The 115,343-nt window shown below is 35.3% G+C and carries 89 protein-coding genes and 1 tRNA gene (2 of these 90 cut by a window edge); 39 read left to right on the forward strand and 51 right to left on the reverse strand.

All coding sequences use genetic code 11. From position 1 onward, the window contains the following. Positions 1–1,725 carry the 3' portion of an efflux RND transporter permease subunit gene (locus Q1W72_RS07605; RefSeq protein WP_099713766.1) on the forward strand. The gene continues 1,452 nt to the left of window position 1, outside the view, so only the last 1,725 of its 3,177 coding nucleotides appear in the window; the start codon falls outside the window, past its left edge; its stop codon occupies positions 1,723–1,725. Between the two features lie 109 nt (positions 1,726–1,834). Here Q1W72_RS07605 and Q1W72_RS07610 read toward each other — a convergent pair whose 3' ends face one another. Both Q1W72_RS07610 and Q1W72_RS07615 read right to left on the reverse strand, forming a co-directional pair. Beyond that, positions 1,835–2,275, reverse strand: coding sequence for a LexA family transcriptional regulator (locus tag Q1W72_RS07610; RefSeq protein ID WP_099713767.1), 441 nt, complete (start codon positions 2,273–2,275; stop codon positions 1,835–1,837). After that, entirely contained in the window at positions 2,266–3,540 is a 1,275-nt protein-coding gene (locus Q1W72_RS07615; protein ID WP_099713768.1) for a Y-family DNA polymerase, read from the reverse strand. The genes Q1W72_RS07610 and Q1W72_RS07615 overlap by 10 nt, the downstream gene beginning before the upstream one ends. A gap of 405 nt (positions 3,541–3,945) precedes the next feature. Between Q1W72_RS07615 and Q1W72_RS07620 the strand changes: the two genes are divergently transcribed. After that, positions 3,946–4,614, forward strand: coding sequence for a hypothetical protein (locus Q1W72_RS07620; protein ID WP_099716213.1), 669 nt, complete (start codon positions 3,946–3,948; stop codon positions 4,612–4,614). Positions 4,615–4,710: 96 nt separating this feature from the next. Here Q1W72_RS07620 and Q1W72_RS07625 read toward each other — a convergent pair whose 3' ends face one another. Continuing rightward, positions 4,711–5,583 (reverse strand): AraC family transcriptional regulator, encoded by an 873-nt coding sequence (locus Q1W72_RS07625; protein WP_099713769.1) that lies wholly within the window; start codon positions 5,581–5,583, stop codon positions 4,711–4,713. A gap of 189 nt (positions 5,584–5,772) precedes the next feature. On the opposite strand from Q1W72_RS07625, the gene Q1W72_RS07630 reads away from it, so the two are divergent. Continuing rightward, positions 5,773–6,369 carry a hypothetical protein gene (locus Q1W72_RS07630; protein ID WP_099713770.1) on the forward strand — a complete coding sequence of 199 codons (597 nt, stop codon included), beginning with the start codon at positions 5,773–5,775 and terminating at the stop codon, positions 6,367–6,369. Between the two features lie 80 nt (positions 6,370–6,449). Here the strand turns inward: Q1W72_RS07630 and Q1W72_RS07635 are convergent, their stop codons facing one another. The 18 genes from Q1W72_RS07635 to aspS all read right to left on the reverse strand — a co-directional run bounded on the left by Q1W72_RS07635 (position 6,450) and on the right by aspS (position 23,862). After that, complete coding sequence (locus Q1W72_RS07635) at positions 6,450–7,433, reverse strand: Gfo/Idh/MocA family protein (RefSeq protein ID WP_099713771.1); 984 nt, start codon at positions 7,431–7,433, stop codon at positions 6,450–6,452. A 53-nt stretch (positions 7,434–7,486) separates the two neighbouring features. Continuing rightward, positions 7,487–8,203 (reverse strand): DsbA family protein, encoded by a 717-nt coding sequence (locus tag Q1W72_RS07640; protein WP_099713772.1) that lies wholly within the window; start codon positions 8,201–8,203, stop codon positions 7,487–7,489. Positions 8,204–8,387: 184 nt separating this feature from the next. Continuing rightward, on the reverse strand, positions 8,388–9,758 hold the full coding sequence (locus tag Q1W72_RS07645) for an NADH-quinone oxidoreductase subunit N (protein WP_099713773.1): 1,371 nt from the start codon (positions 9,756–9,758) through the stop codon (positions 8,388–8,390). A gap of 12 nt (positions 9,759–9,770) precedes the next feature. Next, the gene (locus tag Q1W72_RS07650; RefSeq protein ID WP_099713774.1) at positions 9,771–11,213 is read right to left on the reverse strand and encodes a NuoM family protein; all 1,443 of its coding nucleotides are present in this window, start codon (positions 11,211–11,213) and stop codon (positions 9,771–9,773) included. Between the two features lie 9 nt (positions 11,214–11,222). Further along, positions 11,223–13,109 (reverse strand): NADH-quinone oxidoreductase subunit L, encoded by a 1,887-nt coding sequence (nuoL, locus tag Q1W72_RS07655; RefSeq protein WP_302137798.1) that lies wholly within the window; start codon positions 13,107–13,109, stop codon positions 11,223–11,225. Between the two features lie 6 nt (positions 13,110–13,115). Then, complete coding sequence (gene nuoK, locus Q1W72_RS07660) at positions 13,116–13,436, reverse strand: NADH-quinone oxidoreductase subunit NuoK (RefSeq protein WP_066079401.1); 321 nt, start codon at positions 13,434–13,436, stop codon at positions 13,116–13,118. A 1-nt stretch (position 13,437) separates the two neighbouring features. Further along, positions 13,438–13,950, reverse strand: a complete 513-nt coding sequence (locus tag Q1W72_RS07665) for an NADH-quinone oxidoreductase subunit J (protein WP_091172454.1) — start codon at positions 13,948–13,950, stop codon at positions 13,438–13,440. Continuing rightward, on the reverse strand, positions 13,950–14,495 hold the full coding sequence (locus Q1W72_RS07670) for an NADH-quinone oxidoreductase subunit I (protein ID WP_131915650.1): 546 nt from the start codon (positions 14,493–14,495) through the stop codon (positions 13,950–13,952). Before Q1W72_RS07670 ends, Q1W72_RS07665 begins: the two co-directional genes overlap by 1 nt. A gap of 111 nt (positions 14,496–14,606) precedes the next feature. Continuing rightward, positions 14,607–15,659 (reverse strand): NADH-quinone oxidoreductase subunit NuoH, encoded by a 1,053-nt coding sequence (gene nuoH, locus Q1W72_RS07675; RefSeq protein WP_302137800.1) that lies wholly within the window; start codon positions 15,657–15,659, stop codon positions 14,607–14,609. Next, positions 15,652–16,701: a 2Fe-2S iron-sulfur cluster-binding protein gene (locus Q1W72_RS07680; RefSeq protein ID WP_099713776.1), complete on the reverse strand. Its 1,050-nt coding sequence runs from the start codon at positions 16,699–16,701 to the stop codon at positions 15,652–15,654. Before Q1W72_RS07680 ends, nuoH begins: the two co-directional genes overlap by 8 nt. A gap of 18 nt (positions 16,702–16,719) precedes the next feature. Beyond that, positions 16,720–18,087, reverse strand: coding sequence for an NADH-quinone oxidoreductase subunit NuoF (nuoF, locus tag Q1W72_RS07685; protein ID WP_099713777.1), 1,368 nt, complete (start codon positions 18,085–18,087; stop codon positions 16,720–16,722). A 1-nt stretch (position 18,088) separates the two neighbouring features. After that, on the reverse strand, positions 18,089–18,619 hold the full coding sequence (gene nuoE / locus Q1W72_RS07690; protein WP_099713778.1) for an NAD(P)H-dependent oxidoreductase subunit E: 531 nt from the start codon (positions 18,617–18,619) through the stop codon (positions 18,089–18,091). Between the two features lie 86 nt (positions 18,620–18,705). Continuing rightward, complete coding sequence (locus Q1W72_RS07695; RefSeq protein ID WP_099713779.1) at positions 18,706–19,944, reverse strand: NADH-quinone oxidoreductase subunit D; 1,239 nt, start codon at positions 19,942–19,944, stop codon at positions 18,706–18,708. A 35-nt stretch (positions 19,945–19,979) separates the two neighbouring features. Beyond that, complete coding sequence (locus Q1W72_RS07700; protein ID WP_099713780.1) at positions 19,980–20,501, reverse strand: NADH-quinone oxidoreductase subunit C; 522 nt, start codon at positions 20,499–20,501, stop codon at positions 19,980–19,982. Positions 20,502–20,505: 4 nt separating this feature from the next. Beyond that, on the reverse strand, positions 20,506–21,054 hold the full coding sequence (locus Q1W72_RS07705; protein ID WP_066335808.1) for an NADH-quinone oxidoreductase subunit B: 549 nt from the start codon (positions 21,052–21,054) through the stop codon (positions 20,506–20,508). A gap of 71 nt (positions 21,055–21,125) precedes the next feature. Continuing rightward, entirely contained in the window at positions 21,126–21,491 is a 366-nt protein-coding gene (locus Q1W72_RS07710) for an NADH-quinone oxidoreductase subunit A (protein ID WP_099713781.1), read from the reverse strand. 298 nt (positions 21,492–21,789) lie between these two features. Beyond that, positions 21,790–21,984, reverse strand: a complete 195-nt coding sequence (locus Q1W72_RS07715; RefSeq protein WP_007137066.1) for a cold-shock protein — start codon at positions 21,982–21,984, stop codon at positions 21,790–21,792. A gap of 132 nt (positions 21,985–22,116) precedes the next feature. Then, complete coding sequence (gene aspS / locus Q1W72_RS07720) at positions 22,117–23,862, reverse strand: aspartate--tRNA ligase (protein WP_099713782.1); 1,746 nt, start codon at positions 23,860–23,862, stop codon at positions 22,117–22,119. Positions 23,863–24,090: 228 nt separating this feature from the next. Here aspS and Q1W72_RS07725 point away from each other — a divergent pair, with 228 nt between their 5' ends. Next, positions 24,091–24,438, forward strand: a complete 348-nt coding sequence (locus Q1W72_RS07725; RefSeq protein WP_099713783.1) for a toxin-antitoxin system YwqK family antitoxin — start codon at positions 24,091–24,093, stop codon at positions 24,436–24,438. A 386-nt stretch (positions 24,439–24,824) separates the two neighbouring features. Here the strand turns inward: Q1W72_RS07725 and Q1W72_RS07730 are convergent, their stop codons facing one another. The 8 genes from Q1W72_RS07730 to Q1W72_RS07765 form a co-directional block, all read right to left on the reverse strand. Further along, positions 24,825–26,510, reverse strand: coding sequence for a sodium/sugar symporter (locus tag Q1W72_RS07730; RefSeq protein WP_099713784.1), 1,686 nt, complete (start codon positions 26,508–26,510; stop codon positions 24,825–24,827). Between the two features lie 360 nt (positions 26,511–26,870). Next, positions 26,871–27,890, reverse strand: a complete 1,020-nt coding sequence (gene galE / locus Q1W72_RS07735; protein ID WP_302137804.1) for a UDP-glucose 4-epimerase GalE — start codon at positions 27,888–27,890, stop codon at positions 26,871–26,873. Then, the gene (locus Q1W72_RS07740) at positions 27,887–28,939 is read right to left on the reverse strand and encodes a UDP-glucose--hexose-1-phosphate uridylyltransferase (protein WP_302137805.1); all 1,053 of its coding nucleotides are present in this window, start codon (positions 28,937–28,939) and stop codon (positions 27,887–27,889) included. Before Q1W72_RS07740 ends, galE begins: the two co-directional genes overlap by 4 nt. After that, positions 28,939–30,108, reverse strand: coding sequence for a galactokinase (galK, locus tag Q1W72_RS07745; RefSeq protein WP_302137806.1), 1,170 nt, complete (start codon positions 30,106–30,108; stop codon positions 28,939–28,941). The genes Q1W72_RS07740 and galK overlap by 1 nt, the downstream gene beginning before the upstream one ends. Positions 30,109–30,228: 120 nt before the next feature. Further along, on the reverse strand, positions 30,229–32,655 hold the full coding sequence (locus tag Q1W72_RS07750) for a DUF4982 domain-containing protein (protein WP_302137807.1): 2,427 nt from the start codon (positions 32,653–32,655) through the stop codon (positions 30,229–30,231). A gap of 34 nt (positions 32,656–32,689) precedes the next feature. Then, complete coding sequence (locus tag Q1W72_RS07755) at positions 32,690–33,736, reverse strand: glycosyl hydrolase 53 family protein (protein WP_302137808.1); 1,047 nt, start codon at positions 33,734–33,736, stop codon at positions 32,690–32,692. A 6-nt stretch (positions 33,737–33,742) separates the two neighbouring features. Further along, on the reverse strand, positions 33,743–34,837 hold the full coding sequence (locus Q1W72_RS07760; protein ID WP_302137809.1) for a glycosyl hydrolase 53 family protein: 1,095 nt from the start codon (positions 34,835–34,837) through the stop codon (positions 33,743–33,745). 1 nt (position 34,838) lies between these two features. Continuing rightward, positions 34,839–35,891, reverse strand: a complete 1,053-nt coding sequence (locus tag Q1W72_RS07765) for an aldose epimerase family protein (RefSeq protein WP_302137811.1) — start codon at positions 35,889–35,891, stop codon at positions 34,839–34,841. Positions 35,892–35,992: 101 nt separating this feature from the next. Between Q1W72_RS07765 and Q1W72_RS07770 the strand changes: the two genes are divergently transcribed. The 3 genes from Q1W72_RS07770 to fsa all read left to right on the forward strand — a co-directional run bounded on the left by Q1W72_RS07770 (position 35,993) and on the right by fsa (position 40,110). Continuing rightward, positions 35,993–36,991 carry a GntR family transcriptional regulator gene (locus Q1W72_RS07770; RefSeq protein WP_282744219.1) on the forward strand — a complete coding sequence of 333 codons (999 nt, stop codon included), beginning with the start codon at positions 35,993–35,995 and terminating at the stop codon, positions 36,989–36,991. Positions 36,992–37,393: 402 nt separating this feature from the next. Beyond that, positions 37,394–39,433, forward strand: coding sequence for a transketolase (locus Q1W72_RS07775; protein WP_302137812.1), 2,040 nt, complete (start codon positions 37,394–37,396; stop codon positions 39,431–39,433). A 20-nt stretch (positions 39,434–39,453) separates the two neighbouring features. Beyond that, complete coding sequence (gene fsa, locus Q1W72_RS07780; protein WP_121340722.1) at positions 39,454–40,110, forward strand: fructose-6-phosphate aldolase; 657 nt, start codon at positions 39,454–39,456, stop codon at positions 40,108–40,110. Positions 40,111–40,300: 190 nt separating this feature from the next. Here the strand turns inward: fsa and Q1W72_RS07785 are convergent, their stop codons facing one another. Then, on the reverse strand, positions 40,301–40,990 hold the full coding sequence (locus Q1W72_RS07785; protein WP_099713793.1) for an NUDIX domain-containing protein: 690 nt from the start codon (positions 40,988–40,990) through the stop codon (positions 40,301–40,303). Between the two features lie 715 nt (positions 40,991–41,705). Here Q1W72_RS07785 and Q1W72_RS07790 point away from each other — a divergent pair. From Q1W72_RS07790 to Q1W72_RS07845, 12 genes are all read left to right on the forward strand, one after another. Next, on the forward strand, positions 41,706–44,666 hold the full coding sequence (locus Q1W72_RS07790; RefSeq protein WP_302137813.1) for a TonB-dependent receptor: 2,961 nt from the start codon (positions 41,706–41,708) through the stop codon (positions 44,664–44,666). A gap of 29 nt (positions 44,667–44,695) precedes the next feature. Then, positions 44,696–46,258, forward strand: coding sequence for a RagB/SusD family nutrient uptake outer membrane protein (locus tag Q1W72_RS07795; RefSeq protein ID WP_099713795.1), 1,563 nt, complete (start codon positions 44,696–44,698; stop codon positions 46,256–46,258). A gap of 85 nt (positions 46,259–46,343) precedes the next feature. Then, a complete protein-coding gene (locus Q1W72_RS07800; protein ID WP_302137814.1) occupies positions 46,344–47,891 on the forward strand; it encodes an alpha-N-arabinofuranosidase in 1,548 nt (515 codons plus the stop codon). 12 nt (positions 47,892–47,903) lie between these two features. Beyond that, complete coding sequence (locus Q1W72_RS07805) at positions 47,904–49,523, forward strand: arabinan endo-1,5-alpha-L-arabinosidase (RefSeq protein WP_302137816.1); 1,620 nt, start codon at positions 47,904–47,906, stop codon at positions 49,521–49,523. Between the two features lie 91 nt (positions 49,524–49,614). Beyond that, complete coding sequence (locus Q1W72_RS07810; protein WP_302137817.1) at positions 49,615–50,610, forward strand: glycoside hydrolase family 43 protein; 996 nt, start codon at positions 49,615–49,617, stop codon at positions 50,608–50,610. Between the two features lie 185 nt (positions 50,611–50,795). After that, entirely contained in the window at positions 50,796–51,782 is a 987-nt protein-coding gene (locus Q1W72_RS07815; protein WP_302137819.1) for an arabinan endo-1,5-alpha-L-arabinosidase, read from the forward strand. 21 nt (positions 51,783–51,803) lie between these two features. After that, positions 51,804–53,771: a glycoside hydrolase family 127 protein gene (locus Q1W72_RS07820; protein ID WP_302137821.1), complete on the forward strand. Its 1,968-nt coding sequence runs from the start codon at positions 51,804–51,806 to the stop codon at positions 53,769–53,771. Between the two features lie 85 nt (positions 53,772–53,856). Beyond that, positions 53,857–55,842 (forward strand): alpha-L-arabinofuranosidase C-terminal domain-containing protein, encoded by a 1,986-nt coding sequence (locus Q1W72_RS07825; RefSeq protein ID WP_302137822.1) that lies wholly within the window; start codon positions 53,857–53,859, stop codon positions 55,840–55,842. A 165-nt stretch (positions 55,843–56,007) separates the two neighbouring features. Beyond that, a complete protein-coding gene (locus Q1W72_RS07830; RefSeq protein ID WP_302137823.1) occupies positions 56,008–57,699 on the forward strand; it encodes a ribulokinase in 1,692 nt (563 codons plus the stop codon). After that, positions 57,683–58,384 (forward strand): L-ribulose-5-phosphate 4-epimerase, encoded by a 702-nt coding sequence (locus tag Q1W72_RS07835; protein ID WP_099713803.1) that lies wholly within the window; start codon positions 57,683–57,685, stop codon positions 58,382–58,384. Before Q1W72_RS07830 ends, Q1W72_RS07835 begins: the two co-directional genes overlap by 17 nt. Before the next feature lie 176 nt (positions 58,385–58,560). Then, on the forward strand, positions 58,561–60,069 hold the full coding sequence (gene araA / locus Q1W72_RS07840; protein WP_282713473.1) for an L-arabinose isomerase: 1,509 nt from the start codon (positions 58,561–58,563) through the stop codon (positions 60,067–60,069). A gap of 109 nt (positions 60,070–60,178) precedes the next feature. Beyond that, the gene (locus tag Q1W72_RS07845) at positions 60,179–61,360 is read left to right on the forward strand and encodes an aldose epimerase family protein (RefSeq protein ID WP_099713805.1); all 1,182 of its coding nucleotides are present in this window, start codon (positions 60,179–60,181) and stop codon (positions 61,358–61,360) included. Between the two features lie 343 nt (positions 61,361–61,703). On the opposite strand, the gene Q1W72_RS07850 is transcribed toward Q1W72_RS07845, so the two are convergent. Together Q1W72_RS07850 and Q1W72_RS07855 are read right to left on the reverse strand one after the other, a co-directional pair. Continuing rightward, entirely contained in the window at positions 61,704–62,327 is a 624-nt protein-coding gene (locus Q1W72_RS07850) for a hypothetical protein (protein ID WP_099713806.1), read from the reverse strand. A gap of 153 nt (positions 62,328–62,480) precedes the next feature. Further along, positions 62,481–62,627, reverse strand: a complete 147-nt coding sequence (locus tag Q1W72_RS07855) for a hypothetical protein (protein WP_158234582.1) — start codon at positions 62,625–62,627, stop codon at positions 62,481–62,483. 109 nt (positions 62,628–62,736) lie between these two features. On the opposite strand from Q1W72_RS07855, the gene Q1W72_RS07860 reads away from it, so the two are divergent. Further along, entirely contained in the window at positions 62,737–64,275 is a 1,539-nt protein-coding gene (locus Q1W72_RS07860; RefSeq protein WP_302135917.1) for an IS1182 family transposase, read from the forward strand. Positions 64,276–64,499: 224 nt separating this feature from the next. On the opposite strand, the gene Q1W72_RS07865 is transcribed toward Q1W72_RS07860, so the two are convergent. The 3 genes from Q1W72_RS07865 to Q1W72_RS07875 all read right to left on the reverse strand — a co-directional run bounded on the left by Q1W72_RS07865 (position 64,500) and on the right by Q1W72_RS07875 (position 67,563). After that, the gene (locus tag Q1W72_RS07865; RefSeq protein WP_302137825.1) at positions 64,500–64,985 is read right to left on the reverse strand and encodes a hypothetical protein; all 486 of its coding nucleotides are present in this window, start codon (positions 64,983–64,985) and stop codon (positions 64,500–64,502) included. A gap of 349 nt (positions 64,986–65,334) precedes the next feature. Beyond that, on the reverse strand, positions 65,335–67,254 hold the full coding sequence (locus Q1W72_RS07870) for a glycoside hydrolase family 97 protein (protein ID WP_099713808.1): 1,920 nt from the start codon (positions 67,252–67,254) through the stop codon (positions 65,335–65,337). A 229-nt stretch (positions 67,255–67,483) separates the two neighbouring features. Beyond that, positions 67,484–67,563, reverse strand: a tRNA-Leu gene (locus Q1W72_RS07875). Positions 67,564–67,782: 219 nt separating this feature from the next. Between Q1W72_RS07875 and Q1W72_RS07880 the strand changes: the two genes are divergently transcribed. From Q1W72_RS07880 to bioB, 8 genes are all read left to right on the forward strand, one after another. Beyond that, positions 67,783–68,724, forward strand: a complete 942-nt coding sequence (locus Q1W72_RS07880) for a ribose-phosphate pyrophosphokinase (protein ID WP_099713818.1) — start codon at positions 67,783–67,785, stop codon at positions 68,722–68,724. Between the two features lie 90 nt (positions 68,725–68,814). Beyond that, positions 68,815–69,426, forward strand: coding sequence for a 50S ribosomal protein L25/general stress protein Ctc (locus Q1W72_RS07885; RefSeq protein ID WP_099713819.1), 612 nt, complete (start codon positions 68,815–68,817; stop codon positions 69,424–69,426). Positions 69,427–69,721: 295 nt separating this feature from the next. Beyond that, a complete protein-coding gene (pth, locus tag Q1W72_RS07890; protein WP_302137827.1) occupies positions 69,722–70,396 on the forward strand; it encodes an aminoacyl-tRNA hydrolase in 675 nt (224 codons plus the stop codon). Between the two features lie 152 nt (positions 70,397–70,548). Continuing rightward, positions 70,549–72,588, forward strand: a complete 2,040-nt coding sequence (locus Q1W72_RS07895; protein WP_302137828.1) for a T9SS type A sorting domain-containing protein — start codon at positions 70,549–70,551, stop codon at positions 72,586–72,588. A gap of 98 nt (positions 72,589–72,686) precedes the next feature. Next, on the forward strand, positions 72,687–73,628 hold the full coding sequence (locus tag Q1W72_RS07900; RefSeq protein ID WP_302137829.1) for a bifunctional riboflavin kinase/FAD synthetase: 942 nt from the start codon (positions 72,687–72,689) through the stop codon (positions 73,626–73,628). Positions 73,629–73,742: 114 nt separating this feature from the next. After that, positions 73,743–74,192, forward strand: coding sequence for a hypothetical protein (locus Q1W72_RS07905; RefSeq protein ID WP_282743963.1), 450 nt, complete (start codon positions 73,743–73,745; stop codon positions 74,190–74,192). Between the two features lie 226 nt (positions 74,193–74,418). After that, complete coding sequence (locus tag Q1W72_RS07910) at positions 74,419–74,856, forward strand: hypothetical protein (protein ID WP_302137831.1); 438 nt, start codon at positions 74,419–74,421, stop codon at positions 74,854–74,856. A gap of 65 nt (positions 74,857–74,921) precedes the next feature. After that, positions 74,922–76,007, forward strand: a complete 1,086-nt coding sequence (bioB, locus tag Q1W72_RS07915) for a biotin synthase BioB (RefSeq protein ID WP_099713823.1) — start codon at positions 74,922–74,924, stop codon at positions 76,005–76,007. 64 nt (positions 76,008–76,071) lie between these two features. On the opposite strand, the gene Q1W72_RS07920 is transcribed toward bioB, so the two are convergent. The 4 genes from Q1W72_RS07920 to Q1W72_RS07935 all read right to left on the reverse strand — a co-directional run bounded on the left by Q1W72_RS07920 (position 76,072) and on the right by Q1W72_RS07935 (position 86,828). Continuing rightward, positions 76,072–79,929, reverse strand: coding sequence for a T9SS sorting signal type C domain-containing protein (locus Q1W72_RS07920; protein ID WP_302137832.1), 3,858 nt, complete (start codon positions 79,927–79,929; stop codon positions 76,072–76,074). A 231-nt stretch (positions 79,930–80,160) separates the two neighbouring features. Next, a complete protein-coding gene (locus tag Q1W72_RS07925) occupies positions 80,161–81,477 on the reverse strand; it encodes a T9SS sorting signal type C domain-containing protein (protein ID WP_302137834.1) in 1,317 nt (438 codons plus the stop codon). Continuing rightward, positions 81,434–82,966, reverse strand: coding sequence for a G8 domain-containing protein (locus Q1W72_RS07930; RefSeq protein WP_302137835.1), 1,533 nt, complete (start codon positions 82,964–82,966; stop codon positions 81,434–81,436). The genes Q1W72_RS07925 and Q1W72_RS07930 overlap by 44 nt, the downstream gene beginning before the upstream one ends. Positions 82,967–83,237: 271 nt before the next feature. After that, complete coding sequence (locus tag Q1W72_RS07935) at positions 83,238–86,828, reverse strand: T9SS sorting signal type C domain-containing protein (RefSeq protein WP_302137836.1); 3,591 nt, start codon at positions 86,826–86,828, stop codon at positions 83,238–83,240. Between the two features lie 343 nt (positions 86,829–87,171). Between Q1W72_RS07935 and Q1W72_RS07940 the strand changes: the two genes are divergently transcribed. Both Q1W72_RS07940 and Q1W72_RS07945 read left to right on the forward strand, forming a co-directional pair. Next, positions 87,172–87,642 carry a regulatory protein RecX gene (locus Q1W72_RS07940; RefSeq protein WP_121343238.1) on the forward strand — a complete coding sequence of 157 codons (471 nt, stop codon included), beginning with the start codon at positions 87,172–87,174 and terminating at the stop codon, positions 87,640–87,642. A 211-nt stretch (positions 87,643–87,853) separates the two neighbouring features. After that, entirely contained in the window at positions 87,854–91,141 is a 3,288-nt protein-coding gene (locus Q1W72_RS07945; protein WP_302137837.1) for a T9SS sorting signal type C domain-containing protein, read from the forward strand. 55 nt (positions 91,142–91,196) lie between these two features. On the opposite strand, the gene Q1W72_RS07950 is transcribed toward Q1W72_RS07945, so the two are convergent. From Q1W72_RS07950 to Q1W72_RS07970, 5 genes are all read right to left on the reverse strand, one after another. Then, a complete protein-coding gene (locus Q1W72_RS07950) occupies positions 91,197–92,354 on the reverse strand; it encodes a beta-ketoacyl synthase N-terminal-like domain-containing protein (RefSeq protein WP_302137838.1) in 1,158 nt (385 codons plus the stop codon). Positions 92,355–92,479: 125 nt separating this feature from the next. Next, complete coding sequence (gene bioA, locus Q1W72_RS07955; RefSeq protein WP_302137839.1) at positions 92,480–93,751, reverse strand: adenosylmethionine--8-amino-7-oxononanoate transaminase; 1,272 nt, start codon at positions 93,749–93,751, stop codon at positions 92,480–92,482. Between the two features lie 84 nt (positions 93,752–93,835). Beyond that, positions 93,836–94,453, reverse strand: coding sequence for a dethiobiotin synthase (gene bioD, locus Q1W72_RS07960; protein ID WP_302137841.1), 618 nt, complete (start codon positions 94,451–94,453; stop codon positions 93,836–93,838). 55 nt (positions 94,454–94,508) lie between these two features. Further along, entirely contained in the window at positions 94,509–94,901 is a 393-nt protein-coding gene (locus Q1W72_RS07965; RefSeq protein ID WP_302137842.1) for a GxxExxY protein, read from the reverse strand. 45 nt (positions 94,902–94,946) lie between these two features. Then, entirely contained in the window at positions 94,947–96,098 is a 1,152-nt protein-coding gene (locus tag Q1W72_RS07970) for a pyridoxal phosphate-dependent aminotransferase family protein (RefSeq protein WP_302137843.1), read from the reverse strand. A 295-nt stretch (positions 96,099–96,393) separates the two neighbouring features. Here Q1W72_RS07970 and Q1W72_RS07975 point away from each other — a divergent pair, with 295 nt between their 5' ends. The 6 genes from Q1W72_RS07975 (at position 96,394) to Q1W72_RS08000 (ending at position 102,432) form a co-directional block, all read left to right on the forward strand. Then, positions 96,394–96,933: a hypothetical protein gene (locus tag Q1W72_RS07975; protein WP_302137844.1), complete on the forward strand. Its 540-nt coding sequence runs from the start codon at positions 96,394–96,396 to the stop codon at positions 96,931–96,933. 489 nt (positions 96,934–97,422) lie between these two features. Then, a complete protein-coding gene (locus Q1W72_RS07980) occupies positions 97,423–98,550 on the forward strand; it encodes a hypothetical protein (protein WP_302137845.1) in 1,128 nt (375 codons plus the stop codon). Positions 98,551–98,680: 130 nt separating this feature from the next. After that, the gene (locus Q1W72_RS07985) at positions 98,681–99,604 is read left to right on the forward strand and encodes a hypothetical protein (RefSeq protein ID WP_099713835.1); all 924 of its coding nucleotides are present in this window, start codon (positions 98,681–98,683) and stop codon (positions 99,602–99,604) included. Then, entirely contained in the window at positions 99,594–101,150 is a 1,557-nt protein-coding gene (locus tag Q1W72_RS07990) for a vanadium-dependent haloperoxidase (RefSeq protein WP_302137848.1), read from the forward strand. The genes Q1W72_RS07985 and Q1W72_RS07990 overlap by 11 nt, the downstream gene beginning before the upstream one ends. 179 nt (positions 101,151–101,329) lie before the next feature. After that, positions 101,330–101,797: a hypothetical protein gene (locus Q1W72_RS07995; protein WP_099713837.1), complete on the forward strand. Its 468-nt coding sequence runs from the start codon at positions 101,330–101,332 to the stop codon at positions 101,795–101,797. Positions 101,798–101,889: 92 nt separating this feature from the next. Then, positions 101,890–102,432, forward strand: a complete 543-nt coding sequence (locus Q1W72_RS08000; protein WP_302137849.1) for a GNAT family N-acetyltransferase — start codon at positions 101,890–101,892, stop codon at positions 102,430–102,432. A gap of 51 nt (positions 102,433–102,483) precedes the next feature. Here Q1W72_RS08000 and Q1W72_RS08005 read toward each other — a convergent pair whose 3' ends face one another. The 7 genes from Q1W72_RS08005 to Q1W72_RS08035 form a co-directional block, all read right to left on the reverse strand. Beyond that, positions 102,484–102,765 (reverse strand): F0F1 ATP synthase subunit epsilon, encoded by a 282-nt coding sequence (locus Q1W72_RS08005; RefSeq protein WP_099713839.1) that lies wholly within the window; start codon positions 102,763–102,765, stop codon positions 102,484–102,486. Between the two features lie 79 nt (positions 102,766–102,844). Further along, complete coding sequence (gene atpD, locus Q1W72_RS08010) at positions 102,845–104,356, reverse strand: F0F1 ATP synthase subunit beta (protein WP_035668832.1); 1,512 nt, start codon at positions 104,354–104,356, stop codon at positions 102,845–102,847. Between the two features lie 255 nt (positions 104,357–104,611). Beyond that, positions 104,612–106,105, reverse strand: a complete 1,494-nt coding sequence (locus tag Q1W72_RS08015) for a G-D-S-L family lipolytic protein (RefSeq protein WP_302137853.1) — start codon at positions 106,103–106,105, stop codon at positions 104,612–104,614. Positions 106,106–106,138: 33 nt separating this feature from the next. Continuing rightward, positions 106,139–108,964 carry a carboxypeptidase-like regulatory domain-containing protein gene (locus tag Q1W72_RS08020; RefSeq protein ID WP_302137855.1) on the reverse strand — a complete coding sequence of 942 codons (2,826 nt, stop codon included), beginning with the start codon at positions 108,962–108,964 and terminating at the stop codon, positions 106,139–106,141. Between the two features lie 389 nt (positions 108,965–109,353). Further along, the gene (glmS, locus tag Q1W72_RS08025; RefSeq protein WP_099713842.1) at positions 109,354–111,201 is read right to left on the reverse strand and encodes a glutamine--fructose-6-phosphate transaminase (isomerizing); all 1,848 of its coding nucleotides are present in this window, start codon (positions 111,199–111,201) and stop codon (positions 109,354–109,356) included. A gap of 9 nt (positions 111,202–111,210) precedes the next feature. Next, positions 111,211–112,812: a DUF4270 domain-containing protein gene (locus Q1W72_RS08030; RefSeq protein WP_099713843.1), complete on the reverse strand. Its 1,602-nt coding sequence runs from the start codon at positions 112,810–112,812 to the stop codon at positions 111,211–111,213. Positions 112,813–112,832: 20 nt separating this feature from the next. Further along, positions 112,833–113,639: a glycogen/starch synthase gene (locus Q1W72_RS08035; protein WP_099713844.1), complete on the reverse strand. Its 807-nt coding sequence runs from the start codon at positions 113,637–113,639 to the stop codon at positions 112,833–112,835. A 108-nt stretch (positions 113,640–113,747) separates the two neighbouring features. Between Q1W72_RS08035 and panC the strand changes: the two genes are divergently transcribed. From panC to Q1W72_RS08050, 3 genes are all read left to right on the forward strand, one after another. Next, entirely contained in the window at positions 113,748–114,596 is an 849-nt protein-coding gene (gene panC, locus Q1W72_RS08040; RefSeq protein ID WP_099713845.1) for a pantoate--beta-alanine ligase, read from the forward strand. Between the two features lie 14 nt (positions 114,597–114,610). Continuing rightward, positions 114,611–114,961 carry an aspartate 1-decarboxylase gene (gene panD / locus Q1W72_RS08045; RefSeq protein ID WP_099713846.1) on the forward strand — a complete coding sequence of 117 codons (351 nt, stop codon included), beginning with the start codon at positions 114,611–114,613 and terminating at the stop codon, positions 114,959–114,961. A 302-nt stretch (positions 114,962–115,263) separates the two neighbouring features. Further along, a protein-coding gene (locus Q1W72_RS08050; protein WP_233206848.1) for an alpha/beta hydrolase crosses the window boundary here: on the forward strand, positions 115,264–115,343 show its 5' end (the start). It continues 1,069 nt past the right edge of the window; only the first 80 of its 1,149 coding nucleotides appear in the window; its start codon is at positions 115,264–115,266; the stop codon falls past the right edge of the window.

The following is a 115,343-nucleotide window of genomic DNA, read 5'->3' on the forward strand; positions in this document are numbered from 1 at the left end:
TCTTCACGATACGGAAAATTAGAACACATTGAAGGCAAAAATCTTTTTGGAAAAATTATCCTTGGATTTGAAAGCTATTTAACACGTTTTACAAATTGGGTTTCAGGATTATTAGAATGGTGTTTGGATCATTATTTTAAAACACTGGCTATCGTTTTAGTAATCTTTTTTGGTTCTATGATTAGTTTATTTGGTGGTGGATTTATTGGTGGAGAATTCTTTGCAGCGTCTGATAGTGGTGAGTTTTTAGTTCAAATAGAAATGCCAAAAGATGCTTCATTAGAGCAAACCAATTTCATGACGCAAAAAGCAGAAGCATTTTTGAAGAACGAAGAGTATGTTTTTAGTCAAATTACAACGATTGGGCAAACCAGTGAAGGTCTTGGTGCTTCGCAAGCAACTGCTTACAAGTCTGAGATAAACGTTAAAATGGTTGGATTAGACAAACGTGATGAACCTGCAAATGTATATGCTGCAAAAACAAAACGTAAATTAGAAAAAATATTAGTTGGAGCAAAAGTTAAAACGGTTCCAGTTGGTATTTTAGGAACTGCAGAAGATGCGACTTTAGGATTAATTGTAACTGGTCCAAATGTAGAAAGCGCCATGCAATTTGCAAAAGCAGCCGAAAAAGAATTACGTACCATTCCAGGAGCAACAGAAATCGAATTATCAGTAGAAGATGGAAATCCGGAAGTGAACGTAAAAGTGGATAGAGATAAAATGGCAGCTCTGGGATTGAGTTTGCAAACAGTAGGTATTACCATGCAAACTGCTTTTAGCGGAAATACTGATGGTAGATTTAGAGCTGGTGAATACGAATATGACATCAATATTAAGTACAATGCATTCGACAGAAAAAGTATCGCTGATGTAAGTAATTTAATTTTCATAAACGATAGTGGTCAACAAATAAAACTGAATCAATTTGCAACCGTAACCGAAGGTTCTGGACCAAGTGAATTAGAACGAAGAGACAAATCGGCATCGGTAACTGTAAAAGGTCAAAATGTGGGTGTAGCTTCAGGAACAATTGTAACAAAATGGCAAGAAAAAATTGAAAAATTGAAAAAACCAACAGGTGTAAATTACATTTGGGGTGGTGATCAGGAAAACCAAAGTGAAGGTTTTGGTACATTAGGAATTGCATTATTAGCTGCGATTATCTTAGTTTACCTGGTAATGGTTTCGTTATACGATAGTTTTGCACATCCATTTGTAGTATTGTTTGCGATTCCGCTTTCATTTATTGGAGCAATGTTGGCTTTGGCTTTAACCAATAATACACTGAATATATTTACTATTTTAGGTATCATCATGCTTATTGGTCTAGTTTGTAAAAACGCGATTATGCTTGTAGATTATACCAACCAAAGGCGTAAAGCTGGCGAAACGGTTAGAACAGCATTAATCCAAGCGAATCATGCGCGTCTTCGTCCAATTTTGATGACAACTATCGCGATGGTGTTTGGTATGTTCCCAATTGCATTAGCCTCTGGAGCTGGAGCTGAATGGAAAAACGGTTTGGCTTGGGTAATTATTGGGGGATTAATTTCCTCATTATTCTTAACCTTGGTCGTAGTTCCTGTAATTTACCAAATCATGGAAAAAGCCATCAATAGACTTTCTAAAGGAGAAAAAGTTGATTATGAAGCTGAAATGGTTGCTGATTACGTACACACCGAATTAAGCGAGGATGGATTTAATCCAAAACATACCGTATAAAACGTAATTGTTTTAAAACAGAAAACCTGTTCATTTATTTGAACAGGTTTTTTTTATGGTTAAAAATTCCAATAAGAATTCCATTTTAATAATGGTAACTACTGGCTTTTTATACCTTTTTAATCACATAGGTCACAATTCCCCAAATGATTAATTGATTTTCTTCGGTGACTTTTATCGGAGAATAACTTGGATTTTCTGGCATCAGATACAAACAGTCTTTCTCGAGTTGCATGCGTTTTACAGTAAACTCTCCATCGATAAAACAAATCGCAATTTTATTGTTTTGCGGTTCTAAACTTCTATCCACAACAAGAACATCTTTGTCATTGATTCCGGCATCAATCATGGAATTCCCTTTGACTTTGATGTAAAAAGTCGCCAACGGATTTTCACTCAATTCCTTGTTCAAATCAATATTCGTTTCCATAAAATCAGCCGCCGGCGATGGAAATCCAGCCGAAACACCTTCATTTATGAAAGGAATTCGCAATTCACTTTCAAAATCAGGCAGAAAAAAGTTCAATTTTTGCTCTTTGTTTATTGACATTTTATTTCGAGAATATCTTTAAAATTAGTGGTGTATCTGGGCGACAAATGATTCTGATTCATGTTCCAGGTCAGACTTAAATTTTGGGTAGCCAACTTTACTTTTTTATCTCCAATTTTGTTATTGAGACCATCCATAACTTTCATCAATACCAAATGTTTTGGGTTTTCCTCGTCAAATAACTGCAACTGTTTCTTGTCCTGATCAATCAATTCGGTAACGATAACGCCCGCTTTCTTAAATTTTATAGCTTCATTTCCTTTGTGCAGTTTTTTCAAGATATCAATGGCTGCATTGGAAATCGTCAACGTAGAATTTGATGCATAAGGCAACGTAATCGCCATGTTAAAATAATATTTTGAGGTTTCCACCGTATGTTTATCAACTACTAACATTACGATAATAGTATGACAGCAGGAGTTTTGCTTCCGCAATTTCTCTGCACAAACCGCAGCAAAAGTAGCAACACGTTCGCGCAGTAAATCAAAATCAGCAATCTGTTTTGGAAAACTTCGGGTAGTTGCAATACTTTTCTTTTGATCAACAATGGGTTCTAAATCCAAAACGGATTTACCCTCGAGTTCGTATTTTAAACGCAGTCCTGTTACGCCCATTTCTTTCCTTATCCAAGCCTCGTGTTGCGGTGCTATAAAATCTAAAGCAGTCACAATGTTTTTAGCTTTCATCTTTTTATTCATCCGATAGCCAATGCCCCAAACATCTTCAATTTTTGTCCATTTCAAGGCTTTAATACGCTTTTCTTCGGTGTCAATAACATAAACACCTTGCGTTCTGCCTTGGAATTTCTTGGCAATTTTATTGGCTACTTTTGACAATGCTTTTGTGGGTGCAAAACCAATGCAAACGGGAATTCCTACCCATTTTTGCACACGGGTTTTCATTTGGATTCCATAATCCTGATAATCGAAAATAGTCAAACCATCAAAATTCAGGAAGGCTTCGTCGATGCTGTAAATTTCTAAATTAGGTGTAAATTGGCCTAAAATTGCCATCACCCGATTACTCAAATCTCCATACAGCGGATAATTTGAAGAAAACACTTTTACATTTTTCTCTTTTACCAATTCCCTAATCTTGAATATTGGCGCGCCCATAGGAACCCCAACCTCCTTTGCTTCATTGCTTCTGGAAATCACACAGCCGTCATTATTTGACAATATTGCAACGGGTTTCCCAACGAATTCCGGTTGAAAAACACGTTCGCAGGAAGCATAAAAATTGTTACAATCGACTAAAGCATACATGTTACAAAATTACTCAATATCCATTGATGCGAGTTCGTAACAAAAGTTAATTTTAAGTAATGTTGATAAGTAGTTTTATATAAAAAGATTTTTAAAAATGAGGTGATTTCTCTTTTCTTAGGATTATTTCTTCGTCAAAAGCACAAGAAAACGTATCGGGTCCAACAAGAATTGTATTAAAAAAATCTTAATATTCGCTTCTGAATAAAATTATTTTATATTTATTCAAGAATATCAACTAGTTGATTTTAAGCATTTTAAAACCAAAAAATCAATTCTTAATCTAAAAACACAAAACCACGATTCAAATTTTTGGCACGCTACTTGGATATACCTAATCAAATAAGTAAAAAAAAGCGAAAGCCGAAAAGCTCAAGAGTAGGCAAAATTCAAAATATAATTATCATGAAAAAAATTACCCTTTTAGTAGCTAGTATCTTCGTATTTGGAGGTAGTGTAGCAAACGCAGCAGAGAAAATCGATTTCTCTGTAGAAAGAAGATCTCCTGTAGATTTTAGAGACGCCGACCCAATTGTGTTCACAGAAAGAGGAATTGAATTCTTCATATTCGCTGACGGACAATTTGATTTTAATACACGCCCTTCAACAGGTTCAACTGGCGGAATGTATTATAAAGCAAGCAAAAAAGGTGGCATGAATAAAACGTATGGTGCACCAGCAAATGTTCGCAACGGAAATTATGGTGTAAAAGTAGAACACGACAACATGGGCAGAGTAAGACGTATTGGAAACGTGATGATCAACTATGACTCAAATGATAGAGTTAAACGAGTGGGTTCAGTTTACATGACATACAACCGTTATGCTTTGGAACGAGTGGGTGGTTTAGAAATTATCTACAACCGTCGTGGTCAAATTGTTGATATTGTTGGAGCCGTAAAAGGTGGTAGAGGTTATGAATATAGCCAAAACAACAACGGAAGCAACGATTATGGCAACAACCAAAACTCGAATGATGATGACTACTACTATTACAGAACAAATGGTACAAAAGCTAAAATCGAGGATACTAGAGTATCTGGAAGTGTAGCCATCAGAATAGACAGAAGATAGTTAGTTAGTTATATAAATGGTTTGTTTGAAATTCCTGCTGGTAGTTGTATCAGCGGGAATTTTTTTTTGATACTCCCCAAGTATTTTCTACAGCGTTTACTTCAGCACCGATTTCAGTTCCTGACGGTATTGCGAAGCGCTTTTACCTGTAAATTCTTTGAACGATTTATTGAAATAACTGAAATTATTAAAACCACTTTCATAACATATCTCAGAAATGCTGATGGGCTTTTCAGCCAGCAATTTTGAGGCGTGAACCAAACGGTAATCATTTACAAATTTGGTAAAGGTTTTATTAGTTATCTTTTTAAAATACCTACAAAAGGAAGGTTCCGTCATACTCACCAATTCCGAAACTTGTTCGAGCGTAATATGTTCCTGAAAATTATCTTTTACATAATTAAAAACAGCATTGATACGGTCATTATCCTGCATTTGCATTTCCATCGAAAATCCATCGGCATTCAAAACGGTAGATTCTTTGGACAGTTCCAACTCATTCAGAATACTCAACATGGTCAACAGTCTTTCAAAATGCGACTGTTCTTCCATCGATTCTATTTTCTTTCCTATATTTCTTTTAGTTTCACCTTCAAAAGCAATTCCGGCTTTGGCTTGACTAAAAAGATTCCTAATATTGGTCATTTCGGAAATATCAAAAAATCCATTCCCCAAGAAATCCGGTTTCATCTGTATGACCGTTTCGTTTTTGTTTCCGGTTTCTTCATTTGTAAACCCACAATGGGGTAAATTACTTCCTATCAGAATCAAATCACCATCGGTATAATATGAAATATGACTTCCTATCTGGCGTTTTCCAGAGCCCCCATTAACAAAAACCAGTTCGATTTCAGGATGATAATGCCACAAGTGTGCTTTGCTGTTGGCATTTTCAACATATTTCGAAAAAGAAAAAGAACTCCCAAAGGATGGAGCAATAATTTCAAAAGCTGGTGGTATAATTTTCATACGAATACGTATTTAGAATTAGCACAAAATTATCGAAAATAGACACTCGATTAACTTTTTTAACCTTAATCGATTTCGTAAAAGGTAAAATAGCACACAAAATAGAAAATTCAGCACTACTCATACTGAATAGGTTAGGGTAATTTAGCAACAGATAAATATCATTATAAATCTAAAAAGTTTACGATTATGAAAAAGATTTTAAAATTTAGTTTAGTATTAGCCGCAGTAGTTTTGACTGCCGTACAAGCACATGCAGGAAACGCAGATTTTTCACTGGATTTAATAAAAGAAGAAGGAAAAACTGTAAGTTTTAGTTTGAAAGAGATTAAGAAAATTGATTTGTCAATTTATGACACTAATGACGGTTTGATCTATCAGGAAAAAGTAACTTCTGAAGATAACATCAACAGAACATACGATTTGACTGCTTTGCCAGACGGAATCTACTTCTTGAAAGCAGAAAGTGCTCTTAAAATTTCAAAGTATAAAATTGAGGTAGTAGGTAACAAAGCAAAATTGTCTGCCAATGCCATTTCTGAAGTATACAAACCAGTTGTGGTAAACAAAAACGGAATCGTTACTGTTAATGTTTTAAACCTTGAAAAAGTTCCAGTTACTGTAGCTGTTTATAACTCGGATCAAACTGAAGTGTATAAAGAAACTTTGGCTGCTGATCTTTATGTTGGTAAAATATTTGACTTGAGTAGCGCTCACAACAGTAAATATACGTTTGAGATAACCTACAATGGTAAAACATTTAGCGAAACAGTTGCTACCAAATAGTAATTAAATAAATTGTAGTAATTATGAGGCTGTCTTTATTAGACAGCCTTTTTTTTTGGGTTTTAAACAATTGAAAAACACTAAAGATTCCCAATAATCTTATCCATAACCCAGCTCGTATGAGCTCCTGTTAAACCTATAGAAGGGTGTTTACTGTTCCCCAAAAGGTCTTCTCGCATTTGCTGAACATGATACAACTGTATGTTTTCAGGATGTTCAATGAATACCTCAGTTTGCCCGTCTTCGTTCGAAAGTACCAGAGGATCATTTTCAAATACAGAAAATGTTATTTTTCCTTTGCTTCCAAAAATTTCCACTTTATCTTCCCGTTTATAGCAACCAAAGTTCCAACTTCCAGAACCAGTAATACCAGACTCATGCAACCAACAGGCAGTCGCTGCATCTTTAGCCGAATACAATCCCTGTTGATTGAGACTTAATCCAGAGACCTCTTTTATATTTCCCAATAAATGCGTGAATAAATCCAAGCCATGACTCGCTAAATCATCAAAATAACCGCCGGTAGCAATACTGGCATCGGTTCGCCAATTGTATTCCCCAGATAAATCCTTAGCATTTGCCGGTTTACTCAAATGCCATCTTATATGCCTGATTTCCCCGATGCAATCTGTATCAAGCCATGTTTTTATCTGTTCAAAACGAGGTAAGGTACGCCTGTAATAAGCCACAAACAAAGGAATGTTTTTTGCGGCAAAGGCTTCATAAATTGCAAGACTCTCTTGGTAATTTGGTGCCAAAGGTTTTTCGATACAACATATCTTTCCGGCAGCAGCCACCTTAAGTCCGTAAAACTTATGAACATCAGGAGGCGTAGCAATGTAAATCGCATCAATCTCAGCATCATTAATCAAATCATCAGCATTCGTGTAATACTTACTAATTCCGTGTCTTTTAGCATAATCTGCAGCTTTATCCGCATCTCTTCGCATTACTGCGACCACTTCAAAGCCATCAGTTTTCTGGTATGCAGGACCACTTTTCAGTTCGGTGACATCGCCACATCCCAATATTCCCCAACGGATTACTTTTGTACTTTCACTCATAATTACTGATTTTTTATTGCTTCTGAGAATTTAGAATAAAAAGGTTTATAGTTTTAATCACAACCATCGATTCCGCAGCTGTCTCCATCGGTAGCATTTAATAGCGTTACTTTTGAATCAAACTTTCCTTCTTCCCATACTTTCTCTAGTGTTTTCACAAATGTTTCAACATGTTGCGCACCCGAAATAGCATATTTATTATCGAAAACAAAGAAAGGAACCCCTTGAACACCTATAGATTGAGCTGCTGCAATGTCCTGCTGTACTTCATTTGCATAAGCATCAGAATGCAATACTTCATCAATCGCTTCAGCATTCAGTCCTACTTCCAGTCCCAATGCCTTCAATGTATTCAAATCATTAATATTCTTACCATCGGTCAAATAGGCTTTGAACAGTAATTCCTCTAAATCATTTGCCATATTATACTTTTTCGCCAAATGCAACAAGCGATGCGCATGCAATGAATTGGCCATAATCGCTTTTTCAAAATGAAAATCCAAACCTGAATTTTTAGCATTCTGAGTCATATTGTCAAGCATCTCTTGTGCCCAATCGGTATCTTTTCTATATTTTTCTGCCAAATGCTCTACCATATTGTCCTCGGGAGAAGCAACAAAGCCAGCGTCTAGCTGAAAGCTTTTCCATTCAATTTCAACTGCATCTTTATGTTCGAAATTTTGTAGCGCACCTTCAATTCTTCTTTTTCCAATATAACAAAACGGACACATGATATCCGACCAGATTTGTATTTTTAATGTATTTGCCATCTTTCTTTATTTAGTAAACGATTAAATCATTTGTATATACAAATTTAATAAAACTAGTTTGAAATCAATTCGATATTAAGCTTTTATTAGGAATTGAGAGATTGGTTTTATTCGAAGTAATTCATAAAAAAAACCATCAAAATTGCTCTTGATGGTTTTCTGTATATTTTTAAAAAACTTTGGTTTATGCCAATAAATCCAACACAAAAGAAGGGAATAAACCTAATGCAATATTCAAAACAATCGCTATAACAGCAACAGCATAAATAATAACCGGAGTTCCTTTTCTTTCTTCATTTGGTTCTTTAGTGTACATCGCCAAAATTAATTTGAAGTAGTAACCAACGCTTATAATGGAATTTACTACTGCTACAATTACTAAAGCCAAGTAACCCGCTTGAATAGTTTGATTGAACAAAACCAACTTAGCAAAGAATCCTGCAAAAATTGGAATACCAGCCATAGAAAGTAAAGCTGCCGTAAGAATGGCTGCTAATAATGGATTTGTTTTTCCTAATCCGTGAAAATTAACCACATCTTCGTTGTCTCTATTTTTACAAACGTATAAAATTACACTAAAAGCTGCGATTCCAGATAAAGAATACGCTGAGGTATAATACAACAAACTTCCAGCTGATGTAGACAAACTCAATAAAGTCATCAACATAAAACCAGCATGAGAAACCCCTGAAAAAGCCAACATACGTTTTACATTCGTTTGTCTCAAGGCCATAATATTACCAACTGTCATCGAAGCCATAGAAATCACGACTACAATAATTTTGAATGACTCTGAAACATCTGCATTCATAACAGATAATAATTTGTACAAAGTCGCCATCGCAACTACTTTCGCTAAAGTGCTCATTAATGCCGTTGTCAACGCCGGAGAACCTTCGTAAACGTCCGGTGCCCAGAAATGAAATGGAACTGCAGCCACTTTAAATAACATTCCGATAGTTACCAATACAATTCCTATTGGGAACCAAATTGGCAATTCAGCTGATTGTGATAATTCACTGATTTCAGTAACATCAAAACTTCCCATGGCTCCGTAAATTAAACAGATACCAAAAAGAATAATTCCCGAAGCAAAAGATCCCATCAAGAAATATTTCATTCCAGCTTCGTTACTTTTTAAATTCATACGATCACTTGCCGCAAGAATATAAAGCGCAATTGATAATACTTCTATTCCTAAAAAGAACATTGCTAAGTTCCCAAAAGAAACCATCGCCACTGCTCCTGCCAATAAAAATATTTTTATGGCAATATAATCAGAGATTTTAGATTGATGATTTTCGTAAAAGTTATGTCCTAAAGCCACTAAGAAAATGGTAAGCACAATAAACAAAGACGAAAAAGTACTTGAAAATTTACTCACAACAATCATGTTGTTGTAGTAACTCTCGGTAGAATTAAATTCAGATATAGTTAAACCCAGCACTCCCAATAATCCAAGTATTGTTATTGGAACAATGGCTTTCCTTAAATTAAAAATTTCAAATAAAAGGCATAAAACACCTAATCCTATTATAGCTATTAATGTATTCATTTTTTATTTGACTTAGTTAATTCGGTTTATTTGAGTTAAAATTTCTTCCAGACTTGGCGTAATCAAATCGGTAATTGGCTTTGGATACATCCCAAAAAAGAATAAAACACCAATTATTAGTACCAAAGTTATTCCTTCATTGATCGTTACATCAGCAAAAACTTTAGAATTGGTTTCTCCCAACATTGCATGTTGAAACATTTTCAACATATAATACGCTCCTAAAATTATGGTAGTTCCTCCTAAAATAGCAAACCAAATATTAATTTGTGAAAGACTGTATAAGACGGTGAATTCTCCAATAAAGTTAAAAGTAGTAGGCAAAGCAACAGATGCCAATACCAAAATCAAAAACATCGAAGTGAATTTTGGTGATTGCGTACGAATACCACCCATTTCAGCAATCGCTCTGGTTTCATATCTTCTGAAAATAATTTCAGCGGCATAAAACAATCCTACAACAACAAATCCGTGTGCAATCATTTGTAAAACTGCTCCACGCAATCCGTCTAATGTCAAAGTGTATGTTCCTGCCGCAATCAAACCAACGTGAGCCAAAGAAGAATACGCTAATAATTTCTTTAAATCTTTTTGTTTCAATGCTACGATAGATCCGTAAATCACACCTGCAATTCCAAGTCCTATGAAAATATACATGTATTCTTTGGCTGCCAATGGCGCCAATGGCAATTGCCAACGGATAACACTGTACAATCCCATTTTTAGCATGATACCAGATAAAAGCATTGTCCCAACAGTTGGTGCTTTTTGATACACATTTGCTTGCCAAGTGTGGAAAGGAATTAATGGAATCTTAATGGCATACGCCAAGAAGAAAGCCAAGAATATCCACAATTGTTCCGTTGCTGATAAATTTAATTTGTATAAATCTTCTAATAAAAGACTTCCCGCTTTTTGATACATATAAACAAAAGCAACCAACATAAATAAAGAACCGGCAAGTGTGTAGATAAAGAATTTAACTACCGCTTTTTTGCGTTCTTCTGTATCTCCGTTACCCCAAATTAAGGCGATAAAGTAAATAGGAATCAATGCTAATTCCCAGAAAATATAATACAACAAACCATCTGATGCCAAGAAAGTTCCTGCCATTGCAAACGCCATAAACAAGATTAAAGCATAAAATGATTTTGAATTTTTATAGTCATTTCCAAAAGAGGAAAATATAATTATTGGAGTCAAAACTGTGGTCAATAATAGCATTGCCATTGATAATCCGTCTGCTTTTAGAGCAAAAGAAATATTAGGCTGCGTAATCCACTGGTTGATGAAACTGATGTTTTCACCTAAATTATAGTGATTTAATAATACAACAGAAGCGCCTGCAGCAGCTAATCCAAAGAACAAAGCCACTTTTGAAGCCAGTTTATCGCCTGCAAGAAAAGTTGCAAACGCACCAACCAAAAGTATAATTAATATTAGAGATACATTCATAGTATAAGATTATTGAGCTAAAAATAAATAAGAAACAATGGCACAAAGCCCTAATACGAAAACAAAAAGATAAAGACCAATGCTTCCATTTTGTATTTTCTTTCCTTGGTAACTTATTTCGTTGGTAACTTTTCCGAATCCAAAAACTAAAGCTGATAAACCAGTTTCTACAGTGTCTCTGAAAAAACGAGACAAGAAATTAATTGGTTTAACAAAAATAGCGTCATAAATTTCATCAACATAATATTTATTGTAAAGCACTTTAGAAAATCCTGTAATTTCAGCATCTTCAGTCGGAACTGTATTTTGTTTGATGTATTTGGCGTAAGCCATACCAATTCCTACTAATCCACCCACAACAGCAATAGCCATCAAGATATATTCAGTAGTTCCTAAATGGTGTTCTGCAGTTGCTAATTTTGGTAAAATTGGAATCAGATAATGATTCAACCAACTGTTTCCTGGTAAACTAATCAAACCACCGATAGTTGCCAAAATTGCTAAAACAATCAAAGGAATGGTAATCAAAGAAGGACTTTCGTGCAAATGATGTTTTTGTTCTGCGGTTCCTCTGAATTCTTGGAAAAACGTTAAGAACATCAAACGGAACATATAGAAAGCAGTCATTATAGAAGCAACCGAAGCCACTACCCATAACGGAATATTATGATGGAAAGCCACTAATAAGATTTCGTCTTTCGAGAAAAACCCAGAGAACAATGGAACTCCGGAAATTGCTAAAGAAGCAATCAACATTGTTGCAAAAGTAATTGGCATCGCTTTTTTCAAACCACCCATGTTGCGCATGTCTTGTTCTCCGTGCAAAGCATGAATTACAGAACCTGAACCCAAGAACAAACAAGCTTTGAAGAAAGCGTGCGTGATTACGTGGAAAACAGCCACTTCATAAGCGCCTAAACCTAAAGCCAAAAACATTAATCCCAATTGAGAAACGGTAGAATAAGCCAATACTTTCTTAATATCATTTTGAACCAATCCAATGGTTGCAGCAACTAAAGCAGTAACAGCTCCAACTACAGCAATTATCGATTGTACATCTGGAGTTAAATCAAATAAGAAATTCAATCTGGTAATCATAAATATCCCTGCAGTTACCATTGTAGCTGCGTGAATCAATGCCGAAACCGGTGTTGGACCAGCCATCGCATCCGGTAACCAAGTATATAATGGTATTTGTGCTGATTTACCACAAGCTCCAATAAATAAAGCGAAAGCAGCTAAACTAATCATCCAATAATCAAATATTGAGATTGGACCAGACATCGCTGTTTTTAAAGTAGCGTAATCTAAAGTCGAGAATAAATTCCCTAGAATAAAAATCCCAACTAACAACCCTAAATCACCAATACGGTTCATGATGAATGCTTTCTTAGCAGCGTCATTGTACTCTTGGTTTTTATGCCAAAATCCAATTAACAGATATGAACAAAGACCAACGCCTTCCCAACCGATGAACAACACTAATAAGTTACTTCCTATTACCAAAGTAATCATGAAGAATATAAACAGATTCAAATACGCGAAAAACTTGTGCATATTTTCATCATCGTGCATGTAACTGATCGAATACAAATGAATCAAAGACCCAATTCCAGTTACGAAAAGCAACCATAAAATAGATAATTGGTCCAATTGAAATCCAAAATCAACATTGAAATTACTGATTTGGATCCAATCAAAAAGAGCAATTCGAATACCTTCCGGTTGCACAGCTATTCCACTGAAGAAATAAGCAGTCGCAATAAAAGAAACCACTACTGAAAGTGTTCCTATTATTCCTGAAAGCGATTTTCCCAGACTTTTGCCAAAGAAAACATTGATTAAAAATCCTAAAAAAGGAGCAAGAACTAAAACTAAAGCTATATTGGTATTCATTTCCATTTATCCTTTTAAGTTTTTTAAATTATCGATAGTAATTGAACCTAAATTTCTAAAAATAGAAACCAGAATTGCCAATCCTACCGCAACTTCTGCCGCAGCAACAGCCATCGAGAAGAACACAAAAACTTGTCCTTGCGCATCTTGATGATAGGTCGAAAATGCTACAAACAATAAGTTTACTGCGTTCAGCATAATTTCAATTGACATAAATACGATAATGGCATTTCGTCTGTACAACACTCCGAAAACACCAATACAAAAAAGTATTACGCTTAGGAATATATAATTTTCAATACCAATGTGGTTTAAAATATTGTTCATCTTATTTTTGCAATTTTTCTTTTTTAGACAATAACACAGTTCCAATCATAGCTACCAAAAGTAATATAGAAGCAAATTCAAACGGAACCATATATTCATTCAACAGTATTTTACCCAATACTTTTATAGACTGATAATCTTCGCCGGTAGTTACGTATTCTCCAACAATAGGTTTTGAATTGATGAAAATGGCTATCAAAACCAAACAAATCAAACAAAAAGAAACAATAGCTCCTAATCGCGTAATTCTAGGTCGGTGCACTTCTCTTTCCTCATTTAAATTCATCAACATGATGGTGAATAAAAACAAAATCATAATCGCTCCAGAATACACAATAATGTGGACTATCGCTAAAAATTGAGAATTCAATAATAGATAATGACCCGCAATCGAAAAGAAACAAATCACTAAATAAATAGCGCTGTGAATCGGATTTTTGCTAAAAATTGTCAAAAATGCGGTTGCTAATGTGATAGCAGCCAATACACAAAAAATTATAAGTATCGTAGACATTAGTTAGCGTTTTTAAGTTGAGCGTTTTTCATTGCCATTTCCAGAGGCATGACCAATTTGTCTTTTCCAAAGATAAAATCTTCTCTTTCGTAACTGGAAGGAACTAAAACTTTAGAAGTTGTCAGGTAAATTGCGTCTTTAGGACAAGCCTCTTCACACAATCCGCAGAAAATACAACGCAACATATTAATTTCATATATCGACGCATATTTTTCTTCTCTGTACAAATGTTTTTCATCTGCTCTGCGTTCTTCAGCCTTCATCGTAATCGCTTCTGCAGGACAAGACAAAGCACACAAACCACAAGCCGTACAATTCTCACGACCTTCCTCATCACGCTTCAACATGTGCTGACCCCGATAAACCGGACTTCTTTCACGTACTTGCTCCGGATATTGAATCGTTACTTTTCTTTTAAACAAATGCTGAATCGTAATTATCAAACCTTTGACAATCGCAACAAGATACATTCTTTCCCAAAAAGTCATCTCTTTGTTAGAGACTAGCTTTTTTCTTCCCGATAAGGATATACTTTCTATTGACATTTTTTATTTTTATTTGAAGCTTAATCCTGCTATTCGCTATATCTTTTATTTTTTAAAGAAAAAAATAAAAGGATGCCGCTACTATCAGGGCTAGGGCTTTTTCGGTACTAATTAAAATCCTAAATAAGTTGCAATTTCACTTCTCAAAATTACAATTCCGGTAATCATGATATTGATAATGGATAATGGAATCAAAATTCTCCAACCCAAATGCATCAATTGATCGTATCTGAATCTTGGAATGGTCCAACGAACCCACATGTAGAAAAAGATGAATCCACACAATTTGATAAACAAAGCACCAAATCCTATAATGTTGGCAATATTTACACCCCAATTTTCAACAGCCCAACTCATTCCAGGATAATTATATCCTCCAAAGAATAAAACCGCTAAAATCGTAGAAGAAATAAACATATTCGCATATTCAGCAAATAAATAGAACCCCATTTTCATCGATGAATATTCCGTGTGATATCCTCCAATTAATTCACTTTCGCATTCCGCTAAGTCAAAAGGAGTTCTGTTCGTTTCTGCAAAAGCACAAATTAAAAATATAATAAAAGATAATGGCTGATAAAACACATTCCAATTCATTCCTGCTTGTTGCGCAGAAATCTCTCTTAAACTCAACGTTCCGGTCATCATCAACAAAGCAATCATCGAAAGCCCCATGGCAACTTCATAAGATACCATTTGCGAAGCAGCACGAACTGCACCCATCAAAGAGAACTTATTATTAGATGCCCAACCACCAATCATGATTCCGTAAACACCCACTGAAACAACTCCAAAAAAGTATAACAATCCAATGTTTAAATCAGTGGCCTGCAATAAAATATCTCTTCCAAACAAATGCAATTTGTCTCCCCAAGGAATTACGGCACTAGTCATTAAAGCGGTACTCATTGCGATTGCCGGACCTACAAAAAACAAAAATCTGTTTGGTGTATTAGGCTCAAATTCTTCTTTCGAGAATAATTTTAAACCATCGGCAAGCGGTTGAAACAATCCAAAAGGACCGGCTCTATTTGGTCCAACACGATCTTGAAGCCAAGCGGCAACTTTTCGTTCAGCCCAAGTGGAATACATTGCCATCAACATTGTCAAAGCAAAAACTGCAATAATAATGACACTTTTTTCTATGATAATAGTACTATCCATTATTACCCAAGCTTTTTTGATTAATAATGTCTTCTTCAGTCAATGGAATTTCGACCATGCTTATTTTCTTACGGTCTTCTTCTCTACCTAAAAGAATATTTTCTTCAGTAGCGATTTCCACTTTTTGTAATTTTCTGTTGTATTTATTTTGGTTGATAACCGAATCTTTTTCGAATGCTCTTGGTCCTTCAATAGTCCAATCAGCAATATCTTTGTGATCAAAACGACATCCATTACAAATAAATTCATCTACTTCATGGTATTCGTCTTTTCTTCCGGTAACACGTTGGATTTCGTCACCAAACATCCAAACGGTAGTTTTTCCAGAACAAGTAGGGCAATCTCTGTGTGCATTGTAAGGCTTACTGAACCAAACTCTGGATTTAAATCTAAATGTTTTATCAGTTAAAGCTCCTACTGGGCAAACATCAATCATATTTCCGGAGAACTCATTATCTACCGCTTTAGAAATACAAGTCGATATATTAGAATGGTCTCCTCTATCCATTACTCCGTGAACACGATCGTCAGTCAATTGATCTGCCACCATTACGCAACGGTAACAAAGAATACAACGGTTCATGTGTAATTGAATATTTGGACCAATATTTTCTGGCTCAAACGTTCTTTTTTCTTCGATAAAACGAGTTTCTGATTTCCCGTGTTCGAAGCTTAAATTTTGCAAATCACATTCTCCTGCCTGATCACAAACCGGACAATCTAACGGGTGATTAATCAATAAAAATTCCGTTACTGATTTTCTTGCTTCGGTTACTCTTGGCGAAGATTTACTGTTTACTTCCATTCCGTCCATACAACCGGTTACACAAGATGCCATTAATTTAGGCATTGGTCTTGGATCGGCTTCACTTCCTTTGGAAACTTCCACTAAACAACAACGGCATTTTCCACCGCTACCTTTTAGTTTAGAATAATAGCACATTGCTGGCGGAACTACTTCTCCACCTATCATACGTGCTGCCTGCAGGATTGTTGTTCCTGGTTCTACTTCTATGCTTTGACCGTCTATGGTTACTTTCATTTTCTGAAATTCTTGACTTTATACGATTACTTTAGAAACTAAATGCTTTACTTTTTCAAAAGGTTCAGCAACAAAATGATCTCTATTTTTTATTTTTTCCGGGAAACGAATATGGTATTCAAACTCTTCTCTAAAGTGACGAATTGCTGCTGCCACTGGCCAAGCCGCCGCATCACCTAATGGACAAATGGTATTTCCTTCAATTTTACTTTGAATGCTTAAAAGCAAATCGATATCTTCTTCACGTCCATGACCATTTTCTATTCGGTGCAATACTTTTTCCATCCAGCCTGTACCTTCACGACAAGGGGAACATTGTCCACAACTTTCATGGTGATAAAAACGAGAGAAATTCCAAGTATTACGAACAATACAAGATGTATCATTGTAAACAATAAATCCGCCTGATCCTAACATAGAACCTGTAGCAAATCCACCGTCACTTAACGATTCGTATGACATCAAACGATCTTCACCGTTTGCAGTTTTGTAAATTAAATTCGCAGGTAAAACGGGAACAGAACTTCCTCCCGGTACAAATGCTTTTAAAGGTCTGTCAGAACTCATTCCGCCTAAATATTCATCTGAATTCATGAATTCGTAAACACTTAAGCCCAATTCAATTTCGTAAACACCAGGATTTTTGATATGTCCTGAAGCCGAAATTAATTTGGTTCCTGTAGAACGTCCAATACCAATTTTAGCATATTCCGCTCCTGTATTATTGATAATCCAAGGCACAGCGGCAATTGTTTCTACGTTATTTACAACCGTTGGATTTGCCCAAAGTCCTGAAATAGCAGGAAATGGTGGTTTGATACGAGGATTTCCTCTTTTTCCTTCCAATGATTCAATCAATGCAGTTTCTTCACCACAAATGTAAGCTCCGGCACCACAATGAACATAAAGTTCTAAATCGTACCCTGAACCTAATATATTTTTACCCAAAAATCCAGCGGCTTTTGCTTCATTAATGGCTCTTTCTAATATTTTATAAACCCACATGTATTCTCCACGAATGTAGATGTAAGATAGGTTTGCACCCAATGCATAGCTGGAAGTAATCATTCCCTCAATCAATAAATGAGGAATAAATTCCATCAAATAACGGTCTTTGAAAGTTCCTGGCTCTGATTCATCCGCATTACAAACTAAATGTCTTGGTTTTCCTGATTTTTTATCAATAAAACTCCATTTCATTCCTGCTGGGAATCCTGCTCCACCACGACCACGCAATCCTGAAGTTTTCACTTCCTCAACTACTTCGTCTGGCGTTAATGTTTTTAGGGCTTTTTCTACTGAAGCATAACCACCGTTTTGACGGTATACTTCGTACGTTTTAATTCCTGGAATATTTATTTTGTCTAATAATATTTTTTGTGACATATTATTTATCGTGTAATATTATTGTATCGTTTTTGCAATCATCAATTAACTCGTCGATTTTTGCTGCCGTCAAATGTTCTTTGTAAAAATCGCCTAATTGCATCATTGGAGCGTAACCACAAGCACCTAAACATTCAACACCTCTAACTTCAAACAGACCGTCTGGAGTAGGCTCACCTACTTTTACACCTAGTTTTTCACAAGTATAATCCATTAAATCCTCTACTCCATTCAAACAACAAGGAGAAGTTTGACAAAATTCAAACATGTATTTTCCAACTGGTCTTTGGTTGTACATCGTATAAAACGAAACTACTTCATAAACTTCAATTGGTTTAATCAAAAGGATTTCGGCTACTTTATTCATTAATTCAATACTCAACCAATTGTCGTGAGCATCTTGAACTTCATGTAAAACAGGCAATAAAGCCGATTTTCTTTTGTCTTCAGGATAATGACTGATAAGTTCATTGATGCGAGCCATCAATGCTTCAGTCATATTTATTTCTTGTTTGTGATACGTACGTTCCATTTTTTATTATTTCAAATTTTGAATCCTAAATTTTAAATGTTTTTTGACTTCCATTCCTAATTTACAATTCATCATTTATAATTTTATTAAGCGTCTAATTCTCCGGCAATAACATTTAAACTTGACAAAATAACAATTGCATCCGATAGTAATGAACCTTTAATCATTTCTGGATACGCTTGATAGTAAATAAAACAAGGTCTGCGGAAATGTAATCTATATGGAGTTCGACTTCCGTCAGTAACCAAGTAAAAACCTAGTTCTCCATTTCCACCTTCAACAGGATGATATATTTCGGCAACTGGAACAGGAACTTCACCCATCACAATTTTGAAATGGTAAATCAACGATTCCATACTGGTGTAAACATCTTCTTTTGGAGGAAGATAATAATCCGGAACATCGGCATGAAAGTCATTTCCTTCCGGCATTTTTTCTAATGCTTGACGAATGATACTCAAACTCTCCCAAACTTCGGCATTACGAACGCAAAAACGGTCGTACGTATCTCCAGATTTCCCAACAGGAATAATAAAATCAAAATCCTCATAAGAAGAATACGGTTGCGCTACACGGACGTCATAATCGACACCTGCAGCACGTAAATTTGGACCTGTAAATCCGTAAGCCATAGCTTGTTCAGCCGTTATAGCTCCAACATTTACAGTTCTGTCAATAAAAATTCTATTTCTTTCGAATAAGTTTTCAAATTCTTTCCAGGCAGCAGGAAATTCCGCTAAAAACACATCTAATTTTCTAAAAGCTTCTGGTGACCAATCTCTTTCGAAACCACCAATTCTTCCCATATTAGTAGTCAAACGAGCTCCGCAAATTTCTTCGTAGATTTCATAGACTTTTTCTCTAAATTGGAACACATACAAAAATCCGGTGTACGCTCCGGTATCCACACCAAGGATTGAATTACAGATGATATGATCCGTGATTCTAGCCAATTCCATTACAATTACTCTTAAATATTGCGCTCTTTTAGGAACTTCAATATCCAACAATTTTTCTAATGTCATCCACCAACCCATATTGTTTATAGGCGATGAACAATAGTTCATTCTATCAGTAAGAGGTGTGATTTGGTAAAAAGGACGATTTTCAGCGATTTTTTCGAAAGCTCTGTGAATGTAACCAATAGTTGGTTCCGCTTCTAGAATTCTTTCTCCATCCATCAACAAGATATTTTGAAAAATACCGTGTGTAGCTGGGTGAGTAGGCCCTAAATTTAAGATCGAAAGCTCGCTTCCGTCATCGTTTAGTTGGGCTGCAATTCTTTTAGCATAGCGATGCTCTGGTGGTAATAATAGTTCTGACATTTATTTAATGTGAAAAATTATAATAGTGAGTATTTTTAATAATTGTCGGTTGTTCTTCCAAAGAAACGGTCATCTTTATCTGTTCTACCGCTATCTTCCATTGGAAATTCTTTTCGCATTGGAAAAGAAATCATTTCATCCATATTCAAAATACGTTTCAATTGCGGATGACCAATGAAGTTTATACCATAAAAATCATACGTTTCTCTTTCCATCCAATTAGAACTCAAGAAAATGTTTGATATCGTTTTTATTTCTGGGTTTTCACCGTTGATAAAAGCTTTGATTTTAATCCTTTTGTTTTCGTACCAATTATGCAAATGATATACCACTGCAAATTGATGATCAACATCATTGTCAGGATAGTGAATCCCACACAAATCAGTTAAAAAATGAAAACGTAATGTTGGGTCATTTTTCAAAAAAAGAATCACTGCCGTAATTTTATCAGCAGCGACTTCAAATGAAAATATATCTCTTTCCTGATTGAATTCAAAAACAGCTGAATCAAATGTTTCAACTAATTTTTCTTGGATTTGTATCGTTTCTAGCGCCATTATTTTATTTGATATTATAAGAAGCTAATAATTCTTGGTATTCTGGAGAACTTCTTCTTCTTACCGATTCCGTTTTAACCAATTCTTGCAATTTCATAACACCGTCAACAATTTGCTCTGGTCTTGGCGGGCAACCCGGAACATAAACATCAACCGGAATTACTTTATCAATCCCTTGTAAAACAGAATAAGTATCAAAAATTCCACCAGATGAAGCACAAGCTCCAACTGCGATAACCCAACGAGGTTCTGACATTTGCTCATAAACCTGACGTAAAATTGGCGCCATTTTTTTCGAAATCGTCCCCATTACCATTAGCATATCCGCTTGACGAGGAGAAAAACTCACTCGCTCCGAACCAAATCGTGCCAAATCGTAATGCGAAGCCATTGTTGCCATAAATTCAATCCCACAACAAGATGTTGCAAAAGGCAAAGGCCACAAAGAATTTGCACGAGCCAATCCCACAACATCATTCAACTTTGTAGCAAAGAAACCTTCACCAACAACGCCTTCCGGAGGGGCAACCATATTTATATTTGAATCACTCATTTTTTATTATTTTGAATTATAAATTCTGAATTACAATGACATCATTTAAATTCAGCATTTAAAATAAATTTTTATTCCCACTCTAATGCTTTCTTTTTGATGATGTAGAAAAATCCCACCAAAAGCAAAAGCATAAAAATCACCATTTTAACCATTCCTTCCATTCCCAATTCCTTGAAATTGATTGCCCATGGATACAAGAAAATTACCTCAACGTCAAACAAAACAAATAAGATGGCCACAAGGAAATATTTTACTGAAAATGGAATTCTCGCATTTCCAACAGATTCAATCCCACATTCGAAGTTCTTATCTTTGATTTCAGAAGATCTTTTAGGGCCTAATTTTCCTGAAACTATTATAGTTCCTACAACAAATCCTACAGCTAGGACAAACTGCATTAAAATTGGTATATAATTTAATTGATCGGATTGCATATTATCGATTTTTTTGAATAAAAATAAGCCACAAAGATAACTTTCAAATTATTAAATAACAATAAAAACTCAAAAATACATCGCAACTACAACGTTGTAAATTTACAATTTTTATTAATTATAAATAAGAAAAGATTTTTATCTTAAGATGTGTTTAACGTTTAAAAATTTAACAATTCTAAAAAGAAGGTTCATTTATTCCGAAAATGACAACAATTTTGAATAAAAAAAAACGTCCCGAAATAATTCGGAACGTTTTTTAAACATTCGTAGGCAAAAAAAATTAATTTTTTTATGCTTAGATCACTGCTACTTTCGCAGCAACTTTTCCTTTTCTTCCTTCTTCTTCTTCATAGCTAACTCTGTCACCTTCGCGTAATTCTTCCGCGTTGATTCCTGATGCATGAACAAAAATGTCTTTTCCTGTTTCTTCGTCTGTAATGAATCCGTAACCTTTAGATTCATTGAAAAATTTAACTGTACCTGTACGCATTGTAATAGTAATAATAATTTATAATGGAGCAAATGTAATATTTAATATAATACGAAAGACATTCTTCTCTTTTTATTTTGTAAAAATATTGATATTCAACGTTTTCTAACAAATTTAATCGATAAAGTACAACTACGCTAATTTTATATGCAACTCTTTTAATTGCAAATCATCAATTGCTGACGGAGCATCAATCATGACATCTCTTCCTGAATTATTTTTTGGAAAAGCAATGAAGTCACGAATTGTTTCCTGACCACCTAGAATTGCCACCAATCTATCCAATCCAAAAGCCAAACCTCCGTGTGGCGGTGCACCAAACTGGAAAGCATCCATTAAGAATCCGAATTGAGCCTTAGCTTCTTCTTCTGTAAAACCTAAATATTTAAACATCAATTGTTGTGTCGCTTTATCATGAATACGAATCGATCCACCACCAATTTCATTTCCATTCAAAACCATATCATACGCATTAGCACGAACTTTACCTGGATTCGTTTCCAATAAATGCATATCTTCTGGCTTGGGAGAAGTAAAAGGATGGTGCATAGCATGGTAACGACCGCTTTCTTCGTCAAATTCCAATAAAGGAAAATCAACTACCCAAAGAGGTGCAAATTCAGCCGGGTTTCTCAATCCTAATCGCGTTGCTAATTCCATACGCAATGCGCTTAATTGTCCACGCGTTTTATCGGCTGGACCAGAAAGCACAAAAATCATATCTCCAGCTTTTGCGCCAGTGATTTTTGCCCATTCCGTTAAATCGTCTTGATCGTAGAATTTATCTACTGATGATTTATAGGTTCCGTCTTCATTACATTTCACATAAACCATTCCAGATGCACCTACTTGAGGACGTTTGACCCAGTCAATTAATCCATCTATTTCCTTACGAGTATAGTTTCCAACTCCCGGAACCGCAATTCCCACCACTAATTCCGCAGCATTAAAAACTGGAAATTCTTTGTGTTGTGCCACTTCATTCAACTCGCCAAACTCCATTCCGAAACGGATGTCCGGCTTGTCATTCCCGTATGTTTTCATGGCGTATTCGTAGGTAATTCTTGGGAATTTTTCTACTTCAATGCCTTTTATTTCTTTTAATAAATGTCTTGTCAATCCTTCGAAAACATTCAAGATATCTTCTTGCTCCACAAAAGCCATCTCGCAATCGATTTGCGTAAATTCCGGCTGTCTGTCTGCACGTAAATCTTCGTCACGGAAACATTTCACGATTTGGAAATATTTATCCATTCCACCCACCATCAATAATTGCTTGAACGTTTGCGGTGATTGTGGTAACGCATAAAACTGCCCTTCATTCATTCGAGAAGGCACCACAAAATCTCTTGCTCCTTCTGGAGTAGATTTAATTAAATAAGGTGTTTCCACTTCACAAAAGTCTAAATCCGAAAGGTATTTACGCACTTCCATTGCTACTTTATGACGAAACATCAAACTGTTTTTCACCGGATTTCTTCGAATGTCAAGGTAACGGTATTTCATTCTGATATCCTCTCCACCGTCCGTTTCATCTTCAATTGTAAAAGGAGGCGTAAGAGAAGCGTTAAGAATAGTAAGTTGAGTAACTAAAATTTCAATCTCACCTGTTGCAATATTTTTATTTTTAGCTTCACGCTCAATAACAGTACCTTTTACCTGAATTACAAATTCACGACCAAGAGTTTTAGCCAATTCAAAAACTGATTTCTCTGAACGACCTTCGTCAAAAATTAATTGCGTAATTCCATAACGATCCCGTAAATCAACCCAGTTCATAAATCCCTTATCACGCGATTTTTGAACCCATCCCGCAAGTGTAACTTCTGTATTAATATGTGAGGCATTCAACTCGCCACAATTATGACTTCTATACATTATTCTAATTTTAAATTGTTTCGCCCTTAAGGCTCGGGTGCAAATTTAGGACTAATTATGAATAATGAATTGAGAAATACCATTTTTTAGTGTTAGATTTTTACTGAAAATTTTATTTCCAATGTTAAGTTTTACTCCAATGTTACTAAATTGTTAACTTAAAGTTTTTTTATTGTAAAATGTTTTATATATTTGTTAAGCTAATATGAATTTAAAAATCCAAACGACATGAAAAAATATATAATCTTAACCGCATTAATCTTCTCAGGTATAGCATTTGCTCAAGAAAACAATCCAAAATTAGAAGCTGTAGGTGAATTAGTAAAAACAACTTACTACTTTGAAAATGGAAAAGTACAACAAGAAGGTTTCTTTAAAAACGGGAAACTTGAAGGACTTTGGACTTCATATGACACAAATGGTAACAAACTATCTGTTGCTAATTATGAAAATGGAGAAAAAACTGGAAAATGGCTTTTTTGGAATGGTAACAACTTAAGCGAAGTAGACTATTCTAACAGCAGAATTGCTTCCGTAAAAACATGGAAACAAGAAGCATTGGTCAACAGAGACTAAAAAGCATCACTTAAAATATAAAAAAAGCTTCCGTTAATTTCGGAAGCTTTTTTTATGCCTACTATTTACTAAATAAGCAATAAATACAACTCTTTCAATCACTAGTTGAAAATTCTCAAAACAGAGCAATTAATCCGCCTGAAACACGGCTAATCTCGCAAGATTTACCAGTACTAATTCTGATATTTAAATTGTCTTAGAGAGATTATTTACTTTAACGACACAGAAATTCTTTTGTGGAAACGCTTTCAAAGTCTATTGTTACGTACTCCAAATACATTTAAAATCAAATGCCGTTTAGTTAAGTTTTCATTTGGGACTACCAACTGATCTTAACTAAACGGCAATGATAGTTATTCCTGTATCTTGAAACTAGTTGTTATATACTACCAGAACTTAGCGTACAATGCAAAAATAATCAATAAAGTAATTACGATTAATACTGTAGTTTGCGGTTTTACCTTGAACATCTCAGTATCTAACTCAAAAGCTTTTGGATTCACTTTTGGTCCGGCAAAACTCACTGCAATCATAATAAGCATTGTAAACATAAATGACAATCCCATACAAATGTGGAATGGTATTTCATATCCACCTTTTCCATTGGCGTAAGCCGTGTAAAGTAATGTTTCTGTGCCAAATAATGCCGGTGCAAATTCGTTAAACAAAACCGACAATAAGAAACCTGAAATCACCCCTATTATTGCAGCAGTACCAGTAGTTCTTTTCCAGAACATACCAAGGAAAAACATGGCGAAAACTCCAGGACTGATAAACCCTGTATATTTTTGGATATAAGTAAATCCACCTACACCACCAATTCCTAATATATCATTCCATGTAAACAAAACAGCAAGAAGCATCGCCGCAAAAACAGCATATCTTCCAATATTCACCTGGCTTCTGTCACTTGCATCTTTTTGAATGTATTTTTTATGCACATCTAAGGTATAAATAGTAGAAATACTATTCACTTTTCCAGCCAAAGAAGCAACAATTGCAGCCGTTAAAGCAGCAACAGACAATCCTTTTAATCCCGTAGGCAAGAACGTCAACACAGCAGAATACGCACCATCTTTACCACCTACTAATTGAGGTAAATGTCCGTTTTCATACAAAACATAAGCAGCAATACCTGGTAACATAACAATAAGCGGCATTAATAATTTCAAAATACCTGCAAACAAAATACCGGTACGAGCAGTTTGTAAATCGGCACCCAAAGCTCTCTGCGTAATGTATTGGTTACAACCCCAATAATTAAGATTAATAATCCAAATACCCGCCAAATAGGACATCATTCCCGGAAAAGTAAGATACTTATTAATATCGTTTTGAGAAGAAGTTGCTGTTGGTTCCGGGATAATCATTTTGAAATGATCCGGAGCTTCACGCATCAATACTTTGAAACCTGCAATTGCATTTTCTCCAACACCAAAATATTGTCCAACTGTAGTCAAAGCAATATATGACGTAACCAGTCCACCGATAATTAAAACCGCAACCTGAATTACATCCGTGTATGCCACCACTTTCATACCTCCTAAAGAGATCACTAAAGCAAAAACGGCAAGCCCAATCATAATAGCGTGTAAATATTCACCACCGGCCAATCCATTAATGGCAACAGCTCCTAAATATAAAATAGAGGTAAGATTTACAAATACATATAAGAACAACCAGAAAACGGCCATAATTAAAGCAGTTGATTCGTTATACCTTGTTTTTAAAAATTGAGGCATGGTATAAATCTTGTTTTTTAAATAAACAGGAATAAACCAAACGGCTACAATAATCAAAGCAATAGCGGCAATCCACTCATAAGCGGCAACTGCAATTCCTAAAAAGAATCCTTCCCCACTCATTCCAATAAACTGTTCAGCAGAAATATTAGAAGCAATCAAAGAAGCCCCAATAGCCCACCATGTCAATGTTCCCTCAGCCAGGAAATAGGCTTTGGCATCATGTTCGTTTTTCTCACGTTTGCGATAAACGGTATATCCGTAAGTGGACACCACGATAAAATAGATAATAAATACTGCGTAATCAGCAAAAGCAAGGTTCTGGTTCATGAGTAATTTGTTTTTTAGAAATTAATATAAATGAATGAGATTATTGTCTTGTAATATGTAATGTTTTTATTAGTGTAATTATACTGCTTTTTTTTAAACAAATCACACACAACTTGGCTTAAAACCAAACAATTCCATTATAGAATTGAATATAAAATGTGATATGTATTTTAATTTTATTGTTTTTTTATGAATTATGAAAGTCAAAAGTAAAATAAAAATATTTATTTACATCATTTATAAATGTATTTTTTACATTTATTATTATTGTATAGGTTAAATCTTAAAAAAAGCACTTAAACTACTATCTAAATCCCATTTTTATACGTGTTTCACAACAAAAATGGATTCCATAAATTTTTAACGGCTATTTCTGACCTTTTGTTCCCATTTCCAAGCACTGGCAATCGCTTCTTCCAGAGTTGACTGTGTTTTCCATCCAAGCACAGTATTCGCTTTATCGGTATTGGCATAAACCGAAGTCACATCGCCTTCTCTTCTTGGAACAATAGTATAAGGTAATTTTTGTCCGCTAACTTTTTCGAAAGCGCTAATCACTTCCAACACCGAGCTTCCGGTTCCGGTTCCCAAATTAAAAACTTCTAATTTCTCAGAATTCTTTTTGTTCATTAATCTTTGTAAAGCAATGACATGGGCTTTCGCCAAATCAACTACGTGAATATAATCGCGAACACAGGTTCCATCAACCGTTGGGTAATCATTTCCATAAACGGATAATGATTCACGCAAACCCATTCCGGTTTGAGTAATAAAAGGAACTAAATTTTGCGGTACACCCATAGGCAGTTCCCCAATTTCAGCTGATGGATGAGAACCTATTGGATTAAAGTAACGCAACAAAATAGCATTGACGTTACTTATTTTAGTGACATCGGTAATAATTTCTTCCCCAATTTGTTTGGTATTTCCATACGGAGACATAGCCGTTTGTACAGGCGTAGTTTCGGCAATGGGCATCACTTCGGCTTGACCATAAACGGTACAAGATGAACTAAAGATAAAATTGGCTTCCGGCTTTTTCTGTAACTCCTGTAAAATGTAAACCAGCGAAGCAACATTGTTTTCATAATACAACAAAGGCTCTTTCACACTTTCACCAACTGCTTTGGAGGCAGCAAAATGAATCACTCCGGCCACATCATCATGCTTCTGAAAGAAAGCTTGAACAGCTGCTTTATCTCTTAAATCTATTTGTTCAAAAAGCGGTTTTTTACCTGTAATTCGTTCTATGCCATCCAAAACATCAATCGAAGAATTAGACAAATTATCAACAACAACTACTTCAAAATTTTCATTTTGTAATTCTACTACGGTATGCGAACCAATGAATCCCAAACCTCCGGTAACAACTATTTTCATGACTTATTTTTGTAATGTACGTTAGACTGTTCTCTTAAAACCGCGGCACTTTTCTCAGGCGTAATATCCCGCTGTGATTCACCCATCATTTCATATCCTACCATAAATTTCTTTACGGTTGCAGATCGCAACAACGGTGGATAAAAATGCATGTGAAAATGCCATTCCGGATGCAATTCCCCATCAGTAGGTGACTGATGAATTCCTGATGAATATGGAAAAGACGTTTCAAAAAGATTATCATATTTTGTAGTCAATTGTTTTAAAATAACTGCAAAATCGGTTACTTCCGTTTCCGTAAAATCAGTTATTTTACTCACATTTCTCTTGCTGACAATCATCGTTTCATACGGCCAAATTGCCCAAAAAGGAACCAATGCCACAAAATGATCATTCTCAATAACAATGCGCTCGTCGAGTTTCATTTCTTCAGTTAAATAATCCTGAAAAAGTGTTTTGTTATGTTTTTCAAAATAAGCTTTTAAGTTATTTTGCGTTTTCTCCACCTCAGTTGGTAAAGACGATTGTGCCCAAATTTGCCCGTGAGGATGCGGATTACTGCAACCCATAACGCTTCCTTTATTTTCAAAAATCTGAACATGATTGATGTAGTCGACATCACCCAAATCCGTATATTCTTTTTGCCAGGTATGAATGATGTTTTCAATCGCAGTTGCTGGCATTTCAGGCAATGTCAAATTATGTTTTGGCGAAAAGCAAACCACACGAGAAATTCCTCTTTCTGGTTTAGCTCTAAAAAAAGTCTCCTTTTTGTTATCTTCAAATGCAATTTCTTCTTGCTTTAAAGCGGCAAAATCATTTTCAAAAACAAAAGAATTTTCATAATCCGGATTGACCATTCCATTTGCTCGAACATTTCCCGGACACAAATAACATGTTGGGTCATATTCCGGCAATGCATCCGAAGTTACTGTTTCATTTTGTCCCTGCCAAGGGCGTTTCGAACGGTGTGGAGAAACCAAAACCCATTCGTTGATTAACGGATTATAGCGTCTGTGCGGATCTTCGTTGATATCAAAATTTTTCATTATTTCGCGATATAAAGTGATGTTCCATTTCCGATTTTTACATCGTAAATTTTTAATTCTATTCCAAAAGTATCTAAATAAAGTGCAGAAAGCTGTTGTTTAATTCGCTCTTCATGTCCTTTTTTGATTAAGTTGATAGTGCAACCACCAAAGCCACCACCCATTAATCGGGAACCAACTACGGCTTCTTCCTTTTTAAGTGTATCCACAATCATGTCTAACTCAGCACAACTTACTTCATAATCAACCGATAGTCCCTCGTGTGTTTCGAACATTAATTTCCCTAAAACTTCAATCTTTCCATTATCTAATGCTTCACAGGCAAGTTTCACCCGATTGATTTCTTTTACCACAAAAAGACACCTTTTGAAAACATTTTCACTCATTATATGTTGCAATCCTAAAATATGTTCTTCCGTGCAATCTCTAAAACTCGTTATCTCAGGAAAATTATTTTTTATAATAGCAATACCCTCTTCACATTGCTGTCTTCTCTCATTATAAGCCGAAGTCATCAAGGAATGCTTTACATTCGAATCGAATAAAATCAAAGAATAATCATTAAAATCAGCATTATGGTATTCATATTCTAAGGTCTTGCAATCAATTTTTATGACTTTATTTTCTAAACCCATAACACTCGAAAACTGATCCATTATCCCGCAATTGATTCCTACCCAATGTTCAGCACTTTGTCCCATTAAGACAATATCAACCGGTTTTATTTTCAGTTCAAAAAGCTCGTTGATTCCAAACAAAAATCCACATTCCAATGCCGCCGAGGAAGACAAACCGGAACCTACAGGAATATTACTGCTAAAAACACAGTTGAATCCATCAAATTCAAACCCTTTAATTTTTAATTGATTGACAACACCTCGAATGTAATTCGTCCAAACATTATCGGTTAATTCCATTGATTCAGTAACGTCGATTTCAAACGAATCGTCAAGGTCAATCGCAATAATTTTCGAGGTATTGGAATTACTTTTTTCGAAAGCAAAACATATAATTTTATCAATCGCTGCCGGTAAAACATAACCATCATTGTAGTCAATATGTTCCCCGATAATATTAATTCTTCCCGGAGACAGCACTATTTTTTTGGGGGCTGAACCAAAACTTTCTTCAAAGAAAGCGGTCGTTTTTTTAATTAGAATATCGTTCATAATTTTAGTATTGATACGCTACTTTTTTTAAAAATTTCAGTTGTAGCGTTTAGTTATATTGCTGTTTTTAAATCATTTGTTTTCAAAAGTATTATTGCAATACTTACTTGCCTTTTCTATTTATTTTGTAGATACCAAGTTCAATTTTCCGCTCTTAAGCCCAGCACCATTTACTTCAAGTTTTATATCACCTGCGGTTGTTTTCGATTTTACAAGCACTACCAATTTTCCGCTAAAAAGTTTCATGGTATCTTTATGAAACATTTCTAGAGAAGTAGCATCGCCATTACAGGCAGCTCTATAAGTACCCGCTCCTGAAACCTTAAATCTTAATTGATTAGTCGCCGTAGGACAAAGAATTCCATTTTTATCCACTACAGATACGGTCACGAAAGATATATCTTCGCCATCGGCAGTGATTGTTTTCCTGTCCGCATCTAAAACAATTTTATAAGGCTTGCCGGCAGTACGTACTTCTTCTTCAGCAACAGCTTTTCCATTCTCATCATAAGCCACCACTTTTACCGTTCCTGGCTCATATTTCACATCCATCCACATCAGGCGATAGCGATTCTGTGGTGTACTTTTATTTTTTGTCTGCACTCCCATGCTTTTACCATTTATAAAAAGTTCAGCGCTGTTGTAACTCGTGTATACAAAAACAGGAGTTATCTCTCCTTCACGACCTTCCCAGTTCCAATGTGGGAGGATATGAAGCGTGGATTCTTTTGTATTCCAACGGCTTCGGTATAAATAATAACGGTCTTTTGGTAAACCGGCTAAATCGTTGATTCCAAAATAAGAACTTCGGGACGGCCAGCTTTCGTCATAAGGTGTAGGCTCTCCTAAATAATCAAAACCAGTCCAGACAAACTCACCAATTACCCATGGTTTATCATCTTGAAGCACAAAATCTTCATCAGGCACGTTAGACCAGCTACAGGCTTCCAAGTCATAAGAGGAAGATTGAAAATCTGGATATTGTTTCATTTTTTCTTGAACTACAGGGAATTTATAAATCCCTCTGGAGCTCACCGTTGAAGCTGTTTCTGAACCTAAAATAAACCCTTGCGGAAATTTTTTAAATGCTTCATCATATAAATGTACCCGATAATTCAATCCTGGAACATCCAGCAAAGCTCCAAAACCAGATTCCATAGTCGCTTTTACTTGATCCATACCAACCGTTACCGGACGTGTTGGGTCTTCTCTATGAAATAGTTCCTGCAGCCATTTAGCTCGTTTTACACCAGCTTCTCCCCATTGATCAGGCACTTCATTTCCAGAACTCCACATTACAATAGAAGGATGATTTCTTGTTGCCTGCACTAAATTGACGATATCTTTTTCAGCATATTCCTCAAAAAAACGATGGTAGCCATTTTCTACTTTTGGCAATACCCATTCATCAAAACTCTCTGCTAGAAACATAAAACCCATTTCATCCGCCAACTCCAATTGCTCGAAAGAGGGCATATTGTGCGAACTGCGAATCGCATTACAGCCCATATCTTTTAAAATCTCCATTTGCCTGCGCAACGCGGCTTTATTTACGGCAACTCCAAGCGGACCAAGATCGTGATGCAAACAAACTCCTTTAAATTTGGTTATCTTTCCATTAAGACTAAAGCCTTTATTGGCCTCGTATTTTATTTCGCGAATTCCAAAACGGGTTGAAATTTCATCCTTCAGTTCTTTCCCAACATATAATTGGGAAACCGCTTTATACAAATAAGGAGTTTCGGGACTCCATAATTTTGGGTTTTCTACTTTTAAATTTTGATCGAATTCCTTTCCGAATTGCATAATCGACTCCTCTGAACTAAGTTTTTGTCCTTCGGCATCAAAAATAGTGGTGACTAAACGAGTATTCTCCCCAGAAGCTTTGGTCTTAATATTAACTTTAGCAAGTTCTGAACTTATAAAAGGTGTCGTTACAAACTGTCCCCATTGGTCAATGCTTTCGTTATTTTTTATAATAACACTTACTTTTCGGTATAAACCGGCACCAGGATACCAGCGGGAAGCAAATTCTTTATTGGTTAGTTTTACTGACAATGTGTTTGCTCCTTCTTGTATAAATTGGGAAACATCAAAATAAAAATAACTATAGCCATACGCCCATTCTCCCACTTTTTTTCCGTTTAAATACACTTGAGGTTCGCTCATTGCGCCTTCAAAAAGCAAAATTATTTTTTTCCCTTTTACATCTTTAGGCAATGTGAATGTATTGCGATACCACGCTGTCCCGATATGAGGTAAAGCGCCAGTTCTTCCTGTTTTTTCGGTGGCTATATTTTCTCCGTTTTGAACGATGGCAACTTTTTGTATGTCTACATTTTTATCAAAAGGTCCGTAAATTGCCCAGTCATGCGGAACAGTTACGGATTCCCATTTCGAATCATTAAAATTTACTTTAATTGCCTCTTCAAAATCGCCTTTTTGAAATTTCCAATTGGTATCTAACACTTTAACTTCTCGTGTTTGAGACACAGCCAATTGTGTAAAAGTGAAACATACAAACAGAACGTGTATTACTTTCTTCATTTTCAAATCTTTTTTAAAATTTTATTAATCTAAATTATTCTTTAAACGCATCCAAAGCCGGCGAAGGTTTCCCGTCAGATTGCCAAGCACTTAACGAATAATGACTCCAACTCTTTTCGCCCTGTGGTTCCCAATAAATAACACCAAGTCCTTTGTTATTTGGCACTGCTTTGACCGCTTTGATTGTTGCTGCTAACATTTCGTACGTGTTTTGCACTTTGTCAGATTCACCGCCAACTTCTACAACCATCACTTCTTTGTTATATCTGGTAGCCATGTCGTTAAGATTATTCGCTAAATCCGCAATGGTTTCAGTATAATCTTTCTTGATCCAAAAAGGGTAATAGGACAGCCCAATCACATCGTACTTTACATTATTTGCCGTAGCATTATCAAAAAACCATCTGAATTTTTCACTATTGTTTCCTTCGTCAAGATGAACGATTACTTTGATTTTAGCATCAATAGCCTTTGTTGCTTCATAGCCTTTGTTGAGTAATTGTGCCAATTGGCTCCAATTTTTTGTACTTCCTTCCGGCCACATCATGCCTCCTGGAATTTCATTTCCTACTTGAACCCATTCCGGAGTAACTCCAACTGATTTTAATGCGCTCAAAACATCAAAAGTATGGTCGTACACATCCGTCATTAACTCTGAAAAAGTATGGTTTTCCCAAGCTTTTGGTTTGAATTGTTTGCCTGGATCGGCCCACGAATCACTGTAATGAAAATCAATCATGATACGCATTCCCATTTTTTGAGCACGCAAAGCCATGACAACAGTTTCTTCCTTGCTGCAATGTCCACTGGCTTTATCGTCATTTGGATTTACCCAAACGCGAAGACGAATGGTATTCATTCCTCTGTCTTTCAGCAGTTGCAAGCAATCTTTTTCAGAGCCATCAGTATCGTAAAATTTGTATCCTGTGGCTTCCATTTGTGGCAACCACCCCACATCTGCTCCTTTTGCAAAAGAACTCTTTGATGTTGTTTGAATATTTTTGGATATATTACAAGAATAAAGCACTGAAATCATTAAAGACATCAAAACGAATCGGAAATACATTGGTGAATTTTTCATCTGTACTTATTTATTAAAAACCTGCAAAACAGGTAATGCTTTATTATTAAAATCATAAAAGGCCTGATTTTCGAAAGTAGAGCCATTTGCGGCTTGATTCCCTTTGAAAGAAATCCATTCGCCTCCCCAATACGCAAATCCCAAGCCGTATTCAGACTCTTTTACGACTGTTTTTATTGCCAATACAAAACTTTTTTGCCCATCAGGAGTAGCAGGATACCCTGAAACCAGTTGTGAGTCTAAACCAACAATATTATTGGTCCAGTCATTATATCCTAACGTAAACGGATAAGCCGTTTCAGCAATAATTACTTTTTTATTGTATGTTTTTCCTAACGTATTAATGGTCGTTTTGACAACTTCTAAATCTTTTCCGTGCCAAATCGGGTAATAGGATAAACCAATATAATCGTAATCTACACTTTTAATTTTATTAAAAAACCAATTGGTATCCGAAGCTTTAACACCTGCATAATGAATCATTATCTTCGTATTTGGGGCTTTGGTACGAATAGTTGCACTTGCCGCAGATAATAAGGCCAGGCATTGAACTTCCTGATTAATTAAATGACCTTGTGGCCAAAGCAATCCACTATTTATTTCATTCCCTATTTGTATAATATCAGGATTAATTTCTGTAATAATTGTCGAAGTATAAGTAGCTACCGCCGTTTTTAAATCTGTAAAAGACAAATTTTTCCATTCAGCTGGTATCGTTTGCACTGCAGGATCAGCCCATGTGTCTGAATAATGAACGGTTAACCAAACTTTCATTCCTGCTTTTTTCACACGTGCCGCCAAAGCTTTTACTTCAGTCATTCCTGAGTGTCCGTTTGAAGGATTTTTCCAAAGACGAATTCGTACCGCATTACAACCTGCAGTTTTTAAAGTCGTAAGCATATCTTCCGCTTTGGTATTGTTGTATAAAATAGTTCCAGAACTTTCTATTTCCGGCAGAAAAGAAATATCCGCAGCTCTTATAAAAGTATCTTCCGCAACTGGCGGTTCAACTATTGGCGTTTCATTTGTATCATTGGCTGAACAAGAAAAAAACATTCCCAAGAGTGCAAATACTCCAAAAACAAAAATGTGTTTTTTCATATTAAAAAGATTGAAATTTATAAATGGTTTTGTGATAATACAGCTCTTCTTTTCTCAAAACTGAGTTGGGAAAATGCTTGTAATTTGGTGCATTAGGGAAATTTTGTGTCTCAAAACAAATACCGCTCAAAGCATGGTAATCCGCATTTTCTTTTCCTTTTAAAGTATTAAAACAATTACCGCCAACATAAATATGAACTCCGGGTTGGTTCGTATACACTGACATTTTTAAATTATTGCTTTTATTGAAAAGTGAAGCTGCAAATTCATTTTCTTTATTCAAAATAAAGGTATTGTCAATTTTAGAAGGACACTTTCTGGGCGATGTAAAATCAAACGGACAATTTGCTACGTTCAAAAACCTTCCGGTTGGAATATTCTCATTGGTTGTTTCTAACAATCTATGCGAGTTGACCATTATTTCTTGTTCAGAAATATTGGATTTGTGACCATCAAGATTAAAATAACTGTGATGCGTTAAATTCACAACAGTATCCTCTGTAGTTGATGCCGTGTAATTTATAATTAATTCATTTGCATCAGATAAAGTGTACGTCAATTCAACCGTTAAATCCCCAGGGAAATTTTCTTCTTGATGAGGGCTAAAATAAGCTAACGTTATAGAAGGACTTTTACCGTTATTTATATTTTTGACTTTCCATATTTTTTGACTGAAACCACTATTTCCACCATGTAAGGAATGATCCTTATAATTCTTTTTTAAACGAATTGATTCGCCATTTAATACAAATTCGCTGTCGTTTATTCTTCCTGCAAATCTTCCTACTGTTGCTCCAAAGTAAGGCGCGCTTTCCAAATCAAATGATTTGATGTAAGCCTCTAAAGTATCAAAACCCAAAACCACATCTACAAATTCACCGTTTTTCAGTGGCATTTTCAACGAGGTAATAGTTGCACCATAATTAGTAACTTTAAGCTGCATTCCGTTTTTGTTCGTCAATTCATAAAGAGAAACCTCTTCGCCATCTGATGTAAAACCAAATAATTTCATTGCAGAACTAGCTTTAAAATGTGATATGTGTTTTATTTTCATGATTTATTTATGAAATGTGAAAACCAAAAGTAAAATAATTATTATCAGTTACATACCAGTACCCACCAGTTTTTGTATCTTGCGAAAAAATTCATTCATTTATGAAAATTATTTCGATTCAAAATAATCTTGGAATTCCTAAATACAAACAAATTATCATTACCGTTGAGAAGGGAATTGAAGAAGGAAAATTAATAAAAGGAGACAAACTTCCCTCTGTAAACAAAGTCAGTTTAGAGTTTTCATTGTCTCGTGATACGGTTCTACTGGCCTATGATGAATTAAAAAAAAGAGGTATTATTTATGCAATTCCTGGAAAAGGATATTATGTAAAAAGTATCGCGGTTACCATAAAACAAAGGATATTTTTACTTTTTGATGAATTAAATATTTTTAAAGAAGACATCTACAACTCATTCTTGGAAAACATTGGGAATGACGTTCAGGTTGATATTTTCTTTCATCATTTTAATATTCAAGTTTTCCAAAAACTAATAAATGACAGTAATGGAAATTATACAAAATACATCATCATGCCTACCAATTTGGCTGAGGCGGCATCAGTTATAAAAACCCTACCAGTAAACGAAGTTTATATATTAGATCAAACCAATCCTGAACTAAATTCCTTTCCTGCGGTATATCAAAATCATAAAAAAGACATCTATGAAGGATTAATGAAAGCAAAATCCCGCTTAGTCAAATACAATAAAATAATCATGATATTTCCTGGATTTAGAGAACCTTTAGGAATGAAAATTGGTTTCGAAAACTTTTGTGAAAATTTTATTTTTGACCACGAAACCATCACGGAATTCAACAATAGAGCTATAGAAGCAGGAGAAGTTTATGTGATTCCAAATGACCGAGATCTCGTTCGTGTTATCGAAAAATCAAAGCTTCAAAACTTACAATTAGGGCGCGATTTTGGCATTATTTCCTATAACGAAACCCCTCTAAAAAAAGTAGTTGCCAATGGAATTACAACCATTTCCACCAATTTTGAAGCTATGGGGAAAATTTTGGCAGAGATGATTCTACAAGGCAAAAAAGAACAAATAGAAAACAAAAGCACGTTAATAATTCGAAATTCATTGTAGCAATTCAATCTTCTTATGGCAATACTATTTTTAAAAAATTAGTATTGCCATTTTTTATTGGCAAAAAAAATGCGATTCTTATTTTAAAACTGCAAGAAAAAAATTTATTTGTCATTGTTAAAAAAATTTGTTTACATTTGTAAATGTATTTTTTACACTTATTATTATTTTTCACACATAGCCACTAAAAAAGAAGCTGTTACTAATTAATTTTTGGTTTAAATGTAAAATATATTTTATCTGACACTGATTTTTTCGGTTAGTCGAGATAAATTTTTTAAGCTCAAATTTTAATATTTAGGAAAAAGTAAAATTTGCTACCGCTTATAAAACTTTGGACACAAATAATAAAACGAATCATATTATACTATTCAAAACACATTTAATTTTTACAATTTAAACATGAATAAAAAAATTGACAATTTAGCTGCTGACAATATTAGAGCATTAGCTATTTCGATGGTAGAAAAAGCGAATTCAGGCCATCCTGGAGGAGCCATGGGAGGCGCAGATTTTTTGCACATTTTATATACTGAGTACTTAAAATTTGACCCGACAGAAATGGATTGGTCATTCAGGGACCGTTTCTTTATGGATGCCGGACACCTTTCAGCCTTGATGTATTCCCAATATTATTTGTTGGGCAATTACAAAAAAGAAGATTTACAAAGCTTCAGACAATGGGGTTCCGTGACTCCTGGTCATCCGGAAGTAGATGTGCTTAGAGGAATAGAAAACACTTCAGGACCTTTGGGACAAGGACACGCAATGGGAGTGGGTGCTGCTATCGCCGCCAAATTTCTAGAGGCCAGATTCAAGGGAATTTTCAATCACAAAATATACGGTTTCATCACAGATGGTGGTGTTCAGGAAGAAATTTCTCAGGGAGCGGGTAGAATCGCCGGACATTTAGGCTTGAACAATTTCATCATGTTTTATGATTCGAATGATGTACAGCTTTCGTCCATGACAGATGAAGTAACTTCAGAGAATACGGCTATGAAATACGAAGCTTGGGGATGGAAAGTCATCACAATTGACGGACACGACCACGAGCAAATCAGAAAAGCATTGAACGAGGCCAATGAAGAATCAGAAAGACCAACCTTAATAATTGGAAAAACGATTATGGGAAAAGGTTGCGTTACCGCCAATGGCGATATATATGAAGGCGAATGTGAACTGCACGGAAAACCTATTGGTGATACGAAAGCTGATTATGTAAAAACCTTACTAAACCTTGGAGCAAATCCTGAAAATCCTTTTGCAATCTATGAAGATGTGGCAACGCATTATGATAAAATAAAAGCCAAAAAATCGGAAGAGGCCGCGTACAAAAAGCATCATGTAGCCACTTGGAAAAAAGAAAACCCGGTATTGGCTCAAAAAATGGATTCATTTCTATCCGGAAAACTTCCAGAACTGGATTTGAGTAATGTAGTCCAAAAAGCAAATGCCGCGACAAGAGATGCCTCATCGGCAGTATTAGCTTACTTAGCGGAACACGTGGAAAACATGATTGTTTCTTCGGCAGATTTATCCAACAGTGATAAGACGGATGGTTTCTTAAAAAAATCTTCTGTTTTACAAAAAAATGATTTCAGTGGTGCCTTTTTACAAGCCGGAGTGGCAGAATTGACTATGACTTCTATTGCTAACGGAATTGCCCTTCACGGAGGTGTGGTCCCAGTGGTAGCAACCTTTTTTGTATTCTCGGATTATATGAAACCTGCCATTCGATTAGCCGCAATTCAGGAATTACCGGTGAAATATGTCTTGACACACGATTCTTTCCGAGTGGGCGAAGACGGACCAACCCACCAACCTATTGAACAGGAAGCACAAATGCGTTTGTTGGAAAAAATAAAAAACCATTCGGGCAACCAAAGTTTATTAGCGCTCCGCCCTGCCGATGCTATTGAAACTTCAGTGGCTTGGGATATGGCTTTGAAAAACACCTCTACCCCAACAGCTTTGATTCTTTCGAGACAAAACATCAAAGACATTCCTGCAACTGGAACTTCAAGATATGAAGAAGCAACCGAAGCTAAAAAAGGAGGTTATTTGGTTAAATCTACACCAAATCCTGACATTACATTAATCGCAAATGGATCAGAAGTGGCCACCCTTTTGGAAGCTGCAATTATTTTAGAAAAAGAAAAAAATCTAACTATAAACGTAGCCTCAATTATATCTGAAGGTTTGTTCAAATCACAACCAAAAGCGTATCAGGAAAGCATTATTCCAAAAGGAAAATTAGTGTTCGGACTTACTGCCGGACTTCCGGTAAACTTAGAAGGCTTAATTGGCGACAGCGGAAAAATAGTTGGATTGGAGCATTTTGGATATTCAGCACCAGCAAGTGTATTGGATCAAAAATTTGGATTTACAAGTGAAAGCGTTTGCACAGAAATCCTAAAGTACATTGAAGAAAATAAATAAACATTTAAATAAATAAAGACATGAAATTTTTTATAGACACAGCAAATTTAAAAGACATAAAAGAAGCTAATGATTTAGGAATTCTGGATGGTGTAACCACAAATCCTTCGCTAATGGCGAAAGAAGGAATTACCGGTGCAGATAATATTATTGCTCATTATGTAAAAATATGCGAATTAGTTGACGGTGATGTTAGTGCCGAAGTAATTTCGACAGATTTTGCAGGTATGGTTGCCGAAGGTGAAAAACTGGCTGCTTTGCATCCTCAAATCGTGGTGAAAATACCTATGATTAAAGACGGAATAAAAGCCATAAAATACTTTTCGAATAAAGGAATAAGAACCAATTGCACCTTGGTATTTTCAGCAGGACAAGCCTTACTTGCCGCCAAAGCCGGCGCCACTTATGTTTCGCCCTTCATAGGAAGATTAGATGATATTTCTACAGATGGAATGGCATTGATTGCCGAAATCAAGCTGATTTATGATAATTACGGATATGAAACACAAATTTTGGCGGCATCCGTTCGTCACGTCATGCACATTTTAAATTGTGCTAAAATTGGCGCCGATGTCATAACCGGACCATTAAGCGCTATTGAAGGTTTACTAAAACATCCGCTTACGGATAGTGGTTTAGCCACTTTCTTAGCCGATTATAATAAAGGAAATAGTTAGGAATTTAAATTTTATTTGGGACTGCACTTTGCCATTCTAAGAGTAGTTCGCATTTATAAAACTATTCTGAACATCATTGAAGTTGTAGTCAATCAAAGAATTAAAGAATAGTTTTTTCAGGATTAATTATAAAAAAAGGAAGCCTCAATTAAGAGACTTCCTTTTTTAGTTTATGATTATAAAGAATGACTTATAGGTTTAAAACAAAATCATTCAAGAGTTTTGCATCGTATTTTTCTTTATCAAAAGTATAAAGATAAGATCCTTTTCGGGAGGACATCATATCTTTTTCCTCGAGTTTTATCAGAATATCTAGTGAGTTTATTTTGCTGATGAAGTTTCTTTTATCCAATTCCTTACTAAGAATCGCTTCGTACAATTCCAACAGTTGGCGCATGGTGAATTTCTCCGGTAAAAGTTCAAATCCAACAGGTTTGATAGACGTTCTATAACGCAATCTTCTTATGGCATGTCTTAACATCGTGTCGTGGTCAAAAATCAATTTTGGAGCATTCGCAACGCTAAACCATTGTGCATGATAATTTTGAATTAATTCTGCATTATGGTTTTCAATATTGATTAATGCAAAATAAGCAACAGAAATAGTTCTTTCTACAGGATCACGGTCAATCTCACTATAGGCATGCAATTGTTCCATATAAATATCTTGAAGACCAGTGTAGGAATCCAGTATTCTGATGGCAGCGCTATCTAATACTTCATCTTTCTTAAGAAATCCACCTATTAAAGACCATTTGCCTTTTTCAGGTTCAAAATCTCTTTTAATCAAAAGTATTTTTAAGCCTTCGTTATCAAAACCAAAAATGATACAATCTACTGCCAGTAAAACTTTATCAGCAGAACTATAACTATTTAACATAATATGTTTTTTAGGGTAAATATATAAACTTCTCTAAAGGTTTCATAATTTATTAATGTTGATTTTACACTTAGTCCACTAAAACCCTGTAATCCCAAAAAAATTTCGTTTAATAAACTCCTGAATACTATTCCGCAGATTTGATTTTTACAAAAAACGGTTTCATTAATTAGTAATAGCAAAACTTCAAACCAGCAGATTAAACCATTTATTTTTCTTGTATTTCAATCGATTGCGAAGAATATTCGCCATTTATTGAACCGAAAATTAGTTTTTCATAAAAAACAATACGCCAAAATGAAGACTTTTTTTACAATATCACTCTGATTTTCAAATTAAAACTGATTTAAAAGGCAATTATTCCGCTGTTTTATAAAATAATTTTCACGGGCAATTTATTGTAGAAATGTTTGTTTTTTCACATAAAGTGTAAATTTTACACAAATTAACTCCAAAAACAGATGTATTTTTTACAAAAACATAATTTTAAAATGTTGATTTTACACTTAATTTAAAAAATGCATTTTTTTTTCCTCTTTTTTTTATCATATTAATTTGTTTTTGTGCTTTTTTTTTAATTAAATTTACAAATGTAAAACACACACTTATAATTAACCTAAATAATAACCGAATGAAAACAAACCACCGATTATTTCTTTATTGTAATTTTTTATTACCAAAAAAAGAATGGCTTCTAGCAATAATAGTTATGCTAATGGCAACTATTAATGTTTCAGCTCAAAATACTCAAATTGTTACCGGAATTGTTACCTCAGCAAAAGACAAAATGCCTGCGCCAGGAGTAAATATTTTAATCAAAGGAACTAATACAGTAACCACAAGTGATCTTGACGGGCAATATTCCATAAAAGCTGCACCAAGTGACATCCTTGTATTTTCATATATAAGTTATGCAAGTCAAGAAATTGCAGTGGGTACTAAAACACAAATTAACGTAGCTCTAAAAGACGATCTTACTGCACTTGACGAAGTTGTTGTAATTGGATACGGAACACAAAAGAAATCAGACCTTTCTGGATCAGTTGGAGTTGTCAACATGGAATCTGCTAAAAAAACAGTGACATACGATGCTGCAAAAATGCTTCAAGGACAAGTTGCAGGGGTAACCGTGCAATCCTCTGGAGAACCGGGTGGATTTGTAAATATTAAAATTAGAGGTCTGAACTCTTTTAGCAATAACAACCCACTTTTTGTAATAGACGGAATGATTGTAGACTCACCGTTTGATTTTGCTCCAGGAGATATCGAATCTATGCAAGTACTTAAAGATGCTTCTTCGGCTGCTATTTACGGAGTTCGTGGTGCTAATGGTGTAGTAATTATTACGACCAAAAAAGGAAAAGCCGGAAAACTGAATATCAAATATAAATCCCTTGTCGGTTTTCAAAACGTAGCTAAAACTTGGGATGTAACTGATAGATTAGGCTATCAAAACATAACCAGTGCAGCAGAATTGAATGCTGGATTAAGCGTTGCTCCAGGAAATGATCCTAACAACAGCAATTATATCAGTAATGTAAATACAGATTGGCAAGATGCCGCTTATGAAACTGGAATTATAGAGAATCATTCGTTAGCATTTAATGGTGGTACAGAAGATTTAGCCTATAATATGAATATGGATTATTTCAAAAACAGCAGCTACATCAAATCTCCTCAAGATTACGAAAGACTATCCATGAACTTGAATTTGAATGGTAAAAAAGGAAAATTCAAATACGGTACTAAAATAGGATTCACACAATCTGACAAAGAAAACTTTAACAGTTATGTTGGGGAAACTGCTATTGCAGCTTTGTTAGGTGCTATTCCGACGATGCCAGTATACGATGAAAATAGATTAGGTGGTTACGGAGGTACTGATAATTTAACTCAAAGAGCCATTTCACTTAACGTTATAGGATTCAACAACTTAATCGAAAACAATGGGAAAAGAAACCGTTTCATTGGGAATATTTGGGGAGAATATGAAATCGTAAAAGGATTAAAATATAAACTAGACGCCAGTTTTGACAGATTAGATTATCAAAACAGAAAATTTGTTCCGCAAAGTGACTTAGGATGGTATTATATTACAACCAAAGAAGAAGCATCTCTAGATGTATCAACTGGTAATGAGACTAAAACGTTTCTTAACAACCTATTAACCTACTCATTAGACATCAACAAACATAAATTTGATGCTTTAGCGGGTTGGGTACAAGAAAGAAAAGACTATTACAACCACTGGTCAAGAGGTGTAGGATATGATTTTGGTGAAATCAGCAAATTGCAATATGCTGATGATAACAGTACAGGCGAGTCTAACACTACTATTACTGGTACATCATACATAAGCCGTATCAATTACTCATTTGATGATCGTTATTTGTTTCAAGCCAACTTTAGACAAGATAAATCGTCGCTTTTTAGTGAAAAATACAACACGACAAATGCGTACTCTTTCTCAGGAGCTTGGAAATTGAGCAACGAAAAATTCATTCACTTACCTGAATGGGTAAACACAATCAAACTAAGAGGTAGTTATGGTAAATTAGGAAACAACACAATTCCAGCCTATTTCTTCGCCACAACAATCAATAGTTTTGCGGGTTACAATTTCAACAACGAATTGGCTCCAGGAACAACAGTTGTCGCTTCTTTAGATCCAAATGTACGATGGGAAGATAATAAAACAACAGACGTAGCAGTTGAGCTTGGATTGTTTAATAATGCTTTACAGTTTACAGCAGAGTATTTTGTAAAAAACTCTTCTAATTTATTAGTGGGTGTTCCATTACCTTTTTCTACTGGAGCTTTCCCTGCAAGTATTACTACTAATGCCGGTGCAATGAGAAACAAAGGATTTGAATTTTCTGCATCCTATAACAACAATAACAATGCTTTCAAATACAGCATATCTGCTAATTTAGGAACGTTGAAAAATGAAGTATTGCAAATTGGTATCAACGGAAATCCAATCTATGGTGCTGCTTCAAAAACAGAAGTTGGTCGATCTATGGGTGAAATTTATGCCTACGAGACGGATGGAATTTTCCAAAACGCGGCTGAACTTGCTGCTGCTCCAACGCAAACTAATGCTGGGGTTGGAGATATTAAATTCAAAGACATCAATGGAGACGGAATGATTAGTGATCTTGACAGAACCTTTCAAGGAGTTACAATTCCTAAATACAGTTACGGAATGAACCTTAGCGGTTCTTACAAAAACTGGGATATCTCTATGTTTTGGCAAGGTGCCGGAGGAAACAAAGTTTTCAATAGCATATACCGTAATTTAATGGCGGGACAATATGGAAACCACAGCACTGATATGCTTAATTACTGGACACCTACAAATACGAATACAAATGTTCCTCGTCCAATTATTGGTGATCCGAATGCCAACGGAAGAGATTCAAACCGATTCATAGAAGATGGAGATTACATAAAACTGCAAACTATGGAAATTGGATATGAAATTCCAGTTCCGACTACCAGTTTTATTCAAAAAGCAAAATTGTTTGTAAACGGGCAAAACCTATTAATTATCAGTAAATATAGAGGAAGCGATCCTGATTTTAATAGCAACGACGGATCCTTCTCAAGAGGATATGACGGAGGTTCTTTCCCTAATCCTAGAACGATTTCTTTAGGACTTGAAGTGAATTTTTAAAATTAGCAAACCAATTAAAACGAATCAAAATGAAATATAAAATATTTAATTATCTGGCTGGTTTCTTATCACTTGCAGTGGTAACAACAAGCTGTGTCAACGATGAAGATTTAATTCAACTTGACCCAAATAATGACGCTGCAGATTCATTCTGGAAAACAGATGAAGACGCAATAAAAGGGGTAAATGCAGCTTATGGCAGCTTATTGACTGATGGTACTTACATGAGAAGTACTCCTTTATTGTTAGATTTAAAAGGAGATGATACCAGAAGTAACAGTCCATGGGGAGCGATGTACAATGTAGGTCGTTTTAACTCAAATGTGTCGGATGCAGCAATTTATGGTTGGGCTTATGAAACCTACTATCAAGGTATTTACCGCGCCAATCAAGTACTTACCAATGTACCTAATATCGCTATCACTGATACTGCTCTTAAAAACAGAATTCTTGGTCAGGCTTATTTTTTAAGAGGATTGTATTTGTTTCATGCCGTAAACATGTTTCAAAACGTACCGCTTCCTACTGAAATTGCCGCTTTCTATCCACAAAAAACAAACCAAGAAGGTTGGGCACAAGTTATTGCAGATTTTAAAGCTGCCGCAGAATTGCTTCCGGCATCATACAGTAATATTTCTGGTTTAGATGCAGGTCAAAAAGGACGTGCCACTAAAGGAGCTGCTTTAGGATATTTAGGAAAAGCATACTTGTTTACCAAAGATTTCCCAAATGCAAAAATCGCTTTCAAACAAGTTATCGATTTAGGTGTTTATGCTTTAGTGCCTAATTACCGTGATAACTTTACAGACACAAACGAAAACAATTCAGAGTCATTGTTTGAAGTACAATTCAGCAGAGATGCAGGTGGAGTTGATTTAGGTTGGGGTGGTGCTCCAGCTTCCGGATGGGGAAAAACATCAGCAAGAGCTATTACTTATGGACCTAGAGCTTTTGGATGGACAGACGTACAACCAACATGGGCATTATTCAATGAATACCATGATGAAAAAACTACTGCAAACACCACAGACCCACGTTTAGACGCTACTATTTTCTATAACAAACCAGGTGGAATGCAACTTTACGGACAAAACTTCGCTACTTTTTACGCAGCTAATCCGGGAGATTTGAATGACTTGTTTTGCAGAAAATACCAAAATTCTGATGGGAATTATGCAAATGAATACGACTGGCGTTCTGGTATAAACGAACGTTTATTGAGATATGCTGATGTATTGTTAATGTATGCTGAATGTTTAAATGAAACTGGCGATACTCCGGGAGCTTACACTTATATTCAAATGGTAAGAAGCAGAGTTGGTTTACCTAATTTAGCTACAGCAAAACCAGGACTAAGCCAAATTGCAATGAGAGAGCAAATTGGACACGAAAGATTCTTAGAATTCCCACTGGAAGGACACCGTTTTGACGATATTCGTCGTTGGGGATGGTTACAAGATCCCGCAAAATTAGCTTGGTTAAAAACACGAGATGTAGAATTCAACTCCTACGCAGCAGGAAGAGAATTTTTCCCAATACCACAATTGGAAATGGATAACAATCCAGGAACAATTCAAAACAGTGGCTATTAATATTTATTTGATTTAGTTAGAATTTTAATGTCATGTGGTAAGCTTAACAAAAGCTTACCATGTGATTTTATAACTTAAAAAGAACATGAAAAAAACCCTATTAATCTTATTTATTTTTACTTTTTGTAGTCAAGCTATTGTTGCACAAAAAGAAACAACAGTACTTACTTTAAAAAATAGTAATGATGGACCAACTATCAGTAAACATATCTACGGACATTTTGCTGAGCATTTAGGAAAATGTATTTACGGTGGTTTTTTTGTTGGTGAAAAAAGTTCTATTCCAAATACAAAAGGAGTTCGTAACGATATTATTACTGCCTTAAAAGAATTAAAAATACCAAATTTAAGATGGCCAGGAGGTTGTTTTGCGGACACTTACCACTGGAAAGATGGTATTGGACCCAAAGAAGACCGACCAAGTATTGTAAACCGTTGGTGGGGAGGAACTACTGAAGACAACAGTTTTGGAACACATGATTTTTTAAACTTATGTGAAGTTTTAGGTACAGAACCTTACTTGGCCAGCAATGTTGGTAGTGGAACCGTTCAGGAACTGGAGCAATGGGTACAATATGTAAACCATGACGGCGGTAGTCCAATGTCTGAGCTTAGAAAAAAGAATGATCGCGAAAAACCATGGGGTGTTACTTTTTGGGGAGTAGGAAATGAAATGTGGGGATGTGGCGGAAATATGACTCCGGAATATTATGCTAACCTATACAAACAATATGCTACGTTCATGACCGATTGGTCTAATAATGATAAACTTTTCAGAATTGCTTCAGGAGCAAATGTTGCTGATTACCACTGGACCGAAGTTTTAATGCGTGATATTCCTAAAAGTTTAATTGAAGGCGTTGCGCTTCACTCCTACTCTTTTGTAAAATGGGAAAAGAAAGGCTCTTCAACTAAATTTAATGAGGAACAATATTTTGCAACCATGCAAACTGCACTTAAAATGGAAGAATTAGTGACTAAACATTCTGACATCATGGATAAATATGATCCAGAAAATAAAGTGGCACTTATTGTTGACGAATGGGGCGGATGGTATGATGTAGAAGAAGGTACAAATCCTGGGTTTCTATACCAACAAAACACTATGAGAGATGCTATGATTGCCGGTACAACACTGAACATTTTTAACAATCATTCTAAAAGAGTGAAAATGGCAAACCTTGCTCAAACCGTAAATGTTTTGCAAGCTGTTATTTTAACAGAGAATGAAAAAATGTTGCTTACGCCAACGTATCACGTTATGAAAATGTACACTGTACATCACGATGCGCAATTATTGCCAATGACAATTAATTCTCCGTCATACACCTATAACGGTGAAAAACTTCCTGCTTTATCCGCTTCGGCATCCAAAGATAAAAACGGATTAATTCATATTTCATTGGTAAATATAGATTCTAAAAAAGACCACAAAATAGAAATTGACATGCAGGAACTTGGAATTAAAAATGTTACCGGAACTATTCTGGCATCACCAAAATTACAAGACCACAACACATTTGATAACCCATCAAAAATCAAACCTGTCGTTTTCAAAGGTTTTGAAACAAAAAAGGGTAAACTGGAAATCACAATCCCTGCATTTACTGTAGTGGTTTTAGAAACCAAATAAAAAAACATAATAATGAGAAATTTAAAATTCCTTTCAACATTAGTTTTGTATCTGACGCCTTTCTTAATTGTTGCTTCCATTAGCAGTTGTTCTGGCGATGATCCAGCTTCAGATCCTGTAGCAACGCCGACGCCAACACCGACTCCGACGCCAGCACCTACTGCTTTTGCCGGACCAACGTATTCAGACAATTACACCTCTATTTCCTCTTGGAATAGTCGTTCTCAATGGAATTTGGCAAACGTACATGATCCTTCTGTTGAAAAGTGTGGCGAATATTATTATATGTATCAAACCGATGCTTCCTATGGAAATGCGCATGAAGGACACGGTCATTTCCCATACAGACGATCCAAAGATCTTATCACTTGGGAACACATGGGATCAGCAATGACACAAGCGCCAGCTTGGGTAAAAGATTCCTTGAACAACAAAAGAGCCCGAATGGTTCCGGCTTTACCGCCTATTACAAATCCTCGTTATGGTTATTGGGCGCCTTACATCAAAAAAGTAGGGTCTAAATATAGAATGTATTACAGTATTGTGGTAGATGAACCAATTATTGGTGCCGATTTCACCTATTCATGGTCAGAAAGAGCCTTTATTGGACTAGCAGAATCTGATGATTTAGCAACTAATGTTTGGGTAGATAAAGGAATGGTGGTTTGCTCTGAGCCAGATGGTTTAAAACCGTATTCTTTTACAGGTACTAGAAATTGGGAAAATGCGTATTTCCAATTCAATGCTATCGATCCTACTTTTACCATTACTCCACAAGGAGAACACTATTTAATCTACGGTTCTTGGCATTCTGGTATTGCAGCATTAAAGTTAAATCCAACAACCGGAAAACCCGATCAATTAAAAACATTAAGTGATTACGGAACCCGCATTGCAAAACGAGGAAATAGCCGTTGGCAAGCTTCCGAAGGTCCAGAAATTATTTATAATGAAACGACTGGCTATTATTATTTATTTCTAGCTTATGACGAATTATCCGTTGCATATAACACGCGCGTTGCCCGTTCCAAAAACATAATGGGTCCTTACATAGGGATCAACGGAGGGGATGTCACTAATGGAGCAGATTGTTGGCCTATGTTGACACATCCTTATTCCTTTAACAATCATACCGGATGGGTTGGTTTTTCTCACTGTTCTGTTTTTCAAAATCCAGATACCAAAGAATGGTTTTACTCCTCACAAGCCCGCTTACCGGAAAATGTACCCGGAATTAATGCGTCCAATGCTTTAATGATGGGACATGTTCGCGCCATTCAATGGACGGAAGATGGCTGGCCGGTAATCGCTCCGGAGCGTTATGCAGGAGTGCCTAAAACGGCTATTACCGAAACTTCATTTATAGGATCTTGGGAACAAATCACAATGAATTATCAATACAAAACGATTCAAAAATCAGTTACTATATTCTTAACCGCTGACAAAAAAGTAAGCGGCGGAGTAACAGGAACTTGGTCGTATGACAGCACCAAAGAAGTGCTTACCGTAAATGGCAATCAATGCAAAGTAAGCGATGCTTGGGATTGGGAAGCCATTCCTAGAAAAGTGACCCTGACCTATTCTGGATTTACTACCGGTGGACAACCCGTTTGGGCTAAAAAAATAAATTAATTTTCACTAAAAACAGCTGCCTTTTTAATGATACAGAAAGGCAGCTGTTACAAATAAAGCGCCCTTTTCATTCTTTTACAGAAAAATCAAAATGAAAAATACAATTACAACCCTATTGCTACTGGCATTTCTTTCCTCTTGTAAAACTATAAAAACAGATAGTGTTACGGCTTCCGCCAATGATGGAAATCCGAGTCAAACCATGCAAATCAACAACCCAGCCATAAAAGACAAGTACACCGGCGACCCTGCAGCTTTGGTATATAAAGACAAAGTCTATCTCTATGCCGGTCATGATGAAGCGCCAAATGATTTCAATTTTTATAAAATGAATGAATGGCTGGTATATTCCTCATCGGATATGGTGAACTGGCAAGAACATCCGGTTCCGCTAAAAGTAACCGATTTTACTTGGGCAAAATCCGATGCTTGGGCTGCTCAAGTCATTGAACGCAACGGAAAATTCTATTGGTATGTTACTGTTGAACATGGAACGATTCCAGGAAAATCAATTGGAGTGGCTGTCGCTGACAGTCCAACAGGTCCTTTCAAAGATGCGTTAGGAAAAGCCATTATTACTAATGACATGACAACCAAAACCAACATTAGTTGGGACGATATTGACCCAACTGTTATGATAGACAATGACGGCCAGGCCTATTTATTCTGGGGAAATACTGTTTGTCATTACGCAAAATTAAAAGCAAACATGGTTGAACTTGATGGACCAATACAAACCATTTCCTTACCAAATTTCACCGAAGCGCCTTGGATTCACAAAAAAAAGGATTGGTATTACCTGTCGTATGCGTATCAGTTTCCAGAAAAAATCGCTTATGCCATGAGTAAATCTATCAACGGGCCATGGGAATACAAAGGAATTCTGAATGAAATAGCTGGAAACTCGAATACCAACCATCAATCGATTATTGAGTTCAAAGGAAAAGATTATTTCATTTATCACAATGGCGCAACTCAACCCAACGGTGGTAGTTTCAGAAGATCCGTGTGCATAGACCGTCTATATTACAATGAAGACGGAACGCTGAAACGTGTAATTATGACTACGGAAGGCATTCAAAAATAAGCACATTACAGGAAATGGCTTTAAACACAAACGATTAATAGAACCATTTAAACTTATATTTCCTTAAGTGGTTTAAAAATTTGAACCGTATAAGATGAAATTAAAAACAGTTCAAAAAATACACAATATCAAAAACTTATATTTTCTTAAATGACTTATATGGTTTAAAAAATAAAAAATAAAGCATGAAATTATATCAAAAAATTCAACCATTACTTCTCTTACTAATCATGACGGCTTCCGCTTGGGCGCAAGACATTACCGTTCACGACCCTGTAATGATCAAACAAAAAGACACTTATTATTTGTATTGCACGGGAAAAGGAATCAGTGTTTTTAGTTCCAAAGATTTAAAAAACTGGCAGCCGGAACCCACTATTTTCAAAGAAAAACCGGTTTGGGTAGATAAAGTAGTGCCTAATTTCGACAACCATATTTGGGCACCGGATGTTTCTTTTCACAACAATACCTATTATTTGTATTATTCGGTTTCTGCTTTCGCAAAAAATACTTCTGCAATCGCATTAGCAACCAATACAACTTTGGACCCAAAAGACCCCGCATATAAATGGGTCGATCACGGAATTGTCATTCAGTCAGTACCAAATCGTGATTTATGGAATGCCATAGATCCCAATTTGACTTTTGATGACAACAACACGCCTTGGTTGGCATTTGGTTCTTTTTGGAATGGTTTGAAAATGGTAAAATTAAATCCAGATTTAAAATCAGTAGCACAACCAGAAGAATGGTCCACCATTTCAAAACGCAAAAGAACTTTCGAATTAGCAGATACTGATCCGGGAGATGGCGCACTTGAAGCTCCGTTTATTTTCAAAAAGAACGGATATTATTATCAATTCCTTTCTTGGGATTTGTGCTGCCGAGGCGAAAAAAGCACCTACAAAGTAGTCGTAGGAAGATCTAAAACTATTACCGGTCCTTATGTGGATAAAGACGGAAAATCATTAAACGAAGGTGGCGGAACACTTCTTATTCAAGGAAACGAAAACTGGTTCGGAGCAGGACACAACAGCGCTTATACTTTTGACGGGAAAGATTACATCATTTTTCATGCGTATGATTCCAAGCAAAAAGGGAGACCTGTTTTAAAAATAAAACAAATGCAATGGGATGCTGATTTATGGCCTGTTGTAGCACCACTGAATTAAAAACAGATTAATAGTAGGCAAATGACCTTTATAAAAAAAACAATACTAGCAGTTTCGATTCTAATGACCGTTTGCGGACAAGCACAACAACGTTTAAAAAAATCGAATTCACCCAAAAAATCAGGTTACAGCATAACTCCTGTAAACATTCAAAATGTCAAGGTTACAGATGCTTTTTGGTTGCCTATCATCAAGAAAGTACAGGAAAAAACCATCGAATACGCCATTCAAAAATGTCAAGAAGAAGGCCGCATGGACAACTTTTTAATTGCAGGAGGCAAAATGGAAGGAACCGTAAAAGGTCAAATGCCTTTTGACGATACCGATGTCTATAAAATTATCGAAGGCGCTTCAAACACTTTAATCAGTGAACCCAATCCAAAACTCGAAATACTATTAGATTCACTAATTAGCATTGTGAAAATTGGTCAGGAAAAAGACGGTTATTTAACAACCTGGAGAACCATCAATCCAGCCAAACCGCCAGCTCCTTGGGTTCCTGTGATTGAAGGAAAGCGTTGGGAATCACTTCAAATCAGTCATGAATTGTACAATTCCGGTCATCTGATTGAAGCAGCTGTAGTGCATTACGAAGCTACTGGAAAGAAAAACTTCTTAGACATTGCCCTCAAAAATGCGGATATGTTAGTACGCACTTTTGGCGACAGAGCAGATCAAGTTCATGGTGTTCCAGGACATCAAATTGTAGAAACAGGCTTGGTAAAATTATACCAAGTTACCAATAACAAAGCCTATTTGAACTTGGCAAAATACTTTTTGGACAACCGCGGAAATCCAAAAAACCACACCTTATACGGTGCGTACTCCCAAGATGACATTCCTGTTGTTCAACAAAAAGAAGCGGTGGGACATGCCGTAAGAGCGGTTTATATGTATGCTGGAATGACGGATATTGCTGCTTTAGAAAATGATGCTGCTTACGGGAATGCGGTGAATCATTTGTGGAATAATATGGTCAATAAAAAAACATACATCACGGGAGGTATTGGTGCGAAACACGATGGAGAAGCTTTTGGCGAAAATTACGAATTGCCAAATCTAACCGCTTATAACGAAACGTGTGCCGCTATCGGAAATGTGTATTGGAACCATAGACTGCATAATATTTCTGGAAATTCAGATTATTTTGATGTGATTGAACGCTCTTTATACAACGGATTGATTTCTGGATTGTCATTGGACGGAAAAAAATTCTTTTATCCAAATGCATTGGAATCGGATGGTGTTTATAAATTCAATCGTGGCGAATGTACCCGTCAATCTTGGTTTGACTGTTCTTGTTGTCCAACGAATTTGATTCGGTTTATTCCTTCGATTCCGGGATTGATTTATTCTAAAAGTAAAGACGTACTTTATGTGAATTTATACGCTTCGAATACGGCGAAAATAGCATTGGACAAAACCAATTTAGAAATCTCACAGCAAACCAATTATCCCTGGGACGGAAAAGTTGCTCTTACTGTTTCTCCCAAAAAAGAAAGTGAATTTACGATAAAATTACGCATTCCAAGTTGGGCGAGAAATCAGGTTTTACCGGGAGATTTATATCGTTATTCGACTACCTCAACTGCAAAAACAACCGTTACTATAAACGGAAAAGCATTTGCATACCAAGAAGACAAAGGATACATCACCATTACCCGAAAATGGAAAAAAGGTGAAAAAATTGTCCTTGATTTCCCAATGGAAGTAAAACAAGTAGTAACCAATGCGAAGGTGGAAGGCAACAAAGGGAAAGTCGCTTTGGAATACGGACCTATTGTATATGCAATTGAAGAAGCTGATAATGCTACTAATTTTGATGCCATAACCATTGGTGCAAACGATACTTTCAAAGTTAAAAAAGAAGAAACCCTTTTGGAAGGCGTAAATACAATCCAAACCAAAAAATTAAAAGCCATTCCGTATTATTCCTGGTCAAACAGAGGCGTTGGAAAAATGAAAGTTTGGATTGATTACAAAGAGTAAAACGATATTTAGATACTAGACGAATTATTAAAGTTTAAATGCGTACACCCACAACTTTAAACCTTAAACCTTAAACCAATAAAAAATGAAACCAAATTTAATTACCAAAATCACCCTTTGTGGGCTTTTACTAAATGGCTTTTATGCCAATGCACAAAAAACGAATCTGGAAGTTAATACCGCTACTACTGTAACTAAAATTCAACCAACAATGTACGGTGTGTTTTTTGAAGACATCAACTTTGCTGCCGATGGTGGTTTGTATGCCGAAATGATTAAAAATCGTTCTTTTGAATTTGAAGCGCCGCTTATGGGTTGGGAACAACCGAATAGCGATAAACATTCTTTCAATACAACATCCGGAATTGCTACAACTGTCAAAGCATTGGAAAACAAAACCAATCCAAGTTTTTGCAGAGTATTAATCAATGATGCCAAAGGATTTTCGATGATTAATGAAGGATTCCGTGGCATGGGAATTAAGAAAGATGCCAAATACAATCTTTCGCTAAAAGCGGCAAATCACAATGGTGAAATCAAAAAAATCATCATTCAATTTATTGATAAAAACAAAAAAGTATTAGGCGAAACCAGTATTGTCCCAACATCAAACGATTGGAAAAGCTATACTGCACAATTTACTGCTACTCAAACCGAGGCAAAAGCACAATTGAAAATCACCTTTGAAGGAAATGGAACCATCGATTTAGACATGATTTCTTTGTTTCCAGAAGACACTTGGATGAACAGAAAAAACGGAATGCGTAAAGACATTGTGCAACTTTTGCATGATATGAAACCGGGATTTTTGAGATTCCCTGGAGGTTGTATTGTTGAAGGAAGAACTTTGGCACAACGCTACCAATGGAAAAAAACAGTGGGTGATGTGGAAAAAAGAGAAACTTTAATCAACCGCTGGAACACTGAATTCACTCACAAACCGGCACCAGATTATTTCCAGACTTTTGGATTGGGATTTTTTGAATATTTCCAACTTTCCGAAGATTTAGGCGCGCAACCTTTGCCTATTTTGAGCTGTGGAATGGCGTGTCAGTTCAATACCGGAGAATTAGTTCCAATGGAAGAATTAGATCCTTACGTTCAAGATGCTTTGGATTTAATTGAATTTGCAAACGGCGGTACAGAAACCCCTTGGGGAAGAATTCGTTCTGAAATGGGACATCCAAAACCGTTTAACCTAAAATACATTGGTGTTGGAAATGAGCAATGGGGACCAGATTACATCGAAAGATACAAAGTATTTGAAAAAGCGATTAAAGCAAAATATCCAAAAATGATTATTGTTTCCGGAAGCGGACCATTTCCAGAAGGAGATTATTTTGAATACGGCATGCAAGAACTTAAAAAATTGAATGCTGAAATCGTTGATGAGCATTATTATAAAAGCCCACAATGGTTTAGAGAAAATGCCACTCGTTACGACAGTTATGATCGAAAAGGCCCTAAAATTTTCGCAGGAGAATATGCTGCTCAAAGTGTGGCTATTGCAAGTCCTGATAATAGAAACAATTGGGAATGTGCCTTCTCTGAAGCTGCTTTCATGACCGGTTTAGAAAGAAATGCCGAGGTCGTTAATTTAACTTCTTACGCACCATTGATGGCACATGAAGAAGCGTGGCAATGGACACCAGATTTACTTTGGTTCAACAATCTGGAAGCGTATGGTTCTGCTAACTATTATGTTCAAAAATTATTTGCCACCAATAGAGGAACCGATTTAATAGCAATTACCAAAGACGGAAAACCGGTAACTGGGCAAAACAATCTGTTTGCATCGGCAGTGAAAGATAGCAACTCTAAAGAAGTAATTGTAAAATTAGTAAACACATCGGCGACTGCACAAGAAGTAAATGTAGACTTAAAAGGAACCAAATTACAAGCTAAAGGAACTATAATTACCCTTACAAGTCCAAACCTACAAGACGAGAACTCATTTGCAAATCCTAAGAAAATAAGCCCTACAGAAAAGGGATTTAATTTAAAAGGGGACAATGCACAAACGAGCCTTCCACCCTATTCTGTTACTGTTTTGAAGTTAAAAATGAAATAATCGCAACAGAATAAATGTATATCATACGTTTGTTTTTTATTTTACTCGTAAAACGCTGTTTTTATGCGTTTTTGATAAAAATTATAATACCAAATTAAATTAAGTGTTTTTTATACACTTATAAAATAAATATATTATATTTGTAATTCTTTAAAAGATTTTGGGATGAAAAATTATGTTATAGGATTAGATTACGGAACAGATTCTGTTCGAGCGATGTTAATAGACACTGAAAATGGGCAAGAGTTAGCATCAAATGTTTGTCAATACAAGCGATGGGCAACCAAAGAATATTGCAATGCATCCACAAATCAGTTTCGTCAGCATCCTTTAGATCATATCGAAGGATTAGAAACGACCATAAAATATGTTGTTCAAAACAGCAATATAGATCCTTCACTAATACGAAGCATTTGCATTGACACCACCGGTTCGTCACCAGTACCAGTTACTAAAGATGGAATTCCTTTGGCTTTGACTGAAGGTTTTGAACACAATCCGAATGCGATGATGGTGTTGTGGAAAGATCATACGTCTATCAACGAAGCAAACGAAATCAATGAACTTGCCGAAAATTGGGGTGGAGAAAATTTCACCAAATATGTAGGTGGGATTTATTCATCAGAATGGTTCTGGGCAAAAATTCTACACATTGCAAAAGTAGATACAGCTGTAAAAGATGCCGCTTACACTTGGATGGAACATTGTGATTTGATGACGTATTTATTGATTGACAATAAAGATTTAAAAACATTCAAAAGAAGCCGTTGTGCAGCAGGTCATAAAGCCATGTGGCACGAAGACTGGAACGGATTGCCTCCAGAAGAATTCTTAGGTCAATTACATCCATATCTTGCCGCACTTCGCGGAAGATTATACGATGAAACCTATACTTCTGATTTGGTAGCCGGAAACTTAAGCCAAGAATGGGCAACACGATTAGGACTTACAACCGATACTTTAATTGCAGTGGGAACATTCGACGCACATTCTGGAGCGGTAGGAGCAAAAATTGAAGAAAATACTTTGGTTCGCGTGATGGGGACCTCAACCTGTGATATTATTATTGATTCAAAAGAGTCAATCGGAACAAAAACCGTTCGTGGCATCTGCGGACAAGTTGATGGTTCGGTAATTCCAGGATTCATAGGTCTGGAAGCGGGACAATCTGCTTTTGGAGATTTATTGGCTTGGTACAAAGAATTACTACTTTGGCCAACAGAACATTTATTAGCTACTTCTACCCTTTTGACTGATGTTCAAAAAGAGCAATTAAAAGCAGAAATGAGTGATAATTTAATCGTTCAATTGACCGCCGAAGCAGAAAAAATTCCTTTATCCGAAAGTGTGCCAATCGCTTTAGATTGGATTAACGGAAGAAGAACTCCAGACGCTAACCAGGAAATTAAAAGCGCTATTTCTAATTTGAATTTAGGAACCAAAGCACCACATTTATTCAAATCTTTAGTAAACGCCATCTGTTTTGGTTCTAAAAAAATAGTAGATCGCTTTGAGGAAGAAGGGGTGAAAATAAACAGCGTCATCGGGATAGGTGGTGTAGCGAGAAAATCGCCTTACATCATGCAAACCTTGGCAAATGTGTTGAATAAACCAATCAAGATTGCGGCTTCAGACCAAACACCAGCGTTGGGCGCAGCTATTTATGCAGCAGTTGCAGCAGGAATTTATCCGAATGTAATAGAAGCCAGCCAAAAAATGGGAAGTGATTTTGACGGTGAATATTTTCCACAATTAGACAAAGTTGCTGCTTATAATAAATTGCTTTTGGCGTATGAACAACTAAGTTCTTTTGCCGATCCATCTATTAAAAAACTACACCATGAGCAGTATGTATAATGCTTTAAAACAAGAATGCTACGACGCAAACATGCAATTGAATGCATTGAATTTAGTAGTCTATACTTTTGGAAACGTGAGTGCCGTAGATAGAAAAAATGGCGTTTTTGCGATAAAACCCAGCGGTGTTCCTTACGAAGATTTGAAACCCGAAGACATTGTTATTGTAGATTTTGACAATAACATTATCGAAGGCAGCATGCGTCCGTCATCGGATACAAAAACGCACGCTTATTTATATAAAAACTGGCCAAACATCGGTGGTGTAGCACACACTCACGCCACGTATTCTGTAGCTTGGGCACAGTCGCAAAGAGACATTCCAATTTTTGGAACGACTCACGCCGATCATTTAACCACTGATATTCCTTGTGCTGCGCCAATGGCCGACGCACTTATCGAAGGCAATTATGAACACAATACCGGAATTCAGATTTTGGATTGTTTCAAAGAAAAAAACCTTTCGTACGAAGAAGTGGAAATGATTCTCATTGGAAATCACGGTCCTTTTGCTTGGGGAAAGAACGCAGCAAAAGCAGTTTACAATAGTAAAGTTTTAGAGGTAATTGCGGAAATGGCACACTTGACTTTGCAAATAAACCCAAATGCTCCAAGATTAAAAGATTCCTTAATAAAGAAACATTACGAACGCAAACACGGAAAAGATTCGTATTACGGACAATAATAGATTTTTGAATGATGATTAACGATTTTTGATTTCAGATTTCATAGCACTAGATTTCTCGTTTTACACGAGTCTAAACTTCTGAAATCAAAAATCTTAAATCATTTTATAACTCAATGTTATTTTCCAGAATAGGTAAAACAATGTTATTCAATACTATATAAAATAATAAAATAATGATAGATATATCTCAAAAAGAAGTTTGGTTTGTAGTAGGCAGCCAAGAATTATATGGCGAAGAAACGCTAAGAAAAGTAGCAGAGCATTCCCAACATATTGCAAAAGGGTTACACGCTTCGTCTCATATACCAGTGAAAATTGTATATAAAGATGTGGTGAAATCTCCAGCACAAATTACAAATGTATGCTTAGAGGCCAATTCGAACAAAAACTGTATTGGTATTATTGCTTGGATGCATACCTTCTCGCCTGCTAAAATGTGGATTGGCGGTTTAAATATTCTTAAAAAACCATTGTGCCATTTGCATACACAATTCAACGCTGAAATTCCATGGGCTTCTATGGATATGGATTTTATGAATTTAAACCAATCGGCTCATGGAGACAGAGAGTTTGGTTTTATCATGTCCAGAATGCGTAAAAAACGTAAAGTGGTTGTTGGACATTGGGAAGACGAACGCGTTCAAAAGAAATTAGGCATTTGGTCCAGAGTCGTTTTAGGTTGGGATGAGTTCCAAAACTTAAAAGTGGCAAGATTTGGAGACAATATGCGCGAAGTTGCAGTAACTGAAGGAGATAAAGTCGAAGCCCAAATCCGTTTTGGTTTTTCGGTAAATGGTTTCGACTCTTCAGATATTACCAAACACATTGACAACGTTTCTGATGCTGACACCAATGCATTAGTTGCAGTATATGAAGCGTCTTATACTTTGGCTCCAGCCCTTCAAAAAGGAGGAGAAAAAAGAGATTCATTGCTAGAAGCTGCCCGAATAGAAATAGGATTAAGAGCATTTCTTGTAGAAGGAGGTTTTGGTGCTTTCACTGATACTTTCGAAAATCTGGGTTCATTAAAACAACTTCCGGGAATTGCTGTGCAACGTCTTATGGCAGATGGATACGGTTTTGGTGGAGAAGGCGACTGGAAAACTGCCGCTTTACTCCGTGCGATGAAAGTAATGAATGTAGGTCTTGAAGGAGGAACTTCTTTCATGGAAGATTATACGTATCATTTCACGCCTCAAAAATCGTATGTTTTAGGGTCTCACATGTTGGAAATTTGCTCTTCTATTGCTGATGCAAAACCTTCTTGTGAAGTTCACCCATTAGGAATTGGAGGAAAAGAAGATCCGGTTCGTTTGGTATTTAATGTTGCTGCTGGAAATGCTATCAACGCTTCCCTGATTGATATGGGGAACCGTTTCCGATTGATTGTAAACGAAGTAGAAGCGGTAGCGCCAATGGCTGATTTGCCTAAACTTCCTGTTGCTCGCGTCTTGTGGGATTGTAAACCAGACCTTGATATTGCTGCAACTACATGGATTTTAGCAGGTGGAGCACATCATACGGTATACAGTCAAGTTTTGACAACTGAATATATGGAAGATTTTGCCGATATTGCAGGTATAGAATTGCTTGTTATCGATGAGAAAACAACCGTTAGGGACTTTAAGGATAAAATTAATGCTAACGAAGCCTATTATCATTTGTTTCAGCACGGTCTATAATTTAAGTCTAATGTCATAAAGTCTTAATGTCCAATGCAGAGGATTAAAGTTTTAGTTAATTTTTAAACTTTAGACTTTAAGACTTTTAAAAACTAAAAAACGAATCATTATGAATGTATTAAAACGTTGCATTTACGGAATTTCCATAGTAAGTTTGGCAAGTATGAATATTCAATGCAAAAGCGATAAAAAAGTGGAAGAAACTGTTACAGAAGCAAAAGCTACTGATGTGGTGACTATCGAAAAATCAGCTTATGGAACGACTCCAAAAGGCGAAAAAATTGACAGTTACAAACTGAAAAACCAAAAAGGAATGGAAGTGGATATTATCACTTATGGTGGAATTATCTCTTCTTTGAAAGTGCCTAACAAAGCCGGGAAATCAGAAGAAGTAGTGCTTGGTTTTAATTCATTGGAACAATACATGAAACCAAATCCGTATTTTGGAGCCCTTATCGGAAGATACGGAAACCGAATTGCAAAGGGAAAATTTACCTTGGACGGAAAAGAATATGCTTTGGCCATCAACAACGATCCTAATGCTTTGCACGGAGGACCTGAAGGTTTTCACAGAGTGGTTTGGACTGCCGAAGAAGCAAAATCCGGGGACAATGCTTCGCTAAAATTGAAGTATGTGAGTAAAGACATGGAAGAAGGATATCCTGGAAATCTAACTGTTTTTGTAACCTACACCTTGAACAATGACAACTCATTGGACGTGGTTTATGAAGCGACTACCGATAAGAAAACGGTGGTAAACTTAACACAACACTCGTATTTCAACTTGTCTTCTGATTTTTCTAAACCAATTTTAGATCATGAAATCACTATCGATGCAGATAAATTAGTTCCGGTTGCAGCAACACTTATTCCAACAGGAAAATTGACCGATGTAACCAATACGCCGTTTGATTTCAGAAAAGCGAAAAAAGTGGGTGCACAAATCGAAGGGAAAGACGAACAATTGAAAAACGGATTGGGTTACGACCATTGCTGGGTACTGAACAATCAAGATAAAGGAGAGCGTTTTGCAGCATCGGCTTATGATGCGGGAAGCGGAAGATTATTGGAAGTGTACACCGACCAACCGGGAATACAGTTCTATTCCGGTAACTTCTTAGACGGTACTTTACCCATGAGAAATGGCGGAACGTATGCTCGCAGAACTGGTTTTTGTCTAGAAACACAACACTATCCAGATTCTCCAAATCAAAAAGATTTTCCAACTACGGTCTTGAATCCAGGTGAGAATTATAAAACAAAAACAAGCTTTAAATTCTCTGTTAAATAACAATACACTAACTAATTATAGATTAGTTTCTATTCCCATAAATAAGTTGAATGGTTTGGTTTAAATATGGAACTAGTTAGTAACCCCGAAAGTAAAACTTTCGGGTTTTTTTTATGGTATCAGGTAATTTAATAGTGCTGTTTTAGTGTAGTTTTAGATAACTTTCTTGATTGCGAGCGGGATGCTCATTCAATTACAATTTACAGTTATTTACTTTTGAGAGTGTTCGCGAGCGATACGCTATCGGTAGTTAGAGGATTTGACAAATCATCACAAATACAAAACCAACTTTCCATTAAGCCAATTGCGCAAAACCGCTGTTAGTGGCTGTTATATACAGGTTTTATGCGTCCTTCATTTCCCAATGATATTCAACACCTCTAAAATTTCTATTTTTCAAACGTGAACCAAAAATGGAGGAATTATACATATCAACTAATCCTTTTGCTATTTCAGGTAAATCCTCTTCAGTAAGATTTTCATCTATTAAATCAATTCTATTTGTAACTGTTGGTATATTTGGCTTGTAAATAGCCTCTTGAAATGGCTTTAAACTATTTCCTTGGTTATGAAACCATATACTTTGGGAATAATTATTATTTAAATTATCTCGATATTGAATATATATTTCAAAAGAGTTATCTCCAATTACGTAATCAATTGGAATTATTATTTTCTTACTTTTTGGGAATGAGTGATAAATTCCACGTTCTGAAATGCCCCAAATTTCATCATCAATTAATTTTTTTAACTTAGCTAAACTTTTATAATCATCTTTAACCCAATCTTTAATAAATGTTTCATACGAATAATTTTCATCACTTTCAGTAACAAAAAGCCAAATATCAATATCAAATGCAGGGTGGTCACTTTCATTCGATATTATTAGACAATTTTTAGCATTTATTACTTTAGAGTTATATTGTAAAAACGGTAAATTCGATAATCTAAGTTGTTCATTAAACATTTTCACTGACTCTTCTTGAGCATTTGCTGTTCTTCTGAGTTCTTTTCTTGTATATTTAAGTTCTTTCCTTTGAAGGTTTAATTCAATTTTTTGTAAAAAAATTGTATAAATAATTCCCGATAAAGCTAATCCTGAAAATAGAGAATTAATCGCTCAAAAAGTATCTCCAAAAGATCCACTTTTTAACCAATCTGAAAAAGTAAACCAACTTACAATTGCAGAGATAATCCAAATAATAATAACTCCAATAATTAGTTGGCTAAAAGGTATAATTTTACTGTTGTTTTTGTCTTTTTTCATTTTTTTTTAAACTTGCATATAACGTCAGTCTGTGAAAAAACCTCCGTTGTATTATCATCAAATATAACAAAATACTAGTATAAAAAGAAGATTTTTCGTATTTTTAAGAATGCAACATATCACAGGTATTTCCCGTCAACAAATGCGTTTTTCAAGTTTAGAAGACACTATAAGTCCCGATAATCAGGTGCGATTTATAGATGCCTTTGTCGAATATATTGACCTCTCTAAACTCGATTTTGCTGTAAAAACGCTCAAGACCGAAGGTCGCCCAAGTTTCAATAGTAAAGTATTTCTAAAGATGTATTTATACGGTTATCTCAACGGAATCAGAAGTGGCCGTGATCTAGAAAAGGAATGTTTGAGAAACATCGAAATGCAATGGCTTTTAGAGGATATTCGTCCCAATTACCACAGCATCTCAGATTTTAGAAAAGACAATCCTATTGCTTTGAAAAAATTATTCAAACTCTATGTTCTCTTTTTAAAAGATTCTGACTTAATAGGCGGTGAAACTATAGCTATTGATGGCACCAAAAGTCGCGCGCACAATAGTAAGAAAGCCAATTTTAACCAAAAGAAAATAGACAAACACTTAGCTTATATTGAAGCTAAGACCCAAGAATACTTGGATACCTTGGAAGAAAATGACGGCAAAGATAATCCAGCTATAATCCAAAATATCCAACAAAAGTTAGACCGATTGAAAGGGAACAAATTGCGTTATGAGCAACTGGAAGAAAAACTAAAAGCAAGTGGCGAGCCTCAAATAAGCACAACTGACAGTGATGCCAGAGCATTACTAGTTCAAGGACAAGTAGTTGAAATTTCGTTTAATGTTCAAGCCGCAGTCGATGCTAAAAATAATCTTGTTGTAGCCACGCACACCATCAATAAGAATGATCGCAGTGCTTTGTCAGCTATTGCCATAGAAGCCAAAGAGAATCTGGGTATCGAAACCTATACTGCATTGGTCGATAAAGGTTACCATAATGGCAAACAAATAGAAATCTGCAAACAAGCCAACATAACTACCATTGTAGCACAGCCTGAACAAGGAAAAAGTAACGAAAACGGTACGACCAAGGCTTATTTGGTAGCCCAATTTCAATACGATCACGACACCGATACTTATACTTGCCCACAAGGCGAAACACTAAAAACTACAGGCAGTTGGCATAAGAAAACTACAGATAAAGACAGTTATAATTTTAAAAAATACCGAACCCCAAAATGCAAAGAATGTCCCGTAAAGCATTTATGTACAAGTAGAGCTGCAGGCAGAGAAATCGACCGAAGCCAATATGCCGATGCCGTAGAAGAAAACAACAAGCGTTACCATGCAAATGCGCAGTTGTACCGCATGAGGCAAGAAATTAATGAACATATTTTTGGCACCATCAAACGACAATGGGGCTATAACCATACCAACTTAACGGGATTAGAAAAAGTAAACGGAGAACACAGCCTGATTATGCTGGTGTATAACATCAAACGCAGTATCAATATCCTAGGCGTTCCCGATTTGATTGCCAAACTCAAAAAATGGAACTCACCCTACAAGGCAAAAGTCTTGTTTTTGCTAAAAACGAGTTATTTAAAGCTGAATTTAGAGTTCTTTTTTTCCAGTTTAAAATTAGCAGCCTAAAAAAGACCTTTCTTAAAAGGCTTTCTTTTGGATTGTAGAAAAGGAAAAATTGAAGATTTTAACGCAAAAAAGAGGTTTTTTCACAGCCTGACGTTCCCGCGCTACACACAGGCTGGGATTAAGAAAGCCTAAACTTTCTGTTAAAAACTAATTTTTCAAATACAAAACCATTTTCAAATTAAGCCAAATGCCCAGCTTGCTTGTAGCGTGTGTTAGCAGTTGGCTTATTCATTTATGGACTTTAGTAATTCGTTGGCTTTTATAAAGACTTTCACCTCTTCTCTTATATCGTCATAACTTTTTAAATTTGTTAGAGGAGTTATATTTTGATTTTGAAAATAAAATCTCTTTTTATTAAATAAGTTTTTTTTTCCACGCAATATAAACAGCTCAACGTATATGGGTTTTGTATTATAGTAATAATATATCCAAAATTCTTTTGAGTCAGTTTGGTTATAATTAATTCTCAAAATTTCGTTCGAGTATTTTAAAATTCTAGTATTAATTTTACTTGATGTTGTAGGTTCACCATTAATTTTTGCGTGTCCAGGAATTTCATAAATACTTTGAATTTCTTCAGGAGTAAAACTAGAAATACTATCAACATATTTTACATGAGATTTAATAAAATTGATTTCAATTAGATTATCAATTTTTTTTTGACCAAATAAAAATATTGGTAATAGTATCAGGATAATTTTTAGTTTCATTTCAATATTATTTTTTCTTTTAGCATTTAGCTTGCTGCTAACTAATATATACACGAAACAAATCTTCGCATATACACCCAAAAATGGGTAGATTCACGAAGGTTTGTTTCGCTTTATCTCTTTTCAAATATATTAAAATTTTCTTACAAATTATAAAAAAGCCTTTTCATGTGTTGGAGTCATTTGACGCTAACACTACTTGAAATCTAGATTAGAAATAAGGTATTGGACATGCAGAATTCCCTAGCCCTGATTGCAACGGAAATCCTTTTCTTAATCCTGTCTGGGTTTACCCAGACAGGATTAAGAAAAGATTGCAGTGTAAAGCGGGAAATAGCTCCTGAAAAAACTAAATCTTCACGACAAACCCTCCATGAGGTTTCATAGTTACTTTTAATTTGGTACTTTTTGATACTGTTTTTTGCTGAAATCCGTTCTCGTCTTCGGCGATACTAAAACCTTTGGAATTAGTTACAAAAGACAAATCAATTTCTATTTCTTTGGCAGTGGTTTCCCCGTTAATCCCAACGATATGCCATATATTGTCTTTCTTTCTGGCCATGATAATGTACTTTCCCGGATACCCATCAATAAATTTAGAATCATCCCAATTCGTTGGAATGTCTTTTAAATAATCGACTACATAAGCAGGCATTTTAGCCATTCCGTCAGGCGTTTCGGCCATGTGTTGAATTCCGGATAAGAATAAAACGGGCAAGGCTAATTCAAATGCTGGAGTTGTTTTTCGGGTAATATTTGGAATAGAATCCAAAACCATTGGTGTAAAATCCATGGGGTCAAAAACATTTCGGGCAAAAGGGAGCATGGCACAATGTGTTGGGGCTAAATCAGCAATATCTTGAAAAAAAGTAATGTATTCATATCCTTTTACCGCTTCAGTCGTAAGCAAATTTGGATACGTGCGTTGCCAACCTCTGGGTAAAGTAGCTCCATGTAAATTAATCACTAATTTATGCGCCGCAGCATCGGTCAGCATATCATGGTAATACGCAATCATCGATTGTCCGTCGCCACCAAAAAAATCAACTTTGATTCCCGCAATTCCCATTTCATTCAATCTGGTAAACTCCCGAACTCTGTCGGCATGGGTAATCAATTTACTTTTTGGATGGTATTCCGTACTGTTCCAGGATCCTGATGAATTGTACCAAACGAGTAATTTCACGTTTTTACCTTTGGCGTAAGCCGACAATTCTTTCATTTTTTTATCGCCAATTCGGGTATCCCAATCGGCATCTATCAAGCAATACGGCCAATTCATAGCAGCGGCATAATCAATAAATTTATGGGTAGTTTCATAATTAACCGATTCATCTTTCAGCAAAACCCAGCTCCAAGACGCAATTCCGCTTTTTATAAACGAAGTGTCTGCAACCGTTGACGGATCGGCTAAATCTGTTCCCATCGTACTTTCGGTAATGGTTTTGAGTGACCCGATAGTAATGATGCGCCAAGGCGTGTACCAAGGCAAAACAGATTCCGGATTCAATGCTCCGTTAGGGAAAATTTCTTCTTTTTGCGGAAAAGTTACCTGCATTGCTTTGGCTGTATCATTATATACCAATCGGCTCCCGCAATAATTGGCTTGCAATCCTGTTTCGGAAATCAAAACCCAAGTATCATTGGCATGAAACAAAGCCGGATACACCCAACCTTCTCCTATTGCAGGTTTTGTATTTACGGGAACGCCCATCGCATAATGCTCTTCATAGGAAGGATTGGTTTCTTTCCATCCGGTTTTGGCTTTGGACATGGGTTGCAACCACGCTTTTGTGGTGGTGTCAAAATTATAAGTAGTTTTCTCTTCAACTATTTTTTTAATAGCTGTCGAAGTTTCTGGAAAATGGTATCGCAACGCAATTCCATCGTGGGATAGTTGAAAAATAACATTCATTCTTTCCCCTTTATTGTTTTGCAAGCTAACCGTGTATTGATTTGCGGCATAAGCGATTTTTTTTCGTTTCCCTTGCAGCATCGAATAGTTGGATTGAATTGGTTTCGATTTAGAAACGGCCACTATCTTTAAATCCGTATAAAAATTAGCGTCTTCTCTGACAATCCCCAAATCAGAAGTATTAACAACCAATTTATCTTTGAAGAAAACCTTGTAAGAAGGCGTTTTCTTTAGGTTTAGACTAAATTCAATTTTTATTGTTTTATCCGAGTTGACAAAAAAATAACGGGTTGGTTTCCCCACAAATGAAGACAATGACAGCGCCAAAAAAGCTAGCAAAACTATTTTTTTCATAATTAAGTGTTTTATTTACACTTACAAGAATACAAAAATAAAATTGTATAAATAACGATATCGTTAAAATTTTCAAACTCTATTTAGAATATCACAAAAAAAACGTTTTGGGGTATAAAACTGCTACAAGTGAACCGATAATCAAGTGATTAACGCCATATTAATGGATATTTCAGGAGAAAAAAACCATCTAAAACCAAAAAAACCGCTTCTTTCGAAGCGGTTTTTGTACCCGGAGCCGGAGTCGAACCGGCACGGTTTCCCACAGGTGTTTGAGACCAGCGCGTCTACCAATTCCGCCATCCGGGCTTAGCTAGACATGAAATAACAACAGTTATTTCAACGCAATAAAAGATGTGATTGTGTTTAAATCAACCATCAATTCCTTTAACACGGTGCAAATGTAAAAAATAATATTAAATGTTCTACTAAAAATACTTAATTTTTTCCTTTCAGAGTTGAATAAATTTTATAAATTTGCACCTCGGTAAAACGAAACACACTAACTAACTACAAAACAACAAATTAATGTCACACCTAGAACCAGAAGCTAAAATTTTTGCTTGTTCACAAAGTGTCTATCTTGCAGAAAAAATAGCAGAGCAATACGGAATCCCATTAGGGAAAGTCACCATGTCAAAATACAGCGACGGTGAATTTCAGCCTTCATACGAAGAGTCTATCAGAGGATTACGCGTTTTTATTGTTTGTTCGACTTTTCCAAATGCAGATAATTTGATGGAATTGTTATTAATGATTGACGCTGCAAAACGTGCTTCGGCAAGACATATAACTGCAGTAATTCCTTATTTTGGATGGGCAAGACAAGACAGAAAAGACAAGCCTAGAGTTCCGATAGGGGCAAAATTGACAGCGAAATTATTAGAAAGCGCTGGGGCAACACGAGTAATGACAATGGATTTGCATGCCGATCAAATTCAAGGATTCTTTGAAAAGCCGGTGGATCATCTTTTTGCTTCAACTATCTTTTTACCTTATGTAGAAAGTTTAGGTTTAGACAATTTGACTATTGCATCACCTGATATGGGAGGTTCTAAAAGAGCTTACGCCTATTCTAAATTTTTAAATTCAGATGTGGTTATCTGCTACAAACAGAGAAAAGCTGCTAATGTGATTGACACCATGGAATTAATTGGTGAGGTTAAAGGTAGAAATGTAATCTTAGTAGATGACATGATTGATACCGGAGGCACTTTGGCGAAAGCCGCCGATTTAATGATAGAAAAAGGAGCTTTGAGCGTACGAGCAATTTGTACCCACGCTATTTTATCTGGCGAGGCTTACGAAAAAATTGAAAACTCAAAATTGAGCGAATTAATAGTTACCGATTCTATTCCGTTGAAGAAAGAATCAAACAAAATAAGAGTGTTGAGTTGTGCGCCTCTTTTTGCTGAAGTTATGCACATGGTGCACCACAACAATTCCATTAGTGGAAAGTTTATAATGTAAGACATAAGTCTTAAAGTTATAAAGTCATGCCGATAGCCAAAAGCTGGAAGCCAAACAAGTAATATTATTAATAACTATATTTTTTTTACAATGAAATCGATTACAATTAAAGGATCAGAAAGAGAAAGCGTGGGTAAAGTAGCAACTAAAGCCCTACGTAATGCTGGATTGGTTCCTTGCGTATTATACGGAGGAAATCAGGCAGTTCATTTCTCAGCAGAAGTTATGGCTTTCAAAAACTTGGTTTACACTCCAAACGCTCACACAGTTGAGATCGATCTTGGAAAAGGAAAATCATTTAACGCTATTTTACAAGACATTCAGGTTCACCCGGTGTCTGACAAGATTTTACATATTGACTTCTTTCAAATTTTTGATGACAAAGAAATCACTATGGAAGTTCCAGTAAAAATCGTTGGTAACTCTAAAGGAGTTATGGCAGGTGGAGATTTACGTTTGAACAACCGTAAATTAAGAGTAAAAGCATTACCGAAAAATCTTCCAGATTTCGTTGAAGCTGACATTACACCACTTGACATGGGTAACAAATTATACGTTACTAAAGTACCTACTCCAAACTTCAAAATCATGCACCCAGACAATACAGTTATTTGTCAAGTGAAGATTTCTCGTGCGGCTATGAAAGCAGCTCAAGAAGCAGCAAAAGCAGCAAAAGCTCCTGCAAAAGGAAAGAAAAAATAATATTTTTTCAATCATTCAAGAAAGCATCAGTTGTAAAACTGGTGCTTTTTTTATTTAATCTGAACTCGTTTCAGATTCTATTTCTAAACCTGTTTCAGATTCTATTCAGGAGCACAGCTATCCATCTTCACAACAACTCTTCTCCTGCTGTATGTTACAATCTTTTTATCCAGAAACAAGTTCAGGATAAAAAGGATTTCCACTCCCATCAGGGCTATCCAGAAATATTATGCTCTCCTTAACGATTTTCTAAAATCTAATAGTCCAATACTCTAATTAAGTTTATTTTTGCAACATGATAAAATGGATTTCAAATTTATTCTCATCAACAAACACAGATGACAATACGGATTATATAAAACCAGAGGTTCACAAACACAAAAAAAATAATATAGAAAGCGTGAGTAATAAATTTTTAATAGTTGGACTCGGTAACATTGGTGCCGAATATGTAAACACACGTCACAACATCGGATTTAAAATAGTGGATTTTTTGGCTCGTAAAGAAGGGATTTCTTTCGAAACTGTAAAACTGGGTTCCCTTGCTCAATACAAATTTAAAGGAAAAACTTTTTTTCTTTTAAAACCAAACACGTACATGAATTTGAGCGGAAAAGCAGTGAAATATTGGATGGATAAAGAAAATATCCCTTTGGAAAATATTTTTGTGATTACCGATGATTTGAATCTTTCCTTTGGAACCATCCGCATTAAACCGAAAGGAAGTGATGGCGGACACAACGGGTTAAAGAACATCAATTTGGTACTGAACACGCAAAACTACACTAGATTCCGTTTTGGAATCAGCGACGAATTCAAAAAAGGGAAACAAGTTGACTATGTTCTTGGCGAATGGGATGACGCAGAAAAACTGGCACTTCCTGAACGATTAGAACTGGCCTCGGAGATTATAAAATCATTTGGAGCCGCAGGGCTGGAAAATACGATGACCACATTTAACGGGAAATAAAATCGGTACATTCCTGACCATTAATCAAATGGATTTTGAATTAATTTGTATTACACGATAATAATAATTAATTTTAATGCATCTTTATTAATTATCAGAAAAATTGACCTCTCATATCAAAATTTTTTAGATAAAATCAACGAGCTTATAACATGAAAAAAATTACTTTTATACTCCTACTCTCCCTTTTTTTTTCAGCCAATTATTCGTTTGCTCAAGTAAATAATTCAACTGAAGTCATCCTTTTTGGTAAAAAGAAAATTATCAAACAAGGTTCTTTCATTCGTTGTGCAACTACAGAATACGAAGAGTATTTGAAGTCCAAAAATCCGAATAGACTATCTACTTCTGAATTTGAACAATGGATTGCTCCAAAAATTACAATTGAAAAAGAAAAAATAAAAAACACCTCTAAAGTATTAAGACAAAACGCAGTCATAACAATTCCGGTTGTAGTTCACGTTATTCATAATGGAAACCTGATAGGTTCCGAGGAAAATATATTTGACCAACAAGTAATCTCGCAAATTCAAGTACTGAACGAAGATTTTAGAAAAAAATCAGGAACTCCAGGTTTTAACACCAATCCTGTTGGAGCCGATGTTGAAATTGAATTCGCGCTTGCAAAACGGGATCCTTCGGGAATTTTATCAAATGGAATAAACCGTGTAGACTTAGGAAAAGAAAGCTGGTCAACTGATGAAATTGATGCAATTGTAAAACCTCAGACACAATGGAATCCTGAAAAATATCTTAACATTTGGGTCGTTAAATTCACGGGAAACAATCTTTTAGGATATGCACAATTTCCAAACGCATCCGGCTTACCGGGAATAAATGCCAATGAAGGTCCAGCTAACACTGATGGAGTTGTAATAGGTTATGCCTTTTTTGGTTCATCAAGCTACTTTCCAGGAGGAACATACGTAACTGATTATGACAAAGGAAGAACAACCTCACATGAAGTAGGACATTGGCTTGGACTAAGACATATTTGGGGAGATGGAGATTGTACTGTAGATGATTTTTGCGCGGACACTCCAAATGCAGGTCAAGAAAACCAAGGGTGCCCGGTAGGAGTTGATTCCTGTCCCGCCTCTCTAGGGCTTGATATGATTGAGAATTACATGGATTATACGAATGATGCCTGCATGAACATATTCACAGCAGACCAAAAAACTCGTATGATAACCGTTATGAACAATTCCACAAGACGAGTTTCGTTAAAAACTTCTGATGCACTTGTTCCGGGAGTCACTTTTGCTAATGATGCCTCAACTATGATTGTAACTCTAAATATTAACTGCAGTAAAAATTTCTCGCCAGTCGTAAAAATTACAAATAAAGGAACCTCTCCTTTAACCCAAGCGTCCATACAATATGGCATTGATAATCAAAACTTACAAACTTATAACTGGACTGGCAATCTTGCCAATAATCAATCACAAGACATTACTTTAAGCAGCTTAACTACAACGGTAGGGAACCATAATTTTAGCTCCACCATAACTAGTGTAAATGGAACGACTGATCAAAACGCTTCTAATAATAGTAGTACAATTAATTTTGAGATTGCAGACAATGTAAACTACTCGTCTAATACCATAAATTTCTCCCTGCAACTTGACCGTTATGGCTCAGAAACTACATGGAAACTAACAAACACCGCAGGAGTAATATTGTATGAAGGCGGACCTTATACTGATACTCCGGTAGCTGGACCGCTACCAGCACTAATAACCACCAGTTTTAATCTTGCTAGCAACGACTGTTACACTTTTTCAATATTTGACAGTCAAGACGATGGTATTTGTTGTAAATACGGAGCGGGATCTTATGTTTTAAATACCCCGACTGGTGAGGTTATTGCATCAGGAGATGAGTTTGGAGCTGGTGATACAACTAAGTTCAGCATCAATTCACTAGCAACTAATGACGTTAAAAACTTAAATTCAGTTTATCTCTATCCAAATCCAACCTCTAACTTATTAAATATCGTTGTTGAAAATAAATTAGACGCTCCCGAAGCTTACACTATTATTAACAGCTTAGGTCAAATAATAAAATCGAAAAAAATCGAATCAGCAGAAGACCTTAGTGTAAATGTTTCTAACTTATCGCAAGGCATTTATTTTTTAAAATTATCGAAAAATCAATCCGAAACCAATACAATTCGGTTTATTAAAAAATAAAAAACATAAAATGAGCTAAAAAAGGATTGAAGTTTTCAATCCTTTTTTAGTTATATCGATTGGATACCTTAAATTTGCACTATTATAAAACACTTGCTTTGAAGATTTTCCATTCTATAAACGATTTCAGCTCCACAAAAAAAACGATTCTAACCTTAGGCACTTTTGACGGAGTACACATTGGGCATAAAAAAATCCTAAAAAAATTAACCCAATCCCGAAGCGTCGGGACTGAAAATCAAAAATACGAAAGCTTAGTTCTTACTTTTTTCCCTCATCCTAGAATGGTCTTACAAGAGCATTCTGACATAAAACTGCTCAATACCATAGACGAAAAAATAGATTTGCTAGAAAAGATTGGTATTGAAAACCTTGTTATCCATCCTTTTGACGAAGCTTTTTCGAGACTAACCGCCGAAGAATTCGTGAGTAACATTCTTGTTAATCGATTTCATATCCAAAAAATAGTTATAGGTCATGACCATCGATTTGGAAGAAATCGAACGGCAAACATTGATGATCTTATCGCTTATGGAAAAGAATATGGTTTTGAAGTAGAACAAATATCAGTTCAGGAAATCAATGACATTTCGGTAAGCTCTACAAAAATCAGAAATGCGCTATTAGAAGGAGATATGGCTTTGGCCAATGATTATTTAGGATACAATTACTTTCTAACCGGAAGTATTATCCAAGGAAAACAATTAGGAAGAACAATCGGTTTTCCTACTGCCAACTTAAAAATCGAAGAAAATTACAAATTGATTCCGCAAAACGGAGTTTATATTGTAAAAAGCATAATTGATGGACAAAGTGTTTTTGGAATGATGAACATTGGATTCAATCCTACTGTCAACGGACAAAAACAATCTATTGAAATTCATTATTTTGACTTTAATGCTGATTTATACAATCAAAAAATCAGCGTTTCAATACTGCAGCGGATTCGTTCAGAACAAAAATTTGAATCTGTTGACCTCCTAAAAGAACAACTTGAGAAAGACAAAAAAACGGCACTCGCGTTCTTAAATAAATTTTAATTCTGAATAAAAATCTTTTATATTTTCATAAAAAATTGCTATTTTTTCTGTAAATTTGATTGTAATATACTGTTTATCATAAAGGTGTAATTTTTAAATTTTAAAACTGGCCATATGAAACTACCGAAAGAATTATTGAACGGATTTATTATTTTCATTGGAATTGGACTTTATTTCTTATTAATGGAGGCTTTAGGTCTTGCTGATTTATATTATTTACGTCTGATTAATGTACTGTTTGTATTTTACGGAACTCAAAGAACCTTAAAATCAAATTTTGCTGAAGGTAAAACTATATTGGTTTCCAATGCTGTTTCAGCATTAATCACTTCACTTACAGGAATATTTTTAAGTATCATTGGACTGATAATTTACAGCTTTTCAAAGGGAGGCGATGCCTATGTAAGCTCATTGTCAAAAACCTTTTTATTTGGAGGAGATCCATCCGTGATGACCTATTCTATTTCCTTGTTATTTGAAGGAATCGTATCTGCCGTAATTGTTACATTCATGCTAATGCTGTATTGGGACACCCGTTACGCTTCAGACAAACACCAAAATTGATTGAATCTATTTTACTTTTAGACCTTAAAGAAAAAATAATTCATAGCTGTAATAAAAGAATACAGAACAAATATTTCACTGAAAAAACACCAAAAGTATTTATCGAAAAACGATAAATAACACCATTATATAGCAATAGATTTCAAAAAAGAATACTACTTTTTACTTCACATCGCTATTCTATTGCATAATGAAGTTTGTTTTTTAATTTTTAAAAACGAATCGTATGAAACTACCAAAAGAGTTATTAAACGGGGGAATTATTTTCATTGGAATTGGAGCATATTTTTTACTCATGAATGCACTCGGCTATGCTGATTTATTTTATTTGCGTCTTTTGAATGTGTTTTTTGTATTTTACGGTGTCAACAGAACAATTGAAATGAATATTAATGAAGGTAAAAAAAACTTTGTTGACAATGCAGTTTCGGCAATGATAACTTCACTAATAGGTGTCTTTTTAAGCATCATAGGATTAGTGACTTACAGCTACATGAATGGAGGCGACGCCTATGCAAAATCCTTACCAATGACTTTTTTATTTGGCGGAAACCCTTCGGTAAATACTTATTCGATTTGCTTACTTTTTGAAGGAATAGCCTCTTCTGTAATTGTTACTATGTTGCTAATGTTATATTGGAACAACCGTCATATAACCGATTAACTTAGCTATTGCATTGCTTCTTTAGAACAATTTAACTACTTTTGGTCCATCAAAAAATCGCATCGATGAGTATTACAAAACACAATTGGACGAAAGACGAAATTATCGCAATATATAATAAACCTATGATGGATTTGCTTTTTGAAGCAGCTTCTATACATAGAGAACACCATGACCCTAATGTGGTACAGGTTTCGACATTATTATCCATAAAAACTGGTGGATGTCCTGAGGATTGTGGCTATTGCCCACAAGCAGCAAGATACCACACTGAAATTGAAGGCAATGATTTAATGTCAGTTAGCCAAGTGAAAGCGCAAGCTTTACGCGCAAAATCAAGCGGATCTTCACGTGTGTGCATGGGAGCAGCTTGGAGAAACGTAAAAGACGGCCCTGAATTTGACCAAGTGCTTGAAATGGTCCGTACCATAAACAAACTGGATATGGAAGTGTGCTGTACCCTTGGAATGATTACTGAAAACCAAGCACACCGATTGGCAGAAGCAGGTTTATATGCCTACAACCACAATTTAGACACTTCAGAAGAATATTATAAAGAAGTAATTTCAACTCGCGGATTTGAAGACCGTTTGCAAACCATAGAGAATGTTCGTAAAACGAATGTTACTGTTTGTAGCGGAGGAATAATTGGTATGGGGGAAAGCATAGAAGACAGAGCAGGAATGCTTGTTGCACTTTCTACATTGAACCCACAACCTGAATCTGTGCCAATCAATGCATTGGTAGCTGTTGAAGGAACTCCTATGGAAGAAGAAAAACCGGTAGAAATCTGGGAAATGATTCGAATGGTAGCCACTACCAGAATTATCATGCCTGAAACTCAAGTACGTTTATCAGCCGGAAGAATGAATATGAGCCGCGAAGGTCAAGCCATGTGTTTCTTTGCTGGTGCCAATTCTATTTTTGCAGGAGATAAATTACTTACTACACCAAATCCTGATGTAAATGAAGACATGAAAATGTTTGAAATGTTAGGTTTAAATCCACAAAAACCATTTACAAAAGTTTCTCAGCCACAAACCGTTGAAGCTGAAGATTCTCAATTTGCACCATTGGGCGAAAAACCAAAATGGTCAAGACCAGGACATACTATTGAGAGAAATCTTGAAGCATCCGGTAAAGAAAAATAAATATCGATTCAAATTAACACAAAAACCATCTGTTTTGAACAGATGGTTTTTTTATGCCAATATTTTAATAAACTACCTTTCTTACAACTGAATGACCATTTTGTAAAACTATATTTATCACTAATGCCTGATGATTCGACGCCAAATTAAGTAACGAGAAATCAATATCATTTATATTATTCCTTTGATATATTTTTCTTCCAGCCAAATCATATATTGAAATTTCATCGATGAACTCTTTAGTAGAATTCACCTGTAATTGTTTGTTTTCATTGAACACTAAAACTGATTCTTTATCTTTTTCAAGTTCACTCAAAGCCAAAGTTTTATCGGTAAAACGCAAGACAAAACGATCATTAAAAATTCCAACAGCAGTATTAAAAGTTAGATTTTCATTCTTTAAATTAGTAATATTGTTGTTGAATTTATCCTCAACAAAAACATTTTGGCGCGCTAATAATTCATCCGCTTGATCGATTCTAATCGTAAAAGCACCCGCTATCGTAGTAGTAAACCCTAATTTAACTTCGTCAGTTTCTTCAAATGGTAAAGCCCTGCCTTGAATTGCCAAATTCTTATCTTGAATAATACTGTAAAAATCTAAATATTCATTGCCATTAAAACTTTCACCATCAAAAGAATTATCAAAATCATCAGTCGCCCCAGTTGCATAACCCAGTAATATTTGTTTGAAAGCACCTTCACTATTATATAAATCCAACCAAATGCGATGTCTTTCAATATCATTTGTTTTTGCTTTCTTGGTCGTATTTAATTTAAAAAAACTTGAATTCTGCCCAATCAATCGCATACTATTATTGAATTTTGCAATTCCGCCACCATTGATAGCAGTGACAAAAAAAGCTTGAGCAGAAGCAATTTTGCCATCTGGCTTTGTATTATTAACACCTGAACTCAAAGACGCACTCGTACCAACACCTCCCAATGAATTATAAACTGCATAATCATCCGAAGTATATATATTATTATTAATCGCAGTATTATGCGTCCAGAAGTAAATGGTTCCCTCTAAAATTCCATTATTTGCATTGATAAATAAATTGGCATCAATCGCTGAAGGATATGGATTCCCAATAAGATTCGACGTATCTGTAGCACCAACTGGAATTGATACCAATCCATTGTTAGGAACACCAACAAACACTGCTTCATGATACCCTTTAACTGCACCCGAAAAAGATTCTGGACCACGGATAATATATCCTTTACCAACCGTCATTGCAGTTGTTGAAAGCTCATTGAACCATGAATCTGATAAAGCATCAAAAGAATAAAACTTGTCCAAAGGTGTATTTGGAGACACATCAATCAATTTTTGATTTAAAACCGGAGAAGACCAATACGTATAATCTGTTTTCAGGATTGGTGTCGTTTTTCTTTTTAACTGAATAATTCCTGTATTGCTCACCTGATCCTCGGATTGATAAAGTGCCGCATTGTTTTCTAAAATCAACGTGCCTAAACCCGAATAATCAAAAACTAATCCCAGAGTATTTCCGTCTGGAACAGTAACCGTATTTCCCAAACTAATTGAACAAGAACAGGAATTTACGGAAGCAAGTGAGCTGTAATTACCATTGAAAATTAATGTTCTTTCAACGGAAGGCAGCCCATTACTCCATGTAATCCCGTTCCAAACAGAACTATTTGTACACAGTTTAATTCGGGCTACACGATGCTTTGTTATTCCAGAAACAGAATTGAAACTTCCTCCAATAATTACTTTATTATTTGGCGTAAAGCAAGTGCTAAACAGCGTACCGTTTAAGTTTACGGAAAAAGTAGTGTCATAAACTCCCGAAGAAAGCAATCTCAGCATTCGTTTTACAGCAATTCCATTATAAGTTCCCGAGAAAGTTCCGCCAAGTAAAACCCGGTCATCCGGCTGAACCAAAATAGTTCTAATCTCTCCATTACTAAAACCTGCTCCTGATGCAAAAGTGGCATCCAGACTCCCGTTGCTATTCAGCCTCAGAATTCTTTTTGCGGAAGCACCTCCATAACTTAAAAATGTTCCACCAACAATCAATTTATTATCAGACTGTAAGGCAATTGCATATACATTTTTATCAAAGCCAATACCAACAGAAAAACCGGAATCAATACTTCCGTCAGTATTCAAACGAATCATTCGATTATAAGAAACTCCATTAAAAGTAGCAAAACGTCCCCCTAAAACTATTTTTCCATCCGGTTGCAACAAGACCGCTTCTACTATAGCATCAGCACCTAAACCTGTATTGAAAGTGAGATCAAGAATTCCATTGGGCAATAACCGGGCAATTCTATTCACCAAAATCCCACTATAACTTGTGAAATTTCCAGCAATAATTATTTTGCCGTCTGGCTGCAATGCGAGCGCATAGATTTGATTATTTGAGCCTAATCCTGTGATAAAAGTGGGATCTAAAAGCCCGTCAGGAAGAATTCTGGTTATTCTATTTGCCAGTACACCATTGTAAGTTGTAAAAACTCCAGCTAAAACAATTTTATTATCCGTTTGTATTATTGCACTTCTAATAGTATTATTTGCACCAGCACCAGATGCATTAAATGAAGAATCAACTGCACCGTCTTCAGACAAACGTGAAACTCTGTTACAAATAGTTCCGTTGAATTTCGTAAAACTACCAAATGCCATTGTTTTGTTATCTGATAAGGAAAGTACCTTCAAAACTGAATTATCAAAACCTACTCCAGCGGTAAGATACCCAATGTCTAAAGCTCCGACAGGATCAACTTTGGCCAATCGCCCTTGATTTTGTGAATCAAAAATGGAGAAAGAACCTGCTACATACCAAGAACCGTCAGAAGCATTAGCGACATCCAGAACTGACGCCGAGAATGGACCTGCTCCAATATCAAATATTGGATCTAAAATTCCATTAGAACTTAAAAACGTCAATCGATTTACATCTATTCCGTTATAAGTACCCGTGAAAGAACCTCCAACCATAACGGCTCCAGCCGAATTTAATTTAATAACCTCAACAACACCACCATTAAATCCTAAGCCTGAAACAAAACTGACATCAATAGAACCATGTATATTCAGGCGAACTATTTTATTTGCTGTAATTCCGTTATAGGTTACAAAATCCCCACCTGCAATAATTTTCCCATCAGGTTGCAAAGCAAGAGCCGAAACACTAGCATTAAAACCCGAACCTATCACAAAAGAAGTATCAGCACTACCATCAGTATTTAATCTGATTATTTTATTTTTACTAATTCCGTTGAAAGAATCAAATGAACCTGCTAAAACTATCTTTCCATCAGGCTGAATTTGAACTTCTTCCACTACTCCATTAGCCGCGGATCCAGTGATAAAGCTAGCGTCTAAATTCCCGTTAGGTAAAATCCGGGCTACTCGATTAGCTGTGATTCCATTGTATTTAGTAAAGCTACCTACAATAACCACGCTCCCATTAGTTTGCAAAGCTAGTCCATACACTATTCCACTACTTGCAGCTACCAGAGTATTGAATGGAGCATCAATGGAGCCATCACTATTCAATCTAATTAATCGGTTTGCACTTATTCCATTAAAGGTTGTAAAGGAACCTCCTAAAATTATCTTGCCGTCTGGCTGTATTAAAGAACAATACACTTTACCATTAAAACTTGCACCTAAATTAAAGGAAGTATCCTTAGACCCATCTTGAAATAACCTACATAAATACGGAGTTATTGCTCCGTTAAAATTCAAATAATCACCTCCTACAATCAGTTTACTATCTGGTTGCAAAGAGACTGTTCTAACAGTATTATCAAAACCGTCCCCTTGCAAACCATCATCATAAACATTAAATGTTGCATCTGATTTTCCTTGTTGAGAATATGCCTTATTTTGAAACAAAAGACCAAATACTATAGCAAAGTAAACTAATATTGTTTTCAAATTTAGATTGGATTTAGGCCGCTATTATGAATCTTGATACGACTCATAATTTCAACTTTGGTTAATAACATCTATAAATGTAAACACAATGACTCCCTTACACAATACCCACATTTAGTGATATTTAGCCTAAATCAAGAAATATTTTTGCTTTTATTGCTGCAAAAAAAATCCCATCCTGAACAAACAGAATGGGTTTTTTATATACGACTATGAAATTATTCTATTGTTCTAATAAATAACTTTTTTAGAGATTTCTTTTCCATTGGCTAATATCACTTTGACTACTACTAATTGTTTATTCAAAGTAATATTTGACGTGCGGAATTCATTACTATTTACAGCTTCTTTATCAAATATTTTTCTTCCAAGTAAATCAAAAACTGTGATTCGTTTTATACTTTCAAGTTCAGATTTTATTTTTAATTCATTCTTATCTTTAGAAATTAAAACCGAATTATCAAATTCACCAACATTGTCTGTTCCTAACGTTTTTTGTGTAAAAAGTAATACAAAACGATCATTAAAAGCTCCTACTCCAGTTGAAAAACTATAAGCTCCTTCTTTTAGATTTTTAACACTATTAGTCATTTTATCTTCGATAAAAACATCTTCAGAGGTTAGTATTCCATCCACTTGATCAATACTTATTGAGAAAGTCCCTGCAATTGTAGAACTATACCCTAATACTACCTCATCATTTTTATCAAATGGCAAAGCTCTACCCTGTATGGTTAAGTTTTTATCATCATTGATACTATAAAAATCAACAAACTGATTTCCATCAAAACTTTCTCCATCAAAAGCATCATCATAATCGTTAGTAGCATCAGTAACATACCCAACTAACATTTGTTTGAAAGCACCTTCTGAATTAGTTAAATTAAGCCAAACACGGTGTTTCTCAATTGCATTCGTTGTTTTTGAGCTTTTGGCAGTCCTGAAAAATTGGGAATTATTTACACCTAAAGCACCTCCAGAGATACGCATACTATTATTAAATATGACATCTCCACCAGCTACTTTACCCGTTGCAAAAAATCCTTGACCAGCAGCAATCTTACCATTAGGTTTATTTGATGCTTGCTCTACTCCTCCTACAAAATTACCAATTCTTGTTGCAGTCCCTCCAGTTAGATTATAAGTAGCATAATCATCTGATGAATAGGCATAAACACCAGTCCCTGGGTTGCTAACCCCAATACCCATTGCTGTATTATGCGTCCAGAAATAAAGGGTTCCATCTAAAACGGAGCTATTTGTTGTTAAAAACAAATCTGCATTTAAAGCGGATGGATAAGGATTACCTATAAGATTCGATGTTTCTCTTCCTAAAGATGGAATAGTAACATAAATGGGGCCATTATTTGGCACCCCTTGAAAAGGAGCTTCATAAAACCCTGGAGGTGGTATTGTCTCATAATGAGGACCTCTAATGATGTACCCAAGACCTATTGTCATTGTATTAGCAGAATCCTCTTGATTCCAATCATCTACAACTGCATTAAATGAATAAAAAAAAATCAGAAGGGGTTTTAATAGAAACATTTTTCAATATTTGCCCTGTAACTGGTGAAGACCAATAAGTATAATCTGTCTCTCTAGTTGTAGAATTACTTCTCATATAAGTTATACTTCCTATATTATTTGAAGCAGCATCATTAGTCTGTAGCAAGCTGGCATTATTTTGAAATATTAATGATGCATTTCCAGCAACATTTAGTTCATTAACTACTGTTAAAGTACGACCAGATTTTATAGTTACAACTGCGCTACCTATAATTTGACATGAACATCCTGACAAATCTAAAGCTGGATCTATAGCTGGAGGATATGACCCAGCAAAAACTATATTTGAGCCTCCCACAGGAATACCGTTTGACCATGAAGTACCATTCCAAGTTGTTGTAACCGGATTGTTAATGGTTACACTAGATGATGGTATAGAGATGCAAGTTCCCAATGTAGCCGTAAGTGTATAACTTCCCGCTGGTGCAGTTACTGTGTTTCCTGAAATTGTAACTCCAATCGACGGACTTACAGCATAAACATAAGATGCATTGTAATTAGTTATTGTAAAACTTCCAGTTAAACTTGTACAAGTTAGGTGTATTGGAGTGCTTAGAGTAGGTTGAGATAGTGCATTATTAACCGTCAATACCGCATAATTTCCATTCTTTACACAAGAAGGAGATCCTCCAGTAATTTTAGCTCTATATTTGTAATTATTCATTCCGGTAGTAACAGCAGTAATGGTAAGAGTTGATGAAGTTACTCCAGAATAAGAGACGGAATTTGCTAGGTCTACCCATCCCGATCCATTTGTATTAACCTGCCATAAATATGTAGGGGAGCTTGCAGTGGTTGTAACAGTGAAAATAGCATTTGAACCTGAACAAGTAGAAATATTAGCTATATTACTTATTGTAAATGGACAAGTTCCTCCGTATACATATTGGTTAACAAGAGCTACCAAAGCCGAAGTTTCTGTATTGGTTGTAACTTGAGTTCCTGGCACAACATCCGCATCAATAGTAGTTGGTGTTATTGCAACGGTTGCGTTAGGATTTACAGCATAAATTTGTTGATTCGCTTGAATAGAACCTTGAAGATTAAAATCACCTATAATATTTCCTCCTACAATAACATTTCCTAAATTTTGTAGAGTAGATGTAGATGGGGTTGTCAAGTCACCAACTATTATAACATCTCCTTTATCAAAATCAGTGGTTCCGTTATTTGTGTAATTACCTAAAACGATAAGAGTTGTAGAAGAGTTACCATTCTCTATAATTTTAAAATTTCCTGCAGGCACAGAAGGTGGTTCAGTTGTTCCTGCAACAACCTCAAAGTTACCATATACAATAAGCTTTAAAGTAGTATTAAGTGTCAGCTTACCAATAACACTTATACTCTTTGCTTCTGCATTTACATCAATAGTCACAGTTTTGCCAGAAGGAATTATTACATCGTCTGTTGATGTCGGAACACCACTCGGAGTCCAGTTATTAGCAATATTCCAATTTCCAGATGTCACATTATATGTTTTTTGTGAAAAAACAACAGTTTGAACTAAAACTAAAAAAAGAGTACAGAGTAATTTTTTAATCATGCTTTTTTATGTTTTTTTAATAAATTCAATTTTAAAGATGTGGTCTTCTAAAAGAAAAAACCTACATTAAATTCAAATTAAAAAAAACAAATCCACTTCACATAATAAAATCGTCGACATGCATTTATATTCGTTAAAAAGCTGTTTTACAAAATCTTAAAAACAACCAACTATAACAAATTATTAAAATTACATATTAAAATATAACTTTTTTAGAAACCGTTTGACCATTTTGCAATACAATTTTTACAATTAAAGCTTGTTCACTAGAAGACAAATTGGATATTACATGTTCATTATTCCCAACGTTTATCTTTTTATATAATTGTTTTCCAATTAGGTCAAAAATTAAAACCTTATCAATTGTTTCATCTGAAGAGTCTATTTTTATCTGTTTATTTTTGACAGAAATTACAACTTTATCATCAGCTGCTTCAAAATCTCCTGTCTCTAAAGTTTTATCTATATAACGCAAAACAAAACGATCGTTAAAAGTTCCCGCTTGTGTTGTAAAATCATACGATGAGGCTTTTAAATCATGTACCACATTCAACAGCTTGTCTTCAATATAGACCTTTTGAGATTGCATCATTCCATCTACTTCATCAATGCCAATACTAAAATTCCCTATCGCGACAGATCTATATCCTAGAGAAACTTCATCATTTTCATCAAATGGTAAAGCCCTGCCTTGAATCACAAATTTTTTATTTTGATTTACGCTGTAAAAATCCATAAATTCATTTCCATCAAAAGTTTCACCATCGTAGCCATTATCGTAGTCATTAGTAGCTCCGGTAATATATCCCACTAACAATTGTTTGAAAGCACCTTCTGTATTAGTTAGATTTAGCCATACTCTGTTTTTCTCAATGGCACTTGTCGTTTTTGATTTGGTGCTATTTATCTTGAAAATCTGAGAGTTATTCCCTGTAATTCCTCCAACACCAACTCTCATACTATTATTAAATACAATTTCATTTGTACCTAAAATCGTTGTATTACTTGTAGCAAAAAAACCTTGTCCTGCCCCTATCTTACCAGTTGGTTTGTTAGGATTACTTAGTGTCTTATCAGGGTCGCTATCAGCAACTGTTCCAACACCTCCAGTTAAGTTATAGGAAGCATAATCATCTCCAGAATAAGCATAAACACCAGTTCCGGGATTAACAACCCCAATTCCAATTTTTGTGCTGTGCGTCCAGAAATAAAGCGTTCCATCTATGACACCTGCGTTATCAGTCAAAAATTTATCTGCATCTAATGCCGAGGGATATGGATTTCCGATAAGATATGATTTAAAAGGATATATTCCTGTGATAGGATAGCGTCCATTATTAGGCTTACCAGCAAATGTCACTTCCAACAGAGTCAAAGGACTTACTGATATTGGCCCAGGACCTCTAATACTATACCCTTTCCCCACAATCATTGGACTTGTAGCCGACTCACTTTTCCAATCTTCAGAGCCCGCAGTAACTTCGTAAGAATAAAATATACTACCCACAAGACTAGAAGGATTATACGAAATTCCTCCAGTACCTCCTAAATTTAAAGGCGATACAGGTGAAGACCAATACGTGTAATCGGTATTGCGTACTCCCGTATTTGTGAGTCTTTTGTATATTATATTTCCCGCATTGACAGCGGCATCATTAATTTGAACCAAGCTAGCCTTGTTCTCAAAAGTCAAAGTTCCTCCTCCTACTACTTCCACTTCGTTTGTAATGGCGAGTGTACGATTTGATCTGATGGTAACAGTTGCGCTTCCGGTAACTTTACAAGAACAGCCTACTAAATCTACATCTTGATTAAAATTTCCTGTAAAAACAATTTTTTGTGTGCTTGTTGGAAGCAATCCTGTAGACCAAACCGTTCCATTCCATGTATTAGTAACGACAGGGTTTATCACCACATTATCTGAAGCTAAAGATGTGCAAGTACCATTTGAAACCGTAAAAGCATACGTTCCTGGAGCCAATCCTGAAATTGTAGTTGAACTCCCTGTCCCTGTAGTTGTTGCCGATGATGTTCCGCTTCTTGTTAAAGTCCATGTTCCAGTTGACGGCAAACTATTCAAAGTAACGCTGCCTGTAGCTGAAACACAATCAGGAGGAACAATTGTTCCTTGAATTGGTTTATCCGGAGGAGGAGTCACGCTTATCAACACAGACGCAGAATTTACTTCTGTACAACTACCGTTTTGAACTACCGCTCTAAAATAAGTGTTAGTTGTTAAGTTACCAATTTCTGCACCAGTCAAGGTAGTGCTCGTATTAGAAATAGTAACTAAACCTACGGTAAAACCAATATTAGTAGCCTTTTCCCACCTTACAACAGAACCAGTATTACCACCCAAAACTATATTAACTGGTTGATTTCCATAACATATAGTTTGATCTGATGAAACTGTACCACCAATACTATTATTTATAGTTATTGTAGAAATATTAGAATAAGCAATATTTGTGCAAGGTAAATTTTGCACTACAGCTCTATAATAAGTGGTTTGAGTTAAATTGCTGACATTTATACCGTTATTTGTGTTTGCAATGGAAACTATATTACTAACAAAGTTGTCATTTGAAGATTCCCAACGTATTGGACTCCCTACATAACCTGTTAAATTTAAATAAGTTATATAACTATTTGGACAACCACTTGCACTAGATGGAATAGATCCTCCATTACTTGAAGGAGCAACAGTTACATCTAAACCATTGCCATAACCTGACCCACAAGCATTAGTTGAATTTACTGTTATTCTCCCTGAGGTTGCGTTTACAGCAAATGTTGCTGTAGCTGAACGTCCATCAGCGCTAGTAACAAATGTTACACCAGCACCAGAATAACTCCAAGTATGGTTAAAATTAGCCGCATCAGAGGTTATTGTGTAAGTAGCCGCAGTATTTTGACATTGTGAATTAGATCCACTTATTGCCGTAACAGCTCCTCCAGGACCATTAGCAACATAAACAACTCTATTAGCTGTTCTTGTTGTACACCCTGTACTACTAATTGTATATGTTATTGTCGCAGTTCCTGCTCCTACCCCTGTCACTACTCCTGTTGTTGCATTTACTGTTGCTATACCAGCATTACTACTAGACCATGTCCCTCCTAAAATGGTAGATGAAAAAGTTGCTGTTCGATTAGGATTATAAGTACAGACATACTGATTCCCTGATAAAGTCCCCGCTGTAGTTGGGCAACCTCTTAATGTTACATTATCTAAATATAAAGTTCTATTAGCAGCGCTATTAGCACCATTACCATTACCACTGGGATTATTTGTTTTGTATATGTAGATACGAACGTCTGGATTGTTATTTGCAGATACAGGTAAAACATCAGATGTCCTTGTACTACTATTGGTATCAGGATTGAAACTAGGTGTTATAGCAGTAAGTGTTACGCCTTGATCAGAACTGGAATAAACTATAAAATCATTGATATTATTACTTGCTCTGTTGCAAAAAGAAAAAACTAAATTTTCATACCCAGTGGCATTTACTGTAAACTGATAGAAATCATCTCTATTCCATTGATTGGCAGACAGCGAAAATGAATTTCCACTTCCACAAGTATTATCAGTGGCAAGCTGCGCATTGTCAACACCGAACTGTCCGATTGTAGGGGTACCTATGGTATTATTTATATTTGGATTTACTGACCCTTCAAAATTAAATTGAAAAAGAGTAGTTTGCCCGAAAGAAATTGTAGACATCAACAGAAAAAAAATAAAAAGAAGTATTCTTTTATTTAGTGTATATAGAGCTTTATTCATGTGGTATTATTTGTAAATTCAATTGTTTTAAATACGGCATTAAAGAACCATATTTTAGTGTGTGTGTTTATTGAAAAAATCAATTTGTACAATATCAGTTACTTTTTTAAATCAAATGAAATTTTACCGACCATCAGCTAAAATAATCGACGTAATACGTGTTTGCATTTATAAAGAAAGAAAAATATCAAAAACGAAGCATTTTCACTTTCAATAGCCACAAAGACAAACTTTTGTCATTTTAATTGTAATACTCTTGCTCTAAAAATTATATTTTTAATGCGCAATTAACGACCATTATAATTAATTTCGCCTAATTACTAAAATCAAGAAACCACCACGAATGAACCCAGTTTTTTCCATAAAAGAAGCCATCCATAAAATAGAGCATTATTGCGCCTATCAAGAACGCTGTCACGAAGAAGTAGTACAAAAACTGAGAAGTATGAAAATGGACGCTGATGAAATTGACACGATTATGGTGCATCTTATAAGTGATAATTTTCTTAATGAAGAACGTTTTGCCCAGAGTTTTGCAAGAGGAAAACACCGTATCAAACATTGGGGAAAAATTAGGATTGTCAATGAATTAAAAGCAAAAAAAATAACACAAACTCTCATAAATATTGCCCTCAAAGAGATCTCTACTGAGGAATATTTATCCACTTTTCATACCCTTGCCGACAGAAATTGGGAATCCATAAAAGAAACGAATCTATTAAAAAAACGAAAAAAATTCTGTGACTATTTACTGCGCAGAGGATTCGAAAGCAACTTGATTTTCGAAAAAGCAAAAGAATTAGAAAATCTATAAATCAAATAGTACTGATTGTTTTAGAAGTTCACATTAAAACTTTTTTTATCAGAAAGCAAAATACTCAAAAGGCAAAATTTTGTCGTTTTTAAATTTCTTTACAAAATATTTATTATTTAAAATCCAAATGCAATTGTTTTTCGTAAGTCTAATTGCACTTGTAATTTTATTCAAAATAGAAAAGCATGTGAATTAATTTAAAAAATAGTTCATGAAGAAAATTTTACTTTTATTTTTACTATTACCTTTTATTGGAATCTCACAAGCCTTATCCGGAAACTACATCATTAAATCAACAAATGCTGCACCTTTTAACACATTGACAAATGCCGTTGCCAGAATAAATAGTGTTGGAGCAGCTGGTCCAGTTGTTTTTTTACTTGACGATACTACTTACAGCAATACAACCGGGGAAACGTTTCCTATTATCATTACTCAATTCACGGGTACTAGCGCAACAAACACGCTGACCATTAAACCTAACATTGGAAAAACAGTAACAATTACCGCTACAAACACAAACGGTTTTACAGGTGTTCCTGCAGTTATTGAGTTTAACGGAGCTGATAATATTATAATTGACGGAAACAATGCAACGGGAACAACCAGAAATCTTACTTTAATCAATAATGACGCTGTTAATTTCATAGACAGAACTGTACTTTGGGTTGCCAGTAATGGTGCTAATGGTGCAACAAATATTGATATAAAAAATACAATATTAAAATCAAACATCAGAAATCAGCAAGCAAGGCAACTTTCAGGAATTTATTCCGGTAGCAATGAACTTGGCCTTAACAACAACATAAACATAAACGCTACTGCTACCGCAAACAATGCTACTACCAAAATCACAAATAATGAATTCATCAATGTAAGACAGGGTGTTTACATCAACAGTAGCGCTACCTTAAAAACGAGTAAAACGGCTTTGGAGTCAAATATATTTGGAAGTACTATAAACACCGAAAAACCTTCCTTGCCTATTTACATGATTAATACTAATGATTTCACCATAACAAATAACGTAATCAATGGGGTTTTGAATGACAACACAGGAAATCCATCCATAAGTGGAATTACAATTGAAAACGGGAGTAATTATAATATCAAAAGAAATACAATATCCGATGTAATATTGACCACAAATCACATTATTCAATATGCAATGTTCATAAGTGGAACACAAACGAATGGAGTTATTTCTGAAAATAAAATAACAAACATAAAGAATACAGGAAATGGTATTATTAGAACGCTAAGTTTACAAATGAATGCCACTACTTCTGCAAACATACTTGTTGCAAACAACTTTATTAGTGACATAACAACTACCGGAACAACTACAAATGGTGCTTCAGGAATTCAGATACAATCTGGTAGAAATATCAAATTATACCATAATTCAGTTGTCTTGAATGGAAACCAAAACAATATCTCTGCAGCATTAAATATAAATGCAGGAACAGAATTAGACATCATAAATAACATTTTCGGAAACACAAGTACAACTGGAACTGCTTATTCTGTTTATTCAACTGTTGCTGCTTCATCATTCTTGAACATTGATTATAACGATTATTATTCTGCGAGACATATCGGTTTTTTGGGCGGTAACAGAACAACATTAGCAAATTGGCAAACGGCAACTACAAAAGACCGAAATTCAATTAATGTGATTCCAACGTTCGTATCGATTGCCGATTTACATTTAAGCGGAACCAATGCAGCATTTGATGACAAAGGAACTCCGCTAGCTATTATTCCTACTGATATTGATGACGAATCCAGAAGTACAGTCGCTCCAGATATGGGTGCCGATGAATACAACAGATGTAAAATTTCATCCACATGGAATGGCACTAATTGGTCAAACGGAACACCTACACTTTCCATAAAAGCAATAATAAACGGAACCTACAATACACAAATTCACGGAAACATTACTACTTGTGAACTTACAATAAACAATGAAAAAACACTAACTATTACACCAGGAAAATTTGTAGAAGTACAGAATGATGTTACTGTGATAGGAAATTTAATCATTGAGAACAATGGTAGTTTAATTCAAAATGATGATGATGCAAAAAGTACCGGAATTATAAATGTAATTAGAAATTCCTCATTCATGAAGCAATACGATTACACGTATTGGTCTTCACCAGTTGCCGGTATTAAACTGTCTAATTTCAAAGAATCCTATCTATATTATTCTTTTAATGATGCAGTTGACAACTGGCAGTTCGAATCAGAGAATACCATAATGGCTCCCGGAAAAGGATATATTGCCCGTGCGCCTGAAAACGATTTGGCAACACAAATTGTATCAACAACTTTTACCGGTGTTCCTTTCACAGGTCTAATCGAGCTTCCAATTGCTACAGCAGAAACAGGTTCTCTTGGGCTTATTGGAAACCCATATCCTAGTGCTTTAAATGCGGATGCATTTCTTACAAACGCAAACAACAAAGATATTTTGGAAGGGACGCTATATTTCTGGACACACAACACCGCTATAGCAGCAAACACTCCCAATCCAGGTTCTGGTGTTTTTGCATATTCTGGTGATGATTATGCATCATACAATTTAACGGGAAGTACTGTAACAACAAGTCCAGCTCTATCTGGAAAAACTAATAACAATAACAATAGGCCTCAAGGAAATATAGCTTCTGGGCAAGGTTTTTTTGCAGAAATTAAAGCAACTGCTCCAGCTACAAAAAAACTTGTTTTCAATAACAGTATGAGAGTCAAAGGAGAGAATGGCAACACGCAATTTTTTAAAACAAAAGCTGCGAAAAGTACGTCTAACACTACTCTTGAAAAAAACAGAGTATGGGTCAATATTACAAACGAGCAAGGAGCATACTCCGAAATGCTTTTGGGCTACATCACTGGAGCCACTAATGATTACGACAATGGCTACGACGGAAAAACATTTTCTTCGGATAGTTTTGTTTCAATGTATTCCATTTTAGGTGAAGAAAATTTGTCTATTCAAGGCAGAAGCTTACCATTTGATGAAGAAGACAGCATTCCTCTTGGTTTTGAAAACACTATTGGCGGCACATTCTCAGTAGGAATTGACAGTTTTGACGGATTCTTTACCAATCAAGAAGTATTTTTGCATGACAAAAAAAATGACGCTACAGTCAATTTAAAACAAGGCCGCTACACTTTTACAACCGAAAAAGGAACTTTTAACGACCGTTTTGAATTGAAATTTAAAGACAAAACCTTAGGAGTAGAAAATCCTGAATTAGTCCAAAACGGAATAGTTGTGTTTAAAAATGGAAGTCAAATTCAACTTGTTTCAGAAGAGAAAAACATTCAAGACATTACAATTTATAACATATTGGGTAAATCTATTTATCAGAAAAAAAACATTAACACTTTGGAGCATACAACTAATGGAATCCAAACTCAAAAACAGCTTGTTATCGTTAAAATAAAAACAGAAGATGGTTTAGAAATCACAAAAAAAATGATGCTGTAACGCCACTAATTTCAACTAGTACAAAACCCGGTAATCAATGATCTACTGGGTTTTTTTATGCCTTTTGAATCAAAACACTCACCGCATTTCCACCAAAACCAACGGCATTAATCAGTACTTTTTTAATTGGTTTGGTTTGTAATTGCGCTTCCGCAAAAGGAACTCCGATAAATCTGTTGTTTTGCATCATCAAAATAGCGAGTTCCATACTCAATATCCCCGATGCACCAAAAGTGTGACCAATTTTCCATTTATTGGTAGTCAATAAAGGAAGACTTTTGCCAAAAACTGTTTCTATCGCTTTATACTCCGTCAAATCGCCTTTTATAGTTCCCGGAGCATGCATCACAATAACATCAACTTCGGATAAATCAGTGTTTTCCAATGCCATTTTCATTGATTTTTGGAAACAAGTTGCTTCCGCCGAAATAGAAATATTATGTTCCAGAATTTCCGTAGCATAACCGATTCCTTCTATATAAGCCAAGGCATTTTCTTTTTTCCCTATTTCGAGACAACACACGCCGGCACCTTCGCCAAGAATCATGGTGCTTTGTTTCTTTTCTAAATCAAGCGCACGATTCGGGTATGTTTCTGTACTATTCGAATAAATTTTTAACGCCCGCATTTGGGCAATCGTAAAATCAGTCAATGGCGCTTCACTGCCGCCAACCAGAAATTTATCAGCCATTCCTGCTCGAAGCCAAGCCACTCCATTTAATACTGCATGCAAAGCAGTGGAACACGTAATGGAATGAGATATTTCAGGGCCAGAACTTTGTAAATCATGAGCAACCCAAGAGGAAATATTTCCCAAAGTGGTCGTTGGAGAAGCTAGAGTTTGTGCTTTTCCAGTTTGTAAATAATCTTGATAGTGCTTTTCGAATAAATCTGTTGCACCACGAGACGAACCAATATTAATCCCAAAAATATCTTTTTGTGTCCAACCCGCATTTTGCATCGCTTTTCGCGAAGCCGCCATGGCATACAAAACCGATTTATCTAAGGATTTATATTTGTTATCTGATTCTCGCAAAGCGCCAACAACTTGCTCTGAATTAGCGCCTAAAGTCGATACAAAGGTTTTTTTATGGTCTAAAATATGTTCCGTAAAACAATGATTTTCATTAAGATAATTTTCCCAAATAGCCTCAGGAGTATTTCCTAAAGGCGAAATGGAAGCTATGGCTGTTATGGAGATTATTGTTGACAAGATATTTTTTTTGGCAAAGGTCGCAAAGTTATTTACATTCTACATTCTATCAGTGAAAAAATAGCACACGGATGGCACGAATTCTCACAGATAAAAACTGATTTTTTTAATCTGTGGCTTAAAAATTAAACTATTTCTAAAGCATTTTCGACCACTTGATATACTTTTTCTAATTGTTCATCGGTAATAATGTAAGGAGGCAAAATGTACACAATATTACCAACAGGACGCAGAATTATTCCGTTTTCAATAAAAAAATCATAGAGTTTATTACGCAATGTTCCATAATAACTGGCTGAACTTTCGGTTTTTATTTCTAAAGCAAAAATGACTCCCAGCACTCGTGTTGTAACAACTTTTGGATGATTTTTAATTCGCTCCTGAAAATCCAAATGATTTTGATTAACACGAATTATATTCGCTTGCATTTCATTGGTTTGCAACAAGTCTAAACTGGCCAAAGCCGCCGCACAGCCTGTAGGATTTGCTGTAAATGTGTGTCCATGAAACAGCGCTTTATTGATATCGTCATCATAAAAAGCATCGAATAAATCCTGAGTAAAAGTCGTAATCGCCATGGGAATAGTTCCTCCGGTCAACGCTTTGGACAGACACATCATATCTGGTTTTTCCACCAAATAATCCGTTGCAAAAGTTTTTCCGGTTTTTCCAAAGCCCGTCATCACTTCATCAGCAATGGTTAGCACATTATTCTCCTGACAAATTCGCATCAATATATCTAACGATTCCGGCTCGTACATGACCATTCCTGCAGCTCCTTGAACCAATGGCTCAAAAATAAAACCTGCGCAAGTGTTGTTTTTTATAACGGATTGTAAAGCATTGTAACTTTCCTGCTCCTGTCCTTTAACTGGAACCGGAATCCGAACCACATCAATAAACATTCCTTGAAAAGCTTGTGTATAAAATGAAATTCCGCTCGCTGCCATGGCTGCAAAAGTATCGCCGTGAAACGCATTTTCGAAAGCGATTATCGTAGTTCTCTTTTCTCCTTTATTGAAAAAATACTGTAGCGCCACTTTAATTGCCACTTCAACTGCTGTAGATCCATTATCCGAAAAGAATATTTTCTGTTGGTTTTTTGGTAAGATTTCCATCAACTTCTCGGCTACCAAAATAGCGGGTTCATGTGTAAATCCACCAAACAAAACATGTTCTAATGTAGTGAGTTGTTTGTAAATCGCATCGGCAATAAAGGTGTTCGAATGTCCATAAGGATTGACCCACCACGAAGCGATTGCATCAATATATTCCTTCTCATTTTCATCCCAAAGCAAGGCGCCTTTTCCTTTTTTAATGGCAATTGGTAACGCTGCGGTTTTATGTTGGGTATACGGATGCCAAAGATATTGGCGGTCTCTTTCTGTTAAATTCATTTTGCAAAGATAAAATAAGCAAGCTACAAGAAGCGAGAAAAACCTAAAAAACAAGTCTTGATTCTTTCTTCTTGATTCTTAATTTTATAAACTCAATAGCTGTTCGCGAAACAAATCAGCGTATTCTTTGATTACATTTTTATCAAAATACGGTTCTTGCTCAATTCTTCCAATGCATTTTATACCTGTTTTGTTCAAGATTATTTCTTCAGAAGCTTTATTTTCATTGCCCGAAAAAATAATTCCAGCAATGGTAATTTTTCGATTCTGCAAAGCTTCAACCGTCAATAAGGTATGATTAATACTTCCCAAGTAATGTCGGGAAACCACAATCACTTTATAGTCATTTTTAATTAAATTGATTACGCAATCTGTATAATTTAATGGCACAAAAACACCTCCAGCACCTTCAACAACCAAATGATTTTCTGTTTTGGGCTCAGTAATTTTCTTTAAATCAATAACAATTCCGTCCAATTCAGCAGCAAGATGCGGACTAGCCGGTGTATTCAAAGCATAACTGTTCGGATGAATTACCGTCTTTTCATTAGATAAAAAACATTTGATTTTATGACTGTCAGAATTTTCTAAATCGCCAGCTTGGATGGGTTTCCAATAATCTGCCTGCAAAGCTTCTGTAATAATAGCTGACGCGATGGTTTTACCAACATCGGTTCCAATTCCTGTTATAAATAGTTTCATATAAATAGCACACGGATGACACAGATTTAACTGATTGTCACGGATTTTTAAAAATTTATTTTAATTTTTTTCTGTCATTAGTATAAATAGACCTTTTGAATTCTGGAGTTGTTCCAAAGTTCAATAACAATCCAATTTCTACCTCAGTTGCCTTTAGATAATTTAAAAGCTGGGCTTTATGCTCGTCTTTTAAACATTCACAGGCTTTAAGCTCAAGAATAATAGAATCGTCAATCAATAAGTCAGCAAAATAGTCACCCACCAATTGGCTTTTATAATATACTTTAATTTGTTTTTGAGTTTCCACTTTATATCCTTGTGATTTCAACTCAAAATACATTGCATTTTGATATACTTTTTCAAGAAACCCATATCCAAGTTCATTATAAACTTCAAAATAAATTTTCAAAATAGTATCACTCAAATTTCTATGCAATAAATTACCCATGGTATATATTTTAATTAAAATCAGTGATAATCCGCTAAATCCGTGTTATCCGTGTTCCATAAAAACAAAAGTACTCAACAAACGCAACACTTCAGAGATTTCTTCCGTCGAATTATAACTGTGCAAACAAAAACGCAAGCGTTCCTGTCCTTCGGGAACAGTTGGCGAAAGTATCGCTTTCACATCAAATCCTTTTTCCTGCAGTAAGTTGGCGATTGCTTTTACTTTTTCATTTCCTGGAATGATCGCGGATTGTATCGCAGATTTGCTTCGGACAAAAAGTGGCTTTAATTCCAACATATTTTTTTCCTGATTAAAAGAAATAATATTTTCTCTTAATTTTAAAATGGAATCCGAATCCTGTTTTAAATGCTGATAAGCAATCAGAATTGTAGCAACAGAATGGGGTGAAAGCCCCGTTGTATAAATAAAACTTCGGGCAAAATTTACTAAATAATCCCTCAATTCAGTCGAACCTAAAATCGCAGCTCCATGACATCCCAAACCTTTCCCAAAAGTCATAATGCGTGCAAAAACATAATCTTGTAAGCCCAGCATTTGAACGAATCCTTCTCCTGAAGAACCAAAAACGCCCAAAGCATGCGCTTCATCAACAACAAGATAACAATGATATTTATCTGAAAGCTGAACCAATTCTTCTAGATTTGGACAATCTCCATCCATAGAAAAAACAGATTCGGTGACGATATAAATATTGGTATTTGGATTCCGTAAAATCAATTTTTCTAAATCTTCAAAATCATTGTGATTGAATTTATAGGCTTTGGCATTCGACAGTTGAATTCCGTCCCGAATAGAAGCATGACACAATTCATCGTATAAAATCAAGTCGTTTTTTTGCGGAACAGCACTAAAAAAACCAACATTGGCATCATAGCCCGAATTAAAAATCAAAGCCGATTCAGATTTGTGGAAATTGGCAATAAAGTCTTCTGTTTCCTGATACAGTTTATGGTTTCCAGATAATAAACGAGAACCAGTTGCTCCGTTTTGAATGATGTTATTAGTAATTAAATGCTGATGCGTCTCCTTAAAAATAATTTCTGACTGAGAAAAACCCAAGTAATCATTGGAAGAAAAATCAATCTTTTTACTTGACAAAGGTAATTTTCGCAAAGCATTATTCTGCTTTCTAATTTCAAGTTTAGCGGATAAATTTTCTGGAAAATGTTTCATAGTCAGCAAAAATAAGCATCTTTTTTGGTTTATGGATTTTGTGTCATTTTTGTTTGCTGATTTCTTCAAATTAATGAGATTTGAAATATAAATTCTAATTTAGAATCCCATTTCATAAATCATAAAAATATAATTCATTAAAATTTAACAATTGAAAAATAGCAATGAAAAAAAAATCCATAAATTTTTCCGAAAACGGTTTCGATTTATAACTTTCATAAAATTATGTTAAAAAAAACTTAAAATTAATATCGAAGATGTTAACCTATGAAATAGTTTTCTACTTTCGGCAAATATGAAACGAATTGCATCACTTTTTCTAATAGTAACGTTGTTCTACAACGTGATGGGATACTATCTGATGTTTGCTTATCAAGAGGAGCAAGCGTGGGTGTCTTCTATGGAGAAAAAACATGATTCAGAGTTTCAAGTAATCAAATTGAACGCCACTTTATACTCCTTTATCGAAGACACTGATTTTGAGTATGTAAATGAAGATGTGGTTATCAACAATAAAAGTTATCATATTTTCAAGAAAAGAATTCAAAACAACATACTAAGTCTTTATTACCTGCGCAATTCACATCAAGATGCAATAAGTCAGGATTTAAAAGATATTGTTGACAATCAATTATTCAACGGATCCTCATCAAAAGAGTCTCCAGTAAAAAAACTACTAAAATCTTTCCTAAAAGATTATGTAGCAAATACTGCTGTTTGCGTAGATTTTTCTCCAAAAACAGCTGTAATTTCAAGTGAACCTATCATTATGCCAAACCAGGCGCTAGATTCCGGATACATTTCCGTATCGTATTCACCACCCGATTTCGTTTAAATCTCCTTTCATTTTAGTGGTATCATTCGCTTTTATCTGGCATTTGTAAAGTCAAGATAATTCACGATTGCTTTTTAGCTAAATATGTACATTTATTACATCCATTTATTAGAAATTATGCCCGTTATAAATACAAAATAGTCTTTTGTATTTTCCCGAATTCGCTTTTTGCGAATGAATTCAAAGGCCTATTTTGTATTTCTATTCTGGTATATTTTGTACTACTAGCTTTCAGAATCATGATTTAAATTGATTTGCAAATTCAAAAAATGGATTTTTAAAAGAGTTCTTTATTGCAAATATAACCTTCAATCTATCCTTTTGCCTTGTAAAATCAACGAGACTTTTTGGCGAAAGCCAAAGTAGATCTTGCTTTACAGTGATACTACCTATCCACTAACTTATCTGTTTTTAATGCCAAACTTCTTTTTAGAAAGAAGCAGTTGTTGGCCTGTTTTATACCATTAACCATTTTAAAAAACCAAAAACTTGAAAAATTTATCCGCTTTACAATCCGCTTGTATTTTTATCCTATTCCTTACAATTACTTTTAACACCCAAAATATGTCTGCTCAAGGTTGCGTCGCTATCAAGGGTAATGCCACAAGCTGTATGTCGATTCACGCAGACAGTACTAATGTTTCCGGATGGCAATTTGCCAGCAGTGGGCGTTATTTTAGATCATTCAGACACTTTTCAGGAACAGAAGAAAACAAAGACAGATTAGTTCAAAAAACAGAAGTCATCAATTACACTTCCGTTTTCAATCTTTCACTCACCAGAATATTAAACAACCGTTGGTCCGTTATGGTCGACCTTCCCATTTCAAACAACGTTCGTTCTTCATTGTACGAACATGGATTGGTAAATGGGACTTACGTAAAAAGAGAAAGACATTCAACCAGTTCTTTTGGAATAGGAGATATTAGATTTGCCGCTTACAGATGGATGTTAGATCCGGCAAAAAGCACAAAAGGAAATATACAATTAGGATTAGGGATAAAATTACCAACCGGTGATTACAACTACAAAGATTATTTTTACAATGTAGGTCCAAACGGGACAAAAGAATTGCGCACTGTAGATCAATCCATCCAGTTAGGAGACGGTGGTACTGGATTTACTTTTGAATTAAATACATTTTATAACTTCATTGAGAACTTTGGAGTTTACGGTAATTTCTATTACTTAATTAATCCTCGTGAGCAAAATGGCACGAGAACCTATAGAGAAACAATTGCATCAAGATTAGCTAACGAAGCTATTATGAGTGTACCAGATCAATATATGTTTAGAGCAGGTTTTAACTATTCCGTGAATCAAGTAAAAGGATTATCTGTGGCGGCAGGTGCACGATTAGAAGGGATTCCTGTTTATGATCTTGTGGGTGGCAGCGGCGATTTCCGTCGTCCGGGTTATATCTGGTCAGTAGAGCCTTCTGTAAACTATGAATACAAAAAAGTAGTCTTGTTTGCATCAGTGCCATTTGCAGTAGTTCGTAACCGTACACAAAGTGTTACTGACAAAGAAAATTCTGTAACAACAGGCACACATGTTCAGGGTGATGCGGCATTTGCTGATTACACAATTAACATCGGTATATCAACCCGATTTTAGAGACATACCATTTAAGAATTAGTTGCATTTCACAAGAATATCAATAACACAATACGCTTTTAAATTATATCAAAAAAACCAATTATTTTAAATCGTAAAATACCAAACTACTAACCAAAACCATTTTTTAATGAAAAAATTTTATCTGAGTTGCCTGCTGTTGGCACCTTTATTTATGAATGCTCAAACAGAGATTGACGGTATTATGATGAGCAAAAACAATTTTTGTTTTGGAGCTGTATACCAATATAGCAGCTGGGACGAGTATTGGGAAGGAACCTTTAAAAGAGAAAATCTTAATCTTGGTACCGTTTCTACAAAATCAGTTGCCTTAATGGGAAACTATGGTGTTTCTGATAAATTGAATATTATTTTCAGCCTTCCGTACGTAGAGACAAAGGCTTCTGCAGGAACAATGGAAGGTCAAAAAGGATTGCAGGACCTATCGTTAACCATAAAATACATGCCTTTTGAAAAAACAATTGGAAAAGCAACCTACTCTTTATATGCTTTAGGAGGACTTTCGGCTCCAGTTTCTAATTATTCAGCTGATTATTTGCCTTTAAGTCTTGGTCTAAAAAGCAAAACTGCTTCTTTACGATTGATGGGTGATTATCAAAGAGGTCGTTTTTTCAGCACTATTTCCGGAGCGTATGTAAAAAGAGCGAACATAACCATTGACAGAAATTCCTATTACACAAACGAAATACATTACACCAATGAAGTTGATATGCCTGACGCAATTTCTGTAAACTTCAGAATAGGGTATCGCTCAAACAGATTAATAGCCGAGGCAGTGGTAGACAACTGGGTTACACAATCTGGAGGATTTGACATTACAACAAACAATATGCCTTTTCCGAGCAATACTATGAATGCATTAAAAGTAGGCGTGAATACTAAATATACACTCAAGAAAATACCGGCATTATCTCTTATTGGAGGATGCAATTTTGTTACAGAAGGCAGAAATGTTGGACAATCGAATACCTTTTATGGCGGTTTATTTTATATCCTTAATTTAAAAAAAACAACTCAAGAAAATGAAAAATAAAATACAAAAAATAGCCTATAACAGTCTTTTGGTTTTGTTTCTTACGATGAACTATTCTTGTAGTGATGAGTTAACAGAACGCAACGAACAATTTCCTCAATTAAATCCGGCTAATACAGACGAATTAGCAGGAACTTGGAAAACATTCCTATTGACTACACCGGATGAATTCTCTTTGGATGCACCAATAGCTAGTACTGCTGCCGCATTTACAAGAGAAATCAATGAAATAAAAAGTTACCAAGCAAGCATAACGCCGGAACAGAAAAAAATAATAAAATACTGGAGTGCCGGAGGTGTTTTACGTTGGAATGAAATCATGCGAACTTTAGTTGCAAGACACAATCGTCCACCATATCAAAATGAAGACGGAACGTATCCTGCACCATCTGGAGCAAACCCATTTGCAAATCCTGAATTTCCTTTTTCAAATCCTCCATACGCAGCAAGAGCCTATGCTTACGTGAGTGCCGCGCAATACGATGCAATGATTGCTACTTGGCATTATAAAAAACTGTATAATAGAGCTGCCCCTTTTACGGTTGATGCAACTTTACCAGTTTTAATCCCAAAAAGTGGCTTACCTTCATATCCATCTGAAGATGCTGTTTTAGCTGGAGTTACGGTGGAATTATTAAAATTATTGTTCCCGACAGAAATCGCTTACATACAAGAAAAAGCAGAGGAACAAAAATTATATCGCATTATTAGTGGTGCCAATGTTCGAAGTGATGTTGATGCAGGAATTATTTTGGGCAGAAAAATTGCAGGCAAATTTATCGCCAGAGCAGCTTCTGATGGAACTGGAGCAGCTATTGGTAATCAAGCGCTTTGGACACAACTGGAAACTCAAACTGCTGCCACTGGAGAAACTCCTTGGAAATCATTAGATGTACCTGCAAGACCCCCAATGTCACCATTGTTTGGAAAAGTAAAATCATTCTTAATGACTCCAGAAATGGTTGTTGCCAGCCGTCCGGTTCCTCCTCCTTCTACAAAATCAGAACAATTTGCAAAGGAATTAGCTGAAGTAAAAAACTACGGAAAAAATGCCACAAGAAAGAACATGCAAATCGTGACTTTTTGGGCTGATGGTGTAGGAACTTATACGCCTCCAGGACACTGGAATGCAATTGCATCAGAGTCATTTGTAGAGCTAAATTATAGTGAAGTACGATGGGCAAGAAATCTTGCATTATTAAATATTGCAATGATGGATGCAGCAATCAGCTGTTGGGATGCAAAATATACTTTCTTCAACCCGAGACCTTCTCAAGTTGACCCATCTATAAAAACATTGACAGGTACTCCTAATTTCCCTTCCTATGTATCAGGACACTCCACTTTTAGCGGTGCAGCCTGCGTAGTTTTATCACACATAATTCCTGCAAAAAAACAAAGTTTTGTGGCTATGGCAAAAGAAGCTTCGGATTCTAGAATGTTTGGATGCATACACTACAGAAGCGATTGTGAAAAAGGACTTGAATTAGGCGAAAAAGTAGGCGGTTTTGCTGTAGCAAGAGCCCTTACTGATGGCGCCGAATAACTTAAAATAATTAAGTTGATACTTTGTTTTAATGGTTTGTTTGCTATCTCATTTATCAACTAAAACCTAACAGACGTTGGAAACCTGTTAGGTTTTTTTATTTTTCACAATCTAATTTGAAACAGAATAATGCTTCGATTATAAAAAAAGCTGGGACAACCCATTAAATACCCTTACTAATGAAAAAAATATTCAATACTTTTTATTTTATTTTAAGCAAAAAAATGGAAAAACACAGCGTCAATATGATGCGAATTTCTTTGGCAATAGTTTACATATGGTTTGGTGCTTTAAAAATTTTCGGAATGAGTCCTGCCGGCGAATTAGTAGAACAAACCGTTTATTGGTTTAAACCTGAAATATTTATTCCAATTCTTGGTATCTGCGAAGTTCTTATTGGTCTTGGTTTACTCATAAAACGGCTCATTCCTTATACTATTCCGCTATTATTAATGCATATGGCGGCTACATTTTTTCCTGTTTTTATTCTAAAAACTATTTGTTTTGATGCATTTCCTTATTGCCCTACTTTGGCGGGACAATACATAATCAAAAATCTTATTTTAATTTCTGGAGCCCTTGTGGTTGCAGGAAAATACAATGAAAAATATTATGCAGAAATGAATTTGAAATTAAGCGAAAAATAAAAATCTAAATCCATTTCGTGTAATCAAAGATTTTCTAATTTTATAATTACAGATAGTAAATACCAATCATCAATCCGTATCGATAAAATCAAATGAAACCTATACTTTATAAAAGAGCGTCAACTTTAAACGAATTGGAACAAATTAGAGCGCTCCAATTACAAAACAGCTCTCAGAATATAAGTTCTGAAGAAAAACTTCAAGAAGGATTTGTTACAGTACAACATTCCGTCGCTTTGCTAGAACAAATGAATTCTGCTTGCGCACACATCATTGCCAAAGACAATGACGCAGTAGTAGGTTTTGCACTTGTAATGCTTTCTGGCTTTAGGAACGAAATCAAGGCTCTTATTCCAATGTTTGAAAGAATTGATGAATTAGTACCCAAGGATAAAACCTACGTTGTAATGGGGCAAATTTGTGTAGATAAAAGCCATCGCAAACAAGGAATATTCAGAGGACTTTATCATTTTTACAGAGAGGAACTGCAACATCAATTTGATTACTTAATCACTGAAGTTGCCGCTATAAACCTTCGCTCTATGCAAGCACACGAGGCCATTGGATTCAAAATAATTGATACTTATAACGAAGACGGGATTGTTTGGAATATTATACTTTGGGATTGGACATAAAAAAAGCCTCACATATTTGCGAGGCTTTCATTTTTTATGATCAAGATTACTTTAGTCAGCTAAAATAATAACTTTATTGTCTTTCATTTCAATTGTACCTGAATTGATAGCCAGTGTATAATTTTGAGCATCTAACTTCGTGAATTTACCTGCTACTTCTTTTGCAAAAGCAAAATCAGAAGCTGTAATTTTCACGACACCTTTTCCTAAAATAGAAACGATTGGCGCGTGGTTATTCAAAATCTGAAAGCTTCCATCAACTCCTGGCAATGTAACCGAAGTTACTTCTGCTGAAAATAATTTTGCTTCTGGTGATACTATTTCTAATAACATATTTTTGTAGTTTGAAAATTTAAAAGTTTAAAATTTAAAGTTACGAGTGAACTTTAAACTTTAAACTTTTAAACTAATTTTAAGCTTCCGCTAACATTTTTTCTCCAGCTTCGATAGCTTCTTCAATAGTACCTTTAAGGTTGAAAGCTGATTCTGGCAAGTGATCTAATTCACCGTCAATAATCATATTAAATCCTTTGATAGTATCTTTGATATCAACTAAAACTCCTTTTAATCCTGTAAATTGCTCAGCAACGTGGAAAGGTTGAGATAAGAAACGTTGTACACGACGTGCTCTTGAAACGGCTAATTTATCATCTTCTGATAATTCTTCCATACCAAGGATCGCAATGATATCTTGTAATTGTTTGTATTTTTGTAAAATTTCTTTTACTCTTTGCGCACAGTCATAGTGCTCATCACCTAAAATTTGAGGAGTAAGAATTCTTGAAGTTGAATCCAATGGATCAACCGCAGGATAAATACCTAACTCAGCAATTTTACGAGATAATACAGTAGTAGCATCAAGGTGAGCAAAAGTTGTAGCCGGAGCCGGGTCAGTTAAATCATCCGCAGGAACGTAAACCGCTTGTACAGATGTAATAGAACCTTTGTTAGTTGATGTAATACGCTCTTGCATCGCACCCATTTCAGTAGCCAATGTTGGTTGGTACCCTACCGCAGATGGCATACGACCTAAAAGTGCCGAAACCTCAGAACCTGCTTGTGTAAAACGGAAGATATTATCCACGAAGAACAATACATCTTTACCTTGATCAGTTCCTGCTCCATCACGGAAATATTCTGCAATAGATAATCCAGAAAGTGCTACACGAGCACGAGCTCCTGGAGGCTCATTCATTTGTCCGAAAACGAAAGTAGCTTTAGACTCTCTCATTCCTGGCATATCAACTTTAGATAAATCCCATCCTCCATTTTCCATAGAGTGCATGAATTCATCACCGTATTTTATAATTCCTGACTCTAACATCTCACGAAGTAAGTCATTTCCTTCACGTGTTCTTTCTCCTACTCCTGCGAATACTGAAAGTCCACCGTGACCTTTTGCAATATTGTTAATCAACTCCTGAATCAATACTGTTTTACCAACTCCAGCACCACCGAACAATCCAATTTTACCCCCTTTTGAGTAAGGCTCAATTAAATCGATTACTTTAATACCTGTGAATAAAACTTCAGAAGAAGTAGATAAATCTTCGAATTTTGGTGCTTGTCTGTGAATAGACATACCGTTTTCTCCTGTTTTTGGTAAATTACCTAAACCGTCAATTGCATCTCCAATTACGTTGAATAAACGACCGTAAACATCGGCACCGATTGGCATTTGGATAGGATTTCCTGTTCCAACTACTTCATAACCTCTACTCAAACCATCTGTTGAGTCCATCGAAATGGTACGTACTGTGTTTTCACCAATGTGAGATTGTACTTCAAGTACTAATAAAGTACCATCTTTTTTTGTGATTTCTAACGAATCATAAATTTTTGGAAGTTCAACATCCTTACCGTTGAAAACTACATCAACTACTGGTCCAATGATCTGGGCAACTTTTCCTATTACTTTTGACATTACTTATGTATTTATTAAATAGCTATTTAGGTTTATGAATTAGTACCAACCGAAACGTATCGATTAAATGCTTTTTTCAGAGCGCAAAGATAATTTTTTAAAATATAAAATCAATTATTTTTTTATAAAAAAAGGATATTTTTAATAGATAATGGAGAAATGACTTAGAAACAGACAAAAGATAGCAATATCCTCAAAAATAAAAAACCATCACGTCAAAAAACGGATGGTTTTTTATAAAAAAGTAAATTCTGATTATTGTATCGTTGCTGGATATTGAATCCCATATAAACCTAAATCAACACCTTTCAAATTAGAGCCGTATTTAGCATTTATCGCCTCAATGAATTTATTGGCAATCAAAGCATATCCTCTAGGACTTGGATGAACTCCGTCTAAAGAAAAAGTACCACCTGTTACATAAGCAGCCGTCATATGAAAGTTACCAAAACGAATTCCTCCGTTATTCAACTGATTCAATATTGATGCCGTATCCACAAAAGCCAAACTGTTTGAATCAGCAGCAGCTTTTATAGTTACATTGTATGCATCAGTAGCTAATTTTATCTCAGAAACCTCCGAAGCTGTCAAAACTCTATTATCCTGTAAAGGATAAGTAACCCCAACAGTATTAAAAGGAGCCGGAACTCCAGCTTGTGGTGTTCCAATCACAGTTCTTGTAGTAAGTAATATAAAATCTTTATCAGCAACATTCGCACCTCCATTAGCATGGCGTGCCTGTCCGTAAAGACTACCCATTAAACCCGCTTGAGCTGCAGGAACACCTGCCGCTGTCAATGCACCAGTAATCTGAGCACTATAGTTCACTAAAGTTTCATCTCTTATCAACAAAGGATTAGTAGCAGAAGCAGCTAATGTTTTGATTCTACTTCCAGCTCCCAAAGCAGTAAGAATTTGTTTTACAGGTCCCAACAACTGTGTATTTAACTGCGTTGCAGTAGCAGCATCTAAAGGAACTGGGTTATAAGGAACCGTCGTAAAAAACGGAAGATTGTTGATGTATGGTAAATTTGCAACAACACCTTTTCTTCCTCCAGTTGCAAGAGCAGTTGCCAAAGCATTATAAGCAGCATTAAAAGTACCCGCCGGAGTAATATCATTTCCTGAAACAGGATCTTGCGAAGTAGGTATACCACCATTAGTAGCATATCCTAAAACATCATTTCCACCAATAAACAAAGAGAAAAAAGTTGGATTTTGATCCGTAGCATCTTTAACCACACTAGACATTGCTGTTTTTGCAAATCGTCCAAAATAAGGATTAGCTTGTCCGTAACCTGCAATTCCTAAATGTATCGCTTTTGCTCCCGGAACTCCCATATTGCTGTAAGCACCAGAAATACTGGCTCCAAGAACCGTTCCTGAAACCCCTGAAACATTTACAGGTCCAGCTCCATTAAAATACAAACGTGTCGGAAATTGAGGAACTTGATTCCCTCCAATTGAAAAACCTCCTCTATTATCGTCTGCCATAAATGGATTTGTAAAAACACCTCCACCAACTAAAGCAAATTGCTCAGCCAGAATATTTGGATATGAATTTTTTTGACCAGCTTTAAAAAGAGCACCATCGCTATATCCTGCCGCAAATGAATCCCCTAAAGCCACATATTTAGAGAAATCTGCCGTACCTGCCGTTAGTGGCTCTTCAACGATTACCTCATCATCATTATTACATGCTGCGAAGGTTAGCGAAATCAACAACAGCCATTTGAAATTTTTTATCATAATATATTTTTTAAAATTATTGACCTTATTAAATTATGGGTTGATTGTCCAAGAAGCAAACCATTGTTGTCCTATTGCACCCGCTCCTATTACTTGAATATAGTCTTTTCCACCAATATTAGTAGCACCAACTTTAAGCACTGATTTCAATTTAGGGAAACCATAATTGATTTGAGCATCCAAAACTGTGTTCTCAGGTACCATTCCGTCAGCAAAAGAAGATTGCCATAAATACTCTGTATTGTATCTTGCATTAACATTGAAACCAAAGTTTTTAAACAATTTAGTATTACCAATAGACGCTTTAACTCTATGTTTCGGTGTATTAAAACCAGCAACAAAACTTGGATCTTCTTCTTGATTGAAATTAAATTCAGCATAATTATAATTTACACCCAATTCAAAATCCTTGTACACTTTTTTAGACAAACCAACACCAAAACCTAAAGATGTAATTTTTGCTGTAGTATTTGTATATACTTGATATACTCTTCTGTCTCCATTGCTTAAAGCTGAAAGTGTAGCCAAAGTTGCAGGATTACCAAAATCAAAAGTTGTATTAACATCCCCATAATAAGGACTGATAACTCTTGAAGTATTCATGAAATCATTGTATAAATTATAATACCCATTTATATCAATCGACAAATCATTATTAACAACCGAACGGTATCCTACTTCGATAGCTTGAACCTCTTCTGGTTTTACCAATCCAATCTTAGCCGCTTGCAACAAAGCTGCTGCTGCTGGAACATTAGTTGGGTTAGCCGCAATAGCAGCACTAAAAGCCTGAACAGAAGTCAATGTATATGAATTGTTATATGCGTTTTGACCTGTCAGTGTTAAAGTTGCAGGAATTCCCAATGCCTGACTTGCAGCACTAACAGTTCTAACTTCAGTAAAACGATCTAAATTCTCAGCAGCAGAACCAATCAAAGCGAACGGACCTAAGTCCAGACCGATATACTGATCTTGTGTAGTTGGGTTTCTGAAACCTGTTTGATAAGAAACTCTGAAATTATGTTTTTTAGTTGCTCCGGCAGAATAAACAAAAGATACACGAGGCGAAATGTTTCCGTCAAAATTTTGACTTTTATCGTAACGCGCAGATCCTGTAAATTTCAATCGGTCATTCATGAATTTTTTTGTCAATTGCCCGTAAGCACCATATTCATTATATCTTAATGGACCGTCGAAATCAGTGAAGATTGTTCCTTGAGAGTTCATTTCATATTGTCTAAATGAACCTCCTAATTGAATCTCAGCAAATTTCACTAAATCTTTAAAATTATAATTCACATCTGAATGGTAAATCTTTGATTGATCAATAAACTTAGCTCCTTTAGTAAGATCTGGCTCAGATATCGCCACAGCTAAAGCATTTTTGAATTGAACAGAACCCGGCTCAAATCTAGCACTTCCTGTTGGAGTAGGTAAAAAAGCTAAACCTGCTGGCTTGATATTATAATCAGCATAGTTTCTTGCATTTGCAGCTGATTGTTGAGCGTTAGTTCCCAAAACAGCACCCGAAAGCTGATAAGCAGTAGCGTAGTTCGTAAACCATTCTGTATCAGACTTTGCTGCTCTGTTAACATTCCAAGCAGCAAAACGCATGTCGTATGAATTTCCAGCGTCTTCATCTGTAATGTATCCTCTTACAAAGAAATTTTTCCCTTTTATTTCCAATTTAGATTGTTGCATGAAGAAATCTCCCAATGCATATCTATTTGCACCTTGATAAATAGTACTTCCCAAACCTATTTTATGTTGCAATATAATTTCTGTCTCACCTTCCCATGGTTTAAAATGCAAAGAGAAATCTGCTTTTACACTTTTTACTTTATTGTCATTTAAATCTTGCTCACGATATCCCGTTCTGCTAACTTGACCTACATTAGTAATAAAAGTTGTAACCTCATCACCATATAAATTCAAACCATCATAGTTTTGGTTGTTTGCATGTCCAATTGAACCACCTGTCATACTTCTTTGATCAGCAGCAATCCATTCTGTTGCTCTCAAGAAATTAAAATTTGCTTTGGCTGCAAAATGCTTGCTAAAAGCAGTAGCTGCTCTTAATCCAAAATCAAAATAGTCATTTGTACCTGCAACATCTTGACTTGTTTGACCATATTTCACGTAGGTGCTAATCCCTTGATTTGTAAAAGGATTTTTACTATTCATGAACAAAATACCATTGAAAGCATTTGCTCCATAAAGAGCCGAAGAAGCTCCAGGAAGCAACTCAACATTAGCCACATCAATATCCGAAAGACCTATTAAGTTTCCTAATACAAAGTTTAATGCAGGAGAAGAATTATCCATTCCATCCACTAATTGCATGAAACGAGTATTTGCTACCGTTGAGAAACCTCTTGTATTGATAGACTTAAATGAGATACTACTTGTATTAAAATGCACCTCTTTAAGATTTTCTAAACCATCATAAAATGTTGGCGCAGTAGTACTTTTTATTTGTTGAATACCCATTCGCTCAATAGTAACCGGCGACTCAATCACTCTCTCTGGAGTTCTTGAAGCAGATACCACTATCTCGTTTAGTTTAGTCTCTTCATCTTCAAGCTTTACAACTAGCTTCTGATTATCAGACGAAACATTAATTTTTTTAGATACATATCCTACACTCGTCACCTCAATTGTAAAAGGCGCCTTTCTGGACAATTTTAAAATAAAAGAACCATCGAAATCGGTAATCGCACCTGAAGTGTCTCCAACAATTTTAATGTTGGCTCCAGGAATAGGTTGGTTGTTACTGTCTGTAACAATACCTGAAATTGAATTTTGAGCAAAAGTTAGGCTACAAAAAAACAATGACAAAAAAAGTAAATACACTCTCATTGGGTTAAAATTTGTTGGTTTATGACGCCAAAGTACAAATATTTTTGATATTAATAAAAAAGCGCCTAAAAAATTTCATATTTATCAGTTATTTTACCTCATTCGCACTTATTCTACATTTATTTTTTATTATTATATGTTAAAAATTATGTAATAATAACAGAATATCATTATGCATGCATATAAAAAATACATTTATCACAAAAAAATTATTAATTTTTAGATATTTGATAAAAGTGATAAAGCAGCGGAAATTTAACGTTTCCTTTACGCTTTTCAGGCATTTAAAAAAGTCCCAACCTAAAAACACTTATTCAAAAAAAAGCCTCGAAAGAAAATCTTTCGAGGCTTTTTAAATATTATAATGTAAATCTATTTTGTATAAAACCTTATTCTACAGTTACTGATTTTGCTAAATTACGAGGCTGATCAACATTACAACCGCGCATAACCGCAATATGATAAGACAAAAGCTGTAATGGGATTGTCGTAATCAATGGTGACAAAGCATCTGATGTTTCAGGGATTTCAATAACATAATCAGCTAATTCACGTACTTGCGTATCGCCCTTAGTTACAACAGCAATAATTTTTCCACTTCTTGATTTAATCTCCTGAATGTTACTTACAATTTTGTCATAGTGTCCTTGCTTAGGTGCAATAACAACCACTGGCATATGTTCATCAATTAATGCAATAGGTCCGTGTTTCATTTCAGCTGCAGGATATCCTTCAGCATGAATATAAGATATCTCTTTAAGTTTCAAGGCACCTTCAAGAGCTACAGGAAAGTTATATCCTCTTCCTAAATAAAGACAGTTAGGAGCATCTTTAAAAGCAGAAGCAATTTCTTTTGCCTTTTCATTTGTCTCTAAAGCCTCTTTCACTTTTTCAGGAATAATTTGTAATTCTTGCAAATAGGTATGAAAATCACTATTCGACAAAGTCCCTTTAGCTTTTGCCAAACGCAAAGCAATCATTGTCAATACTGTAATTTGAGTCGTAAAAGCTTTAGTCGATGCAACACCTATTTCAGGTCCGGCATGTGTATAAGCTCCTGCATGTGTTTCCCTAGAAATAGAAGAACCCACTACATTACAAACACCAAACACAAATGCTCCATGTTCTTTGGCCAGTTTTATGGCAGCCATAGTATCTGCTGTTTCACCTGATTGTGAGATAGCAATAACTACATCTTTACTATTTATTATTGGGTTTCTATATCTAAACTCCGAAGCATATTCTACTTCTACCGGAATACGCGCAAACTCTTCAAAAACATACTCAGCAACTAAACCTGCATGCCATGAAGTTCCACATGCCACAATAATAATTCTATCAGCATTAAGGAATTTTTCTAAATTATCCTCAACTCCAGCCATTTGAATAATACCTTCATTAGCATGAAGTCTTCCGCGATAGGTATCTTTTATAACACTTGGTTGCTCATAAATTTCCTTAAGCATAAAATGATCGTAACCACCTTTTTCAATTTGCTCTAAGTTCATTTGAAGCTCCTGAATATAAGGATCAACTAAAGAATCATCTTTAATTTTTCTAATTTTCATGGCTTTATGCAATCTAATATTTGCCATTTCGCCATCTTCAAGATAGATTGCGTTAGAAGTATATTCTATAAAAGGTGAAGCATCCGAAGCAATAAAATATTCTCCTTCTCCTACTCCAATTGCCAATGGACTTCCTAATCTGGCAGCAACAATTTCGTCCGGAGTCTTTTTGTCAAAAACAGCAATTGCATACGCTCCCACTACTTGATTCAATGCCACCTGGACTGCTTTCCCCAGTTTTAAATTCTCTTTTTTTTGTACCTCTTCAATAAGATTTACTAACACCTCAGTATCAGTATCCGAATGAAAAACATACCCACGTTTTATTAATTCTTCTTTTAAAGGCGCATAATTTTCAATAATTCCATTGTGAATTATTGCCAAATCACCTGAATTAGAAAGATGAGGATGAGAATTTACGTCATTTGGAACACCGTGAGTAGCCCAACGCGTATGTCCTATTCCTATAGTTCCATTTGTTGTAATTGCTGTAGAAGCTTTCTCTTCAAGATCCGAAACCTTCCCTTTTGTTTTACAAAGTTTTAGCTCTTCACCATCATACAACATCACACCGGCACTATCATAACCTCTATATTCAAGTCTCCTTAATCCTTTTATTACAATAGGATAAGCTTCTCTATAACCGATATAACCAACGATTCCACACATAGTTTTTCTTTAATTAGGTTTTGTATAATAAATTTCAAGCTTCAATCTCTTATCATCAGGAACCGTGGATTTACCTCCAAATAAAATAGTTCCTAAAGGATTCATTACAGATGCTTTTGGTGCTCCAGAAATAAAAGCATTTGGAGTTCTTAACTTATGAGAAGCTATTGTACCAATATCTTCTGTAACTACCAATCCTAATTTAACATTAGTCGAATCTTTATATTTAACAAGATTCCTTATTTGATTTGTAACCCTAATTTTATAAGTAACACCTCTTTTACTAGTAGCATTTCTATTTATATTACCATCAAAAATGGCTTTTGATTTTTTAACATCAACACTATTTGTTGTTGCATCTGCATAATAATCAACAATAGGTCGGTTATTATTAAAATCATATAGATAGATTCTTTGTGGCTCATAATTATTAGCCATAGTTGCAGCGTCAATATGAAAAACCAAATTAGCTTCATTAATCAGCCATCCACTATTTCTAATAGCATCTAACTCACCCGGAGTATTAAAAAGACTTATCACCGCTACAGATCCTTCACCACCTTTTAGATACAATTTATCATCCCCTTCAGTTGTATTTCCAGTATTTGGCAAAGCATTATAAGAAAGTCCGCTACCTGCAAAATCTGTATTCAACAAACTCACTGAATTACCGGTCATATCAAGAACTATGGTTTTTTTAACTCGTGTAATTGTAGTCACACCAGCAGTTGTTGTTGACAAATCTTCATTGTATTTTAAAGTAATTTTTCCCGCCTTAAAGTTCAACATTGCTAAATTTCCGGCACTACTTCCTGATTTTTCCATTTTAAAATAAAGTCCTCTGAAGTACTCTTTGAAAACATCATTTGTTGCCAATTTTCCAGCTGCAACAGCATCAATTATTTTTGCTTTGAAAAAAGCTTTATTCAAATTCAATTGCATTCCCGGAGGAGTTCTTGTAGTTGTAACTACTTTTGTAATTGAATCTGTCGTAGTCACAACATGTTCCGCTGGGTCAAAGAAAAACTTATCGTTTTGAGCCAAACTGGAATCATCATTTAAACGATTCGGTATTTTAACATTATCAAATTCTGCATTTTGATTTGTAAAATATTTTTGAGGCTGTAAAAATCCACCAATAGGATCTGCATCTCTCATATAATAACCAGACTCGTAAACACTTAGTTTCATCTCAGCCTTATCAGGTCCATATATAGAATCTAGTACATATTCATGACTACCATCAGTTTTTGTAACTGTTTTGGTTGCATCATAATAATATGGGATTGTCAAAACTACACTTTCAATATACGGTCTTGTACTAATCGTTGTTATGGTTGCTGGCAAAGTCAATTGCGTACCAAAATTGGCCGTTGTTTCACCAAAATTTGGATTGTTATAAATTCCCAAAGGATTTACCACAAGATCATTCGACTGTATAGGACCCGTTTTTTGATTGTAAGCTAAAACATTGTACGTTTCTTTTTTGAGATCAAAATTGTTTTCACCAATTAAATCACCTCCAATTTCATTATAATCTTTATCACAGGAATATAAAAAAACAACACTCGCAACTACCAGAATTTTCTTAAAAAAAGAATTATTGTACATATTTAATAAAAAAGTTTAATTTAAAGAACCTCGTTTCTATAGAAATTAGTATACGCTTCCGCGAATGCATCTTTCGGTGCGAAAGGTAAAAAAGGTTTTCCTGAAGATTCTATATATTTTGTTAAACTTGGAGACAGGTTTTCTGATGCAATAATCACAGCATCGGAATGCTTAATAGTAGCCTTAATAATATTTTCGTAGTCTGGAACTTCCAAATCCGAAATCGCATCATCAGGAATACCGTCAAATTTCACTTTATTAATCATTTCAACATCTAAAGTACCGTCAAAAGACTGACTGTAAACCGAAGTAACAATCTTTGTCTCAGAAAACAAGGCTTCATTTTTGTAAAAATGCTTCATATAAATGGGCAACATAGCAGCCATCCATCCATGAACGTGAATAATATCAGGAACCCAATTCAATTTTTTTACCGTTTCAACTACACCTTTTGCAAAGAAAATGGCACGTTCATCATTATCAGGATACATCACCCCTTCTTCATCAGCAAATGTGGCTTTCCTTTTGAAATACTCATCATTATCAATAAAGTAAACTTGTATTCTTTCTTTTGGTATGGAAGCCACTTTTATAATCAAGGGCATATCCAAGTCGTTCACTACCAAATTCATCCCCGAAAGTCTAATTACTTCGTGCAATTGATGTCTTCTCTCGTTAATATTTCCATACCTTGGCATAAAAATTCTTATCTGTCCACCTTGATCATTAATCATTTTCGGCACGTCGTAAGACATTAAAGAGACCTCATTTTCAGCGAGATAAGGCACCACTTCAGATGATACATATAATATCCTCTTATCTTTCATATTGTAATTTACTTAATTTATTGGCAATAAAAACCACGCAAAATTACAAAATTTTATGCAGTTATTAACTAAAATAGTAAGTTTGCATTTAATTTTAATAATACTGCCATGCATATTTTCTACGGAAAAGCATCTTTAATCGACTATTTGAAATCAATAAAAACCGTCCAATCCACTATTGGATTTGTTCCTACCATGGGCGCTTTACATCAAGGTCATTTGGCATTAATGCAAAAATCATTGCTGGAGAATGAAAATACTGTCGTAAGTATTTTTGTAAATCCAACACAATTTAACAATCCCGAAGATTTAGCAAAATACCCAAGAACATTGGAAGAAGACGTAAAAAAACTTACGGCTTTAAATCCAAATATAATTCTATACGCACCATCTGTTGAAGACATTTATGATGGAAAACCTCTTTCTCAATCTTTCGATTTTGACGGTCTTGAAAATCAAATGGAAGGCAAATTCAGACCTGGTCATTTTAATGGAGTAGGTACCATTGTAAAACGTCTTTTTGAAATAATAGAACCAACAAACGCGTATTTTGGTGAAAAAGATTTTCAACAATTACAAATTGTCAAAAAAATGGTCGCCAAAAACCACTTACAAGTAAACGTAATTGGCTGTCCTATATACAGAGAATCCAACAATCTTGCGATGAGTTCCAGAAACGAACGCTTGTCAACAGAGGAAAGAAACGAAGCGGCAATTATTCATAAAACACTAACCGCTGTAAAAGAAAAATTTGCGACTAATAGCACCACCGCTATTTCAGAATGGGTTCAAAAATCATTCAACAAGAACACGCGCTTCACATTGGAATATTTCGTAATTGCCGATGAAGCAACACTTTTACCTTGTACCCGAAAAAATAAAAATAAAAAATACCGTGCGTTCATTGCGGTACTTGTCAATAATATTCGATTGATTGACACCATTTCATTAAATTAATTTACTTTTGTAGCATGCAAATTCAAGTCGTAAAATCAAAAATACACCGAGTAAAAGTAACTGGCGCTGATTTAAATTATATCGGTAGCATTACCATAGATGAAGCTTTACTGGAAGCCTCCAATATCATTGAAGGAGAAAGAGTATTCATCGTAAACATCAACAATGGCGAACGCTTTGACACCTACGCTATCAAAGGCGAAAAAAACTCAGGCATCATAACCTTAAATGGTCCAGCAGCCAGAAAAGTACAAAGAGATGATATTATTATCATTATTTCGTATGCAATCCTAGAATTTGAAGAAGCAAAAGACTTCAAACCGTGGATTATTTTCCCTAACGAAAATGACAATTCTTTGACCTAATTCTTCAAAGAACAAATACGTACTGATATACTTTTTGAAAAAGATAAATTCTTTATTTTATCACTCAAAGTAAAAGTATTTAATTCCACAAGACACTGAATATCTGATTTACTTAACTCAAAATCAGATATTCAGTTGTTTTTTGTTTAGCGCATTTTTCAACTCCCTAAATCCTATTTATTGTTCTAAAAAGCAAGTGCAATTCTGGCGCCTTAACTTTTCTTGTTTTTAAAATAAAAGTAAATAAAGTATTATATTGCTGTCTTATTTAGGTGTACTTTAATTTCTAAACGCTCCACATTATGAAACAACTACTACTATTCTTATTCTTCTCTATTACAGCATTTTCACAAAAAACCACCATACCATTCGATTCAAACGC

This window comes from Flavobacterium sp. ZE23DGlu08 (assembly GCF_030505335.1).
Taxonomy (GTDB): Bacteria; Bacteroidota; Bacteroidia; order Flavobacteriales; family Flavobacteriaceae; genus Flavobacterium; species Flavobacterium algoritolerans.

Excerpts from the sequence above, each read along its gene's own strand:
- Q1W72_RS07710 (WP_099713781.1), bottom strand. The coding sequence starts at position 21,491 with ATGCAATCCGATCAATTAAATTATATACCAATTTTAATGCAGTTTGTC.
- panD (WP_099713846.1), top strand. The coding sequence starts at position 114,611 with ATGCAAATTCAAGTCGTAAAATCAAAAATACACCGAGTAAAAGTAACT.
- Q1W72_RS07970 (WP_302137843.1), bottom strand. The coding sequence starts at position 96,098 with ATGAAACATTTTCCAGAAAATTTATCCGCTAAACTTGAAATTAGAAAG.
- Q1W72_RS07750 (WP_302137807.1), bottom strand. The coding sequence starts at position 32,655 with ATGAAGAAAGTAATACACGTTCTGTTTGTATGTTTCACTTTTACACAA.
- Q1W72_RS07775 (WP_302137812.1), top strand. The coding sequence starts at position 37,394 with ATGAATAAAAAAATTGACAATTTAGCTGCTGACAATATTAGAGCATTA.
- Q1W72_RS07795 (WP_099713795.1), top strand. The coding sequence starts at position 44,696 with ATGAAATATAAAATATTTAATTATCTGGCTGGTTTCTTATCACTTGCA.
- Q1W72_RS07640 (WP_099713772.1), bottom strand. The coding sequence starts at position 8,203 with ATGGCAAATACATTAAAAATACAAATCTGGTCGGATATCATGTGTCCG.
- Q1W72_RS08015 (WP_302137853.1), bottom strand. The coding sequence starts at position 106,105 with ATGATAAAAAATTTCAAATGGCTGTTGTTGATTTCGCTAACCTTCGCA.
- Q1W72_RS07870 (WP_099713808.1), bottom strand. The coding sequence starts at position 67,254 with ATGAAAAAAATAGTTTTGCTAGCTTTTTTGGCGCTGTCATTGTCTTCA.
- Q1W72_RS07680 (WP_099713776.1), bottom strand. The coding sequence starts at position 16,701 with ATGAAAGTAACCATAGACGGTCAAAGCATAGAAGTAGAACCAGGAACA.
- Q1W72_RS07965 (WP_302137842.1), bottom strand. The coding sequence starts at position 94,901 with ATGGGTAATTTATTGCATAGAAATTTGAGTGATACTATTTTGAAAATT.
- Q1W72_RS08005 (WP_099713839.1), bottom strand. The coding sequence starts at position 102,765 with ATGTTATTAGAAATAGTATCACCAGAAGCAAAATTATTTTCAGCAGAA.
- Q1W72_RS07785 (WP_099713793.1), bottom strand. The coding sequence starts at position 40,990 with ATGTTAAATAGTTATAGTTCTGCTGATAAAGTTTTACTGGCAGTAGAT.
- Q1W72_RS07985 (WP_099713835.1), top strand. The coding sequence starts at position 98,681 with ATGAAAAAATTTTATCTGAGTTGCCTGCTGTTGGCACCTTTATTTATG.
- Q1W72_RS07650 (WP_099713774.1), bottom strand. The coding sequence starts at position 11,213 with ATGAATGTATCTCTAATATTAATTATACTTTTGGTTGGTGCGTTTGCA.
- Q1W72_RS07860 (WP_302135917.1), top strand. The coding sequence starts at position 62,737 with ATGCAACATATCACAGGTATTTCCCGTCAACAAATGCGTTTTTCAAGT.
- nuoF (WP_099713777.1), bottom strand. The coding sequence starts at position 18,087 with ATGTCACAAAAAATATTATTAGACAAAATAAATATTCCAGGAATTAAA.
- nuoK (WP_066079401.1), bottom strand. The coding sequence starts at position 13,436 with ATGAACAATATTTTAAACCACATTGGTATTGAAAATTATATATTCCTA.
- Q1W72_RS07670 (WP_131915650.1), bottom strand. The coding sequence starts at position 14,495 with ATGTCAATAGAAAGTATATCCTTATCGGGAAGAAAAAAGCTAGTCTCT.
- Q1W72_RS07625 (WP_099713769.1), bottom strand. The coding sequence starts at position 5,583 with ATGAAAATTATACCACCAGCTTTTGAAATTATTGCTCCATCCTTTGGG.
- atpD (WP_035668832.1), bottom strand. The coding sequence starts at position 104,356 with ATGTCAAAAGTAATAGGAAAAGTTGCCCAGATCATTGGACCAGTAGTT.
- pth (WP_302137827.1), top strand. The coding sequence starts at position 69,722 with ATGATAAAATGGATTTCAAATTTATTCTCATCAACAAACACAGATGAC.
- aspS (WP_099713782.1), bottom strand. The coding sequence starts at position 23,862 with ATGTATAGAAGTCATAATTGTGGCGAGTTGAATGCCTCACATATTAAT.
- Q1W72_RS07715 (WP_007137066.1), bottom strand. The coding sequence starts at position 21,984 with ATGCGTACAGGTACAGTTAAATTTTTCAATGAATCTAAAGGTTACGGA.
- Q1W72_RS08035 (WP_099713844.1), bottom strand. The coding sequence starts at position 113,639 with ATGAAAGATAAGAGGATATTATATGTATCATCTGAAGTGGTGCCTTAT.
- Q1W72_RS07765 (WP_302137811.1), bottom strand. The coding sequence starts at position 35,891 with ATGAAAATAAAACACATATCACATTTTAAAGCTAGTTCTGCAATGAAA.
- Q1W72_RS07760 (WP_302137809.1), bottom strand. The coding sequence starts at position 34,837 with ATGAAAAAACACATTTTTGTTTTTGGAGTATTTGCACTCTTGGGAATG.
- Q1W72_RS07905 (WP_282743963.1), top strand. The coding sequence starts at position 73,743 with ATGAAACTACCGAAAGAATTATTGAACGGATTTATTATTTTCATTGGA.
- Q1W72_RS08000 (WP_302137849.1), top strand. The coding sequence starts at position 101,890 with ATGAAACCTATACTTTATAAAAGAGCGTCAACTTTAAACGAATTGGAA.
- nuoL (WP_302137798.1), bottom strand. The coding sequence starts at position 13,109 with ATGAATACCAATATAGCTTTAGTTTTAGTTCTTGCTCCTTTTTTAGGA.
- Q1W72_RS07935 (WP_302137836.1), bottom strand. The coding sequence starts at position 86,828 with ATGAATAAAGCTCTATATACACTAAATAAAAGAATACTTCTTTTTATT.
- Q1W72_RS07815 (WP_302137819.1), top strand. The coding sequence starts at position 50,796 with ATGAAATTATATCAAAAAATTCAACCATTACTTCTCTTACTAATCATG.
- Q1W72_RS07615 (WP_099713768.1), bottom strand. The coding sequence starts at position 3,540 with ATGTATGCTTTAGTCGATTGTAACAATTTTTATGCTTCCTGCGAACGT.
- Q1W72_RS07830 (WP_302137823.1), top strand. The coding sequence starts at position 56,008 with ATGAAAAATTATGTTATAGGATTAGATTACGGAACAGATTCTGTTCGA.
- Q1W72_RS07800 (WP_302137814.1), top strand. The coding sequence starts at position 46,344 with ATGAAAAAAACCCTATTAATCTTATTTATTTTTACTTTTTGTAGTCAA.
- Q1W72_RS07705 (WP_066335808.1), bottom strand. The coding sequence starts at position 21,054 with ATGAGTGATTCAAATATAAATATGGTTGCCCCTCCGGAAGGCGTTGTT.
- nuoE (WP_099713778.1), bottom strand. The coding sequence starts at position 18,619 with ATGGAACGTACGTATCACAAACAAGAAATAAATATGACTGAAGCATTG.
- Q1W72_RS07810 (WP_302137817.1), top strand. The coding sequence starts at position 49,615 with ATGAAAAATACAATTACAACCCTATTGCTACTGGCATTTCTTTCCTCT.
- Q1W72_RS07730 (WP_099713784.1), bottom strand. The coding sequence starts at position 26,510 with ATGAACCAGAACCTTGCTTTTGCTGATTACGCAGTATTTATTATCTAT.
- Q1W72_RS07770 (WP_282744219.1), top strand. The coding sequence starts at position 35,993 with ATGAAAATTATTTCGATTCAAAATAATCTTGGAATTCCTAAATACAAA.
- Q1W72_RS07695 (WP_099713779.1), bottom strand. The coding sequence starts at position 19,944 with ATGTCAGAACTATTATTACCACCAGAGCATCGCTATGCTAAAAGAATT.
- Q1W72_RS07630 (WP_099713770.1), top strand. The coding sequence starts at position 5,773 with ATGAAAAAGATTTTAAAATTTAGTTTAGTATTAGCCGCAGTAGTTTTG.
- Q1W72_RS07855 (WP_158234582.1), bottom strand. The coding sequence starts at position 62,627 with ATGAAAAAAGACAAAAACAACAGTAAAATTATACCTTTTAGCCAACTA.
- bioD (WP_302137841.1), bottom strand. The coding sequence starts at position 94,453 with ATGAAACTATTTATAACAGGAATTGGAACCGATGTTGGTAAAACCATC.
- Q1W72_RS07990 (WP_302137848.1), top strand. The coding sequence starts at position 99,594 with ATGAAAAATAAAATACAAAAAATAGCCTATAACAGTCTTTTGGTTTTG.
- galE (WP_302137804.1), bottom strand. The coding sequence starts at position 27,890 with ATGAAAATAGTTGTTACCGGAGGTTTGGGATTCATTGGTTCGCATACC.
- Q1W72_RS07845 (WP_099713805.1), top strand. The coding sequence starts at position 60,179 with ATGAATGTATTAAAACGTTGCATTTACGGAATTTCCATAGTAAGTTTG.
- Q1W72_RS08020 (WP_302137855.1), bottom strand. The coding sequence starts at position 108,964 with ATGAGAGTGTATTTACTTTTTTTGTCATTGTTTTTTTGTAGCCTAACT.
- glmS (WP_099713842.1), bottom strand. The coding sequence starts at position 111,201 with ATGTGTGGAATCGTTGGTTATATCGGTTATAGAGAAGCTTATCCTATT.
- Q1W72_RS07850 (WP_099713806.1), bottom strand. The coding sequence starts at position 62,327 with ATGTTTAATGAACAACTTAGATTATCGAATTTACCGTTTTTACAATAT.
- Q1W72_RS07740 (WP_302137805.1), bottom strand. The coding sequence starts at position 28,939 with ATGAAAAATTTTGATATCAACGAAGATCCGCACAGACGCTATAATCCG.
- Q1W72_RS07820 (WP_302137821.1), top strand. The coding sequence starts at position 51,804 with ATGACCTTTATAAAAAAAACAATACTAGCAGTTTCGATTCTAATGACC.
- bioA (WP_302137839.1), bottom strand. The coding sequence starts at position 93,751 with ATGAATTTAACAGAAAGAGACCGCCAATATCTTTGGCATCCGTATACC.
- Q1W72_RS07700 (WP_099713780.1), bottom strand. The coding sequence starts at position 20,501 with ATGGCGCTAGAAACGATACAAATCCAAGAAAAATTAGTTGAAACATTT.
- Q1W72_RS07620 (WP_099716213.1), top strand. The coding sequence starts at position 3,946 with ATGAAAAAAATTACCCTTTTAGTAGCTAGTATCTTCGTATTTGGAGGT.
- Q1W72_RS07835 (WP_099713803.1), top strand. The coding sequence starts at position 57,683 with ATGAGCAGTATGTATAATGCTTTAAAACAAGAATGCTACGACGCAAAC.
- Q1W72_RS07610 (WP_099713767.1), bottom strand. The coding sequence starts at position 2,275 with ATGTCAATAAACAAAGAGCAAAAATTGAACTTTTTTCTGCCTGATTTT.
- Q1W72_RS07925 (WP_302137834.1), bottom strand. The coding sequence starts at position 81,477 with ATGTTTCTATTAAAACCCCTTCTGATTTTTTTTTATTCATTTAATGCA.
- bioB (WP_099713823.1), top strand. The coding sequence starts at position 74,922 with ATGAGTATTACAAAACACAATTGGACGAAAGACGAAATTATCGCAATA.
- Q1W72_RS07910 (WP_302137831.1), top strand. The coding sequence starts at position 74,419 with ATGAAACTACCAAAAGAGTTATTAAACGGGGGAATTATTTTCATTGGA.
- Q1W72_RS07790 (WP_302137813.1), top strand. The coding sequence starts at position 41,706 with ATGGCAACTATTAATGTTTCAGCTCAAAATACTCAAATTGTTACCGGA.
- panC (WP_099713845.1), top strand. The coding sequence starts at position 113,748 with ATGCATATTTTCTACGGAAAAGCATCTTTAATCGACTATTTGAAATCA.
- galK (WP_302137806.1), bottom strand. The coding sequence starts at position 30,108 with ATGAACGATATTCTAATTAAAAAAACGACCGCTTTCTTTGAAGAAAGT.
- Q1W72_RS07635 (WP_099713771.1), bottom strand. The coding sequence starts at position 7,433 with ATGAGTGAAAGTACAAAAGTAATCCGTTGGGGAATATTGGGATGTGGC.
- fsa (WP_121340722.1), top strand. The coding sequence starts at position 39,454 with ATGAAATTTTTTATAGACACAGCAAATTTAAAAGACATAAAAGAAGCT.
- Q1W72_RS07895 (WP_302137828.1), top strand. The coding sequence starts at position 70,549 with ATGAAAAAAATTACTTTTATACTCCTACTCTCCCTTTTTTTTTCAGCC.
- Q1W72_RS07995 (WP_099713837.1), top strand. The coding sequence starts at position 101,330 with ATGAAAAAAATATTCAATACTTTTTATTTTATTTTAAGCAAAAAAATG.
- araA (WP_282713473.1), top strand. The coding sequence starts at position 58,561 with ATGATAGATATATCTCAAAAAGAAGTTTGGTTTGTAGTAGGCAGCCAA.
- Q1W72_RS07825 (WP_302137822.1), top strand. The coding sequence starts at position 53,857 with ATGAAACCAAATTTAATTACCAAAATCACCCTTTGTGGGCTTTTACTA.
- Q1W72_RS07665 (WP_091172454.1), bottom strand. The coding sequence starts at position 13,950 with ATGTCTACGATACTTATAATTTTTTGTGTATTGGCTGCTATCACATTA.
- Q1W72_RS07940 (WP_121343238.1), top strand. The coding sequence starts at position 87,172 with ATGAACCCAGTTTTTTCCATAAAAGAAGCCATCCATAAAATAGAGCAT.
- Q1W72_RS08030 (WP_099713843.1), bottom strand. The coding sequence starts at position 112,812 with ATGTACAATAATTCTTTTTTTAAGAAAATTCTGGTAGTTGCGAGTGTT.
- Q1W72_RS07755 (WP_302137808.1), bottom strand. The coding sequence starts at position 33,736 with ATGAAAAATTCACCAATGTATTTCCGATTCGTTTTGATGTCTTTAATG.
- Q1W72_RS07645 (WP_099713773.1), bottom strand. The coding sequence starts at position 9,758 with ATGAATACATTAATAGCTATAATAGGATTAGGTGTTTTATGCCTTTTA.
- Q1W72_RS07975 (WP_302137844.1), top strand. The coding sequence starts at position 96,394 with ATGAAACGAATTGCATCACTTTTTCTAATAGTAACGTTGTTCTACAAC.
- Q1W72_RS07885 (WP_099713819.1), top strand. The coding sequence starts at position 68,815 with ATGAAATCGATTACAATTAAAGGATCAGAAAGAGAAAGCGTGGGTAAA.
- Q1W72_RS07945 (WP_302137837.1), top strand. The coding sequence starts at position 87,854 with ATGAAGAAAATTTTACTTTTATTTTTACTATTACCTTTTATTGGAATC.
- Q1W72_RS07725 (WP_099713783.1), top strand. The coding sequence starts at position 24,091 with ATGAAAAAATATATAATCTTAACCGCATTAATCTTCTCAGGTATAGCA.
- Q1W72_RS07865 (WP_302137825.1), bottom strand. The coding sequence starts at position 64,985 with ATGAAACTAAAAATTATCCTGATACTATTACCAATATTTTTATTTGGT.
- Q1W72_RS07880 (WP_099713818.1), top strand. The coding sequence starts at position 67,783 with ATGTCACACCTAGAACCAGAAGCTAAAATTTTTGCTTGTTCACAAAGT.
- Q1W72_RS07805 (WP_302137816.1), top strand. The coding sequence starts at position 47,904 with ATGAGAAATTTAAAATTCCTTTCAACATTAGTTTTGTATCTGACGCCT.
- nuoH (WP_302137800.1), bottom strand. The coding sequence starts at position 15,659 with ATGGATAGTACTATTATCATAGAAAAAAGTGTCATTATTATTGCAGTT.